Origin of the sequence: Stenotrophomonas sp. Y-13 (assembly GCF_046267925.1) — a bacterium.
In the GTDB taxonomy this organism is placed as follows: domain Bacteria; phylum Pseudomonadota; class Gammaproteobacteria; order Xanthomonadales; family Xanthomonadaceae; genus Stenotrophomonas; species Stenotrophomonas acidaminiphila_A.
This window is the reverse complement of record NZ_CP176501.1, coordinates 1,882,523-1,997,300: the sequence shown is the minus strand read 5'-3', so window position 1 is coordinate 1,997,300 and position 114,778 is coordinate 1,882,523. Positions and strand designations below refer to the sequence as shown.

Annotated in this window: 93 protein-coding genes and 1 pseudogene (2 of these 94 cut by a window edge); 26 read left to right on the top strand and 68 right to left on the bottom strand. The window is 70.6% G+C overall.

The features are described from left to right. Positions 1-1,165, bottom strand: partial view of a phosphoglycerate dehydrogenase gene (serA, locus tag ACJ7VY_RS09055; RefSeq protein WP_104938924.1) — the 5' portion only. The gene continues 77 nt to the left of window position 1, outside the view; only the first 1,165 of its 1,242 coding nucleotides appear in the window; it begins with the start codon at positions 1,163-1,165; its stop codon lies beyond the left edge, outside the window. 205 nt (positions 1,166-1,370) lie between these two features. Here serA and ACJ7VY_RS09050 point away from each other — a divergent pair, with 205 nt between their 5' ends. The 4 genes from ACJ7VY_RS09050 to ACJ7VY_RS09035 all read left to right on the top strand — a co-directional run bounded on the left by ACJ7VY_RS09050 (position 1,371) and on the right by ACJ7VY_RS09035 (position 5,206). Beyond that, entirely contained in the window at positions 1,371-2,759 is a 1,389-nt protein-coding gene (locus tag ACJ7VY_RS09050; RefSeq protein ID WP_409475455.1) for an FAD-binding oxidoreductase, read from the top strand. Between the two features lie 48 nt (positions 2,760-2,807). Continuing rightward, positions 2,808-3,107 carry a DUF2388 domain-containing protein gene (locus tag ACJ7VY_RS09045; protein ID WP_104938922.1) on the top strand — a complete coding sequence of 100 codons (300 nt, stop codon included), beginning with the start codon at positions 2,808-2,810 and terminating at the stop codon, positions 3,105-3,107. After that, complete coding sequence (locus ACJ7VY_RS09040; RefSeq protein ID WP_409475454.1) at positions 3,107-4,846, top strand: DUF4105 domain-containing protein; 1,740 nt, start codon at positions 3,107-3,109, stop codon at positions 4,844-4,846. The genes ACJ7VY_RS09045 and ACJ7VY_RS09040 overlap by 1 nt, the downstream gene beginning before the upstream one ends. A gap of 93 nt (positions 4,847-4,939) precedes the next feature. Further along, positions 4,940-5,206, top strand: coding sequence for a DUF2249 domain-containing protein (locus tag ACJ7VY_RS09035; RefSeq protein ID WP_409475453.1), 267 nt, complete (start codon positions 4,940-4,942; stop codon positions 5,204-5,206). A 155-nt stretch (positions 5,207-5,361) separates the two neighbouring features. On the opposite strand, the gene yeiP is transcribed toward ACJ7VY_RS09035, so the two are convergent. The 5 genes from yeiP to ACJ7VY_RS09010 form a co-directional block, all read right to left on the bottom strand. Then, entirely contained in the window at positions 5,362-5,928 is a 567-nt protein-coding gene (gene yeiP, locus ACJ7VY_RS09030; protein ID WP_104938919.1) for an elongation factor P-like protein YeiP, read from the bottom strand. Between the two features lie 67 nt (positions 5,929-5,995). Next, positions 5,996-6,766, bottom strand: coding sequence for an SDR family NAD(P)-dependent oxidoreductase (locus ACJ7VY_RS09025; protein WP_054666018.1), 771 nt, complete (start codon positions 6,764-6,766; stop codon positions 5,996-5,998). A gap of 73 nt (positions 6,767-6,839) precedes the next feature. Continuing rightward, positions 6,840-7,256 carry a DUF4189 domain-containing protein gene (locus ACJ7VY_RS09020; protein WP_313230975.1) on the bottom strand — a complete coding sequence of 139 codons (417 nt, stop codon included), beginning with the start codon at positions 7,254-7,256 and terminating at the stop codon, positions 6,840-6,842. Between the two features lie 26 nt (positions 7,257-7,282). Next, positions 7,283-8,176, bottom strand: coding sequence for a hydroxymethylglutaryl-CoA lyase (locus tag ACJ7VY_RS09015; protein WP_409475452.1), 894 nt, complete (start codon positions 8,174-8,176; stop codon positions 7,283-7,285). Then, positions 8,173-8,970: an enoyl-CoA hydratase-related protein gene (locus tag ACJ7VY_RS09010; protein ID WP_321988863.1), complete on the bottom strand. Its 798-nt coding sequence runs from the start codon at positions 8,968-8,970 to the stop codon at positions 8,173-8,175. Before ACJ7VY_RS09010 ends, ACJ7VY_RS09015 begins: the two co-directional genes overlap by 4 nt. A gap of 120 nt (positions 8,971-9,090) precedes the next feature. On the opposite strand from ACJ7VY_RS09010, the gene ACJ7VY_RS09005 reads away from it, so the two are divergent. From ACJ7VY_RS09005 to recJ, 9 genes are all read left to right on the top strand, one after another. Beyond that, positions 9,091-9,336 carry a ferrous iron transport protein A gene (locus ACJ7VY_RS09005; RefSeq protein ID WP_104938914.1) on the top strand — a complete coding sequence of 82 codons (246 nt, stop codon included), beginning with the start codon at positions 9,091-9,093 and terminating at the stop codon, positions 9,334-9,336. Then, positions 9,333-11,195 (top strand): ferrous iron transport protein B, encoded by a 1,863-nt coding sequence (gene feoB / locus ACJ7VY_RS09000; RefSeq protein ID WP_313230967.1) that lies wholly within the window; start codon positions 9,333-9,335, stop codon positions 11,193-11,195. The genes ACJ7VY_RS09005 and feoB overlap by 4 nt, the downstream gene beginning before the upstream one ends. Further along, positions 11,195-11,449: a DUF6587 family protein gene (locus ACJ7VY_RS08995; RefSeq protein WP_161613760.1), complete on the top strand. Its 255-nt coding sequence runs from the start codon at positions 11,195-11,197 to the stop codon at positions 11,447-11,449. Before feoB ends, ACJ7VY_RS08995 begins: the two co-directional genes overlap by 1 nt. A gap of 198 nt (positions 11,450-11,647) precedes the next feature. Beyond that, positions 11,648-12,376, top strand: a complete 729-nt coding sequence (gene dapB / locus ACJ7VY_RS08990) for a 4-hydroxy-tetrahydrodipicolinate reductase (protein WP_409475451.1) — start codon at positions 11,648-11,650, stop codon at positions 12,374-12,376. Between the two features lie 207 nt (positions 12,377-12,583). Then, positions 12,584-13,711 (top strand): glutamine-hydrolyzing carbamoyl-phosphate synthase small subunit, encoded by a 1,128-nt coding sequence (carA, locus tag ACJ7VY_RS08985; RefSeq protein ID WP_409475450.1) that lies wholly within the window; start codon positions 12,584-12,586, stop codon positions 13,709-13,711. Between the two features lie 109 nt (positions 13,712-13,820). Then, positions 13,821-17,063: a carbamoyl-phosphate synthase large subunit gene (gene carB / locus ACJ7VY_RS08980; protein ID WP_104938910.1), complete on the top strand. Its 3,243-nt coding sequence runs from the start codon at positions 13,821-13,823 to the stop codon at positions 17,061-17,063. Beyond that, positions 17,060-17,536, top strand: a complete 477-nt coding sequence (greA, locus tag ACJ7VY_RS08975; protein WP_104938909.1) for a transcription elongation factor GreA — start codon at positions 17,060-17,062, stop codon at positions 17,534-17,536. Before carB ends, greA begins: the two co-directional genes overlap by 4 nt. A gap of 277 nt (positions 17,537-17,813) precedes the next feature. Next, entirely contained in the window at positions 17,814-18,743 is a 930-nt protein-coding gene (locus ACJ7VY_RS08970; protein ID WP_409475449.1) for a phosphoglycerate mutase, read from the top strand. Next, the gene (gene recJ, locus ACJ7VY_RS08965; RefSeq protein ID WP_409475448.1) at positions 18,736-20,463 is read left to right on the top strand and encodes a single-stranded-DNA-specific exonuclease RecJ; all 1,728 of its coding nucleotides are present in this window, start codon (positions 18,736-18,738) and stop codon (positions 20,461-20,463) included. Before ACJ7VY_RS08970 ends, recJ begins: the two co-directional genes overlap by 8 nt. Before the next feature lie 21 nt (positions 20,464-20,484). Here recJ and ACJ7VY_RS08960 read toward each other — a convergent pair whose 3' ends face one another. Continuing rightward, complete coding sequence (locus ACJ7VY_RS08960) at positions 20,485-21,675, bottom strand: acyltransferase family protein (RefSeq protein WP_409475447.1); 1,191 nt, start codon at positions 21,673-21,675, stop codon at positions 20,485-20,487. Positions 21,676-21,827: 152 nt separating this feature from the next. On the opposite strand from ACJ7VY_RS08960, the gene ACJ7VY_RS08955 reads away from it, so the two are divergent. Next, positions 21,828-22,706: a LytTR family DNA-binding domain-containing protein gene (locus tag ACJ7VY_RS08955; protein ID WP_104940205.1), complete on the top strand. Its 879-nt coding sequence runs from the start codon at positions 21,828-21,830 to the stop codon at positions 22,704-22,706. Positions 22,707-22,787: 81 nt separating this feature from the next. Here the strand turns inward: ACJ7VY_RS08955 and ACJ7VY_RS08950 are convergent, their stop codons facing one another. Further along, positions 22,788-24,131 carry an ABC transporter substrate-binding protein gene (locus ACJ7VY_RS08950; RefSeq protein WP_409475446.1) on the bottom strand — a complete coding sequence of 448 codons (1,344 nt, stop codon included), beginning with the start codon at positions 24,129-24,131 and terminating at the stop codon, positions 22,788-22,790. Positions 24,132-24,256: 125 nt separating this feature from the next. Next, the gene (locus ACJ7VY_RS08945; protein WP_409475445.1) at positions 24,257-25,399 is read right to left on the bottom strand and encodes a PPC domain-containing protein; all 1,143 of its coding nucleotides are present in this window, start codon (positions 25,397-25,399) and stop codon (positions 24,257-24,259) included. A 168-nt stretch (positions 25,400-25,567) separates the two neighbouring features. On the opposite strand from ACJ7VY_RS08945, the gene prfB reads away from it, so the two are divergent. The 4 genes from prfB (at position 25,568) to ACJ7VY_RS08925 (ending at position 31,746) form a co-directional block, all read left to right on the top strand. Continuing rightward, positions 25,568-26,693, top strand: a protein-coding gene (gene prfB / locus ACJ7VY_RS08940; RefSeq protein WP_104938903.1) for a peptide chain release factor 2 whose coding sequence is annotated in 2 segments (ribosomal slippage) — positions 25,568-25,642 and positions 25,644-26,693 — 1,125 coding nt in all. Because the reading frame shifts where the segments join, the coding sequence is not laid out codon by codon here. 102 nt (positions 26,694-26,795) lie between these two features. Then, entirely contained in the window at positions 26,796-28,313 is a 1,518-nt protein-coding gene (gene lysS, locus ACJ7VY_RS08935; protein WP_104938902.1) for a lysine--tRNA ligase, read from the top strand. A 192-nt stretch (positions 28,314-28,505) separates the two neighbouring features. Then, positions 28,506-29,567 (top strand): two-component system response regulator, encoded by a 1,062-nt coding sequence (locus ACJ7VY_RS08930; protein ID WP_104938901.1) that lies wholly within the window; start codon positions 28,506-28,508, stop codon positions 29,565-29,567. 1 nt (position 29,568) lies between these two features. Next, positions 29,569-31,746 carry a response regulator gene (locus ACJ7VY_RS08925; protein ID WP_104938900.1) on the top strand — a complete coding sequence of 726 codons (2,178 nt, stop codon included), beginning with the start codon at positions 29,569-29,571 and terminating at the stop codon, positions 31,744-31,746. A gap of 24 nt (positions 31,747-31,770) precedes the next feature. On the opposite strand, the gene ACJ7VY_RS08920 is transcribed toward ACJ7VY_RS08925, so the two are convergent. Together ACJ7VY_RS08920 and ACJ7VY_RS08915 are read right to left on the bottom strand one after the other, a co-directional pair. Then, complete coding sequence (locus ACJ7VY_RS08920; protein ID WP_104938899.1) at positions 31,771-32,658, bottom strand: crotonase/enoyl-CoA hydratase family protein; 888 nt, start codon at positions 32,656-32,658, stop codon at positions 31,771-31,773. 158 nt (positions 32,659-32,816) lie between these two features. Continuing rightward, a complete protein-coding gene (locus tag ACJ7VY_RS08915) occupies positions 32,817-34,499 on the bottom strand; it encodes a long-chain fatty acid--CoA ligase (RefSeq protein WP_104938898.1) in 1,683 nt (560 codons plus the stop codon). Between the two features lie 105 nt (positions 34,500-34,604). On the opposite strand from ACJ7VY_RS08915, the gene ACJ7VY_RS08910 reads away from it, so the two are divergent. Both ACJ7VY_RS08910 and ACJ7VY_RS08905 read left to right on the top strand, forming a co-directional pair. Continuing rightward, entirely contained in the window at positions 34,605-35,048 is a 444-nt protein-coding gene (locus tag ACJ7VY_RS08910) for a nuclear transport factor 2 family protein (RefSeq protein ID WP_312347521.1), read from the top strand. 255 nt (positions 35,049-35,303) lie between these two features. Beyond that, entirely contained in the window at positions 35,304-36,002 is a 699-nt protein-coding gene (locus ACJ7VY_RS08905) for an OmpA family protein (RefSeq protein WP_104938896.1), read from the top strand. Between the two features lie 427 nt (positions 36,003-36,429). On the opposite strand, the gene ACJ7VY_RS08900 is transcribed toward ACJ7VY_RS08905, so the two are convergent. Further along, positions 36,430-37,440, bottom strand: coding sequence for a sensor domain-containing diguanylate cyclase (locus tag ACJ7VY_RS08900; protein ID WP_293763868.1), 1,011 nt, complete (start codon positions 37,438-37,440; stop codon positions 36,430-36,432). A 193-nt stretch (positions 37,441-37,633) separates the two neighbouring features. Between ACJ7VY_RS08900 and ACJ7VY_RS08895 the strand changes: the two genes are divergently transcribed. From ACJ7VY_RS08895 to ACJ7VY_RS08880, 4 genes are all read left to right on the top strand, one after another. After that, positions 37,634-40,117: a prolyl oligopeptidase family serine peptidase gene (locus ACJ7VY_RS08895; protein ID WP_409475444.1), complete on the top strand. Its 2,484-nt coding sequence runs from the start codon at positions 37,634-37,636 to the stop codon at positions 40,115-40,117. Positions 40,118-40,623: 506 nt separating this feature from the next. Continuing rightward, positions 40,624-41,889 carry a ferredoxin reductase family protein gene (locus ACJ7VY_RS08890; protein ID WP_313248581.1) on the top strand — a complete coding sequence of 422 codons (1,266 nt, stop codon included), beginning with the start codon at positions 40,624-40,626 and terminating at the stop codon, positions 41,887-41,889. A 572-nt stretch (positions 41,890-42,461) separates the two neighbouring features. Further along, the gene (locus ACJ7VY_RS08885) at positions 42,462-42,731 is read left to right on the top strand and encodes a hypothetical protein (protein WP_104938893.1); all 270 of its coding nucleotides are present in this window, start codon (positions 42,462-42,464) and stop codon (positions 42,729-42,731) included. 152 nt (positions 42,732-42,883) lie between these two features. After that, positions 42,884-43,585, top strand: a complete 702-nt coding sequence (locus ACJ7VY_RS08880; protein WP_409476800.1) for a hypothetical protein — start codon at positions 42,884-42,886, stop codon at positions 43,583-43,585. 119 nt (positions 43,586-43,704) lie between these two features. Here the strand turns inward: ACJ7VY_RS08880 and ACJ7VY_RS08875 are convergent, their stop codons facing one another. The 9 genes from ACJ7VY_RS08875 to hutI form a co-directional block, all read right to left on the bottom strand. Continuing rightward, positions 43,705-44,211, bottom strand: a complete 507-nt coding sequence (locus tag ACJ7VY_RS08875; protein ID WP_313248583.1) for an N-acetyltransferase — start codon at positions 44,209-44,211, stop codon at positions 43,705-43,707. Positions 44,212-44,356: 145 nt separating this feature from the next. Further along, positions 44,357-44,677, bottom strand: coding sequence for a hypothetical protein (locus ACJ7VY_RS08870; RefSeq protein WP_313248585.1), 321 nt, complete (start codon positions 44,675-44,677; stop codon positions 44,357-44,359). Continuing rightward, positions 44,674-45,243: a sigma-70 family RNA polymerase sigma factor gene (locus ACJ7VY_RS08865; RefSeq protein ID WP_313248587.1), complete on the bottom strand. Its 570-nt coding sequence runs from the start codon at positions 45,241-45,243 to the stop codon at positions 44,674-44,676. Before ACJ7VY_RS08865 ends, ACJ7VY_RS08870 begins: the two co-directional genes overlap by 4 nt. Next, positions 45,236-45,601, bottom strand: coding sequence for a DUF6249 domain-containing protein (locus ACJ7VY_RS08860; RefSeq protein ID WP_104938889.1), 366 nt, complete (start codon positions 45,599-45,601; stop codon positions 45,236-45,238). Before ACJ7VY_RS08860 ends, ACJ7VY_RS08865 begins: the two co-directional genes overlap by 8 nt. Before the next feature lie 75 nt (positions 45,602-45,676). Next, the gene (locus tag ACJ7VY_RS08855; protein WP_313248589.1) at positions 45,677-47,203 is read right to left on the bottom strand and encodes a serine hydrolase domain-containing protein; all 1,527 of its coding nucleotides are present in this window, start codon (positions 47,201-47,203) and stop codon (positions 45,677-45,679) included. 216 nt (positions 47,204-47,419) lie between these two features. Then, positions 47,420-49,090: a urocanate hydratase gene (gene hutU, locus ACJ7VY_RS08850; protein ID WP_313248591.1), complete on the bottom strand. Its 1,671-nt coding sequence runs from the start codon at positions 49,088-49,090 to the stop codon at positions 47,420-47,422. Further along, the gene (gene hutG, locus ACJ7VY_RS08845) at positions 49,087-49,935 is read right to left on the bottom strand and encodes an N-formylglutamate deformylase (protein ID WP_161615214.1); all 849 of its coding nucleotides are present in this window, start codon (positions 49,933-49,935) and stop codon (positions 49,087-49,089) included. The genes hutU and hutG overlap by 4 nt, the downstream gene beginning before the upstream one ends. Positions 49,936-50,172: 237 nt before the next feature. Beyond that, complete coding sequence (gene hutH / locus ACJ7VY_RS08840) at positions 50,173-51,714, bottom strand: histidine ammonia-lyase (protein WP_409475443.1); 1,542 nt, start codon at positions 51,712-51,714, stop codon at positions 50,173-50,175. A gap of 123 nt (positions 51,715-51,837) precedes the next feature. Next, the gene (gene hutI, locus ACJ7VY_RS08835; protein WP_240212069.1) at positions 51,838-53,046 is read right to left on the bottom strand and encodes an imidazolonepropionase; all 1,209 of its coding nucleotides are present in this window, start codon (positions 53,044-53,046) and stop codon (positions 51,838-51,840) included. A 61-nt stretch (positions 53,047-53,107) separates the two neighbouring features. On the opposite strand from hutI, the gene ACJ7VY_RS08830 reads away from it, so the two are divergent. Both ACJ7VY_RS08830 and hutC read left to right on the top strand, forming a co-directional pair. Beyond that, the gene (locus ACJ7VY_RS08830) at positions 53,108-54,478 is read left to right on the top strand and encodes a formimidoylglutamate deiminase (RefSeq protein ID WP_313248596.1); all 1,371 of its coding nucleotides are present in this window, start codon (positions 53,108-53,110) and stop codon (positions 54,476-54,478) included. A 19-nt stretch (positions 54,479-54,497) separates the two neighbouring features. Next, positions 54,498-55,226 (top strand): histidine utilization repressor, encoded by a 729-nt coding sequence (gene hutC / locus ACJ7VY_RS08825; protein ID WP_104938882.1) that lies wholly within the window; start codon positions 54,498-54,500, stop codon positions 55,224-55,226. An 84-nt stretch (positions 55,227-55,310) separates the two neighbouring features. Here hutC and ACJ7VY_RS08820 read toward each other — a convergent pair whose 3' ends face one another. The 47 genes and pseudogenes from ACJ7VY_RS08820 to ACJ7VY_RS08590 all read right to left on the bottom strand — a co-directional run. Then, the gene (locus ACJ7VY_RS08820) at positions 55,311-56,399 is read right to left on the bottom strand and encodes a restriction endonuclease (RefSeq protein WP_313248598.1); all 1,089 of its coding nucleotides are present in this window, start codon (positions 56,397-56,399) and stop codon (positions 55,311-55,313) included. Between the two features lie 85 nt (positions 56,400-56,484). Then, positions 56,485-57,273, bottom strand: coding sequence for a YggS family pyridoxal phosphate-dependent enzyme (locus ACJ7VY_RS08815; RefSeq protein WP_409475442.1), 789 nt, complete (start codon positions 57,271-57,273; stop codon positions 56,485-56,487). Between the two features lie 93 nt (positions 57,274-57,366). Further along, complete coding sequence (locus tag ACJ7VY_RS08810) at positions 57,367-59,892, bottom strand: EAL domain-containing protein (protein WP_409475441.1); 2,526 nt, start codon at positions 59,890-59,892, stop codon at positions 57,367-57,369. Between the two features lie 3 nt (positions 59,893-59,895). Continuing rightward, positions 59,896-60,972: a chemotaxis response regulator protein-glutamate methylesterase gene (locus ACJ7VY_RS08805; RefSeq protein WP_161615641.1), complete on the bottom strand. Its 1,077-nt coding sequence runs from the start codon at positions 60,970-60,972 to the stop codon at positions 59,896-59,898. Continuing rightward, positions 60,969-61,565, bottom strand: coding sequence for a chemoreceptor glutamine deamidase CheD (gene cheD / locus ACJ7VY_RS08800; RefSeq protein WP_104938878.1), 597 nt, complete (start codon positions 61,563-61,565; stop codon positions 60,969-60,971). The genes ACJ7VY_RS08805 and cheD overlap by 4 nt, the downstream gene beginning before the upstream one ends. Further along, positions 61,562-62,407 (bottom strand): CheR family methyltransferase, encoded by an 846-nt coding sequence (locus tag ACJ7VY_RS08795; RefSeq protein ID WP_104938877.1) that lies wholly within the window; start codon positions 62,405-62,407, stop codon positions 61,562-61,564. The genes cheD and ACJ7VY_RS08795 overlap by 4 nt, the downstream gene beginning before the upstream one ends. A gap of 9 nt (positions 62,408-62,416) precedes the next feature. Further along, positions 62,417-64,567, bottom strand: coding sequence for a methyl-accepting chemotaxis protein (locus ACJ7VY_RS08790; protein WP_409475440.1), 2,151 nt, complete (start codon positions 64,565-64,567; stop codon positions 62,417-62,419). A 177-nt stretch (positions 64,568-64,744) separates the two neighbouring features. Then, positions 64,745-67,141, bottom strand: a complete 2,397-nt coding sequence (locus ACJ7VY_RS08785; RefSeq protein WP_409475439.1) for a methyl-accepting chemotaxis protein — start codon at positions 67,139-67,141, stop codon at positions 64,745-64,747. 85 nt (positions 67,142-67,226) lie between these two features. Then, the gene (locus ACJ7VY_RS08780; protein WP_202626555.1) at positions 67,227-67,607 is read right to left on the bottom strand and encodes a hypothetical protein; all 381 of its coding nucleotides are present in this window, start codon (positions 67,605-67,607) and stop codon (positions 67,227-67,229) included. A gap of 114 nt (positions 67,608-67,721) precedes the next feature. Next, positions 67,722-68,213 carry a chemotaxis protein CheW gene (locus tag ACJ7VY_RS08775; RefSeq protein WP_104938874.1) on the bottom strand — a complete coding sequence of 164 codons (492 nt, stop codon included), beginning with the start codon at positions 68,211-68,213 and terminating at the stop codon, positions 67,722-67,724. A gap of 84 nt (positions 68,214-68,297) precedes the next feature. Beyond that, entirely contained in the window at positions 68,298-69,071 is a 774-nt protein-coding gene (locus ACJ7VY_RS08770; protein ID WP_104938873.1) for a flagellar brake protein, read from the bottom strand. A 129-nt stretch (positions 69,072-69,200) separates the two neighbouring features. Then, a complete protein-coding gene (locus ACJ7VY_RS08765) occupies positions 69,201-71,561 on the bottom strand; it encodes a methyl-accepting chemotaxis protein (RefSeq protein WP_409475438.1) in 2,361 nt (786 codons plus the stop codon). Positions 71,562-71,837: 276 nt separating this feature from the next. Beyond that, the gene (locus ACJ7VY_RS08760) at positions 71,838-74,483 is read right to left on the bottom strand and encodes a methyl-accepting chemotaxis protein (RefSeq protein WP_409475437.1); all 2,646 of its coding nucleotides are present in this window, start codon (positions 74,481-74,483) and stop codon (positions 71,838-71,840) included. 143 nt (positions 74,484-74,626) lie between these two features. Then, positions 74,627-77,326, bottom strand: coding sequence for a methyl-accepting chemotaxis protein (locus ACJ7VY_RS08755; RefSeq protein ID WP_409476799.1), 2,700 nt, complete (start codon positions 77,324-77,326; stop codon positions 74,627-74,629). Positions 77,327-77,504: 178 nt separating this feature from the next. Beyond that, on the bottom strand, positions 77,505-79,688 hold the full coding sequence (locus tag ACJ7VY_RS08750) for a methyl-accepting chemotaxis protein (protein WP_409475436.1): 2,184 nt from the start codon (positions 79,686-79,688) through the stop codon (positions 77,505-77,507). A 201-nt stretch (positions 79,689-79,889) separates the two neighbouring features. Next, positions 79,890-81,050, bottom strand: coding sequence for an OprO/OprP family phosphate-selective porin (locus ACJ7VY_RS08745; protein ID WP_409475435.1), 1,161 nt, complete (start codon positions 81,048-81,050; stop codon positions 79,890-79,892). Between the two features lie 248 nt (positions 81,051-81,298). Then, positions 81,299-83,290 (bottom strand): chemotaxis protein CheA, encoded by a 1,992-nt coding sequence (locus ACJ7VY_RS08740; RefSeq protein WP_409475434.1) that lies wholly within the window; start codon positions 83,288-83,290, stop codon positions 81,299-81,301. A gap of 41 nt (positions 83,291-83,331) precedes the next feature. Further along, a complete protein-coding gene (locus ACJ7VY_RS08735) occupies positions 83,332-83,697 on the bottom strand; it encodes a response regulator (RefSeq protein WP_104938868.1) in 366 nt (121 codons plus the stop codon). Beyond that, a complete protein-coding gene (locus tag ACJ7VY_RS08730; protein ID WP_104938867.1) occupies positions 83,694-84,002 on the bottom strand; it encodes a lipid asymmetry maintenance protein MlaB in 309 nt (102 codons plus the stop codon). Before ACJ7VY_RS08730 ends, ACJ7VY_RS08735 begins: the two co-directional genes overlap by 4 nt. A 149-nt stretch (positions 84,003-84,151) precedes the next feature. After that, positions 84,152-85,000 (bottom strand): annotated as a pseudogene (locus ACJ7VY_RS08725) (chemotaxis protein CheW); the annotation flags it as partial. Between the two features lie 17 nt (positions 85,001-85,017). Further along, positions 85,018-85,800: a ParA family protein gene (locus tag ACJ7VY_RS08720; RefSeq protein WP_104938866.1), complete on the bottom strand. Its 783-nt coding sequence runs from the start codon at positions 85,798-85,800 to the stop codon at positions 85,018-85,020. Continuing rightward, positions 85,800-86,753, bottom strand: coding sequence for a flagellar motor protein MotD (gene motD / locus ACJ7VY_RS08715; protein ID WP_104938865.1), 954 nt, complete (start codon positions 86,751-86,753; stop codon positions 85,800-85,802). The genes ACJ7VY_RS08720 and motD overlap by 1 nt, the downstream gene beginning before the upstream one ends. Before the next feature lie 3 nt (positions 86,754-86,756). Further along, positions 86,757-87,497 (bottom strand): flagellar motor protein, encoded by a 741-nt coding sequence (locus ACJ7VY_RS08710; RefSeq protein ID WP_104938864.1) that lies wholly within the window; start codon positions 87,495-87,497, stop codon positions 86,757-86,759. Between the two features lie 121 nt (positions 87,498-87,618). Beyond that, complete coding sequence (locus ACJ7VY_RS08705) at positions 87,619-89,598, bottom strand: chemotaxis protein CheA (RefSeq protein WP_313231949.1); 1,980 nt, start codon at positions 89,596-89,598, stop codon at positions 87,619-87,621. Positions 89,599-89,602: 4 nt separating this feature from the next. Beyond that, positions 89,603-90,226, bottom strand: coding sequence for a protein phosphatase CheZ (locus ACJ7VY_RS08700; RefSeq protein ID WP_199776704.1), 624 nt, complete (start codon positions 90,224-90,226; stop codon positions 89,603-89,605). Next, positions 90,226-90,618: a chemotaxis response regulator CheY gene (gene cheY, locus ACJ7VY_RS08695; protein ID WP_161615656.1), complete on the bottom strand. Its 393-nt coding sequence runs from the start codon at positions 90,616-90,618 to the stop codon at positions 90,226-90,228. The genes ACJ7VY_RS08700 and cheY overlap by 1 nt, the downstream gene beginning before the upstream one ends. Positions 90,619-90,631: 13 nt before the next feature. Further along, positions 90,632-91,378: an RNA polymerase sigma factor FliA gene (locus ACJ7VY_RS08690; RefSeq protein ID WP_161615655.1), complete on the bottom strand. Its 747-nt coding sequence runs from the start codon at positions 91,376-91,378 to the stop codon at positions 90,632-90,634. Continuing rightward, positions 91,375-92,259, bottom strand: coding sequence for a MinD/ParA family protein (locus ACJ7VY_RS08685; RefSeq protein WP_161615654.1), 885 nt, complete (start codon positions 92,257-92,259; stop codon positions 91,375-91,377). Before ACJ7VY_RS08685 ends, ACJ7VY_RS08690 begins: the two co-directional genes overlap by 4 nt. Then, positions 92,246-93,970 carry a flagellar biosynthesis protein FlhF gene (flhF, locus tag ACJ7VY_RS08680; RefSeq protein ID WP_409475433.1) on the bottom strand — a complete coding sequence of 575 codons (1,725 nt, stop codon included), beginning with the start codon at positions 93,968-93,970 and terminating at the stop codon, positions 92,246-92,248. Before flhF ends, ACJ7VY_RS08685 begins: the two co-directional genes overlap by 14 nt. A gap of 163 nt (positions 93,971-94,133) precedes the next feature. Continuing rightward, positions 94,134-96,239, bottom strand: coding sequence for a flagellar biosynthesis protein FlhA (gene flhA, locus ACJ7VY_RS08675; protein WP_104938861.1), 2,106 nt, complete (start codon positions 96,237-96,239; stop codon positions 94,134-94,136). Next, the gene (gene flhB / locus ACJ7VY_RS08670) at positions 96,236-97,366 is read right to left on the bottom strand and encodes a flagellar biosynthesis protein FlhB (RefSeq protein ID WP_313249427.1); all 1,131 of its coding nucleotides are present in this window, start codon (positions 97,364-97,366) and stop codon (positions 96,236-96,238) included. Before flhB ends, flhA begins: the two co-directional genes overlap by 4 nt. Positions 97,367-97,491: 125 nt before the next feature. Beyond that, positions 97,492-99,576 carry an EAL domain-containing protein gene (locus ACJ7VY_RS08665; protein WP_313249429.1) on the bottom strand — a complete coding sequence of 695 codons (2,085 nt, stop codon included), beginning with the start codon at positions 99,574-99,576 and terminating at the stop codon, positions 97,492-97,494. Positions 99,577-99,732: 156 nt separating this feature from the next. Continuing rightward, a complete protein-coding gene (fliR, locus tag ACJ7VY_RS08660) occupies positions 99,733-100,524 on the bottom strand; it encodes a flagellar biosynthetic protein FliR (protein WP_240213480.1) in 792 nt (263 codons plus the stop codon). An 8-nt stretch (positions 100,525-100,532) separates the two neighbouring features. Next, positions 100,533-100,802, bottom strand: coding sequence for a flagellar biosynthetic protein FliQ (locus ACJ7VY_RS08655; RefSeq protein WP_054665837.1), 270 nt, complete (start codon positions 100,800-100,802; stop codon positions 100,533-100,535). Positions 100,803-101,563: 761 nt separating this feature from the next. Beyond that, positions 101,564-102,346 (bottom strand): flagellar type III secretion system pore protein FliP, encoded by a 783-nt coding sequence (gene fliP, locus ACJ7VY_RS08650; RefSeq protein WP_104938857.1) that lies wholly within the window; start codon positions 102,344-102,346, stop codon positions 101,564-101,566. Positions 102,347-102,348: 2 nt separating this feature from the next. Continuing rightward, a complete protein-coding gene (gene fliO, locus ACJ7VY_RS08645; RefSeq protein ID WP_313249581.1) occupies positions 102,349-102,735 on the bottom strand; it encodes a flagellar biosynthetic protein FliO in 387 nt (128 codons plus the stop codon). A gap of 35 nt (positions 102,736-102,770) precedes the next feature. Next, positions 102,771-103,130: a flagellar motor switch protein FliN gene (gene fliN / locus ACJ7VY_RS08640; RefSeq protein WP_104938856.1), complete on the bottom strand. Its 360-nt coding sequence runs from the start codon at positions 103,128-103,130 to the stop codon at positions 102,771-102,773. Continuing rightward, the gene (gene fliM / locus ACJ7VY_RS08635) at positions 103,123-104,139 is read right to left on the bottom strand and encodes a flagellar motor switch protein FliM (protein WP_104938855.1); all 1,017 of its coding nucleotides are present in this window, start codon (positions 104,137-104,139) and stop codon (positions 103,123-103,125) included. The genes fliN and fliM overlap by 8 nt, the downstream gene beginning before the upstream one ends. A gap of 10 nt (positions 104,140-104,149) precedes the next feature. Then, complete coding sequence (gene fliL, locus ACJ7VY_RS08630; RefSeq protein WP_409475432.1) at positions 104,150-104,692, bottom strand: flagellar basal body-associated protein FliL; 543 nt, start codon at positions 104,690-104,692, stop codon at positions 104,150-104,152. Between the two features lie 133 nt (positions 104,693-104,825). Then, positions 104,826-106,010: a flagellar hook-length control protein FliK gene (locus ACJ7VY_RS08625; protein WP_313249433.1), complete on the bottom strand. Its 1,185-nt coding sequence runs from the start codon at positions 106,008-106,010 to the stop codon at positions 104,826-104,828. Further along, a complete protein-coding gene (gene fliJ, locus ACJ7VY_RS08620) occupies positions 106,007-106,459 on the bottom strand; it encodes a flagellar export protein FliJ (protein ID WP_104938852.1) in 453 nt (150 codons plus the stop codon). Before fliJ ends, ACJ7VY_RS08625 begins: the two co-directional genes overlap by 4 nt. Next, on the bottom strand, positions 106,456-107,865 hold the full coding sequence (locus tag ACJ7VY_RS08615) for a FliI/YscN family ATPase (RefSeq protein ID WP_104938851.1): 1,410 nt from the start codon (positions 107,863-107,865) through the stop codon (positions 106,456-106,458). Before ACJ7VY_RS08615 ends, fliJ begins: the two co-directional genes overlap by 4 nt. Then, positions 107,862-108,509, bottom strand: coding sequence for a FliH/SctL family protein (locus ACJ7VY_RS08610; RefSeq protein WP_409475431.1), 648 nt, complete (start codon positions 108,507-108,509; stop codon positions 107,862-107,864). The genes ACJ7VY_RS08615 and ACJ7VY_RS08610 overlap by 4 nt, the downstream gene beginning before the upstream one ends. Further along, positions 108,506-109,492: a flagellar motor switch protein FliG gene (gene fliG / locus ACJ7VY_RS08605; RefSeq protein WP_104938850.1), complete on the bottom strand. Its 987-nt coding sequence runs from the start codon at positions 109,490-109,492 to the stop codon at positions 108,506-108,508. The genes ACJ7VY_RS08610 and fliG overlap by 4 nt, the downstream gene beginning before the upstream one ends. Before the next feature lie 13 nt (positions 109,493-109,505). Then, a complete protein-coding gene (gene fliF, locus ACJ7VY_RS08600; RefSeq protein ID WP_161614453.1) occupies positions 109,506-111,149 on the bottom strand; it encodes a flagellar basal-body MS-ring/collar protein FliF in 1,644 nt (547 codons plus the stop codon). Between the two features lie 13 nt (positions 111,150-111,162). Then, positions 111,163-111,525 (bottom strand): flagellar hook-basal body complex protein FliE, encoded by a 363-nt coding sequence (gene fliE, locus ACJ7VY_RS08595; protein WP_313249439.1) that lies wholly within the window; start codon positions 111,523-111,525, stop codon positions 111,163-111,165. A 317-nt stretch (positions 111,526-111,842) separates the two neighbouring features. Next, positions 111,843-114,778, bottom strand: partial view of a glycosyltransferase gene (locus tag ACJ7VY_RS08590; protein WP_409475430.1) — the 3' portion only. It continues 577 nt past the right edge of the window; the window shows 2,936 of its 3,513 coding nt (coding positions 578-3,513); its start codon lies off the right edge, out of view — the gene reads right to left on this strand; its stop codon occupies positions 111,843-111,845.

Here is a 114,778-nt window from a genome sequence, read left to right as displayed (position 1 = left end):
TGGCGCTGATGTCCACCACCACGTAGCCCAGTTTCGGGTTGGTGCGCAGGAACTGGCCGTCGATGTTGAGGTTGTGGCGCGAGAACACCTCGTTGAGCCGCGACAGCACGCCGGGCACGTTGCGGTGGATGTGCAGCAGGCGCAGGCTCTGTTCGTGCTCGGGCAGGGTCACTTCGGGGAAGTTGACCGCCGACAGGGTGCTGCCGTTGTCGCTGTAGCGCACCAGCTTGGCCGCCACCTCGACGCCGATGTTGTCCTGCGCCTCCAGCGTGCTGCCGCCCACGTGCGGGGTCAGGATCACGTTGTCGTGCGCGGCCAACGGCGACTCGAAACGGTCGCCGTTGCCCTTGGGCTCGACCGGGAACACGTCCACCGCGGCGCCGCCGATGTGCCCCGAGCGCAGGGCCGCGTCGAGCGCCTCGATCACCACCACGGTGCCGCGCGCGGCGTTGATCAGGTGCGCGCCACGCTTCATCTTCGCCAGCTGCGGTGCACCGATCATCCACTGCGTGGCGGCGGTTTCCGGCACGTGCAGGGTGACGACGTCGGCGCGGGCGAGCAGGTCGTCCAGGCTGGCGGCCGGCTGTGCGTTGCCCAGCGACAGCTTGGTCTCGATGTCGTGGAAGATCACCTGCATGCCCAGCGCCTCGGCCAGCACCCCGACCTGGGTGCCGATGTGGCCGTAGCCGATGATGCCCAGGGTCTTGCCGCGCACCTCGTGGCTGCCATCGGCCGACTTGGACCAGCCGCCGCGGTGGCACTCGGCGTTCTTCTGCGGCACCCCGCGGGTCAGCATGATCGCCTCGGCGATCACCAGTTCGGCCACCGAGCGGGTGTTGGAGTAGGGCGCGTTGAACACCGGGATGCCGGCCAGTTCGGCCGCCTCCAGGTCCACCTGGTTGGTGCCGATGCAGAAGCAGCCCACCGCGATCAGGCGCTTGGCATGCGCCAGCACCTCGGCGTCCAGCTGCGTGCGCGAGCGGATGCCGATGATGTGGGCCTCGGCGATGCGCGCCTTCAGCTCGTCGTCGGGCAGCGATTTGGTGTGGTACTCGATCTGCGAATAGCCGGCCGCCTTGAAGGTATCCACGGCGGTCTGGCTGACCCCCTCCAGCAACAAAACGCGGATGTCCTGCTTCGGGAACGAGGTCTTCTTGGGCGACATGGCGGCCACGGCGGGTGGAGGGGATGGGCCGTTCACTATGCCAGAACCGGCCCGGCTTTTGGTGCGCTGCGCCATGCGGCAACACCTTGAACACAAAAGGTTTCATCTGAATTTACCGCGGCCGTCTTCGGCGCTGCGCGGGTGACTGGACGCGCCGCGGCGGGGCTGGCACGCTTGCCGGCTTTCACGCCTTCGAAACAACGCCATGACCGACCCGCGCCTGGACACCCTGCTGCTTGCCTGCCCGGGGCTGCGCCTGAAGACCGATCCGGCCGACCTGGAGCACTACGGGCGCGACTGGACCCGGCGCTGGACGCCGGCACCGCTGGCCATCGCGCTGCCGGGCAGCGTCGAGGAAGTGCAGGCGGTGGTGCGCTGGGCCAACCAGAACACCGTGGCGGTGGTGCCCTCCGGCGGCAGGACCGGCCTGTCCGGCGGCGCGGTGGCGGCCAACGGCGAGCTGGTGCTGAGCCTGGAGCGGCTGAACAAGGCGCTGGATTTCAACGCGGTGGACCGCACCCTCACCGTGCAGGCCGGCATGCCGCTGGAGGCCGTGCACAACGCCGCCCGCGAGCACGGCCTGCAGTACCCGGTGGACTTCGCCGCGCGCGGGTCCTGCTCGATCGGCGGCAACATCGCCACCAACGCCGGCGGCATCCGCGTGATCCGCTATGGCAATACCCGCGAGTGGGTGGCCGGCCTCAAGGTGGTGGCCGGCAACGGCGAACTGCTCGAGTTCAACAAGGGCCTGATCAAGAACTCCAGCGGCTACGACTTCCGCCAGTTGATGATCGGCTCGGAGGGCACCCTCGGCATCGTGGTCGAGGCGACGCTGAAGCTGGTCGATCCGCCACCGGCGACCAACGTCATGCTGCTGGCGCTGCCTTCGTTCGAGGTGCTGATGCAGGTGTTCTCCGCGTTCCGCGAACGCCTGCAGCTGGAGGCGTTCGAGTTCTTCACCGACCGCGCGGTGCAGCACGTCACCGCGCATGGCGCGCCGTACCCGTTCGCCGAAACCTACCCGTACTACGTGGTCACCGAGTACGCCGCGGCCGACGAAGCGGGCGAGGCCGCGGCACTGGCCGCGTTCGAGCACTGCATGGAGCAGGGCTGGGTGCTGGACGGGGTGATCAGCGCCAGCGAGGCGCAGGCGCAGCAGCTGTGGCGCCTGCGCGAGGGCATCACCGAGGCGCTGGCGCGCTACCGGCCGTACAAGAACGACGTGTCGGTGCGGATCTCTGCGATGCCGGACTTCCTGGCCGAGGCGCAGTCGCTGATCGGCGGCGCCTACCCGCATTTCGACGTGGTCTGGTTCGGCCATATCGGCGACGGCAACCTGCACATCAACGTGCTCAAGCCCGACGACACCAGCGACGCCGAGTTCGTGGGCCAGTGCGAGCACGTGACCAAGCTGCTGGCGCAGGTGCTGCACCGTTTCCACGGCAGCATCTCGGCCGAGCATGGCATCGGCCTGGTCAAGAAGCCCTACCTGTCCAGCACCCGCGATGCGGCGGAAATCGCGCTGATGCGCGGGGTGAAGCAGGCATTCGACCCATTGGGTTTGATGAATCCGGGCAAGGTGTTCGACCTGTAGGCGGCGGCCGGTTACGCTCGACGCCTGTCCCCAGCGTTGTCTCCGCCGATGATCCGTCCGTTCCTGACCTGCGTCCTGCTCCTCGCCTCCGCGCCGCTGCTGGCCTCCAGCTTTGCCGGCAGCACCGCCGGTACTTCCGCCGGCGCCTCGTCCAAGGGGTCGAGCAGCTCGTCGGGCGATGACAAGGTGATCCAGGCCGCGCGCGAGGAGGCCGCCGGCTTCGTCGCCAGCGACGGCCGCCTGCGCGGCGCGCGGCTGCAGGCCGCGCTGCTGTACCTGCGCCAGCACGACGCCGGCGCCGCCCAGGCCAGCGACATGCAACTGGCGCGGACCATCCTCGCCCGCTGATGCGCCTGGCGGCTGTGCTGGCCGCCGCGCTGCTGCTGGCCAGCGGCGGCGCCCCGGCGCTGGAACTGGCGCTGGATCCGGCCGGGCTGGACCCGCCGGCGCAGCAGCGCGCCCGCGACCTGCTTGCCCGTGCCCACGAACGCCTGCCCGGACGCTGGCAGGCCGACCCGCGGCGGCTGACGCTGCGCTTCGATCCTGGCCTGCCCGCCGACATTGCCGGCCGCCACCGGCGTGGCCAACTTCGGTTGTCGCCGGAACTGCTTGAGGAGGCGGCGACGGCCACCGCCACCGCACACGACCTGGCCCGGGCCACCTTGTTGCACGAGATCGCCCACGCCTTCGACCGGGGCGAAGGCGGCGGCTGGTCGCGGCAACCGGCGTTCCGTCGGCTTGCCGGATGGGACCGGCGCGGTGCCAACCCGTACACGCTGCGCAGCCCCGACGGCTATGAGCGGCACAGCCCGGCCGAGGCATTCGCGGTCAACCTGGAGTGGTACCTGCTCGACCCGCGGTATCCGTGCCGGCGGCCGGCGCTGGCGGCGTGGTTCCGGCAGCAGCTGGGGCCGGCGCCGCTTGCGCCGGTGGCCTGCGCCGCCGCGCTGCCGCTGCTGGTGGCCGGCGTCGCGCCGGCGCAGCTGGAGCTGGAAACGCTGGACCCGGCCCGGATCTACGCGGTGGACTACCTGCTGGCCGGTGCCGGCGACGCGGCGATGAGCAGGTTCGGCCATTCCATGCTGCGCCTGGTGGTCTGCGCGCCCGGCCGCGAACCGGGCCCGCGCTGCCGGATGGACCTGGCCTACCACCGGGTGCTGTCCTTCCGCGCTTTCGTCAACGACGTGCAGATATCCAACTGGCGCGGGCTGACCGGCGCCTATCCGGCACGGCTGTTCGTGCTGCCGCTGGACCAGGTGATCGACGAATACACCCGCATCGAGCTGCGCGACCTGCAGGCCTGGCCGCTGGCGCTGTCGCCGGCGCAGATCGACGCGCTGCTGCAGCTGGCCGCCCGCGCGCACTGGAGCTACGACGGGCGCTATCGCTTCATCGGCAACAACTGCGCGGTGGAGAGCGGGCGCCTGCTCGACCTGGCGTTGACCCCGCCGCGCCGGCGGCTGCAGGCCACCACGCCGCGCGGCGTGCTGCGGCGGCTGCAGGATGCCGGCCTGGCCGCGCGGCAGGCGCCGCCGCCAGGCGCGGACGACGGCCTGTACTTCGCCTCGGCCCGCGCCGATTACGCGCACTTGCTGCATGGCCTGCGGCAGGCGGGCCGGGTGCCGCCGCTGCCGCTCGAACGCTGGCTGGACAGTCCGGCACGGCAGCGCGGCGAGCCCACCCCGGATCTGCCACTGCAGGCCACCGCGGCCTGGTGGGTGCTGGAAACGGCGGCGCTGCGCCGTGCCGAACTGCGCGCGCTCGCCCAGCTCAAGCGGCACCTGGAGGGCGCCACGCCGCAACTGCAGGCGCGGGTGGCCGACTGGCAGCGGTTCAGCGGCCTGCTGGATGCGCCGGCATCACTGCTGCCAGCCGCCGGCTACGGCATCGCCCAGCCCGATGAACTGGACGCGCTGGCGCAGGCACTGGCACGGCTCGGCGAGGACGGGCAGGCACGCTGGCAGGCGCTGCACGAAAGCGCCGAGCAGGCGCTGCCGCCGGCGCAGCGCGAGGAGCTCGAGCGCAGCAGGGAGCGGGTGCGCTGGCTGGCCGAACGCATGCGCGCGTTGGCCGCCGTGCCGGACTGAAGCGGGGCATCGGCGCGGGTCTTGACCCCGGTCAGGGCGGTGCCCGTGGCGCGGCCTGGCATGGGCCGGGTTTCCCATGATGGAGTTCCCGCAATGCCTGTTTCCCTCGATCCGGCCCCGCACGTGCACGTCTTCGACGCGCGCGGCGTGGCGCGGCGGTTCCGCCACGCGGCGATCTTCGGCGCGCTGGGCGCGTTGCGCAACGGCGAGACCATGCGTTTCATCAACGACCACGACCCGATCCCGCTGCTGGACCAGCTCGGCCAGCGCTTCGGCGCGCACCTGTCGATCAGCTACCTGCAGCGCGGAGCGGATGCGGTGGTGATCGATTTCGGCGTCCATGGCCTGCCCGAAGGGTGATCTGCAGCGGGGGCGCGGCCGCCACCGGCGTGTCGTGGCTTCCGGCGCAGGCATCGACGGGACCTGCTGACAGCGCCGGGTCGCGTACCGCCGCCGATGACCATGAACGACGACGGCGCCCGCGGGCGCCGTCGCATGGGGTGCCCAGCGGTGGATCAGTCGGCGCGGCCGCCGAACTCGCCGGTGCTGGTGTTGACCAGGATGCGCTCGCCGTTGGCGATGTACTCCGGGACCATGATCTCGATGCCGGTGTTGAGCTTGGCCGGCTTCGGGCGCTTGGTGGCGGTGCCGCCCTTGAGTTCCGGCGGGGTCTCGACCACTTCCAGGGTCACGTGCTGCGGCAGCTGGATCGCCACCGGCTGCTCGTCGATCACCTGCACGTAGATGCCGGCCAGGCCCTCGGTGATGTAGCCGGCGTCGTCGCCGATCACGTCCGCGTCCAGCGTGTACGGGGTGTAATCCTCGTCGTCGAGGAACACGAAGGCGTCGCCGTCCATGTAGGAGAAGGTCGACTGGCGGCGCAGCAGTTCGACTTCCGGCAGGTTGTCGTCGGCGTCGAAGCTGGCGTCGAGCTTGTTGCCGCCCGGCACGCTGTACATGATGAAACGGAAGCGGACATTGCCGCCGCGGCCCTGCGGCGAGCTGCGCTCGATGTCGCGGATCTGGTAGACGCCGTTGTTGTATTCGACGACGTTGCCTTTCTTGATATCGCTGGCTTTCATGCTTGGAAAGTCGGTTGGGGTAAGGGGGAAATCGAAGCGGGCGCCTTGTGGGCGCCCGCGGGGTGGATCACTTGGGTGCCAGGCGCACGGCGCCATCCAGGCGGATGGTCTCGCCGTTGAGGTAGGTGTTGCCGATGATGTGGCCGACCAGGGCGGCGAAATCGTCCGGCTGGCCCAGGCGCGATGGGAACGGGATCGACGCGGCGAGCGACTCCTGCACGTTGGCCGGCATGCCGTCCACCATCGGCGTCCAGAACACGCCCGGCGCGATGGTCATCACGCGGATGCCGAAGCGCGACAGCTCGCGCGCCATCGGCAGGGTCATGCCGACCACGCCGCCCTTGGAGGCGGAGTAGGCGGCCTGGCCGATCTGGCCTTCGTAGGCGGCGACCGAGGCGGTGTTGATGATCACGCCGCGCTCGCCGTCGACGCCGGCTTCGTTGTGCTGCATCAGGTCGGCGGCGGCCTTGGCCACGTTGAAGCTGCCGACCAGGTTGACCATCACCGTGGCCTGGAAGTTGGACAGCGGCATCGGCGCCTCGCGGCCGAGCACGCGGCCGGCGCCGAGGATGCCGGCGCAGTTCATCACCACGTTCAGCCCGCCCAGGAATTCGCGCGCGGCGGCCAGATTGGCGGCCACGCCGGCTTCGTCGGTGACGTTGGTGGTGAAGTAGCGGGCATTGTCCGTGCCCAGTTCGGCGACCGCGGCGGTGCCTTTTTCCTCGTTGAGGTCGAACAGGGCGACCTTGCCGCCGTTGGCGACCAGGTGCCGGGCCACGGCCAGGCCGAGGCCGGAGACGCCGCCGGTGACGACGGCGCGGACGGAGGACAGCTGCATCGGGACGATCCTGCGGTGAAGAGTCGCCGATTCTAGCCGATGCCGCCTTCCCTACAGCAGGACGGCGACCGGATCAGTATGGACGGGGGGCGGGGACGGGCATCGGCGGGTGCGCAGGCAGGCGCAGGGGCGCGGGTACCGGCCGTTCCCGCCACAGGAACTCAAGCTGGCAGTCGTCGGCCGCGCGCCGGCACATGGCCAGGGCCTTGTCGATCGCGGCGCGCTCATCGCGCTCGCCCAGTGCATGGCCGAACGCGGCACTGCCACTGGCGATGGCCGAGTATCCGCTGTCGGCCGACGTACTGGCCACTTCGGTGCAGTTGCCCGAGCGCCGCGCGCAGTGGCCGATGGCGGTCTGCAGGGCGAGGCTTGCCGAGGGATGGTTGTAGGCGAAACCGTAGGCGCCGGAATCGGAGAAGACCACGGCCGAGGCGGCCATGACGCTGCCTGCGGGCAGCAGGGCGGCGATGAGCAGGGTGGTGCGGAGCATGCGCGAGCGTCCTTTCGTTGCGTTCATCAGGGGGGCGACATGGCCTTGCCGGCCTTGCTGCCGTTGTCGCGGCCCAGCACGCCGGCCAGCCAGCGCCCGGTGTCGGCCAGGGCCGGCAGGTCGATGCCGGTGTCCATGCCCATGCCGTGCAGCATGTAAACCACGTCCTCGCTGGCGACATTGCCGCTGGCGCCGCGCGCGTAGGGGCAGCCGCCGGTGCCGGCCACCGCCGAATCGACCACGCGCACGCCGTCCTCCAGGCACGCGGCGATGTTGACCAGGGCCTGGCCGTAGGTGTCGTGGAAGTGCACCGCCAGCGCGGCCATCGGCACCTCCGCGGCGACCGCGCGCAGCATCGCGCGCGCCTTGCGCGGGGTGCCGACGCCGATGGTGTCGCCCAGCGAGATCTCGTGGCAGCCCATGGCGTACAGCGTGCGCGCCACCCGTACCACGTCGGCCAGCGGCACCTCGCCCTGGTAAGGGCAGCCGAGCACGGTGGACACGTAGCCGCGCACCGGGATGCCGTCGGCCCTGGCCCGTTCCAGCACCGGCGCGAAGCGCTGCAGCGATTCGTCGATGCCGGCATTGGTGTTGGTGCGGTTGAACTGCTCGGAGGCAGCGGTGAACACCGCCACTTCCCGCGCCCCGGCCGCGCGGGCGCGGTCATAGCCCTGTTCGTTCGGCACCAGCACCGGGTAGGCGACGCCGGGGCGGCGGGCGATGCCGGCCATTACCTCGGCGGCGTCGGCCAGCTGCGGTACCCATTTCGGGCTGACGAAGCTGGTGGCCTCGATGCTGCGCAGGCCGGTGGCCGACAGCCGGTCGATCAGCGCGATCTTGTCGGCGGTGGCGACCTGCTGCTTCTCGTTCTGCAGGCCGTCGCGCGGACCGACCTCGACGATGCGGACGAAATCGCTCATCGCGGCTCCTGCGCGGCCCAGCGCGGCGGCCGCTTTTCTAGGAACGCGGTCAGGCCCTCGCGGCCTTCGTCGGAGGCGCGCAGCGCGGCGATCAGCCCGGCATTGGCGCGGTCGAGCGCATCGCGGTCGCCGCCAGCGGCATGAACCTCGCGCACCAGCACCTTGGCCGCGGCCGCGGCGACCGGGCCGGCCTTGCCGATCAGTTGCAGTTGCCGCTGCACCGCGGCGTCGAGCGCGTCGGCGGCGACCACCTGGTGCACCAGCCCCATGCGCAATGCGTCGGCGGCGTCGAAGTGCTCGCCGGTGGCGAACCAGCGCCGCGCCTGGCGCGGGCCGATGGCGGCGATGACATACGGCGAGATCACCGCCGGCAGCAGGCCCAGGCGGCTCTCGGTCAGGCCGAAACGGGCGCCTTCGGCGGCGATGGCGATGTCGCAGCAGGCCACCAGGCCGACGCCGCCGCCGAAGCTGGCGCCATGCACGCGGGCGATGGTCGGCTTGGGCAGCTCGTCCAGGGTGCGCATCAGCCGCGCCAGCGCCAGCGCGTCCTGGCGGTTCTCTTCCTGCGAGGCGCCGGCCATGGCGCGCATCCACTGCAGGTCGGCGCCGGCCGAGAACGAGGGGCCATGCCCGGCCAGGACCACGGCGCGCACCGCCGGATCGGCGGCGGCCGCCTCCAGCGCGGCGGTGAGGGTGGAGATCAGCCCGGCGTCGAACGCGTTGTGCAGCTCGGGGCGGTTCAGGTGGAGCGTCGCCACGGCGTTCTCGCGGCTGACGAGCAGTGCCTCGCTCATTGGGGTCCATGCGTGCGTTTGGTGCATGGATCATAGCGGAGCGCCCGGGGCAGCAAGACCGCGCGCGACGGTGCTACAATTGATAACCATTCTTATCAACCTATTCAAAGGCGCCATTCAGTGACGTTGTCAGATTTGCCGCTGCATGCACCCGCGCAGGTGGAGGCGGTGCGGGACCTGCATCCCAATGATGCGATTGCGCGGCGGTTGAGGGAGCTGGGGTTCGTCGACGGCGAGGACGTGCGCGTGGTCGCGCGCGGGCCGGTGGGCGGCGAGCCGCTGCTGGTGCAGGTCGGCTTCACCCGCTTCGCGCTGCGGCGCAGCGAGGCCGCCCGCATCCGGATCAGGCAGGAGGACGCGGCATGAACGCAGCGACAAGCGTGTCGCGGCTGGCCCTGGTGGGCAATCCGAACAGTGGCAAGACCGCGTTGTTCAACCAGCTCACCGGCAGCCGCCAGAAGGTGGCCAACTACGCCGGCGTCACCGTCGAGCGCAAGGAAGGGCGCATGCGCGCGCCGTCCGGGCGCGAATACGCGGTGCTGGACCTGCCCGGCGCCTACAGCCTGCAGCCGGCGAGCCTGGACGAGGCCATCACCCGCGACCTGTGCCGCGGTTTCTACCCCGGCGAGCCCGCGCCCGATGCGCTGGTGTGCGTGGTCGACGCCACCAACCTGCGCCTGCACCTGCGCTTCGCGCTGGAAGTGCGCGAGCTGGGCAAGCCGATGATCGTGGCGCTGAACATGGTCGACGCCGCGCGCCGGCGCGGCATCGCCATCGACGTGGCGGCGCTGGAACGGGCGCTGGGCGTGCCGGTGGTGGAGACCGTCGCGGTGCGCCGCAACGGCGCCAGCGAACTGGTCGCGCGGATCGACGCGATGATGCCGCAGGTGGCGTCGATGGCGCCGCCGCAGGTGGTGGCCGCCGCCGACCACCATGCCCAGGTGCGCGACATCCTCGCCGCCGCGGTGCGCATGCCCACGCGCACCGCGAAGATCGACGATGCGCTGGACCGCTGGCTGCTGCACCCGGTGTTCGGGCTGCTGACCCTGGCGGCGGTGATGTTCCTGATCTTCCAGGCGGTCTATGCCTGGGCCACGCCGCTGATGGACGGCATCGAGGCCGGTTTCGCCTGGCTCGGCGCCCTGGTCGGCTCGACCCTGCCCGAGGGGCCGCTGAGCAGCCTGCTGGTGGACGGCATCATTGCCGGTGTCGGCGGCGTGCTGGTGTTCCTGCCGCAGATCCTGATCCTGTTCTTCTTCATCCTCGCGCTGGAGGAGTCCGGCTACCTGCCGCGCGCGGCGTTCCTGCTGGACCGGATGATGGCCGCGGCCGGGCTGTCCGGGCGCTCGTTCATCCCGCTGCTGTCCAGCTTCGCCTGCGCGGTGCCGGGCATCATGTCCACGCGCAGCATCCAGGACCCGCGCGACCGGCTGGCGACGATCCTGGTCGCGCCGCTGATGACCTGCTCGGCGCGGTTGCCGGTGTATGCGCTGCTGATCGGCGCGTTCATCCCGCAGAAGACCGTGTGGGGCGTGTTCAACCAGCAGGGGCTGGTGCTGTTCGGCCTGTACGTGGCCGGCATCCTCAGCGCGCTGGCGATGTCGTGGACGATGAAGAAGTTCCGTCGCGACAAGGGCGAGCACCCGCTGCTGCTGGAGCTGCCGTCCTACCGCCTGCCGCACCTGCGCGACCTGGCGGTGGGGCTGTACGAGCGCGGCATGATCTTCCTCAAGCGCGTGGGCGGCATCATCCTGGCGCTGACCATCCTGCTGTGGTTCCTGCTGTCGTTCCCGGCGGCACCGGCCGACGCCACCCTGCCGGCCATCGATTACAGCTTCGCCGGCCGCATCGGCCACGCGATGGCGGTGTTCTTCGCGCCGCTGGGCTTCAACTGGCAGATCTGCATCGCGCTGATCCCGGGGCTGGCCGCGCGCGAAGTGGCGGTGGCCTCGCTGGCCACGGTGTACGCACTGTCGGCGGCCGACGACGATGCCGCGGCGCAGGCGCTGACCCCCCTGATCAGCGACGGCTGGTCGCTGGCCACCGCGCTGTCGCTGCTGGTCTGGTACATCTACGCGCCGATGTGCATTTCCACGCTGGCCACGATCAAGCGCGAGACCAACTCGTGGAAGCAGATGGCGTTCGCCGCCGGCTACCTGTTCGCGGCGGCGTGGCTGGCTTCGCTGGTCACCTACCAGGTCGCCGTGGCGCTGGGGGCGGGCTGATGGACCGGGGCCTGCTGCTGCAGTACGCGATCATCGCCCTGGCCGTGCTGGCCAGCGCGTGGGTGGTGCTGAAGAAGCAGTTCCCCGGTACCGTGCGCCGGCTGCGCGGGGCGCTGGTGCTGTGGCTGCTGAAGCCGCAGCGCCCGGCGCGGCTGCAGGCGCTGGGGCGCCGGCTGGCGCCGCCGGCTGGCGGCGGCGATGACGGTTGTGGTGGCTGCGGCGGCTGCGGGCCGAATCCACCGCGGCAACACTGAAACGCGCGCCGGTGGCGGTGGGCCCGGCCGGCCACGACAGCGGCGGCGCGGGCCGCCAGACGCCGGGTCGGCGCTGACCTCGGGTGGTTCCGGCGCGCCGCCACGCATCGGGCGATGGTTATCCCGTGCATGAAGGAGCGTTCAGCGTGGCGGCGCCGGCGCTTGCCCGGGCGGGCATGCTGCCGCTAGCCTGCGGGCATGAACCAGACTCCCCTGCGATTGCTCATTCACGGTGCTTCCGGGCGCATGGGCCAGGCCCTGCTGCGGCTGGCGGCGGACGATCCCGCGCTGCAGGTGGTCGCCGCGGTGCTGCGCAAGGCGCCGGCACAGCGCGTGATCGACGGCGTGCCGCACTTCGCCGCCAGTGAAATGCCGGGTGTGCCCGAGTTCGACGTGGCCATCGATTTCAGCCTGCCGGGCGGCTTCGACCCGGTGCTGGCGCTGTGCGTGGCGCGCGGCGTGGCGTTCGTTTCCGGCACCACCGGCATCGATGCGTCGCAGCAGGCGGCGCTGGCGGCCGCCGCGCAGCGGATCCCGCTGACTTGGGCGACCAATTTCAGCCTGGGCGTGGCGGTGCTGGCCGAGCTGGTGGAGCGGGCGGCGGCGAGCCTGCCGGGCTGGGACTGCGACATCGTCGAATCGCACCACGTGCACAAGAAGGATGCCCCGTCCGGTACCGCGCTCACGCTCGGGGAGTCGGCCAGGCACGGGGGCGCCGAGCCGCGTTACGCCAGCCTGCGCGCCGGCGACATCATCGGCGAGCACCTGGTCCAGTTCACCGGGATGGGCGAACGGCTGGAACTGGTGCACCGCGCCACCAACCGCGACATTTTCGCCCGGGGTGCCCTGCATGTGGCGCGGCAGCTGCACGGGCGGGCGCCCGGGCGCTATTCGGTGCGCGAGCTGGTGGCGCCCGCCAGCAGCTGAACAGGCGCCGGGCACGGCAGCCGGCGGGCCGGCGACGCACGCACGCGGCGCTGGCGCCGATGGCGCCCATGCCTTTACAATTCCCGCTCGCCGAATCACGTCAGCCGGACCGGTTTAACACCGCCGTCCGCGCTTTTTTGCAACCGGTTTTTGCCGTGAGCGCAGGCGTGGCTTCGGAGCCCCCTCGGTAGCCAAAGTGAGATTCCCGTGACCCAAGCCGCAATCCTCGTGCTCGAAGACGGCACCGTATTCGAGGGCGAATCCGTAGGCGCGCCCGGCCTGTCCGTGGGTGAGGTGGTGTTCAACACCGCGATGACCGGTTACCAGGAAATGCTGACCGATCCGTCCTACGCCAGGCAGATGATCACCCTGACGTATCCGCACATCGGCAACACCGGCACCACCGAGCAGGACAACGAGGCGTCGCAGGTCTGGGCCGCGGGCCTGATCGTGCGCGACGTGCCGCGCCGCCCGAGCAGCTGGCGCAACCAGCGCTCGCTGCCGGACTGGCTGCAGCAGCGCGGCGTGGTCGCCATCGCCGGCATCGATACCCGCAAGCTGACCCGCATCCTGCGCGAGCGCGGTGCCCAGAACGGCGCGCTGATGGCCGGCCCGGACATCGACGTGGACAAGGCGCTGGAGGCGGCGCGCAAGTTCCCCGGCCTGAAGGGCATGGACCTGGCCAAGGTGGTCAGCACCGACAAGCCCTATGCCTGGCGCGAAGGCCAGCTGGACCTGGACCAGGGCCGGTTCGTCCAGGCCGAGCCGAAGTTCAAGGTCGTGGCCTACGATTTCGGGGTCAAGGCCAACATCCTGCGCATGCTCGCCGAGCGCGGCTGCGACCTCACCGTGGTGCCGGCGCAGACCCCGGCCGCCGAGGTGCTGGCGATGAATCCCGATGGCGTGTTCCTGTCCAACGGCCCGGGCGACCCGGAGCCGTGCGACTACGCGATCAACGCGATCAGGACCTTCCTCGACAAGAAGATCCCGACCTTCGGCATCTGCCTGGGCCACCAGCTGCTCGGCCTGGCCTCGGGCGCGAACACCATGAAGATGGGCCACGGCCACCACGGCGCCAACCACCCGGTGCAGGACCTGGACAGCGGCCGGGTCATGATCACCTCGCAGAACCATGGCTTCGCCATCGATGAAAGCACGCTGCCGGCGAACCTGCGGGTTACCCAGCGCTCGCTGTTCGACCAGACCATCCAGGGCGTGGAGCGCACCGACGCGCCGGCGTTCTCCTTCCAGGGCCATCCGGAAGCGTCGCCCGGGCCGCACGACGTGGCGCCGCTGTTCGACCGTTTCATCGCGATGATGGCCCAGGCCAGGTAATCCCGCCGCCGGACCGGCCTCCCGTTCCGGCACGGCCGCGACGGATGCGGCCCTCCAGCGCACGTCTTCACTCACTGCGGCCCGCCGCAGCCCCCATGCGAGTACTGAAATGCCAAAGCGCACCGATCTAAAAACCATCCTGATCATCGGCGCCGGCCCGATCGTCATCGGCCAGGCCTGCGAGTTCGACTACTCCGGCGCGCAGGCGTGCAAGGCGCTGCGCGACGAGGGTTACCGCGTGGTGCTGGTCAACTCCAACCCGGCCACGATCATGACCGATCCGGAGATGGCCGACGCGGTCTACATCGAACCGATCAACTGGCAGACCGTCGAGAAGATCATCGACAAGGAACGCCCGGACGCGCTGCTGCCGACCATGGGCGGGCAGACCGCGCTGAACTGCGCGCTGGACCTGGCCGACCACGGCGTGCTGGAGAAGTACAACGTCGAGCTGATCGGCGCCAAGCGCGAAGCGATCCGCATGGCCGAGGACCGCGAGCTGTTCCGCGTGGCGATGCAGGAGATCGGCCTGGAGTGCCCGAAGGCCGCCGTCGCCCACACGCTGGAAGAGGCGCTGGAGATCCAGACCCGGGTCGGCTACCCGACCATCATCCGCCCGTCCTTCACCCTGGGCGGCAGCGGCGGCGGCATTGCCTACAACCGCGAAGAGCTGATCGAGATCGTCAACCGTGGCCTGGAACTGTCGCCGACCACCGAAGTGCTGGTCGAGGAGTCGGTGCTGGGCTGGAAGGAGTTCGAGATGGAAGTGGTCCGCGATACCGCGGACAACTGCATCATCGTCTGCTCGATCGAGAACCTGGACCCGATGGGCGTGCACACCGGTGACTCGATCACCGTGGCCCCGGCGCAGACCCTGACCGACAAGGAATACCAGCGCCTGCGCGACGCCTCGATCGCCGTGCTGCGCAAGATCGGCGTGGACACCGGTGGTTCCAACGTGCAGTTCGGCATCAGCCCGACCACCGGCCGGGTGGTGGTGATCGAGATGAACCCGCGCGTATCGCGTTCCTCGGCGCTGGCCTCCAAGGCCACCGGCTTCCCGATCGCCAAGGTCGCCGCCAAGCTGGCGGTGGGCTACACCCTGGACGAACTGAAGAACGAGATCACCGGTGGCCTGACCCCGGCCTCGTTCGAGCCGTCGATCGACTACGTGGTCACCAAGATCCCGCGCTTCGCCTTCGAGAAGTTCCCGGCCGCCGACGCGCGCCTGACCACCCAGATGAAGTCGGTGGGCGAGGTGATGGCGATGGGCCGCACCTTCAAGGAATCGCTGCAGAAGGCCCTGCGCGGCCTGGAGACCGGCAAGATCGGGCTGGACCCGACCGGCCTGGACCTGGGCAACGAGGATGACATCGCCACGCTCAAGCGCGAGCTCAAGGCGCCGGGCCCCGAGCGCCTGTTCTACGTGGGCGACGCGTTCCGCGCCGGCATGGGCGTGGACGACGTCTACGGCCTGTCCTGGATCGACCCGTGGTTCCTGGACCAGATCGAGGACATCATCGCCGACGAGAAGCAGGTGCGCGCCGAAGGCATCGACGCGCTCGACGGCAAGCGCCTGCGCGCGCTCAAGCGCGCCGGTTTCTCCGACGCGCGGCTGGCGCAGCTGACCGGCACCAACGAGGCGGCGATCCGCGCCCTGCGCCGCGCGCACAAGGTGCGCCCGGTGTACAAGCGGGTGGATTCGTGCGCCGCCGAGTTCGCCACCAGCACCGCCTACCTGTACTCGACCTACGAGGACGAGTGCGAGGCCAACCCGAGCAACCGCGACAAGATCATGATCCTCGGCGGCGGCCCCAACCGCATCGGCCAGGGCATCGAGTTCGACTACTGCTGCGTGCATGCCGCGCTCGCCCTGCGCGAGGACGGCTATGAAACCATCATGGTCAACTGCAATCCGGAAACCGTCTCCACCGATTACGACACCTCCGACCGCCTGTACTTCGAGCCGCTGACGCTGGAGGACGTGCTGGAGATCGTCGAGCTGGAGCAGCCCAAGGGCGTGATCGTGCAGTACGGCGGCCAGACCCCGCTCAAGCTGGCGCGCGCGCTGGAAGCCAACGGCGTGCCGGTGATCGGCACCTCGCCCGATTCCATCGACCTGGCCGAGGACCGCGAGCGGTTCCAGAAGCTGGTGCAGGAACTGGGCCTGAAGCAGCCGCCGAACCGCACCGCGCGCACCGCCGACGAGGCGCTGGTGCTGGCCCGCGAGATCGGCTACCCGCTGGTGGTGCGCCCGAGCTACGTGCTCGGTGGCCGCGCCATGGAAATCGTCTACGGCGAATCCGACCTGGCCCGCTACGTGCGCGACGCGGTCAAGGTCTCCAATGACTCGCCGGTACTGCTGGACCACTTCCTCGACGCCGCGGTGGAAGCGGACGTGGACATCATCTGCGACAAGGACGGCAACGTCCTGATCGGCGGGGTGATGGAGCACATCGAGGAAGCCGGCGTGCATTCGGGCGACTCCTCCTGCTCGCTGCCGCCGTACTCGCTGTCGCCGGCCACCCAGGACGAGCTGCGCCGCCAGGTGCGCGAACTGGCCAAGGCGCTGAACGTGGTCGGGCTGATGAACACCCAGTTCGCGATCCAGCCCGACGCCGATGGCAACGACGTGATCTTCCTGCTGGAAGTCAACCCGCGTGCCTCGCGCACCGTGCCGTTCGTGTCCAAGGCCACCGGCGTGCCGCTGGCCAAGATCGCCGCCCGCTGCATGGCCGGCATGAGCCTGGCCGAGCAGGGCGCGACCAGCGAAGTGGTGCCGGACTACTACTCGGTGAAGGAAGCGATCTTCCCGTTTGCCAAGTTCCAGGGCGTGGACCCGATCCTCGGGCCGGAAATGCGTTCCACCGGCGAGGTGATGGGCGTGGGCCGCAGCTTCAGCGCCGCCTTCGCGCGCGCGCAGGAGGCCGGTGGCATCAAGACCCCGCCGCCGGGCAAGGCGTTCATCTCGGTGCGCGACGCCGACAAGCCGCGCGTGCTGCCGGCGGTACAGGGCCTGGTCGAGCGCGGCTACTCGGTGGTGGCCACCCGCGGCACCGCGGCGTGGCTGCAGCAGCAGGGCATTGCCTGCGAAGTGGTCAACAAGGTGGTCGAAGGCCGCCCGCACATCGTCGACAGCATCAAGAACGGCGAGATCGTCTACATCGTCAACACGACCGAAGGCCGTGCCGCGATCAACGACTCGTTCTCGATCCGCCGTGAGGCGCTGCAGCAGCGCGTCACCTATTCGACCACGGTGGCCGGCGCCAAGGCGCTGGTGCAATCGCTGGAATTCCGCGGCACCGGCCCGGTCTGGTCGCTGCAGGAACTGCACAAGGAGTTGAACGCATGAGAGCCCCCATCACCCTCAAGGGCGCGCAGCGGCTGCGCGACGAGCTGGACCACCTGAAGACCGAAAAGCGTCCGAAGGTGATCGCCGCGATCGCCGAGGCACGCGAGCACGGCGACCTCAAGGAGAACGCCGAGTACCATGCCGCGCGCGAGGAGCAGGGCTTCATCGAAGGCCGCATCAAGCAGCTGGAAGGCGAGCTGTCGCATGCCGAGATCATCGACATCAGCAAGCTCAACGCCGGCAGCCGGGTGGTGTTCGGCGCGACCGTGACGCTGGCCGACGTGGAGAGCGACGAGGAGAAGCGTTACCAGATCGTCGGCGACCTGGAAGCGGACATCAAACTCGGCCTGATCGCCATCTCCTCGCCGGTGGCGCGCGCCCTGATCGGCAAGAACGAGGGCGATACCGTCGCCATCGCCGCGCCGGCCGGCCAGCGCGAGTACGAGATCGTCAGCGTCGAATACCTCGATTGAGTCCGGCGGCGCGGGCTTTCCCGCGCGACGCGCCGGCGATGACGCCAGGCATGCACGGCCGTCCCCGCTTCCGCCAGGCGCGGGGGCAGGGCCTGGCTTCCCTGGGGCCGCGGCACAGGCGCCGTGATCGCAGGGGCGGCCGCGGCCAGGCGGGGTTTGGCGGCCGCCGGTTTCGCCCGTACCCTCGCTCATGCCCCGGCGACACCCGCCGGATCCGAGACAACCCGGCAGTCCTGCCGGGGCGTTTCCCGCCGGCAAGCGCACAGCAGAGCCCTCCATGACCCACGCCAAAGCCACCTTGCTGCTCCCTGCCCGCAGCCGTTTCTCGGGCGGCACCCTGCCGGCACGGGTGGCCAGCGCGCTGGGACGCGCCGACCGCAGTACCGGCGACGCCGGCGAATCGGCGCAGTTGCGCCGCCATTTCCAGGTGCAGCCCGATGACTGGTCGGCCGCCGCGCTCACCCGCCAGGTCGATGCCGGCGATGCCAGCGGCAGCCTGTGGCTGCGCGCCGACCCGGCCAACGTGATGCCGGACATGCAGGGCGCGCGGTTGATGGCATCGGCCGAGAGCCTGCGCCTGGAGCCGGCCGACGCGGCCGCGCTGCTGCCCGCGCTGCAGCCGCTGTTCGCCGGGTTCGGCTTCCAGCTCGACGCGCCGTCGCCGTCGCGCTGGTACCTGCGCCTGCCCGACGACACGCCGCTGCCGGCATTCACCGCGCCCGATGCCGCGCTCGGCGACGACCTGTTCGAACACCTGCCCGAGGGCGACAACGGGCGCCAGTGGCGGGCGCTGCTGACCGAAGCCCAGGTGGTCCTGCACCAGCATCCGTGGAACCAGCAGCGCACCGCGCAGGGCAGGCGTGCGGTCAACTCGCTGTGGTTCTGGGGCGCCGGCCGGTTGCCGCAATCGGTGCGCACCGGGCATGCCCAGGTGCGCAGCCGCGATGCGCTGCTGCAGGGGCTGGCGGCCATGGCCGGGGTGCGCATCGATGGCGACCAGGCGGTGGATGCGCTGGTGGACCTGCGCCAGCTGCGCTCGCTGGAACAGCTCACCGGCGACGCCATCACGCCGCTGCTCGATGCCATGGCCCGCGGTGAACTGCGCGAGCTGCGGCTGGATTTCGAGGATGGCGTCTGTTTCCGCATCCACCGTGGCCAGCGCTGGCACTTCTGGAAGAAGCCGCTGGCGGCACTGCGCGATGAATGATGGCCTGAAGATCGTCCGCCGCCCGCCCGGTGACGCCGGGCAGTGGGACGAGGGCATGCTGCCGCTGCTGCGCCGCATCTACGCCGCGCGCGGCGTGCGCTGCACCGAGCAGGCGCAGCCGAAATTGGCGCAACTGCACCCGCCGGACCTGCTTGGCGGCATGCACGCGGCGGTGCAAATGCTGGCCGCGGCGATCGCCGCCGACCGGCGCATCCTGATCGTCGGCGACTTCGATTGCGACGGCGCCACCGCGTGCGCGGTCGGCGTGCGCGGCCTGCGCCTGCTCGGCGCCCGCGACGTGGTGCATGCGGTGCCCAACCGCATGCTGCATGGCTACGGCCTGTCGCCGTCGCTGGTGGCCGAGCTGGCGGCGCTGCAGCCGGTGCTGCTGGTGACGGTGGACCACGGCATCGCCTGCCATGCCGGCGTCGCCGCGGCCAAGGCGCTGGGCTGGCAGGTGCTGGTGACCGACCACCACCTGCCCGGCGAACAGCTGCCGGCGGCCGATGCCATCGTCGATCCGAACCTGGACGGGGACGCCTTCCCGAGCAAGGCGCTGGCCGGCGTCGGGGTGATCTTCTACGTGCTGATGGCGTTGCGCCGGCACCTGCGCGAGGCCGGCGCGTTCGCCGATGGCAAGGGCCCGGACCTGACCCCGCTGCTGGACCTGGTGGCGGTGGGAACCGTTGCCGACCTGGTGGCGCTGGACGACAACAACCGCGCGCTGGTCGCGGCCGGCCTGCGCCGGTTGCGCGCCGGCCAGGGCTGCGTCGGCCTGCGCGCGCTGATCGAGGCCAGCGGCCGCGACCCGCGGCGGCTCACCGCCAGCGATATCGGCTTCGCCCTGGGCCCACGGCTGAACGCCGCCGGTCGGCTTGAGGACATGGCACTGGGCATCGAGCTGCTGCTGACCGAAGACCCGGCGCAGGCACGCGAGATCGCCGCGTTGCTGGAAGAGATCAACGCCGAGCGCCGGGCGGTGCAGCAGTCGATGACCGACGACGCCGAACTGGCGGTGTCGCGGGTACTGCTGGACGGCAGCGGCGGGCGTCCGGTGGCGGCCTGCCTGTTCGATGCGCAGTGGCATCCCGGCGTGGTCGGGCTGGTCGCCTCGAAGATGAAGGACCGCCTGCACCGCCCGGTGATCGCCTTCGCCCCGGCCGAGCCGGGCGCGCAGGCGCTGCGTGGCTCGGCGCGCTCGATTCCCGGCTTTCACATCCGCGATGCGCTGGCCGCGGTGGATGCGCGCCATCCCGGGCTGATCGAGCGTTTCGGCGGGCATGCCATGGCCGCCGGCCTGAGCCTGCCGTTGTCGCGGCTGGAGGCGTTCCGTACCGCGTTCGAGCAGCAGGTGCTGGCGACGCTGGACCCGGCGTTGCTGCAGCAGCAACTGCTCAGCGACGGCGAACTGTCCGCGGCCGAGCTGGATTTCCGCCACGCCGAGGCGCTGCGCCTGGCCGGGCCGTGGGGGCAGGGGTTCCCGGAGCCGCTGTTCGACGGCCACTTCGAGGTGGCCAACTGGCGCGTGCTCAAGGAGCGCCACCTGAAACTGGAGCTGCGCCTGCCCGGCCTGGCCGCGCCACTCAATGCGATTCACTTCGGCGGCTGGACCGGCACCGCCCCGGGCCGCCACGTGCACCTGGCCTACCGTCTGGTCGGCGACGATTACCGCGGTGGCGGCGCGATCCAGTTGATCGTGGAGCACTGCCAGGCGGCCTAGGCATGGCGCTGCGGCTGGCGCTCATGGACGGCTGTCGGCCACCCTCGTCGCCGGCGCGGCGGCGGCCGCGGGCCTGAGTCCGAACAGCGGACGCAGCCAACCGACGCGCCGGATCACGGCGTAAGCCCCCAGGCACAGTGCGAAGGTCGCCACCACCAGCAACACGGCCTCGGCCATGGCCGGAATGTGCAGCGGCTTGAGCGCGTGGGCCAGCACTACGATCACCGTCTGGTGGAGGATGTACAGCGGGAACACCGCCAGGCTCAGGTAGCGCAGCAGCGGGCTGTCGACGTCGCGCCAGCGGTAGGCGAAGCCGAGCAGCGCGGCGATGGCGCACCACTGGTCCAGCGCCCAGGCCACGCGCAGCCACTGGCGCAGCGGTTCCGGTACCGGGTGGGCATCGTCATGGCCGGCGAAGTACCAGGTATGGACCAGCAGCGCGTAGCTGGCGGCGGCCAGCAGCAGCGCCGGCCAGCGCAGGCGCTGCAGCGAGCGCCAGAAGCCCTCGTTGAAGGCCACCAGGAAGCCGATCAGGTACACGCTCGCGTACTGCGCGTGGTTGTACCAGTCGTCCACCAGCGCATGGGTCTGCTCGAAACGCGCCACCAGCAGCAGCCGTGCCAGCGCCAGCAGCAGCGCCGGCAGCAGCAGCGCGCCCCAGCCCTGCAGCAGGCGGGCGCTGGCGTCGCGCAGCGCCGCCAGCGCCGGTGCCGGCAGTCGCCACAGCAGCCATGCCAGCAGCGTGTAGCACCACAGGTAGGGCAGGAACCACAGGTGGTTCCAGGTCGGCAGGACCAGGCACTTGCCGTCGCTGCCGCAGAAGCCCTGGTAGGCAGCCAGGTACTTGCCATAGAAGTCCAGCCCGCTGCCGGCATAGCCGCCGGGCAGCTGTTCGACCACCTGCAGGTAGGCCTGCGGCGGCACGATCACCAGCATCCCGAACAGCAGCGGCAGCAGCAGCTGGCGCGAGCGACGGCGCACGAAGCCTTCGCCGCGGCCGCGCAGCATGAACGCGGTGGCGACACCGGAGATCAGGAACAGCAGCGACATCCGCCAGGGGCTGGTGAGCAGCATGAACGGTTCCGGCGCGGTGCTGGCCGCCGGGCTTTTCACGTGCCAGCCCCAGCTCACGTAGTACATGCCCACGTGGTAGAGCACCAGCAGGCAGAAGGCGAAGACGCGGACCCGGTCCAGGTCGTGGCGGCGTTGCATCGTGGTGGCATCCGGAGATGTTGGAAAGGCCGCCAGCCTTGCCGCGCCCGGCCCGCCCGGCCAGTGCCAGGGGACGGCCGGGGGGGCGTGCAGGGACGAACGGTGGGCGCGCGGGGACCGCCGGAACCACGCCAGCGGCTAGAATGCGGCCGATGCGCGACGCCGAACCGCTGCCGTACGAACGCTATCTGCCATGGAGGCGCTGGGTCGAGGTCGGCTTCTGGCTGGTGATGATCGGTGGCAACTGCGTCGCCAACAGCGTGGTCACGCTGATGGACCTGCGTCGCCGCGGCTCGGATATCGCCGCCTGGGAGCCGGCGCTGTGGGAGGCCAGCAGTGCGCTGGTCTGGCTGCTGTTGATCCTGCCGGGCATGGCCTGGTTCACCCGCCGCCATCCATTCCAGTGGAGCGGGTGGGGGCGGCAGGCGCTGCGCTATTTCGCCGCGAGCCTGGGGGTCTGCGGGGTGCACGTGCTGGGCATGGTGGCGCTGCGCGCGACCGCATACGCCAGCGTGGGCATGGACTACGACTTCGGGCCGTGGCCGCGGGGCCTGTTCTACGAGTACCTGAAGGACATCCGCAGCTTCGCCTACATCGTATTGACGATGGAGGCCTACCGCGCCCTGTTGCGGCGCTGGCAGGGCGAGGCCAGCCTGCTGTCCGAGCCGGACGAAGGCCCGCCGCTGGAGCCGGTGGAGCGCCCGGAACGTTTCCTGGTGCGCAAGCTCGGCCGGGAGTTCCTGGTCGCCGCCGGCGACATCGAATGGCTGCAGGCCGCCGGCAATTACGTCAACCTGCGGGTGCGCGGCCACGACTATCCGCTGCGCAGCACCATCGCCGGGATCGAGGCGCGGCTGGACCCGGACAGCTTCGTGCGCATCCACCGCAGCTACATCGTGCACCTGGCGCAGGTGGTGTCGCTCGAACCGCTGGACAGCGGCGATGCCCGTGTGCACCTGCGCGACGGCAGCGTGCTGCCGTGCAGCCGCCGCTACCGGGCCGCGCTGCGTGCGCGCGGCGCGATGGAATAGCCGGCCGCGCGCGCGGCCGCCGGGCCCCCGCGCGGGCGGGTGCGCAGGCCGCCAGACGACGGCCTGCGCGATGCCGCGGGTTTACCGGCGCCGGACCAGCAGCCGGTAGGCGCCCGTCGCGGACGGGTCGAAGCTGTGCGCCATCAGCACGTACTGGCCGGCGTCCAGCTCGATCTCCAGCTGCGGATCCAGGCTGGTGTCGCTGTCGTCCTGCGAGGCGACTTCCTCGCCGTCGCGCATCAGGGTGATCATGCCGTCCAGGCCGTTGCTGCCGGTCATGCTGATCACGTAGTGGCCCTTGCGCGGGACCTCCAGCGTGTACAGGCTGCGCGAACCGGCGATCAGCTGGCCGCTGGTCTCGCGGCCGGGGACGAGCACCGGGCGGGTCGGGCCATCCGGTGCCGGGGCGGTGCTGGTGGCGATCTGGAAGATGCCGCCGCGGCCGTTCACCGAGCGCACCGAAACGTTGTACTCGCCCGGGTCCAGTACCTGCGACAGGCGCGAGTTCACGCCGCCGCCGCCATCGTCGTCGCTGAGCGTGAAGTCGGGGCCCTGCAGGGTCAGGAAGGTGTCGATGTCGCGGCTGCTGGCGTCGAACTGCACGCGGCGGCGGTCCGCCAGCGAGAACACGAAGCTGCGGGTCTGGTCGGCGCCGACGAAGCTGCTGGCCAGCCCTTCCAGCGGCAGCGCACCGCCGTCCTCGAACACCAGCCCTTCCGGGAAATCGGCCCGCTCCACGCCCAGGTAGAACGCGCCGCCGTTGCGTGAGAAGGCATTGGCGGTGAGGGTGTAGGTTCCCGGCTGCAGCGGTGCCACCAGCCGCGAATTGGTGCCGTTGCCGCCGTCGTCGTCTTCCAGCGCCACGCCGTTGCCGCTGAGCTCCAGCCGGGTGTCGAACGCGTCCGATTCCAGCGAGACGGTGTACAGCCCGGGGGCGTCGACCTGCAGGGTATAGGTCTGGCGGTCGCCGACCAGCCAGTCGGTGATGCGCTGGCCGGCCGCCAGCGGCTTGCCGTCATAGGCGACGATCGGCGTGGCGGTGAGGTGGAACGGGCCGAAGGCGCGGGCGTCGGCACCGCTGACCGCGACCAGGTACTGGCCGCCCTTGTCGGCGCGCACGCTGAGCTGCGCACCTTCGCCGCAGCCGCATTCGGTGCGGCCGACCAGCATGTCGCGGTGGAACACCGCCAGCGTGCCGTTGAGCGGGCCGTCCAGTTTCAGCGATACCGCCTGGCCGGCCGCCAGCTGCAGGCTGAACAGCTGGCTGCGGCTGCCGTCGCTGTAGTTCAGCGCGGTGGCGGAGGTGATTTCACCCGAGGTCTCGCCGTTGCTGGCGAGGGGGCGGGCGGCGGGGGCGGCGTGAACGGGGGCGTTCAGGGCGGCGGCGATGGCGAGGGTCAGCACTCCAGCTGCGAGTCGCTTCACGTAGGGGTTCCTTGGTGTGTTGCAGGGGGACGGCCAGTGCCGGGCGCGACGCAGGTGGACTGCTGGCGCCGCTGGCCAGGGGGAAAGCGCCGGGACGGCGGGCAGGGACCCGCCGCCCCGGTGCTTCAGTTCGCGACGGCCGCCTCGGCCGCCGCGTCGGTGGCGGTGGCGGCGTCCTTGCGGTTGCTGATGGCGGGCGCGGCGGCGTCGCCGCCCAGGTCGGTGGTCTCCAGCTCGAATACGCCCTGCTGGCTGCCGAAGCTGGAAACGGTCACCGTGTAGCGGCCGGGGCCCATGCGCAGCTCCAGCCGCGCGTTGGTGCCGTTGCCGCCATCGTCGTCCTCGGCCTCGATGCCGGGGCCGCTGACCCGCAGCACCGAATCGAAGTTGTCGGCGATGGCATCGAACTGCAGGTGGCGCGCGCTATCCAGCTCGAGCACGAAGCTGCGGCGCCCACGCGAGTCGACCATGCCCTGCGCGGTCTGGCCGACGGCCAGCGCGCTGCCGTCGCGGATGATCAGGTCCTTGTCGACCGGGGTCAGCGCGACCTTCAGCGTGAACGCGCCGGTGCCGCCGCTGAGCGACGACGCGGCGAGGGTGTACTCGCCCGGCTCCAGGTACGCGCGGATGCGGGCGTTGAGGTTGCCGCCGCCATCGTCGTCCTCGATATCGACGCCACGACCGCTCAGGCGCAGGTAGGCATCGAGCGCGCCCGATTCCATGGTGACGGCGTAGATGCCGGCCTTGTCGACCTTGAGCGTGTAGTCCTGTTTTTCGTCCACCAGCCAGTCGATGGCTTCGCTGCCGGCCCCCAGCGGCTTGCCGTCATAGGGCGTGACCTGGCTGCTCTTGAGCTTGAACGGGCCGAACGCATCCGCGCTGGCGCTGTTCACCGCCACCAGGTAGGTGCCGTCCTTGGGCGCCTTGAACGCCAGGCTGAGCCCGCGGTCGCCGGCCTCGCCCTCGTAGCCACCCGCCGAGGCGGTGGCCAGCAGGTTCTGGCCGTCGAACACCGACAGCTGGCCATCGAGCGCGCCGCCCAGTTCCAGGGCCACGGCCTGGCCGCTCTTCAGCGCCATCCGGTAGCCCTGGTGGCGGCTGCCGTCGTTGTAGTTCAGGCGGCTGGAAGAGGTGATCTCGCCGGAGACGCTGTCGCCGACGGCGAAGCTGGGGGCGGTGTCGGCTTCGCCGCCGCCCAGCTTCTGGCAGGCGGCCAGGGCCAGGGTCAGGGAAAGGGCGGCGAACAGGCGGGTGGGGCGTGTATTCAAGCGAGAGTCCTTGATCGGTTGAAAGGGCCGCGCCGCGACGCGGCTGGCCGCGATTCTACCGGCAAGCGCCGGCGGTTCCGCGGGAACCGGCCGCGCGCGCGCGATCACCGCCGGCATGGATGGGCGATGCTAGAATTAGCGGCTTGTCTGCATCTGCATGGACCGACCATGATCGAACTGAATCCGATCCGCCAGCGAATCACCGATCTGACCGATCGCGTGGTCTCGCTCAGGGGGTATCTTTGACTACGACGCCAAGAAAGAGCGTCTTGAGGAAGTAACCCGGGAGCTGGAAAGCCCCGATGTCTGGAACAACGCCGAGTACGCGCAGAACCTGGGGCGCGAGCGCGCCAGCCTGGAGAAGACCGTGCTGGGCATCGCCGGCGTGCTCGACGGCATGGCCGAATGCGGCGAACTGCTGGACCTGGCCGAGAGCGAACAGGACGAGGACACCGCGCTGGCGGTGGTCGCGGACCTGGACAAGTACCAGGCCCAGATCGAGAAGCTGGAGTTCCAGCGCATGTTCTCCGGGCAGATGGACTCGGCCAACGCCTTCGTCGACATCCAGGCCGGCGCCGGCGGCACCGAGGCCCAGGACTGGGCCGAGATCCTGCTGCGCATGTACCTGCGCTGGGCCGAGAGCCGCGGCTGGAAGACCGAGCTGCTGGAAGTCTCCGGCGGCGAAGTGGCCGGCATCAAGTCGGCGACGTTCCGCGTGGAGGGCGATTTCGCCTACGGCTGGCTGAAGACCGAGATCGGCGTGCACCGCCTGGTGCGCAAGAGCCCGTTCGATTCGGACAACCGCCGTCACACCAGCTTCACCTCGGTGTTCGTGTCGCCGGAAGTGGATGACAACATCGACATCCAGATCAACCCGGCCGACCTGAAGACCGACGTGTACCGGTCTTCCGGTGCCGGTGGCCAGCACGTCAACAAGACCGAATCGGCCGTGCGCATCACCCACGTCCCCAGCGGGGTGGTGGTGGCCTGCCAGACCGAGCGCAGCCAGCACGCCAACCGCGACCGCGCGATGAAGATGCTGGCCGCCAAGCTGTACGAGCTGGAGATCCAGAAGCGCAACGCCGAGAAGGATGCGGTGGAAGCCACCAAGTCCGACATCGGCTGGGGCAGCCAGATCCGCAATTACGTGCTGGACCAGAGCCGCATCAAGGACCTGCGCACCGGCATCGAGCGCAGCGATACCCAGAAGGTGCTCGACGGCGACCTGGACGAGTTCGTCGAGGCCAGCCTCAAGTCCGGCCTGGAAGCCGGTTCCAAGCGCATCGACGCGTAACCGGCGCGCGGCGGCCCCGGCGTCCGCGCGTCCGCTCCACCGCCCGTCCATCGGCATGATGGCCGGGCCTGTTTCCTCCCCCGCCACCATCAAGCCAACGCCATGAACGACCAGACCCCCGCGCCGCAGACCCCCGTCGACGAGAACAGCCTCATCGCCGAGCGCCGCGCGAAACTCACGGCGTTGCGCGGGCAGGGGATCGCCTACCCGAACGACTTCCGCCGCGAACACTTCGCCGGCGCGCTGCAGGCCGAGTTCGCCGACGCCGGTACCTGGACCGCCGAGGCGCTGGAAGCCTCCGGCCGCACCGTGAAGATGGCCGGCCGGCTGATGGCCAAGCGGATCATGGGCAAGGCCAGCTTCGCCCAGATCCAGGACGAGTCCGGCCGCATCCAGCTGTTCCTGCAGGCGACCGCGCTGGACGAGGCCTATGCCGCGTTCAAGGGCTGGGACGTGGGCGACATCATCGCCGTGGAAGGCGGCCTGACCCGCACCAAGACCGGCGAGCTGTCGGTCAAGGCCACCGCGCTGCGGCTGCTGACCAAGTCGCTGCGCCCGCTGCCGGACAAGTGGCATGGCCTGGCCGACGTCGAGCAGCGCTACCGCCAGCGCTACGTGGACCTGATCGTGACCCCGGAGTCGCGCGAGGTGTTCGTCAAGCGCTCCAAGATCATCCGCGCCATGCGCGCCTGGCTGGACGCGCGCGACTTCCTCGAAGTCGAGACGCCGATGATGCATTACATCCCCGGCGGCGCCACCGCCAAGCCGTTCACCACCCACCACAACGCGCTGGACCTGGACCTGTACCTGCGTGTGGCCCCGGAGCTGTACCTCAAGCGCCTGGTGGTCGGCGGCCTGGAGCGGGTCTACGAGATCAACCGCAATTTCCGCAACGAGGGCGTGAGCACCCGCCACAACCCGGAATTCACCATGATGGAGCTGTACGAGGCCTACGCCACGTACAACGAAGTGATGGACCTGACCGAGGGCGTGATCCGCGACGTGGCCCGGCAGGTGCTGGGCACCACCACGGTGGAGTGGGACGGCGCCAGCATCGACCTGGCCCCGGCCTTCCGCCGCTGGCGCATGGACGAGGCGGTCCGCCACCACAACCCGGAAATCAGCGTCGCCGACTGCACCGACCGCGACGCCCTGCTGCGCCATTGCGAGCGGCTGAAGATCAAGGTCAAGCCGTCCTGGGGCTGGGGCAAGCTGCTGCTGGAAATCTTCGAAGCCACGGTGGAGCACACCCTGGTGCAGCCGACCTTCATCACCGACCACCCGGTGGAGGTGTCGCCGCTGGCCCGCGCCAGCGACACCGAGCCGGGCTACACCGACCGCTTCGAGCTGTTCATCAACGGCAAGGAGATCGCCAACGGCTTCTCCGAGCTGAACGACCCGGAGGACCAGGCCGCGCGCTTCCAGGCGCAGGTGGAGGCCAAGCAGGGCGGTGACGACGAGGCCATGCACTACGATTCGGACTACATCCGCGCCCTGGAATACGGCATGGCCCCGACCGGCGGCCTGGGCATCGGCATCGACCGCCTGGTGATGATGCTGACCGGCCGCGCCTCGATCCGCGACGTGCTGCTGTTCCCGTACATGCGCCCGGAGAACTGAGCGCGCGCCCGCTCCGCCGGGCGCCGTGTACCGGCTTGCGGGCCTGCCCGGGCACGGGCGTATTGCAGGGCCGGCGCATGCAGTTGATGATGCGATGTCCGCCGGACCGTGCCCGCAGGGGCCGGTGAGGAGGCGCGGCGTGCCGGGAGCCTGACTTCCCGGCAACAGCGGTTTCATCGGACAGACAGTCACATGCGCTTGGAAATCGTCATCGTCGACGACCAGACATCGGCCCGCAGCATGGTGCGGCATGTGCTGGAAGACATCTCGCCGGAACTGGGCGTGTACGACTTCGCCGATCCGCTGGAGGCGCTGGTCTGGTGCCAGTCGCACGATACCGACCTGCTGCTGCTCGACTACCGCATGCCCAACATGGACGGGCTGGAGTTCGCCCAGCGCTTCCGGCGCATGCCCGGCAACCGCGACGTCCCGATCGTGCTCATCACCGTGGTCGGCGACGAGCCGCTGCGGCAGAGCGCGCTCGAGGCCGGGGTCATCGATTTCCTGGTCAAGCCTATCCGCCCGCGCGAACTGCGCGCGCGCTGCAACAACCTGCTGCAGCTGCGGCGCCACAGCCAGAGCGTGCGCCAGCGGGCACTGTCGCTGGAACAGCGGCTGCTGGCCAGCATGCACGAGGTCGAGGAGCGCGAGCGCGAGACCCTGTCGCGGCTGGCGCGCGCCATCGAGTACCGCGACGCCGGCACCAGTGCCTTCCTCGAGCGCATGGCACATGTCGCCGGGCTGATCGCCGACGAGCTGGGGCTGCCCAGCGAGGACGTGCGCACCATCGAGATGGCCGCGCCGCTGCACGACATGGGCAAGATCGCCATACCCGATTCGATCCTGCTCAAGTCGGGCAAGCTGGACGAGGACGAGCTGGCGGTCATGCGTCGCCACCCGCGTATCGGCCACGAGCTGCTCAGCGGCAGCAACAACCGCTTCATCCAGATGGGCGCGACCATCGCCCTGCGCCACCACGAGCGCTACGACGGCAGCGGCTACCCCGACGGCCTGGTGGGCGAGGACATCCCGCTGGAAGCGCGCATCGTCGCGGTGGCCGACGTGTTCGACGCGCTGCTGTCGCCGCGGCCGTACAAGGAGGCCTGGTCGATGGACGCCGCGCTGGCCTACCTCTACGCCCAGCGCGGGCGCCTGTTCTGCCCGCGCTGCGTGGATGCGCTGCTGCAGGCGCGCGAGCGGCTGGAGCAGGTCTGCGCCCGCTACTCGGCGGCGTTCCCGAGACCGGAAGCCTGACATGACGAGCGCGTTCGCCTGGCTGCGCCAGCGCCTGCGGCAACGCGGGGACAGCGAACATGCGCAGGCGCTGGTGCGCATCGTGATGATCGCGCTGATCCTGTGCTACGTGCTGTTGTCGGCCAAGCGCTGGAGCCTGCCGCCGGGGCAGCTGCAGCTGGTGATCACCCTGATCCTGATCGCCCAGGGCCTGTCGCTGGTGCTGATGGGCTGGCTGCTGTGGAAGCCGGGACGCTCGGACCTGCGTCGGATCCTGGGCATGGTCGACGACTACGCGCTGATGTCCGCGGCGATGAGCACCATCGGCGAGCCGATGGCCTGCATCTACGTGGTGGTGATGTGGGTCACCGTCGGCAACGGCATGCGCTTCGGCAACCGCTACCTGATGCTGGCCGTGGTCATGGCCACCACCAGCTTCGGCATCACCCTGGCGCTGAGCGACTACTGGCAGCGCAACCTGGCGCTGGGCATCGGCCTGCTGGTCGGGCTGGCGGCGATCCCGCTGTATTTCTCCAGCCTGTTGCGGCAGTTGACCCGGGCGATGGCCGAGGCGCGCCGCGCCAGCGACGCCAAGAGCCGCTTCCTGGCCAACATGAGCCACGAATTCCGGACCCCGCTCAACGGCCTGTCCGGCATGACCGAACTGCTCGCCACCACCCGCCTGGACGAAGAGCAGCGCGAGTGCCTGGGCACGATCCAGGCCTCGGCGCGGACCCTGCTGGCGCTGGTGGAGGAAGTGCTGGACATTTCCGCGATCGAGGCCGGCAAGCTGCGCATCAACGCCCGCGATTTCTCGCTGGCCGAGCTGGTGCACTCGATCGGCCTGATCCTGGCCCCGCAGGCGCGCGCCAAGCGCCTGGACTACCGCGTGTTCGTCGAGTCCGGGGTGCCCGACGGGCTGCATGGCGATGTGGGCCACCTGCGCCAGATCCTGCTCAACCTGGCCGGCAACGCGGTCAAGTTCACCGACCATGGCCAGGTGGAAATCCGGGTGTCGGTCAGCCAGTCCGGGCAGGACGTGCCGCTGCGGCTGCGCTTCGAGATCCTGGATACCGGCATCGGCGTGCCGGCTGCGCTGCGGCCGCGGCTGTTCGACGCTTTCGAGCAGGCCGACGTGTCCATGGCCCGGCGCCACGAGGGCACCGGACTGGGCACGGCCATCGCCAAGGGCCTGGCCCAGGCCATGGGCGGCGAGATCGGCTACCGCGAGAACCTGCCGGCCGGCAGCTGCTTCTGGGTGGAGCTGCCGCTGGGCCGGGCACTGGCCACGCCCGTGGCCGAGGGCGGGGCGGTGCCGGGCAGCGAGGCCGCGGCCGCCGAGGACCCCGGCAACGTCATCGCCTTCACCGACCCGTTCCGCCGCCACCGCGCGCGCGTGCGCAGCCTGGACATCCTGGTGGCCGACGACCACGAGGCCAACCGCATGGTGCTGCAGCGGCTGCTGCAGAAGGCCGGCCACCGCGTCACCTGCGTGCACGGCGCCGAGGAGGCGCTCGATGCCATGGCCGCGCGCGAGTTCGACGTGGCCATCACCGACCTGCACATGCCCGGCATGAGCGGGCTGGACCTGCTCCGGGAGCTGCGGGTGATGCAGGCCGGTGGCGGACCGCGCACGCCGGTGGTGATCCTCAGTGCCGATGTCACGCCCGAGGCCATCCAGCGCTGCAACCAGGCCGGGGCGCATGCGTTCATGGCCAAGCCGGTGGTGGCGGCCCGGCTGCTGGAGACCATGGCCGACATCGCCAGCGGCGCGGCGGCCGGCAGCCGCGACATGGCCGCGGTGATTCCCACCTTCGCCGACGGCGACGCGGTGCTCGATACCGGCGTGCTCGACGAGCTGACCGCGCTGGGCATGGGCAAGGGCTTCGAGCGCGAGTTCGTGCGCCAGTGCCTGGAGGACCTGGAGAGCGGCATCGGCGCCTTGCCCGGCGATGCGCAGGGCGAGGACTGGACGCGGCTGCGCGAACACGCCCATGCGATCAAGGGCGTGGCCGCCAACCTGGGGTTGCTGAAAGTCGCCCGGCAGGGGGGAGAGTTGATGCGCATGGCCGACTGGCAACTCAAGGGCGAATGGAAGCCGCTGCACGCGCGCATCGGTGCCGCGCTGCAGGAGGGACGCCAGGCGCTGGACGCGCGCGCCCAGGGGCGCGCGCAATCGCACGACGACGTGACCGGCTGAGTTCCATCGCCGTCCCGGTGCGGTTCAACCCCGCACCTGGCCGCTGCGGCGGGTCTGCGCCTTGACCAGCCGGTCCATGGTGCGCAGCGACTTCTCGTCCAGCGCCAGCGCCGCATCCACCCAGACCCGGGTGATGTCCATCAGCTCCTGGTAGTCGACCCGGTTGGAAATGCCCCGTACCGCGTTCATCGCCAGGTACGACTGCGGGATGCGCTGCTGCTGCCGGATCAGGTCGTTGACCGCCTGTTCGCCGTGGCCGCGCGGCACCAGGATGTCGACCACGCCCATGGCATGCATTTCCTCGGCGCTGTACACACGGCCCTCGAGGATGATGCGCTCGGCCAGCTGCGGCGACACCCGCCGGCTCAGGAAGTTGTAGGCGCCCATGCCCGGGAACAGGCCGAACAGCACTTCGGGCAGGCCCATGCCGACGCCTTCCTCGGCGACGATGGTGTGGCAGGACAGGGCCATCTCCAGGCCGCCGCCGAGCGCATCGCCCTGCAGCAGGGCGATGGTGCGGAAGCTGCCGTCCAGTCCGGCATGGAAACGGTACACGCCGTCGACGCAGCTGCGCGCGTAGCGCAGCAGGCCGTCGCCGTCGCACGCGCGGATCAGCGCGGAGAACACGTCCAGGTCGCCGCCGAGGTTGAAGGCGTCGGCCGCCGACGCCAGCACCAGGTGGCGCAGGCGCCCGGGACGGGCCTGCGGGTCGCCAGTGATGCCGTCCAGGTAGGCGTGCATCTCGGTCATCAGCGGCTTGCGGAAGCAGGGGCGCACGCCGGGGCCGGCGTCGGCGTGCATGTGCAGCCAATGCACGTCGCCGACCGCGTCGTCGTGCACGCGGATGGTGGAGTAGGGGGTGGCGTAGTCGGTGGCGGGGGTGCCGACGGGCAACAGTTCGATCGCGTTCATGGGCTGGGTCCTTGCAGGAGGCCCGCAGAATCGGAAGCGTGGGCGGCGGGCCGGACGCTGGCACTCCGCGATCCTACACGCGCCATGGTCCGGCGCATGCGCAAAGGCCCCGCCGGGGGCCGGCGGGGCCTTCAGGGGCACGGCTGGACAGGCGGGCTTCAGCCGGCCGGCGGGGCGTCGCGCAGTTCGCGGCGCAGGATCTTGCCGACGTTGGTCTTGGGCAGCTCCTTGCGGAACTCGACGATGCGCGGGTGCTTGTAGCCGGTCAGGTTGGCGCGGGCGAACTCCTTGACCTGCTCCTCGGTCAGGTTCGGGTCCTTCTTGACGATGACCACCTTGACCACCTCGCCGGATTTCTCGTTCGGCACGCCGACCGCGGCCACTTCCAGCACGCCGGGCATCATCGCGATGACGTCCTCGACCTCGTTCGGGTACACGTTGAAGCCGGACACCAGGATCATGTCCTTCTTGCGGTCGACGATGTAGAAGAAGCCCTTCTCGTCCATGCGCGCCATGTCGCCGGTATGCAGCCAGCCGCCGGCGTCCATCGCCTTGGCGGTCTCGTCAGGGCGGTGCCAGTAGCCCTTCATCACCTGCGGGCCGCGGATGCACAGCTCGCCGACCTCGCCGACCGCGAGCATGTTGCCGTCATCGTCCTTCACGCAGGCGTCGGTGGACGGAATCGGCAGGCCGATGGCGCCGTTGTACTCGGCCAGGTCCAGCGGGTTGATGCAGGCCGCCGGCGAGGTCTCGGTCAGGCCGTAGGCCTCCACCAGGGTGGTGCCGGTGATCTTCTTCCAGCGTTCGGCCACCGCCCGCTGCACCGCCATGCCGCCGCCCAGGGTGACCTTGAGCGAGGAGAAGTCCACATCCTCGAAGCCGGGCGTGTTGAGCAGGCCGTTGAACAGCGTGTTGACGCCGGTGATGGCGGTGAAGCGGTTGTTGCGCAGCTCCTTGACGAAGCCCTTCATGTCGCGCGGGTTGGTGATCAGGTGGTTCAGGCCGCCCAGCTTCATGAAGACCAGGCCGTTGGCCGTCAGCGCGAAGATGTGGTACAGCGGCAGCGCGGTGATGATCACCTCCTCGCCGGGCTTGACCCCCGAGGCGGAGATCCATGCCGACGCCTGCTGCATGTTCGCCACCAGGTTGCGGTGGGTCAGCATGGCGCCCTTGGCCACCCCGGTGGTGCCGCCGGTGTACTGCAGGAAGGCGATGTCGTCGTGGCTGATCTCCACCGGCGGCATGGGGTGGCGCGCACCCAGGCGCAGCGCCTCGCGGAAGCGGATCGTGCCCTTGATGCGGTAGTCGGGCACCATCTTCTTGACGTACTTGAGCACGAAATTGACGATCGCGCCCTTGGGGAAGCCGAGCATGTCGCCCAGCCCGGTGGTGATCACCTGCCTGACCGGCGTGTCGGCGATCACCTGCTGCACCGTGTCGCCGAAATTGTCCACCACCACCAGCGCCGAGGCGCCGGAATCGACCAGCTGGTGCTTCAGCTCGCGCGGGGTGTACAGCGGGTTGACGTTCACCACCGTCAGGCCCGCGCGCAGGATGCCGAAGGTGGCGATCGGGTACTGCAGGCAGTTGGGCATCATCACCGCCACGCGGTCGCCCTTCTTCAGCTGCAGCTCGCCCAGCAGGTAGGCGGCGAACTGGGTCACCAGGGCATCGGCCTGCCCGTAGGTCAGCACCTTGCCGAAGTTGGAGTAGGCGGGACGGTCACGGAACTTGGCTACGGAGGCATCGAACACCGCGGCCACGGAGCGGAATTCATCGACGTCGATCTCGGCCGGCACGCCGGCGGGATAACTCTGCAGCCAGGGACGTTCCTGATTCATCTTCCCCTCCAGGAAATGGTTGTGGTCTAGTTGGTATGGCGGCCATGCGCCGACGGTGGCCGTTGCCGCAGCATACCGTCCAGAATGGAAAAGGCGAAGGGAGCGATGATCCGAACGGTCTTCAACTGCGTGCGTATTGCGCTGATCGTGCTGGTGCTGTGCGCCTGCACGCGGCAGGCGCCGGAGCAGCGCCTGCGCGACACCGTGGCGCGGATGCAGGCCGCGGTGGAACAGGGCGAACCGCGCGATTTCATGGCGTACGTCGCCGCCGACTTCATCGGCAATGACACCCTGGACCGCGCTGGCCTGGACCGGCTGCTGCGCGCGCAACTGCTGCTCAACGCCCGGGTCGGCGCGCGCACCGGCCCGCTGCGGGTCGAGATGGGGCAGGGGGATACCGCGACCGTCCGCTTCAGCGTGCTGCTCACCGGGGGCGACGGCCGCTTCCTGCCCGAGCGCGGGCAGCTGCAGCAGGTCACCAGCCACTGGCGGCAGGTCGACGGGCAGTGGCAGCTCTACGGCGCCAGCTGGTCGCCGGCGGTGGACTAGCATCGGCGGGCGTCGCCGCTCGGCCGCGTCGCTGGCCGCCGGAGCACTCGCGGGGGCACCCGCATGCCCGGCGCCTGCCGGCGACGCCTGCGCATGGGGCGGGGAAGGCCCGGGTCGCCACGATTGCAATCCTGGACAGGTACCTGAATGGAGCCCGGTGGCCGCGTGGTTTCGTCATCCGCCACTCGCGCCTGGCTGTTTATGCTGCCCGCGCAATCCACGCCGGCACGGCCGGCACCAGACGGAGATTCCCCGATGACCACCCGCACCGTTATCCGCAACCTTTCCATCGGCCTGGTGACCGCCGCCGTGCTGTCGGCCTGCGCCACCGGCGGCTCCTATGTGCAGAGTGATCCGTACGGCAACCCCACCCAGCAGCAGAACCGCACCGGCAAGGGCGCGCTGATCGGTACCGCCATCGGCGTGGCCGCGGGCCTGCTCAGCGGCGACAACGCCACCGAGCGCCGCCAGCGCGCCATGGTCGGCGCCGGCATCGGCGCGCTGTCCGGTGCCGCCATCGGCAACTACCAGGACCGCCAGGAGCGCGCCCTGCGCGAGCGCACCGCCAACACCGGCATCGACGTGCAGCGGCAGGGCGACAACATCACCCTGAACCTGCCCGACGGCATCACCTTCGATTTCAACAAGACCACGCTCAAGCCGCAGTTCTACGGCGCCCTCAACGGTGTCGCGGCGACCCTGGCCGAATACAACCAGACCATGATCGAAGTGGTCGGCCACACCGACAGCATCGGCAGCGACGCGGTCAACAACCGCATCTCCAAGGAACGCGCCGACGCCGTGGCCGCCTACCTCGCCGCGCAGGGCGTGCAGCGCGAGCGCATCGAGACCCTGGGCGCCGGCAAGAACTACCCGATCGCCAGCAACGACACCGATGCCGGCCGCGCGCAGAACCGCCGCGTCGAGATCCGCGTCATTCCGCTGCGCTCGTGAGCGGCGCGTAGTACCCCCCCGGAAGCGCCGCACATGCGGCGCTTCCGCTTTTCGCGGTTCGCGTCGCCGGTTCCACCTCCGGCCCTTGCCGGGAATCATCCTGCGGTCAACGCCACCGCTGCAGGCCGTGCACGGGAGCGCCACGTCGGGAGCCGCGTCATTCCACTGTGGTCGTGACCGGCGCGTAGTACCCCCCGGAAGCGCCGCGTATGCGGCGCTTCCGCTTTTCGCGGTTCGCGCCGCCGGTTCCACTTCCGGCCGTCGCCGGGAATCACCCTGCGGTCAACACCACCGCCGCAGGCCGTGCACGGGAGCGTCGCGTCCGGAGCCGCCTCATTCCACTGCGGTCGTGACCGGCGGCGTAGCCGCCGCCCCGGACGCGCGGTGCACGCGGCCCATTCCCTTCCCGCCGGTCGTGCTGCCGGCTTCAGCCCGGGTCGTCGGCGATCACCACGCTGTTGCGGCCGTTGCCCTTGGCCAGGTACAGCGCCGCGTCGGCGCGCGAGAACCAGTCCTGCCAGTACTGCTCGCCGGCATACATGGCCGCACCGAGCGAGATGGTGATGCCGCCGCCCGGGCCGTGCAGCAACTGCTGCACGGATTCGCGCACCCGCTCGGTGAAGCTGGCCAGCGACTCGCGGCTGCCGGCCTCGGCCAGGATCACGAACTCCTCGCCGCCGAAGCGGAACACCTTGTCCTGCTCGCGCAGCTCCAGCCGCAGGATCGCCGCCAGCTCGACCAGCGCGTTGTCGCCGGCGGTGTGCCCGTAGTGGTCGTTGACGTCCTTGAAATGGTCGATGTCCAGGATCACCAGCGCATGCCGGAAACGCCCGTTGCGGGCGCTGCCGATCTGCTGCACCAGGGTCTTTTCCAGCGCGCGGCGGTTCGGCAGCCCGGTCAGCTCGTCCAGCGACGCGAGCTGTTCCAGCCGCGTGCGGTCGCCCTGCAGTCGCCGCGAGAAGCGGAAACCGAACCCCAGGATGAGCGCCATCACCACCAGCGCCTGCAGGTCCAGCGCCGGTCTGCGCAGCACGCCGGGGATCAGCAGCAGCCCGGCCACCAGCAGCAGGTTCGCCGGCGTGGCGATGCGGTTGTGCACCAGGAAGAAGTTGGCCATCAGCGTCAGCAGCGACCACGGCAGGGCGCGGTGGCCCAGTTCGCCGGCGGCCAGCAGACAGCCGGCCACGTTCACCAGGCACAGCAGCAGGCCGGCGCTGGACAGCTGCGCCGCGCGCTTGTGCACCAGCCAGGTGGCGACCACCGCCGGCACCGCGCAGGCCAGCGCCGCAAGTGCCTGCAGCGGCAGCCGCTGCCACGCCAGCCAGCCGGCGAACGCCAGCAGCGCCAGGGCGGCGACCGGGGCAATGGTGCGCAGCGGGGCACTGCGCAGCTCACGCGGCAGCGAAGAGGGCGTCGGCGATCCGGCGGCGGGTTTCATGGCCTTGGCAACATAGCAAGTATGGCGCTGTCGTTCTCTCACCCAGTACGCATCTTCGGCCGCCCGCCGCGGCAGCGGCGGGGTGGTGGCGCCCACCCCTTGCTTCCGGCCCATCCGGCCGCTCCCCCGGCGGTGCTAGATTCGGTTGCCGCCAGCATCCGGGCCGGCACCATTCCAGCGCATGAGGGACACCATGAGCATCCGTTTCACCGCCTGGTCCGCGGCACTGGCCGCGGCCGCTGCCGCCGTGTTGCCCAGCATGCCCGCGCATGCCGAATACGCCAAGCCACCGGCCGAACTGTTGAAGGTATTGACGGCGCCGCCACCGCCGATGCCCAGCGTCGACCCTACCGGCCGGCGCCTGCTGCTGACCACCAGCCAGACCTATCCATCGATCGGCCGCGTCGCCCGGCCGTACCTGAAGCTGGCCGGGCTGCGCCTGGAGCCCGGCAACCGCAGCCGCCACGATACCCCGGGCGGCTACGGCATCCCCGCCTGCGTGGCCGACTTCACCCTGGTCGATATCGCCACCGGCGAACACACCCGCGTGCCGCTGCCGGACGACGCCTGTGCCGGCGGGGCGCTGTGGTCGCCGGATGGCCGCCGCTTCGCCTTCCAGAACGTGGTCGCCGACGCGGTGCAGCTGTGGGTGGGCGATGCCGCCAGCGGCCAGGTCCGGCTGGTGCCCGGCGTGCGCCTGAACCCCATGTTCGGCAGTACCGTGCAGTGGCTGGACGGCGGCAGCCGCCTGCTGGTCAAGCTGGTGCCGGCCGAGCTGGGGCCGGCGCCCGCCGGTGACGACGTGTACGGCCCGGACGTACAGGAATCGCTCGGTGCCAAGGGCGAGAGCAGCACCTACGAAACCCGCGACACCCTGGCCAGCGCCCATGACGAACGCCTGTTCGCCTACTACGGCCTGTCGCAGCTGGCGGTGGTCGAGGTCGGCTCCGGCGAGGTCCGCGCGGTGGGCGCGCCGCAGCTGTACAACGGCGTCAACGGCGCGCCCGACGGCGTGCATGTGCTCACCCAGACCCTCAAGCCGCCGTTCTCGCACGCGGTCACCTACCAGCGCTTCGGCTACGACGTGGACGTGCTGGACGTGACCACCGGCAAGCGCACCCGCATCGCCTCGCTGCCGTTGGCCGAGCGCGTGCCGGTGCACGGCGTGCCGGAGGGGCCGCGTGATTTCGACTGGCGCGCGACCGACCCGGCCACCCTGGTGTGGGCCGAGGCGCTGGACAAGGGCGACTGGAATGTCAGCGTGCCGCAGCGCGACCGGCTGATGCTGCAGTCGGCGCCGTTCACCGACCCGCCGCGCGAAATCGCCCGCACCAACCAGCGCTACGCCGGCTTCGACTGGACCGCGCAGCCGCAGCGCAGCTTCCTCAACGAGTACGACGAGAACCGTCATTGGCGGCAGACCCGCATCGTCGACATCGACGACCCCAAGCAGGCCGCGCGCCTGCTGTGGGACCTGTCCAGCGATGAGCTGTATGCCGACCCCGGCAGCTTCGTCTACCAGCGCCTGGGCAACGGCGCGGTGGTGGTGCGCGAGGAGGACGGCAAGGTATTCCTGCGCGGGCAGGGCAGTTCGCCGCAGGGCGACCGCCCGTTCCTCGACCGCCTGGACCTGGCCACGCTCAAGAGCGAGCGCCTTTTCCGCAGTGCGGCCGATGCCTACGACCAGTTCCTCGGCTTCACCGCCGAACCGGGCCGCTACCTCACCTGGCACCAGTCGGTGATCGATCCGCCCAATGCCTGGCTGCGCGAGCTGGGGGCGCGCGCTGCCACGGCCCGCGACGGCGAGGCCCAGTACGCCGCCGAAGGCCGCCGGCTGACCCAGGTCGCCGACCCCACCCCGGAAGTGCGGCAGATCCAGAAGCGGCTGGTCACCTACAAGCGTGCCGACGGCGTCGACCTGTCCTTCACCCTGTACACCCCGCCGGGTTACAAGGAAGGGCAGCGCCTGCCGGCCATCCTGTATGCCTATCCAGCCGATTTCGCCAGCAGCGCGCAGGCCGGGCAGGTGTCCGGCTCGCAGCAGACCTTCACCCGCCTGGCGCCCTACCGGCTGATGCTGCTGGCCGGCTACGCGATCATCGACAATGCCTCGTTCCCCATCGTCGGCGACCCGAAGACGGCCTACGACACCTACCTGGAGCAGCTCACCGCCGACGCCAGGGCCGCGGTGGACAAGGCCGTCGAGCTGGGCGTGGTGGACCGCAACCGCATCGGTGTCACCGGGCACAGCCACGGCGGGCTGATGACCGCCAACCTGATCGCCCACACCGACCTGTTCAAGGCCGGCGTGGCCACCAGCGGCTCGTACAACAAGACCTTCACCCCGTTCGGCTTCCAGAACGAGCGCCGCTCGGTGTGGCAGGCGCAGGATGTGTACCTGAAGGCCTCGCCGTACTTCTATGCCGACAGGATCAAGCTGCCGCTGCTGCTGGTGCACGGCGAGGACGACGCCAACCCCGGCACCGAGCCGTTCCAGTCGCGCAAGCTCTACCAGGCGATCCGTGGCAATGGCGGCACCACCCGCCTGGTGATGCTGCCGCACGAGCCGCACTGGTACACCGCGCTGGAATCCAACGCGCAGCTGGTGGCGGAAATGCTGGCCTGGTTCGACCGCTACGTGAAGAACGCACCGGCACAGGCGGCCGCGGACAAGTAAGCCGCCCGGCGGATACTGCGCTACGGGAAGCCCGTGCACGCGGGCTCCTGTCCCGCGTACCGAGAAGCCGTGCCAGCCACGCGCGTGGCCTGCACCTCGGGATTCCGCATTCGCCTTGGCTGTCGGCTGCCCGTATCCATGCTGGAGCTGGGGCTGGCAGCCCCGGACGCGACTGGGGACCACCGCCATGCCGGTGCGCAGCCCCGTGACGGTGACGGGCAGTGGGAAGGCCGGCTGCTTCATCAGCACGTCCACACAAGGTGCCGGTCGCGCGCCATGCCAGGGTGCCAATCCCCGGCACGGGGTGGTGGATGTCCGCATGGCTGGGGAACGCAGCATCGCCGGATGGTCAATGGCACGGTCGCGCACCGTGGCGGTCCCATCGTGGTCGGCAGCGGCGGTGCGCGGCGCAGCGTTGCTCGCCGCGATTGATTGATTCGGATCACTTCGATCGAGCGGCCGGCGGTTCATACTCGTGTCGTCCCTTCACGATGGCGGGGTTCGGCATGCGGCTGGGTTCGCGTTCACTGATCATTCCGGTGGTGTTGGCCGGATTCCTGTTGCCGGCACTGGCGGTTCCGCGCAGCACCTGGCCGACAACGGCCATGCTCAGCCTGGGCTCGGGCGTCACCGCGGTTTCGCTGATGGCACTGGCCGCGGTGCTTGGCGCGCGCTGGAAGATCGTCGAGTCGCTGTTCGATGGCCTGGACCGCGTGTACGAGACGCACAAGTGGCTGGGTGTGTGGGCGCTGGTGTTCGCCTCGATACACCTGGTCTTCAAGGCGGGTGCGCAGGCGTGGGAGGTGGCGCCGATCCTGGCGCTGCCAGGGCCAGTGACGCGCCTGGTCCGCCAGCTCAGCTTCGTGGCGATCATGCTGATCGTACTGCTGGCACTGAACCGCAAGATCCCGTATCGCAGCTGGCGCTGGTGGCACAGGCTGTCCGGGCCGCTGTTCCTGGTCGTGATCGCGCACTGGCTCAGCTTCAAGTCGCCCATCGTGCTGGGCAGCCCGGCCGGCGTGTGGCTGGCGCTGCTGTCGCTGCTCGGCGTGGCGGCGGCGTTCTACAAGCTGCTGTTGTATCCGCTGTGGTCGCGGCACGCGCGCTACCGGCTGGATGCGGTGTCCTCGACCGGCAATGCGGTCTACCTGCAGCTGCGGCCGGAGGGCAGGGGGATTCCGTTCCAGCCCGGCCAGTTCGCGTTCCTGTCGTTCGAGCACGACGGCCTGCGCGAGCCGCACCCTTTCACCATTGCCAGCGCCGGACGCACCGATGGAGGCATCGCTTTCATGGTGCGTGCGCTGGGCGACTACACCGAGCGCCTGGTGCGCGAGGCCAGGCCGGGCCTGCTGGCCGAGGTGTATGCGCCGTTCGGGCGTTTCCTGCGGGCGCCGGACGATGGCCGGGAAATCTGGATCGCCGGCGGTGTCGGCGTGACGCCGTTCATCTCCTGGCTGCAGGATGCCGATGCGGTGGGGCTGGAGCGGGTGACCTTCTTCCACTTCTACACCCCCGGACGCGAGCTTCCCGAGGTGCTGGACCTGCAGGGCCTGGCCGCGCGGCGCGGGGTCGAGCTGGTCGAGATCGCCACCGGCCCGGGCGATGCCGGGTTCCGCAGTCGCTTCACCCGGTTGGTCGAGGAGAGCGGGGCATCGGCGCCGAGCATCCATTTCTGCGGTCCGGGCGGACTGCTGAAGCAGGTACGCCAGCTGATGCGCGAAACCGGGGTACCGGAAGACCGCCTGCACCGCGAACTGTTCGAGTTCCGTTGATGCCGCCAGCAGCGCCGGGCAGGGCGCACGCGCGGAGGGCATGACGGCAACGAAGTGTTGGTTCTCTGGACGGAGCGGTGGCCGATGCAATGGCGGAACGATTGCCCCATGCCTGGCCGCACCCCGCAGGTGTTGGCCGGCGGGGCCACATCCGGCGAACGATGAGGGCGGCTGCGTGCAGTCGTCCGTTCGCTCTGATGCCGGCCGGCATCGAACGTCGTGTCGCCGGGCGCACAAACCCGGAAAGAATGCGATGTGCGCGTTGGACATCTCATGCCCGGTGGCGTGCGGGTAACCAGCCTTGCCGGTGCACTGCCGGCATCTGCACAAGTACGCGCGATCGATACCGGATACCGGTTCTTTCATCGCCCGCAATCGCCTCAGACAGGTTCGTGATGGCGTGTCGGGATGCTGCGCATTGCACGGTGAATTGCCGGATTGAAAGCATGAATCCAGCCTGTTTCCGCATCTTCACGGGCCATCCACGTGTACCAACATCAGCTGAAGGCGTGGTCATTGCATCCATGAAAAGGCCGCTATATTCCAGGCTCCCCCGACGAAGCAGGAGTGGAATGTTCATGACCCGACAACATCTCAAGAGCGCAGGCATGCTGGGTGTCGCACTCGTCGCCACCCTCGGCCTTGGCGCCTGCGCGACCTACAAGAACGAGTTCGCCAACATCAACAGCCGCCTCGACCAGCTCGACGCGAAAGTGCAGGGTGCGGCGCAGAGTGCCGAATCGGCCAACCAGTCCGCGCAGCGCGCCAACCAGCGCCTGGACCAGATCGAAGGCCGCGTCCAGCAGCTTGAAACCGCCCCGCGCCGCGCCGCGCGTGGTTGATCGTTTCGCACCCGGCGTGGTGCATCCATGAACCCGGTTCCGGTGGCCGGTCACGGCCACTGGATCCGCTTCCCCACGCGCTCGACGTATCCAGGGAGAGCCCCTTCCGCATGTACCGACACGCTGCAATCCGCGCCTTCCGCGCGAGCGCGCTGGCCCTCGCCCTGGCCTGCGCCGGCGTCGCCACGGCCAGCGCCCAGGACACGACCGGCGCCCAAGACACCGCCGGCGTGGCCGCGGCCGCCGTCGATGAGCTGCCGCCGGGGCAGGAAGTGTCCGATACGGTGATCGCGCTGGCTGGCTGGGTGGTGGCCACCCGCGACACCGAAGGCTATCCGTTCGCGATCATGGACAAGGCTGCGGCGCAGATCCTGGTGTTTGGGGGTGACGGCCGGCTGCGCGGCGCGGCGCCTGCGCTGTTCGGCTCGGCGGTCGGCGACCACATCGCCCCGGGCATCGCCGGGCTGGCGCTGCGCGAAATCCCCGGCCGCGACCGCACCACGCCCGCCGGCCGCTTCGTCGGCGGCTACGGTCCCTCGCTGGATGCGGGCCGCGTGCTGTGGGTGGACTACGACTCTGCGGTATCGATCCATCCGACCGCCACCGGCGTGCCCGCCGAACGCCGCCCGGAACGGCTCGCCTCGCCGACACCGGACGACAACCGCATTACCCATGGCTGCATCAACGTCTCGCCGGCGTTCTACGAGCAGGTCGTGCGCCAGACGTTCGAGCGCGGCGGCGTGTTCTACATCCTCCCGGACAAGGAACCGCTGGCCAAGACGTTCCCGGCGTTCGCGCAAAGCCGCACGGCTGCGCAGGGCGGCGGCAAGGACACCGGACGCGCCAGCCACTGAGGCGCGCCAGGCTTGCGCGGACGGCGGGTGCCGCCACTGCCGCGCGCTGGAGCGCTGGCGATGCCCCGGTCGCACGCCACGAACACCCTCCACGCGCCGGCGCTGTGCACGCGGCGCCATCAGCCAACGGCTTCGAAGGCCGGGTGATAGCTCACTTCGGCGACGGGTATTTCTCCGGCCAGCGGCAAGGCCTGGAAATACGCCGCGGGGACACCCGGCAGTACCAGTTGTGGGCACGCCCGGAACCCGAAGCGCGCGTAGTAGCGTGGATCGCCCAGCAGCACGCAGCCGGCGCCGCCCATCGTTTGCAGCCGCCGGATGGCTGCGGCCATCAGCGCCGCGCCGATGCCGTGGCCCTGCCGGTCCGGGCGCACCGAGATCGGACCCAGCCCATACCAGCCGGTGTCGCCCGAGGACAATGTCACCGGCGACAGCGCGACGTGGCCGACCAGGTCCTCGCCCTCCAGCGCCACCAGTGAAACGCACAGCTGCCCGGCCTCGCGCAATGCACCGACGATGAACTGTTCGGTGTGGCTGGCATGCGCTGCGTTGGCGAACGCCGCCACGGTGACGCGGGCGATGGCGTCCACGTCGCCGGGCGTTTCATCGCGGATGATCGGGTTCATGGGGCGGTCCGGTGAATGAGTCGCGCTGGCTGACGTTCCGGTTGCGCAGGGCACTGCAGGCATGCGCGTGGGTACCGTCGGCAAGGGCTTTACATCGCGGCAGGGTGCCGTGGCGGCGATTCCGTGTCCACCCGCTGGCCAGCGCTCAGCGTGACGCGTCTGCCGACAGTGCCCAGGCGGCCACCAGCCAGGCGATGCCCATCGACATGAGCCACATGCCGATACCGGCAGCCGAGAACTGGCCCGCGAGCCACTCCTGCCAGCCGATGCGTAGCAGGGGCGTCTGCGCAAGTGCCCACCCCGCGGCACCCGCGCCCATGGAAAGCCCCAGCCACAGCGGCCAGCGGAGGCTGCGGCGTGGCGGCAACCGTCGCATCACCCGGTCGCTGAAACCGTCGTCCGCAACCGGGCCTTCGAATTCGCGGCGCAGGAGCGTGCCCAGGTCGCGTTGTCGTGGATCATTCATGGGTGTGTTTCCTCGCTGTCGTCAGCGCGCCACGCCGCCAGGCATGCCTTGAGTTTGGCCTTGCCGCGCAGGGCGTGGGTCTTGACCGTGCCCAGTGGCATCGCCAGCACATAGGCCGCCTGGTCATGGCTCAGGCCCATCTGCACGCAATGCAGCAGCACGGCCTGTTCTGCAGTGGACAGGCGGCCCATACAGCGCTGCAGGTCCACCTGCAGGTCCACGCCGTCTGCCGGTGCCTGCAGCAGCGCCAGGCCTTCCGCTTCCGTGCGCTCGCGCTGTGTGGGTTGGCGGCGTGCCTGCAGGAAGCAGGTGTAGGCGATGCGGTACAACCATGTCGAGAACTGTGCATCGCCGCGGAACTGGGCCAGCTTGCGCCAGGCCAGGAGAAAGGTCTCCTGGGCCAGATCATCGGCCAGGGCATGGTCGCCATGCAGCAGCCGCCGCAACTGCGCGCGCACCATGCCCTGGTGCCGTCGCACCAGCTGCTCGAATGCCTGGCGGTCGCCGTGCCGGGCGCGTGCGGCCAGGGCCTGGTCCACGCGCGCGGCCGCGGCATTGTCAGCCACGCACGCCGTCCCGGCGGTCCAGGTAGGCGCTGGCCAGGTACCCCAGGCCGGTGGCCAGGGGCAGCAGGCCGATGCCCCACAGCTGGCTGACCGCCAGGCCGCTGTCGAACCCGCCGGGCAGGGCCAGGAACATTGCCATCAGCCCGAGCCCGCCGCCGACCAGGACCAGCCCGTGGCGCCGCTGGACGTCCGCCGCCGATGGCTGCAGCCACTGCGAGCCCAGGTCCACGCCCTTGTCGGCCAGCGCCAGCAGGGCGGTGTACCGGGCCTGGGTCTGCAGGTAGCGGTAGCGCAGCACGATCAGCACGATCAGCACGGGCGCGAGCATCACGACCAGGGGAATGAGGAGAAAGTCCATCGTATGGCTCCTTGTAGCGGTGGCAGGTGCGGGTAAGGACGGAAACGGGCGGAACGGAGATCCGGGGGTGGCTGATCAGCGCGGCTGCGCGCTGGCCGCGAGCAGGTCCGCGATGCGTTCGGCGAGCATCCAGTTCTGGCTCTCGCCCTGGTTGCTGGTCAGTGCCACGGTTGCCCCGGTTTCCCAGACCATGGCCAGGTTGGCCGTGGTGCCCTCGATGCCGCCGGCATGGCCGCGGACATGCAGCCCGTGCGACAGCCGTTCGCCAAACCCGGCGGCATAGCCGCCGGGCCCGGCAGGCACCGGGTCGGCGAACATCCGTTCCAGGGTCGCCGGCGTGACCAGTTTGCCGGCACGCAGCGCCTTTGCGAACCGCAGCAGGTCGGCGTTCGTGGAGTAGCCCCCGCCGGCAGGGCCGCCCTTGTAGCCGAGCTTGAGCCAGGCCGCTTTCCAGGTGCTGGAGAAAAGCCCGTCGCGGTAGTAGCCGACCGCCAGCCGCGGCACCACTTCATCGAGCGTGTCGAAACCACTGTCGTGCATCTGCGCAGGGGCGAAGACGTTGCGCTGCAGGTACTGGTCGTAGGGCTCGGCGGAGGTTTTTTCGACGATGCGGCCGAGCAGCATGTAGCCGGCGTTGCTGTAGTTCCATCGGGTACCGGGCTCGGCGACGCGTGGTTGCCGCGCGATCAGGTCCAGGTAGTCACCCGGATCAACGAAACGCCGCGAATCGGCGAAGTACTCCGGTACCAGGAAATCCCCGAGCCCTGCGGTGTGGTGCAGCAATTGCCACAGGGTGATACGGCGCGCACTGGCCTGGTCGGGATACTCGGGCAGGTGCTGTGCCAGGGTGTCGTCCCACGACAGCTTGCCGGCCTCCACCAGCTGCGCGATGGCCACGGCGGTGAACATCTTGTTGATCGAGCCGATATGGAAGCGGGTGCGGTGATCGGCCGGCACGCCGAAGTTGCGTTCTGCAAGGCCGCGGCATTCGTCGAACACCACGCTGCCGGCCTGCTGCACGGTCAGGCAGCCGGAAAAGTCCTCGTGCTGCGCGAGGCGGTCGAGCGCGCCCCGCAGCAGGCGGGTCAGGCCGGCCCCGGTGGCGCCGCCCTGCGTCGGCCAGCCGGCATACAGTCGTGGATCGTCCATCGGCAATGCCATCGCCTCGGACAGCCGTCCCGGGTTGTCCGGATCCCCGGTCAACCACAGCAATGCCGGCCTGCCGTCACGGCGTGCCTTGACGGCGACGCCAAGTACGCCGGGATGCCGCGCGTCGGTGCGCACATCGGACACCTCCAGTCCGCCGCCGTCGCGTGCGGCCGAGACCAGCCCGGCGACGAACGCGGCCTTGTCCTGATCGCCGATGGTGTCGGACAGGATGCCCGGCAGCCATTGCTCGAGCTGTGCCGGCGCGGCGCTGTCCACCTGCTGGAGCAGTTGCCGGGCGACGCGGCCCGTGGCGGTGTCCGGCAGCGTCGGGCGGGCATCGGTGGCGGCCAGGGCGGGGCCGGCGAACGCCAGCAGGGCCGCGGCGCGACAGCCGGCGACGAGTCGCCGGCCGATCAGGCGCGTGCGACGGGAAAGGGGGCGGTGGGTGTGCATGCGTCCTCGCTGTCATGCCGCCATCGGGCGGGTTCATGGCTTGGATGCAGCAAGTGCGCGGTTTGGATTCAGCCGCTTTGCGGATGCGGCGGCAAGTGGGCGGGTACCGGGCGGATGGCGTGGCCGGTGCGCGGTCGATCCCGGCGCCGCCCCCGGGCCGCCGTCGGCATGCCACTGGTGCGCCCCGGCAACGGGGCGCGCCAGTGGCCGGATGGATCAGCCGAGGATGCCCGGCAGGTCCAGCCCCTTTTCCCTCGCGCAGTCGAGGGCGATGTCGTAGCCGGCATCGGCGTGGCGCATGACCCCGGTACCCGGGTCGTTCCACAGCACGCGGGCGATGCGCCGGTCGGCGGCTTCGCTGCCATCGCAGACGATGACCACGCCGGAGTGCTGGCTGTAGCCCATGCCGACGCCCCCGCCGTGGTGCAGGCTCACCCAGGTGGCGCCGCCGGCGACGTTGAGCATGGCGTTGAGCAGCGGCCAGTCGGACACCGCATCGCTGCCATCCTTCATCGCCTCGGTCTCGCGGTTGGGCGAGGCGACGCTGCCGCTGTCCAGGTGATCGCGGCCGATCACCACCGGTGCCTTCAGTTCGCCGTTGCGGACCATTTCGTTGAAGGCCAGGCCGAGCTTGTGGCGCAGGCCCAGGCCGACCCAGCAGATGCGCGCCGGCAGGCCCTGGAAGCTGATGCGCTCGCGCGCCATGTCCAGCCAGCGGTGCAGGTGCGGGTCGTCGGCGATGATTTCCTTGACCTTGGCATCGGTACGGTAGATGTCCTCCGGATCGCCGGACAGCGCCACCCAGCGGAACGGGCCGACGCCGCGGCAGAACAGCGGGCGCACGTAGGCGGGCACGAAGCCCGGGAAGTCGAACGCGTTCTCCAGGCCTTCGTCGAACGCCATCTGGCGGATGTTGTTGCCGTAGTCGACGGTCGGGATGCCCTGCGCGTGGAAGGCGAGCATGGCTTCCACGTGCACGCGCATGGCCGCCTTGGCGGCATCGCGTACCTTCTCCGGGTGGGTCTTCTGTTCGGCCAGCCACTGCTCCACGCTCCAGCCGATCGGCAGGTAGCCGTGCACCGGGTCGTGGGCGCTGGTCTGGTCGGTGACGCAGTCCGGGCGCACGCCACGGCGCACCAGCTCGGGCAGGATCTCGGCGGCATTGCCGAGCAGGGCGATGGACCTGGCTTCACCGGCGGCCGTGTACCTGGCGATGCGCGCCAGCGCGTCGTCGATGTCGGTGGCCTGTTCGTCCACGTAGCGGGTGCGCAGGCGGAAGTCGATGCTGCTCTGGCGGCATTCGATGGTCAGACTGCTGGCGCCGGCCAGCGAGGCGGCCAGCGGCTGCGCGCCGCCCATGCCGCCCAGGCCGGCGGTGAGGATCCACTTGCCGGCGAGGCTGCCGCCATAGTGCTGGCGGCCCATCTCGACGAAGGTCTCGTAGGTGCCCTGCACGATGCCCTGGCTGCCGATGTAGATCCACGAGCCGGCCGTCATCTGGCCGTACATCATCAGGCCTTTCTTATCGAGCGCGTTGAAGTGTTCCCAGTTGGCCCAGTGCGGCACCAGGTTGGAGTTGGCGATCAGCACGCGCGGCGCATCGGGGTGGGTGGGGAACACGCCGACCGGCTTGCCCGACTGCACCAGCAGGGTCTGGTTGTCGTCCAGCCGCTTGAGCGTTTCCAGGATCCTGTCGTAGCTCTCCCAGTCGCGCGCGGCGCGGCCGATGCCGCCGTAGACCACCAGCGAGGCCGGGTCTTCGGCCACCTCGGCGTCGAGGTTGTTCTGCAGCATGCGGAACGGCGCCTCCGTCTGCCAGGACTTGCAGTTGAGCGTGTTGCCGCGCGGCGCGCGGGGGCTGCGGGAAGGGTCGTGACGGGTGTTCATGCATCTCTCCGGGCGAAATCGAGGCAGGCGCGCAGTACCTGTTGCAGGGTGTCGCGCACCGCGGTGGCGTGGATGGGGTCGTAGGGCGTGGGCCAGCTGTGCTCGTCCACGTCGGCGGGCGCGGGCTCGTGCATGTAGCCGCGGCAGCCCAGTTCCATCTGCAGGGTGTGCACGCCGCCGGGAATGTCGCTGTAGTGGCGGGTGATCCAGCCGCCCTTGAAGCGGCCGTTGCGTACATGGCCCAGGCCGCTGAGCGCGCACAGGTTCTCGACCACGTCGGTCAGCGCGTTGTCGCAGGACGTGTCGGGCTCGCCGGTGGGGCCGGCGCTGCCGATGTTGAACTGCGGCAGCTCGCCGTCGAACAGGTGCGGGATGCGCGAGCGGATCGAGTGCGCGTCGTAGACCACCACGGTGGGGTGGCGCTGGCGCAGGCGCGCGATCTGCGCGGCCAGCGCGGCGTGATAGGGCGCGAAGTAGGCTTCGCGGCGGCGCGCGATCTCCGCATCGTCCGGTTCGTGGCCGGCGCGGTACAGCGGCTGGTTGTCGAAGGTGGTGGTCGGGCACAGCCCGGTGGTGTTCTGGCCGGGGTACAGCGAAACCCCGGACGGGTCGCGGTTGACGTCGATCACCGAGCGCGAGACCGCGGTGCGCACGGTGGTGGCGCCCAGGTCGCGGGCGAAGGCATACAGCTCATGCACCCACCAGTCGGCATCGCGCCGCGCCAGCCACGGCGACACGAAATGGCCGGCGAGTTCATCCGGCAGCCCGGTGCCGGTATGCGGGAAGCTGACGATCAGCGGGGCATCGCCTTCGTGGATCTGCAGCCAGTCGGGATGGGAGTTCATGGCATGTCGTTGTCGTTGGCGGGAGGTGGCGGTTGCCTTCTCCCGCGGGAGAAGGTGGCGCGACGCGCCGGTTGGGGGCGGGCGGATCGGGCGATGTCGGAACCATCCGCGCTCCGTTCGCTCCCCGGCCCCGGCCTCGCGCCGCGGCCGGCGCGCTGGCGCAGCGGCGTTGGCAGTACGGCGAACCGGTGGTCGGCAAGCAGCCCCTCCCACCCTGATGGGAGAGGGGCCCGGCGTTTACTGCATCGTCTCCACCTGCGGCAGCACGCCCTCCAACCCGCGGGCGAGCGCGCCAGCGCGCACCAGCGCGGTGGCGGCCACCATGTCCGGGTGGAAGTAGCGGTCGTCCTGCAAGGTGGGCACCTGCGCGCGCACGCTGGCGCGCACGTTTTCCAGCGCATCGCTGGAGCGCAGCGGGGCGTGGAAATCGCAGCCCTGCGCGGCGGCCAGCAGTTCGATGCCGACGACATTGGCGGCGTTCTCCGCCATCGCCAGCAGGCGGCGCGCGCCGTGCGCGGCCATCGACACGTGGTCCTCCTGGTTGGCCGAGGTCGGGATCGAATCGACGCTGGCCGGGTAGGCGCGCTGCTTGTTCTCCGACACCAGCGCCGCGGCGGTGACCTGCGGGATCATGAAGCCCGAGTTCAGGCCGGGCTTCGGGGTCAGGAACGCCGGCAGCCCGCTCAGCGCCGGGTCGACCAGCATCGCGGTGCGGCGTTCGCTGATCGAACCGATCTCGCACACCGCCATCGCCAGCATGTCCGCGGCGAAGGCCACCGGCTCGGCATGGAAGTTGCCGCCGCTCAGCGCTTCGCCGGTATCGGTGAACACCAGCGGGTTGTCGGATACGCCGTTGGCCTCGATCTCCAGCGTGGTCGCGGCCTGGCGCATCACGTCCAGTGCCGCGCCCATCACCTGCGGCTGGCAGCGCAGGCAGTACGGGTCCTGCACGCGCACGTCGTTGTCGCGGTGCGATTCGCGGATGGCCGAGCCGGCCATCAGCGCGCGCAGCGCGGCGGCGGTGGCGATCTGCCCGCGCTGGCCACGGATCTGGTGGATGCGCGGGTCGAACGGCGTGTCCGAGCCCTTGGCCGCTTCCACCGACAGCGCGCCGGTGACCAGCGCGGCCTGGAACACGGTCTCGATCTCGAACAGCCCGGCCAGTGCATAGGCGGTGGAGTACTGGGTGCCGTTGAGCAGCGCCAGGCCTTCCTTGGCGCCAAGCGTCAGCGGCGCCTGGCCGATCCGTGCAAGCGCATCGACCGCGGGCATCCGCACGCCATCGACGAAGGCCTCGCCGACGCCGATCATCACCGCGGCCAGGTGCGACAGCGGCGCCAGGTCGCCCGACGCGCCGACCGAGCCCTGGCACGGCACCACCGGCACGAAATCGTGTTGCAGCAGTGCCTCCAGCAGCGCCAGGGTCTGCGGGCGGATGCCCGAGGCGCCCTGCGCCAGGCTGGTCAGCTTGAGCGCCATCATCAGCCGCACCACGTCGGCGGGCATCGGCTCGCCGACGCCGGCGGCGTGCGACAGCACGATATTGCGCTGCAGGGTTTCCAGGTCGTCGCGCTCGATGCGCACGCTGGCCAGCTTGCCGAAGCCGGTGTTGATGCCATACACCGGCTCGCCCCGGGCGACGATGGCGTCCACCGCCTGCGCGCTGCGCAGCACCGCGGCCTGCGCCGCGGCGTCCAGGCGCACGCGGGCGCCGCGGTGGATCTGGCGCCACTGGGCCAGCGGAACATGGCCAGGACGAAGCGTGAGGGGCGAATTCATCGGGTTACTCCAGGTTCTCAAGGGTTGGTGCGGGGCTTGCCGCGCACGGGTTTTGGGGTTCCGCGGGTGCGGCGCCGCGGCGCATGGGGGCTGCCGGCAGGCAGCCCCGGGCGGGCCGGGGGCCTACGCTGCCGGTTCGCCGCGGAACACGCGCGCGTGCAGCGGGTTGAAGCCCATGCGGTAGACCAGGTCGGCCGGTGCGTCGATGTCCCAGATGGCAAGGTCGCAGTCCATGCCCGCGGCGAGCCGGCCGATGCGGTGGAAGCGGCCGAGCGCGCGCGCCGCTTCGCGGGTGAAGCCGGCGATGCATTCGTCCACGGTCATGCGGAACAGGGTCGCGCCCATGTTCATCGCCAGCAGCGGGCTGGTCAGCGGCGAGGTGCCGGGGTTGCTGTCGGTGGCCAGCGCCAGCGGCACGCCGGCCTGGCGCAGTTTCTGGATCGGCGGCACGGTGGTGTCGCGGGTGAAGTAGAACGCGCCCGGCAGCAGCACCGCGACGGTGCCGGCCGCACGCATCGCGGCGATCCCGGCTTCGTCCAGGTGCTCGATGTGGTCGGCCGACAGCGCGCCATGCCGTGCCGCCAGCTCGGCGCCATGCTGGTTGCTCAGCTGTTCGGCGTGGATCTTCACCGCCAGCCCGTGGCGGTGCGCGGCCTCGAACACCTGCGCGGCCTGTTCGCGCGAGAACGCGATGTTCTCGCAGAACACGTCCACCGCTTCGGCCAGGCCGTCGCCGGCGATGGCCGGAATCATCACCTCGCAGACCTCGTCGATGTACTCCTGCGGCTGCCGGCCCGGCGGCACCGCGTGCGCGCCGAGGAAAGTGGTCACCACGTCGACCCGGCGCAGCTGCGGCAGCTGCCGGGCGACGCGCAGCTGCTTGCGCTCGGCGTCCAGGGTCAAGCCATAGCCGGACTTGATCTCGACGGTGGTGACGCCCTCGGCGAGCATCGCGTCCAGCCGTGGCAGGGTGGCCGCCAGCAGTGCGGCGTCGTCGGCTTCGCGGGTGGCGCGCACGGTCGAGACGATGCCGCCGCCGGCGCGGGCGATGTCGGCATAGCTCACGCCCTGCAGGCGCTGCTCGAACTCGTTGGCGCGGTTGCCGGCATGGACCAGGTGGGTATGGCAGTCGACCAGGCCGGGGCCCAGCCAGCGGGCGCCGCAGTCGATGCGCCGGGCGGCGTCGAAGGCCGGCGCGGCGGCGGCGGGGCCGACATGCACGATGCGCCCGTCGCGGGCGGCGACCACGCCGTCGCGCACGATGCCAAGGCCGCCGGCGGCATCGTCGAGCGTCATCAGATGGGCGTTGTGCCAGACCGTATCGCAGTGCATGAGCACCCTTCCGCGTTTATTTGTATATACAATAATCACCACCCACGGAGAGTGTCCAGTGATGGCGAACGAGGTTTCCAGTCCGGTCCGTTTTCACGCCGCGCACGCCCTGCTGCCGCAGGGCTGGGCACAGGCGGTGAGTATCGAATGCGCGCAGGGCCGCATCGTGTCGGTGACCGCCGATGCGCCGGCCGCGCCGGGCGCGCAGCCGCTGGGCGTGGTGGTGCCGGGGCTGGGCAACCTGCACAGCCACGCCTTCCAGCGCGCCATGGCCGGCCTGACCGAGGTTGGTGGTCGCGCGGGCGACAGCTTCTGGAGCTGGCGCGAGCTGATGTACCGCTTCCTGGACCGGCTGGGCCCGGATGAGTGCCAGGCGGTGGCTGCGCAGGCCTACATGGAAATGCTGGAATCGGGGTTCACCCGGGTCGGCGAGTTCCACTACCTGCACCACGCGCCCGATGGCCAGCGCTATGCCCGGCACGCGGAGATGGCCGCGCGCATCGCCGCGGCCGCGTCCGATACCGGGCTGGGCCTGACCCTGCTGCCGGTGTTCTACGCGCACAGCGATTTCGGCGGTGCCGCACCACTGCCGGCGCAGCGCCGGTTCCTGCATGACGTCGAGGGCTTCGCGGCGCTGCTGGACGACTGCCGGCAGGCGCTGCGGCCGCTGCCCGACGCGGTGCTGGGGCTGGCGCCGCACAGCCTGCGCGCCTGCACCCCGCAGCAGCTGCAGGCGCTGGTGGAGCTGGCGCCGGGGCCGATCCACATCCATATCGCCGAGCAGGTGCGCGAGGTCGAGGCCTGCCTGGCATGGAGCGGCCAGCGCCCGGTGCGCTGGCTGCTGCAGCATGCACCGGTGGACACGCGCTGGTGCCTGGTGCACGCCACCCACCTGGAGCAGGACGAGGTGCGTGATATCGCCGCCAGCGGCGCGGTGGCCGGGCTGTGCCCGGTCACCGAGGCCAACCTCGGCGACGGCCTGTTCCCGATGCGCGATTTCGTGCACCACGGCGGCCGCTTCGGCGTGGGCTCGGACTCCAACGTGCTGATCGACGCGGCCGAGGAACTGCGCCTGCTCGAGTACGGCCAGCGGCTGGCGCTGCGCGGGCGCAACGTGGTTTCGCCGGGTTCGCTTTCCAGTGGCCGCTGGCTGTACCAGCAGGCGCACGAAGGCGCCGCGCAGGCGCTGGGCGTGGCTGCCGGCCTGGCACTCGGTGCGCCGGCGGACCTGGTCGAGCTCGACACCGCGCATGCGTCGCTGCAGGGCCGCGCCGGCGACGCGCTGCTGGACAGCTGGGTGTTCGCCGCGCGTGGCGGCGCGGTGCGTTCGGTATGGCGCGGCGGCCGGCAGTGGGTGCGGGACGGCCGCCATGTGCACCGCGATGCGATCGCCGCGCGCTATCGGGTCGCGTTGCAGCGGATACTGGGCTGACCCCAGGCAGGAATCACGAGTGAAGAACAGGAAGGCGCCGAGCCTCAACCAGCGCATCCGCGGCGACATCGAAAGCCGCATCCTCAGCGGCGAGTGGGCGCCGGGCTTCCGCATTCCCTACGAACACGAGCTGATGGCGCAGTATGACTGTTCGCGGATGACGGTGAACAAGGTGCTCACCGCGCTGGCCGAGAGTGGCATGATCGAACGCCGCCGCCGCGCCGGCTCCTTCGTCGCGCGGCAACCGCCGCACCTGGAGCAGGTGGCGCTGGAGATCCCCGACATCGCGCTGGCGGTGAACGAGCGTGGCCACCGCTACGGTTTCAGGTTGCTGGAGCGGCAACTACGGCGCGCCGATGCCGCCGCGCCGGAGGAAGGGCGGCTGGTGGGCGAGGGCGAGCTGCTGGCGATGCGCTGCCTGCACCTGGCCGACGACCGCCCGCTGGCGCTGGAGCGGCGCCTGATCAACCCCGAGGCCGTCCCGGAAACGCTGGCGGTGGATTTTTCCACCCATGCGCCGGGCAGCTGGCTGCTGCAGAACGTGTCGTGGACACGCGGCCAGCACCGCATCAGCGCGGTGGCCGCCAGCGCCGCCGAGGCCGCCCTGCTGGCGGTGCCGGTGGGTACCGCCTGCCTGGTGATCGACCGCCAGACCTGGCGCGGCGAGATGCCCATCACCTGGGTACGGCAGAAATTCCTCGGCGATGCCTACGACCTGGTGGCGCGCTTCGCGCCGGGCGGCCGCTGACCAGCCGCCGTTGTAGATGCGGGGCTTGCCCCGCATGCGGATTTCACCGTACCGCCCATGCGGGGCGAGCCCCGCACCTACGGGTCAGAAGGTCCGGCATTGCCGCCAGCGCACCGGCTCGCCGGTGCCGGGGCGGGGGTTGAGCTGGATGCGCACGGTGCGCAGCGCCGGGTAATGCTCGACCTCGCGGCAGATCAGCGGCCACACCGTGGCGTCGTCGGCACTGCGTTCGACCGACAGGGTGGAGCGGGTCAGCCAGATGCCGCTGATCACCCCCGGGGTGGCGGCCAGTTTCTTGGAAACGGCCTGCTGGTAGCGCAGCAGGGTGTCCGGGTCGGGGTCTTCCTGGAGATCGTCGCTGGCGGCTTTGTCGACGCTGGCGCTGGCGCTGGCGGCGGGGGGCGCCACGGCGGGTGCCGCGCGCGTGGCGGGGGGGGCCGCGGCCGCGGTCCTGGCCGGAGCCGGCGCAGGCGCCGCGGCCGGTGCGGCGGGCGCCGGCGCCGGGGCCGGGCCGGGAGCCGTTGCCGGCGGCGCGGCCGCGGCGGTCTCCGTGGCACGCGTGGTCAGGTTCTCGTCGACCTGCAGGGTGGTGTAGCCCAGGCCGGCCAGCAGCCCTACCGCCAGCGCGCCGAGGGCGGCGATGCCGGTCTGGCGTACCGCCTCGCGGCGGGCAATGCCTTCCACCATCGTGCGTATGTCGTCGGGCACGCAGGGGGCGAGCACCTGCCACAGCACGCGGCCGTCCAGCACCTCGATGGTTTCCTTCTCGGCGGCGGCCAGGCCGTCGCGTTCAACCCGCCCTTCGGTGATCAGGATGCCGCCGGCCGCGCCGGTCAGGCGCAGGGCCGCGCCCAGCTCGGTGATCGCCGGCGCGCCGATGCGGTAGGCGCGGCCGTGCTTGCACGACAGCAGCCAACGCTGGCCGGCGCGTTCCATCAGGAAGTCGCTGCTGGTGCCGCGGTCGCCGTGGTCCTCGCCGGACAGGTCGCGCATGCCGCGCTGTTCGCTCATGGCACGCCGCACGATCTGCGAGAACTCCCGCCAGCGCATGCCCGCCAGTGCGGCCAGGCCGTGCTGGGTTTCGGTCTTCCGGCGCTTGACCATCCACAACCAGGCGGAGGTCAGGCCCCAGACGAACAGTGCCAGCAGCAGGGCCAGGATCCAGGAAAACATCGTCGCGTCCGGTGAGCAAGGGTGAGTGAAGGCGCGCAGTTTATAGCGCTTCGTGCGAAGCCGATGCGACGCCGTCCGCCCCCGTTCAGGCGGCGCCGGCCGGCCAGTAGTGGCTGTCCGGGAGCGCACGCGCGCCGAAGATGGCCTGGCCGACGCGCACCACCGTGGCGCCTTCCTCGATGGCGATCTCGAAGTCGCCGGACATGCCCATCGACAGCTCGTCCAGGCCGATGCCGTCCGGCGCCTGCGGGCGCAGGCGGTCGCGCAGTTCGCGCAGGCGCACGAAGCAGGCGCGCACCCGCGCCGCGTCCTCGGAGAACAGCGCCAGGGTCATCAGCCCGCGCACGCGTAGATGCGTGAACCGCGGCAGTGCGGCGATGAAATCAGGCACGTCGGCCGGCGCCAGCCCGTACTTGCTGTCCTCGCCGGAGGTGTTGACCTGCACGAACACGTCCAGCTGGCGGCCTTCCAGCTGCAGGCGGTGGTCCAGGGTCTGCGCCAGGCGCAGGCTGTCCAGTGCCTGGAACTCGCTGGCGAAACGCGCGACCAGCTTGGCCTTGTTGGTCTGCAGGTGGCCGATCACCGACCAGTGCAGGTCGCCCAGGTCCTGCATCGCCTCCCACTTGTGGTGCGCCTCCTGCACCTTGTTCTCGCCCAGGAAGCGGCAGCCGGCGGCGTAGGCCTGGCGGATCCGTGCCTCGTCGATGGTCTTGCTCACCGGCAGCAGGCGCACGCTGGCCGGGTCGCGGCCGGCACGCAGGCAGGCGGCGGCGATGCGTGCCTGCACCGCGGCCAGGTTGTGGCGGAAATCGTCGGCGGTCTCGGCACGCGGGTAGCGGCCGTGCTGGTCGTGGCGGGTGGGGGTGTCCGTCATGGGGTGTTCCTCGGGCAACAGCGGTGCGGGCGCATTATCGGCCTTCCGTGGTGCCGGTGGCGCGCCACCAAGCGGCAGCGGTGGCCGTGGCGCTCAGCACCGTGGCGGGCGGGCGTACGCCTGTTCGCCCAGCCATTGCTCCAGGGCGTTGGCGGACAGGGCCGGCGAGAACAGGTAGCCCTGCAGCACCGGCGAGCCGTTGTCCACCAGGAACCGCCGCTGGTCCTCGGTTTCCACGCCTTCGGCGACCACGTGCTTGCCCAGGCTCTCGCCGATGCGCAGCACCGACAGGATCAACGCGCCGGCGGCCGGGTCGTGCCCGATCTCGCTGATGAAGCTGCGGTCCAGCTTCATCTCGCTGATCGGCAGCCGGTGCAGGTGGCTGAGGCTGGAATAGCCGGTGCCGAAATCGTCCAGCGACAGCCGCACCCCGAGCGCGTGCAGCGCGTGCAGGTTGGCGGGCACCTGCGGCTGCGCCGAGAGCATCACCCCCTCGGTGATCTCCAGCACCAGGGTGTCCGCTGGCTGCTGGTGGCGCTCGAGCAGCCGCCGCACCTGCTCGGCCAGCGAGGGCAGCTCGAAGGCGCTGGCCGAGAGGTTGACCGCGACCCGCGGGATGTCCAGCCCGCGGCGGCGCCAGTCGGCATGCTGGCGGCAGGCTTCTTCCATCACCCAGTGGCTGAGCTCGGCCATCAGCCCGCACTCTTCGGCCAGCGGCACGAAGCGCGACGGCGGAATGTCGCCCAGGTGCGGGTGGCGCCAGCGCAGCAGTGCCTCCACGCCGTAGAGGCCGCGGCCATCGGCATGCACCTGCGGCTGGTAGTGCAGGCGCAGGCCGCCCTGGCGCAGCGAGTCGCGCAGCGTGGCCTCCAGCAGCAGCCGTTCCTGCGCCAGGCGGTTCATGTCCGCGCTGAAGAAGCGGAAGCGCCCGCCGCCCTCGTCCTTGGCCCGGCGCATGGCCAGGTCGGCATGCCGCAGCAGCGTCTCCAGGGCGCGGCCGTCGTCCGGGTACATCGCCACGCCGATGCTGGCGCTGGCGTGCAGGGTCATGCTGCCGACCACGGTGGGCGCGGCGATCATCGCCAGCAGCCGTTCGCACAGCGCCACGGCCTGCTGCTGCGCGCAGCCCGGCACCAGCAGGGTGAACTCGTCGGCCACCTGGCGGGCGACCACCGACTCCGGGCCGGCGATGTCGTGCAGGCGCCGCGCCAGGTCGCGCAGCAGGCCGTCGCCGGCGGCATGGCCCTGGCTTTCGTTGATGCGCTTGAAGCGGTCCAGGGTCACGAACAGCAGCGCCATCGGCGTGTCCTGCTGTTCGGCCTGCATCAGCGGCTGCTCGCTGAGCGCGTTGAACATCAGCCGGTTGGGCAGCCCGGTGAGGACGTCGTAGAACGCCAGCCGGTGCATGCGCGAGCGCGCCTGTTCGCGTTCCAGCGCCAGCGCGCACAGGTGCAGGCACAGCTCCGCCAGGCGCCGGTGCCAGGCCGTCGGCGGGCCCGGGCGGTGGCAATGGAAGGCCAGCGTGCCCAGCACCTGGCCGGCGGTGGAGCGGATCGGGTTGGACCAGCACGCGCGCAGGCCCAGGGCCAGCAGCGCGTCGCGCTGGCTGTCGAACAGCGGCGCGCTGGCGATGTCCTCGATGACCACCGCGCGCCCGCGGCGCAGCGCCTGCATGCACGCCGGGTGCTCCCAGCCGCAGGTGCCGGCGGTCATCAGCGGGGCCGGCGCGGCCAGGGTGCACAACTGCCCGTCGGGTTCGCTGCGGGTCACCACCACGCGCAGGTCGGGCGCGACCCGCTCGACCTCCTGGCACATCAGCGCCATGGTCATCGCCAGCGGTTCTTCGCGCACCAGCGCGTCCAGCACCTTGCCGTTGAGGACCTCGTGGGTCTTGGCCTCGGTGATGTCGGTGAACACGTTGACCAGGCTGCCGCTGGCATCGGCCAGCGGCGTGGCCACCACCGACAGCCACAGCGGGCTGCCGTCCTTGCAGTAGCCCAGCAGGTGGTCGCGGTGGGCGCGGCCGGCGCGGTGCTCCTCGCCCAGCCGGTCCAGCGTGGCCACGTCGGTATGCGGGCCGCTGATCAGTTCGCGCGGCAGCTTGCCCAGCGCTTCCTCCGGCGCATAGCCGAGCATGCGCGAGAAACCGGCATTGACGTAACGGATGCGCGATTGGCCGTCGCACAGGAAGATCGCGTTGTCGCTGCTGTCCAGCGCCTGCGACAACAGGTGGATGTGCGCCTGCTCGTGCATGCGCGCGTCGGCGGGGCGCAGCACCGCCATGCCGCGCAGGCAGCCTTCGCCGGCGCACAGCCACAGGTCGCCGGGCCGCCCCGGGCGTGCCTGCGCGGCCAGCAGCAGCGGCGCGGGTGGCGCCTGCTGCCAGCGTTCACGCTCCTCGGGGGTCAGCAGTTCCGGCAACGGCGCGGTGTCGGCGCTGCCGCCGAGGCCGAGCATTTCGCAGGCCTTGCCGTTGCCGAACACCATCCGCCCGTCGCGGTCGAGCAGCACGATGCCGTCCGGCGCGTCCTGCAGGCAGTGGCGCAGTGCCGTGTCGGCGGCGCTGGCCGCCGCCGCGGTGGTCGCTGCCTGTGGCCCGGGCGGGTCGGCGCGCGACATGGCTTACCCCTGTTGCGCCCAGGCCAGCAGGCGCGCGGCGACCTGCTCCAGCGGCACCACCTCGTCGGCGGCACCGAGCTTGAACGCCGCGCCGGGCATCCCCCAGACCACGCTGCTGGCTTCGTCCTGCACCAGGGTGCGGGCGCCGGCCTGCTTCATTTCCAGCAGCCCGCGCGCGCCGTCGTCGCCCATGCCGGTGAGGATGGCGCCGATGGCGTTGGCGCCGGCGTTCTGCGCCACCGAGCGGAACAGCACGTCCACCGCCGGTTTGTGCAGGTTCACCGGCGGGGTGTCGTCGATGCGGCAGCGCCAGCGCGCACCGTCGCGGATGATGCGCAGGTGGCGGCCACCGGCCGGCAGGTAGGCATGGCCGGGCAGGATCGCCTCGCCATCGCTGGCCTCACGCACCGACATCGCCGAGTGGCGGTCCAGGCGTTCGGCGAAGGCGGTGCTGAAACTGGCCGGCAGGTGCTGGGTGAGGACGATGGCCGGGGCGTCGGCGGGCATCATTTCCAGCACCACGCGCAGGGCTTCGGTACCGCCGGCCGAGGCGCCGATGGCGATCAGGCGGTCGGTGGTGCGGAACTTCAGCGACGGGGCGCCGGCCGCACTGGGGGCGATCGTGTCCAGGGTGCGCCTGGCCTGCGCCGGAACCGCCAGCGCCCGCACCCGCGAGCGCGCGGCCGTCTTGACCTTGGCGCAGATCTCGGCGGCGTAGCTTTCCAGGCCACGGGCCACGTCGAGCTTGGGCTTGGCCACGAAATCCACCGCGCCCAGCGCCAGTGCCTGCAGCGTGGTGTCGGCGCCGCGCTCGGTCAGCGACGACACCATGACCACCGGCAGCGGATGCAGGCGCATCAGGTTTTCGAGGAACGCCAGCCCGTCCATGCGCGGCATTTCCACATCCAGGGTCAGCACGTCCGGGTTCAGGCGCTTGATCTTCTCGCGCGCGATCAGCGGGTCGGACGCGGTACCGACCACCTCGATGCCGGGGTCGCGCGCCAGCAGATCGGACAGGATCTGCCGGACCAGTGCCGAGTCGTCGACCACCAGCACGCGGCAGGGGGCTTGCAGGCTCATTCGAACAGCTCCACGCCACCGGTGACCGGGGCCTTGGACAGGCGGGCGCGCACGGCCGATTCGGCGGCGGCGACTTCGGCTTCGTGCGCATGCGGCAGGCGCTGCACCACCACCCGGCCGGTCTGCGGGAAGAACCAGACCTTGCGCGGGTGGATGCCGAGCAGGTCTTCGGCGATCACCGGGATGTGCTCGGCGCGCAGGTACTGGCGCACGAACTCGGCGTTGCGGGTGCCGACCGGGTTGCTGGTGAAGCCCTTGAGCACGTTGGCGCCGCCGAACACCTTGGCCTCCAAGCGCTTGCGGTGTGCGCCGCGCTTGAGCAGGTCATTGATCAGCAGCTCCATCGCATAGCTGCCATAACGCGCCGGGGCGCCATCGCCGACGTTGCCGTCGGGCAGCAGGAAGTGGTTCATGCCACCGATCTTGAGCACCGGGTCGCGGATGCAGGCCGCCACGCATGAGCCCAGGGTGGTGGTCAGCGCGGTGTCGTCGTCCACCACCAGGTACTGGGTGGGCAGCAGTTTGGCGGCAATGGTCTGGAACCGCGTGTCGCGGTAGCGCATGACGTCGTCGGCGTGGGCGGGCAGGCTCATGCGCCGGCTCCGGGCACGCGCCGGTACAGGGTGCGCCCGCACGGCTGGATCAGGTCGGCGGCGTGCAGGTAGTTCTCGGAATGGCCGGTATAGAGCAGGCCGTCGTCGCCCATGTGCTGCACCAGCCGCGACAGGATGCCGCGCTGGGTGGGCTTGTCGAAATAGATCATCACGTTGCGGCAGAACAGCGCGTCGTAGGGCCCGCCGACGTCGTAGCGCGGGGCCAGCAGGTTGAGCTGGCGGAACTCGATCAGCCTGCGCAGCGCCGGCAGCACCCGGCACTTGCCCTCGTTGGGGCCGGTGCCGCGCTGGAAGTAGCGGCGCTTGAGCGCCGGATCGAGCCCGGCGATGCGCTCGAGCGGGTAAACGCCCTGCGCGCCGGTGGCCAGCACCTGGGTATCGACGTCGGTGGCGAGGATGCGGACCGGCGGGGTGAGGGTGCCGAACGCTTCGCAGGCGGTGATCGCCAGCGAGTACGGCTCCTCGCCGGTGGAGGCCGCGCACGACCAGATCTGCAGCGGCGCGCGGTGCGCGCGCGCCAGCAGTTCCTCGCGCAGCTTCTCGAAGTGGTGCGGCTCGCGGAAGAACGAGGTCAGGTTGGTGGTCAGCGCGTTGGTGAACGCCTGCCACTCATCGCCGCCGTCGCGCTCGAGCTGGTCCAGGTAGTCCTGGAACGAGTGCAGGCCCAGGGCGCGCAGCCGCCGCGACAGGCGGCCGTACACCATGTCGCGCTTGGCCGGCGCCAGCGCGATGCCGGCGCGCTTGTGGATCAGCTCGCAGACGCGGCGGAAGTCGCGGTCGTTGAACTCGAAATCGCGGGAGGCGGGAGCGGGCAGGGACACCGGGCGACCTCAGCTGGCCAGTGCCAGGTCATGCGGCGCGCGCGCGGACGCCTGCAGGCGAAACGCCGACACCGCGTCGGTCAGCAGCATGGCCTGTTCTTCCATCGCGCGCGCGGCGGCGGTGGCTTCCTCCACCAACGCGGCGTTCTGCTGGGTGGTCTCGTCCATCTGGGTGACGGTCTGGTTGACCTGTTCGATGCCCGCGCTCTGTTCCTGCGAGGCGGCGGAGATCTCGGCCATGATGTCGGTCACCCGCTGCACCGAGCTGACGATCTCGCCCATGGTGCTGCCGGCCTGGTGGACCAGCGCCGAGCCTTCGGAGACCTTGTCCACCGAACTTTCGATCAGTTCCTTGATCTCCTTGGCGGCACCGGCCGAGCGCTGCGCCAGGGTGCGCACTTCCGAGGCGACCACGGCGAAGCCGCGGCCCTGTTCGCCGGCACGGGCCGCTTCCACCGCGGCGTTGAGCGCCAGGATGTTGGTCTGGAAGGCGATGCCGTCGATCACGCTGATGATGTCGGCGATCTTCTTCGAGGAGGCCTCGATGTCGGCCATGGTGGTGACCACCTGGCCGACCACCTGGCCGCCCTGCGAGGCCACGCCGGCCGCGCCCTGGGCGAGCTGGTTGGCCTGGCGCGCGTGTTCGGCGTTCTGGCGCACGGTGGAGGTCAGTTCCTCCATCGAGGCGGCGGTCTCCTCCAGGTTGGCGGCCTGCTGCTCGGTGCGGCGCGACAGGTCGTTGTTGCCGGTGGCGATCTCCGAGGCGGCCAGGTTGATGCTGGACGCGGCCTGCTGGATGCGGCCGACGATCGAGGTCAGCTGCGCCACGGTGGCGTTGGCGTCGTCGCGCATCCGCGCGAACACGCCCTGGAACTCGCCGTGCATGCGCGCGGTCAGGTCGCCGCGGGCGATGGCCTGCAGCAGGCTGGAGGTCTGCGCCAGGCTGTGGTCGGTGGCCTCCATCATCGCGTTGAGGTTGTGCACCATCTGCCGGAAATCATGCTCGAAGCGCTGCTCGTCGCCGCGCTGGCTGAAATCGCCGGCGGCGGCGGCGCCGCTGAGGCGGCGGATCTCGCTGCTGATGGCGGTGAGGTTGCGCTTGATGGTGGCCATGGTCTCGGTGATCTCGGCCTTTTCGCCGGGCAGCGCCGGCATGTCGCGGGTCAGGTCGCCCACGGCATAGCGCTGGGCCAGCTCGATCACCTGCATCTTGACCCCGATGTGGTTGCCGACCAGCTGGTTGGTGCCGGCGACCATCACCCCGTAGTCGCCGGGGAACGCGGCCTGGTCCATGCGGTAGCTGATGATGCCGGCGTCGTGCTGGCGCTCCATCTCGCGCTGCGCGGCGATCACCGCCTGCAGCTGCGCCTGCATGCGCTGCATGCTGCCCAGCAGCTGGCCGGGTTCGTCGCGCGAGGTCTGCGCAATGGCGTTGTCCAGGCGTCCGCCAGCGATGGCGTCGGCGACGGCCGTGGCCTTGCGCAGCGGCAGCACGATGCGGCTGCCGATCACCCAGCTCAGCGCGAACACCAGCAGCACCAGCACGCCGCCGGCGATGGTCATGATGCCGGTGAAGCGCAGCGCCTGGGACTGCACGTCGTCCATGTAGACGCCGGTGGAGATGACCCAGTTCCAGGGCTTGTACATGCCGGCATAGGCGAGCTTGGGCACCGGCTTGGTCTGGCCGGGCTTGGGCCAGGCGTAGCCAACGTAGCCGCCGCCGCTTTTGGCCGCCTCGACCTGGTCGTGGTACATGCGCACGCCATCCTCGCTGCGGAAGTCCTCCATGTCCTTGCCGACCAGGTCCTTGCGGAACGGGTGCATCAGCACCACGTAGTCGGCGCTGTAGATGTTGAAGTAACTGGAGTCGCCCTTGGCGCGCATGGCTTCCAGCGCGGCCATCGCCTCGGCCTGGGCGCGTTCCAGCGGCAGGGTGCCGTCCTTGGCGCGCGCCGCGTAGTGGTCCAGCACGCCATAGGCCAGTTCCACGTCGCTCTGCAGCGACACCTTGCGGGTTTCGTAGAGATCCACGTACTGCATGCGCGCCGCGACCACCGCCAGCGTGATCACGCCGACCGCGATGATGGCGGTGAGCAGATTGAGCTTGGCGCGTACGGTGATGTTGGAGATGAAGCTCGACCAGATGCGGAGAATGTTCATGCGCGATAGGGAATGGAGGGGGAGGGCGGCCGCGACGGGGCGTGCGGCGGCGGGGCTTCATTGCTGGATATCGGCCAGGCCCCGCGCAAGTTGAGCCGTGGCAACGCCCGCGGGGCGGCCATCCGGGCCGCGGGCCGACAGCAGAACCCCGGCATGCGCCGGGGTTCTGGGGGTGGATCAGAATTCCTGCCAGTCCGAATCAACGGCCTCGGCGACGGCCACGCGCGCCGCGGCGCGTGGCCTGGTTTGCGGCGTGTTGGCTGCCGCTGCAGGTACCGGTGCCGGTGCCGACGGTGCTGGGTTGGCGACCACCGCCGGTGCCAGCCTTGCGGTTGCGGCCGGTGCATCCTGCGCGTCGAGCCGGAACAGGGCCACGGCCTCGGCCAGGTGCGCGGCCTGTTCTTCCATCGAACGCGCGGCGGCGGTGGCTTCCTCCACCAGCGCGGCGTTCTGCTGGGTGGTCTCGTCCATCTGGGTGACGGTCTGGTTGACCTGCTCGATGCCGGCGCTCTGTTCCTGCGAGGCGGCGGAGATCTCGGCCATGATGTCGGTCACCCGCTGCACCGAGCTGACGATCTCGCCCATGGTGCTGCCGGCGCGACGCACCAGCTGCGAGCCTTCGCCGACCTTGCCCACCGAGTCCTGGATCAGCTCTTTGATCTCCTTGGCGGCGCCGGCCGAACGCTGCGCCAGGGTGCGCACTTCCGAGGCGACCACGGCGAAGCCGCGGCCCTGTTCGCCGGCCCGCGCCGCTTCCACCGCGGCGTTGAGTGCCAGGATGTTGGTCTGGAAGGCGATGCCGTCGATCACGCTGATGATGTCGGCGATCTTCTTCGACGAAGCCTCGATGGCCGACATCGTGGTGACCACCTGGCCGACCACCTCGCCGCCCTGCGAGGCGACGTTGGCCGCGCCCTGGGCGAGCTGGTTGGCCTGGCGCGCGTGCTCGGCGTTCTGGCGCACGGTGGAGGTCAGTTCCTCCATCGAGGCGGCGGTCTCCTCCAGGTTGGCGGCCTGCTGCTCGGTACGGCGGGAGAGGTCGTTGTTGCCCGACGCGATCTCGCCGGCCGCGGCGTTGATCGCGGCGGTGGACTGCTTGATGCGGCCGACGATGGCGGTCAGCTGTTCGGTGGTGGCGTTGGCGTCGTCGCGCATCCTGGCGAACACGCCTTGGAACTCGCCCTGCATGCGCACGGTCAGGTCGCCCTGCGACAGCGCCGACAGCAGGTCGGAGATCTGCGCCAGGCTGCTGGCGTTGGCGTCGAGCAGGCTGTTGAGCTGGCGCGCCAGTTCCAGGAAGAAACCGTCCTTGCCGGCGGTGTCGATGCGGCCGCTGAGGTCACCCGCGGCGGCGGCATCGATCACCCGCGCCACTTCGCGCTCCACCATGGCTTCGGTGGTGCGGTCGCGCCATTCGACGACATGGCCGACCACGCTGCCGGCATCGTCGCGGATGGCCGAGATGGTCTGCGCGAACTGGGCGTCACCATAGCGCATTTCGCGCGAGGCCACGCCGTTGCGCTGCAGCGCGTCGAGCACGCTGTGGTCCATCTCGCCGCGGAACTCCAGCGCGGTCACGTGCTGGCCCACCAGCGGGCGCGAGGCATCGTAGTGGTCCAGCGCGGTCCGGACGTCGTCGGCGTAGCGCTCCAGGGTATGCGCCAGCGCCCGGTTGGCGTAGACGATCTGCAGGTCGTTGTTGGTCAGGTACACGCCGGTGGAGGAATAGTCCAGGGCGGTGCGGATGCGCAGGTTCTCGGCGGCCACGGCCTGGTCGCGTTCGATGCGCTCGCGCAGGTCGCGCTGCATGCGCTGCATGGCGCGCAGCAGTTCGCCGACTTCATCGGCGCGGCGGGTGTCGATGGTGCCGTCGAGCTTGCCGCTGGCGATCTCGTTGGCCACGTCCACCGCACCGCGCATCGAGCCGACCAGCGAGCGGGCGAACAGCCAGGCCAGCAGCAGGCCGGCGCCGATGCCGACCAGCACCGCGATCACGGTGACGACGACGGAGGCCGAATAGGTCTCGGCGGCACGGTCGCTGGCGGCCTGGGCGCGCGCATTCTCGTCCGAGGACAGCGCGTCCAGCGAAGCGTACGCCTTGCGGTGCAGGTCACGGGTCTCGCCGACGAAGGTGTCGATGGCGTCGTCGGGCAGGTCCAGCTCCAGCAGCTCGGTCACCGAGTCATAGGACTTCTTGGCGGCCTCCCAGTCGGCGACGAAGGTATCCAGCAGCTTGCGCTGCTGCGGGTTGTCCACCAGCTTGGAGTACTTCTCGATGGATTCGTCGATGTGCGTGCGCAGTTCGGTGGCACGGGTCTTGGCCTCGGCCTTCACGTCGCTGCTGGCGCGGATCAGGCTCTGGTAGGAGGCGTTGCGGTATTCGCTGACCATGCCGGCCAGTTCGCCGCCGGTGCGCAGGCCGGCCATGCGCTTGTCCGCGATCTCGGTGGTGACGCCGTCCAGCGAGTGCAGGCCGCGGTACGCCACGATGCCCTGGATCAGCATCACGAGCAGGACGATGCCGAAGGTGAGCATCAGCTTCGGCATCAGGTTGAGGTTCTTGATCCACTGCATGGGTGCACGGTCTCCTGCTGCGTTCCCCGGCACGGGCGCGCCGGGGCCCGCGCCGGCCGGGCCAGCGCGGCGTCGACGGGATGGATTACTTGATGTTGGCCAGCTTCAGGCTCGACGGCGAGGTGACTTCGATCTCGGCGCGCGAGGCGTCGCGCTGGATCTTGCCGATCGCGCACACGGTCTTGCCCTCGAGCGTCATCAGGTCAAAACCGAAGTTGCCGCGGGCCGAGCCCGGGATGCGGGCCGAGAAGGTGTGGCGCGGGAACGAACCGCCCATGTGCAGGAACGTCGGCTGGCCTTCGGAACCTTCGGCGTAGCGGGCCTTCTCGACCTTGCCGCAGACCATGCCGTCCTTGCCGGCGAAGCGCGGGGCGTTCTCCGGCGGGATCATCTCGTCGGCGGCGGCGACCAGGGAGACGCTTGCCAGCAGGGCCGCGGACATCAGCGAAATGAAGGGCTTGGACATCTTTTTCTCCGGATTGGGTTGCACCGGCAAACGGCCGGCCATGCGCTCGGTATCGGCCGGCGCGGGCAATGATTGATAGGGCATGCCAGGAACTGTGATGGCCGCCACGCTTTGTCAGGCGGCGGCTTCTTCGGTGGTGGCGGCCTGCCCCAGGTCGGCGGTATCGAGCAGGGTCTCGATGTCCAGCAGGATCAGCATGCGCTCGTCCTGGGTGCCGATGCCGGAGATGAAGCGGGTGTCCACCGCGGCGCCGAACTCCGGCTTCGGGCGGATCTGCTCGGCGCTCAGCGGGATCACGTCGGAGACGCTGTCCACGACGATGCCGACCACGCGGTCCTCGACGTTGAGCACGATCATCACGGTGAAGGCGTCGTAGCGGGCCTCGTCCAGGCGCAGCTTCAGGCGCAGGTCGATCACCGGCACGATGGTGCCGCGCAGGTTGATCACGCCCTTGATGTAGTCCGGTGCGTCCGGCACGCGGGTGACCGCGTCGTAGCCGCGGATTTCCTGCACTTTGAGGATGTCCACCCCATAGTGCTCGTTGCCGAGCGTGAAGCTGAGGTACTCGCCGCCGGAGGTGGCGGCGTGGGCGCTGGTGTCGTTCATCTGGGGTCCTGATCCTGGCGGGATGCGGGTACGGAGGGGCGTCACCCGTGTATCGGCCATGGCCGCCGGAACTTTAGGTGCCCGCTATGCGCCGCCGTTCTTGCGCGCCTTGCGCTCGCGGTCGACCCGGAAGATGTAGCGCTGGATGGCGGCGTCGGCGCCGCGCGGCAGGTCCTCGAAGCGCAGGCCCACGCGCTGCTGCTCCATGCCGTTGGCCTGCTTGCGCACCAGCTGGCTGCAGACCACCAGGGTGACCGCGATCGGCGCCGAGTCGGGCAGCTGCAGTTCGCAGCCGGCCAGCCGCTGCTGCAGCCGCAGCAGGTTCAGGTCCGGCGGCAGCAGCACGGCGATGCCGCCGGCGCTGATGTCGACCACGCGCCAGCGCAGCGGCTCGGCGCCCTGCGGATCGGGGAACACGCACCAGGGCGAATCGCCGACCGGGGTTTCCAGCCGGTACAGCTCGCGGCGCTGCAGGTGATAGGCCTCTTCCGGGAAGGCGAGGCGGAACGCCGTGCGCCCGTCCTCCACCAGCACTTCCGGGTGCTCCAGGCGGAAGCGCACCATGACCCGGTCCACCTGCGCGAAGCACAGCAGGTGCGAGGCTTCGCCGACGCTGCGGTTGACCGCCGGCAGCGGGCTGCCGTCCAGCAGCAGGGTGTCCTCGTCCACGTCCAGCACCGCGCTGGGATAGGACTGTTCGCGGCCATCGGGATGGACCGCGACCGTGGCACGCTGGTCGATCATCGCCTGCAGCAGCAGGCGGATCTGGCGCGGATTGCGAACCATGTACTTCTCGTCGGCATACAGGCTGCCGTCGAAGGAGGAAGGGGCGGATTCCGTCGGTTCGCGCTCTGACATGATCTCTGGAACAGGGAGGGCGGAGGCCTGGAGGCAACAGCATACCGGCAGGGTACCTCCGTGTATCGGCTCCATCGCCCGGCTCTTTAGCGCCGGGGGGCGGTCGGGCGCCATCGCCCGGCCGGTGGCTCAGAATTCCTGCCAGTTGCCGCCATCCGCCGGCGGCGCGGGCAGTGGCCGCGATGGCGCGCGCGGTGGCGCCTGCGGCCTGGCCGGCGTCACGATCGTGAGTGCCGGGCGCGCGGGGGCATGGCGGGTCGTGGTGCGGAACATCGACACTGCCGTGGCCAGGTCGTTGGCCTGTTCTTCCATCGCGCGCGCGGCGGCGGTGGCTTCCTCCACCAGCGCGGCGTTCTGCTGGGTGGTTTCGTCCATCTGCATCACGGTCTGGTTGACCTGCTCGATGCCGGCGGTCTGTTCCTGCGAGGCGGCCGAGATCTCGGCCATGATGTCGGTCACCCGCTGCACCGAGGTCACGATCTCGCCCATGGTGCTGCCGGCCTGGTGGACCAGCGCCGAGCCTTCGGAAACCTTGTCCACCGAGTTCTCGATCAGCTCCTTGATCTCCTTGGCGGCGCCGGCCGAACGCTGCGCCAGGGTGCGCACTTCCGAGGCGACCACGGCGAAGCCGCGGCCCTGTTCGCCGGCGCGGGCGGCTTCCACCGCGGCGTTGAGCGCCAGGATGTTGGTCTGGAAGGCGATGCCGTCGATCACGCTGATGATGTCGGCGATCTTCTTCGAGGAGGCCTCGATGTCGGCCATGGTGGTGACCACCTGGCCGACCACCTGGCCGCCCTGCGAGGCGACGCCGGCCGCGCCCTGGGCGAGCTGGTTGGCCTGGCGCGCGTGCTCGGCGTTCTGGCGCACGGTGGAGGTCAGTTCCTCCATCGAGGCGGCGGTTTCCTCCAGGTTGGCGGCCTGCTGCTCGGTGCGGCGGGAGAGGTCGTTGTTGCCGGTGGCGATCTCCGCCGCCGCCTGGTGGATGCGCGACGTCGCGGTCTGGATGCGGTCGATGATGCCGGTGAGCTGGACCACGGTGGCGTTGGCGTCGTCGCGCATGGCGGCGAACGTCCCGCGGTAGTCGCCTTCCATCTGCACGGTGAGGTCGCCCTGCGAGAGCGCGCGCAGCACGCCCGATACCTGCTCGACGCTGGAGCCGATGGCGGCCAGCAGGCCGTTGAGCTGTTCGGACAGCTGCAGCAGGAAGCCGCTCTTGTCCTCCAGCCGGATGCGGCCGGAGAGGTCGCCGTGCGAGGCGGCCACGATGATGTCGCTGACTTCCTGCTCGATCCGCACCTCCACGGTGCGGTCGTCCCATTCCACCACGTAGCCCAGGCGGTCGCCGTCGGCGTCGGTGACCGGGTTGATGATCTGGCGCATGACATGGCCGCCGACGCTGATCTGCGCGTGGTGGGTGCCATGCAGCCTGCCGAGCAGCCCGCGCTGGTGCGCCGGGTGCCGGTGGAAGATGTCGATGTTGCTGCCGATCAGGGTCTTCATGTCGAAGTTCGGCAGGTCGCGGCGCATGTCCTGCTCGGCCTTGCCCAGCATCTCCATCAACGGCCGGTTGGCGTAGATGATGTTGAGGTCGGCGTCGGCGATCATCACACTGGTGGTGACGTCGTCCAGCGCGGTGCGGATGCGCAGGTCCTCGGCGGCGCGGGCGCGGTCCTGGTCGGCCCGGGCCTTGAGCTGGGCGATCATCTCGCCGATGGCGGCATACATCTGCCCGATCTCGTCGCGCGAGCGGTAGTCCACGCGCACGTCGAGATCGCCGTGCGAAACCGCCTGGATCGCACCGAGCGCACCGGACAACGGGCGCAGGATCGAGCGCGCGATCAGCCAGCACACCAGCAGTGCCGCCAGCAGCACCAGCATGCCGGCCACGATCAGCACCCGGCCGAAGCTCCAGGCGCGCGCGGCGATGTCGTCGGTGTACTCGCCGCTGCCGATGATCCAGCCCCAGCGCTTGTGCAGGCCGACGTAGGAGATCTTCTGCACCGCGCCGTCGACGCCGGGCTTGGGCCAGGTGTAGTCGAGGAAGCCGCCGCCGTTGCGCTGTGCAAGCCTGACCATCTCCACGAAGATCTTTTTGCCGTCGGCACTGGTGGCGTCGCTGAGGTCCTTGCCGTTCAGCGCGGTCTGGTAGGGGTGCATCAGCATGGTGGGGTGTTCGTCGTTCACCCACAGGTAGTCGCTGCCGTTGGCGCTGCGCAGCGACTCGATGGCCGCCAGCGCCTGGCGGCGGGCTTCGTCCTCGCCCAGTTCGCCGGCGGCGGCGCGGTCGGCGTAGCGGTTGGCCAGCGCCAGCGCCGCCTCCACGCGGGTGTGCAGGGCATTGCGCTCGTTGCGCAGCAGTTCGTCGTGGTTGCGCCGGGCGGTGACCAGGCACAGGGCGATGATCCCGGTGGCCAGGACCGCGAGCATGAGGATGAATTTGCGGCGCAGCGGCAGGTCGCTGAAGACGCGCAGGGCGGGGTGGGCGTTCATGCGTCTGTTTCCTTTTCCGTCACCGTGCATGGAAGAACAGGCCCTGCGGCCCCCGCCACGACACGGCCGCCTGCCTTCCCGCGATATCGGCGCCCGGTTCCGCGGCTGCAGCGCCGCGGGCGGGTACCTGGCGGTTGCATGACCGCCAGCGGGATTGCAGTGCGACCGGCATCACGGAACAGGTTTTCCGCGGGATGCGCACTACCGGCCTTGCCTCCCGCCCCGCCGGGGGCAGGCGCCGACGGGCCCCGCCGGTGGGGGCCCGTCGGCGTTGGATCAGAACTCCTGCCAGTCGTCGCCGTCGGCCAGCGCCGGCTCGGTCCTGCGTGCCGCGCCGGGCTGCGCGCGCGGCGGCGCCACGGCGGGACGCGCGGCGGCGCGCCGGGCGGCGGGCGGCAGCGGGGACGGCGCGGCCGCGGGCGTCGCGGCGGCATCGTCGAGGTGGAACAGGGCGACCGCCGCGGCCAGCTGGGTGGCCTGTTCCTCCATCGAGCGCGCGGCGGCGGTGGCTTCCTCCACCAGCGCGGCATTCTGCTGGGTGGTTTCGTCCATCTGCATCACGGTCTGGTTGACCTGCTCGATGCCCGCGCTCTGTTCCTGCGAGGCGGCGGAGATCTCGGCCATGATGTCGGTCACCCGCTGCACCGAGGTCACGATCTCGCCCATGGTGCTGCCGGCCTGGTGGACCAGCGCCGAGCCTTCGGAAACCTTGTCCACCGAGTTCTCGATCAGTTCCTTGATCTCCTTGGCGGCACCGGCCGAACGCTGCGCCAGGGTGCGCACTTCCGAGGCGACCACGGCGAAGCCACGGCCCTGTTCGCCGGCACGGGCCGCTTCCACCGCGGCGTTGAGCGCCAGGATGTTGGTCTGGAAGGCGATGCCGTCGATCACGCTGATGATGTCGGCGATCTTCTTCGAGGAGGCCTCGATGTCGGCCATGGTGGTGACCACCTGGCCGACCACCTGGCCGCCCTGCGAGGCGACGCCGGCCGCGCCCTGGGCGAGTTGGTTGGCCTGGCGCGCGTGTTCGGCGTTCTGGCGCACGGTGGAGGTCAGTTCCTCCATCGAGGCGGCGGTTTCCTCCAGGTTGGCGGCCTGCTGCTCGGTGCGGCGCGACAGGTCGTTGTTGCCGGTGGCGATCTCCGAGGCGGCCAGGTTGATGCTGGCCGCGGCCTGCTGGATGCGGCCGACGATCGAGGTCAGCTGCGCCACGGTGGCGTTGGCGTCGTCGCGCATCCGCGCGAACACGCCCTGGAACTCGCCGTGCATGCGCGCGGTCAGGTCGCCGCGGGCGATGGCCTGCAGCAGCGCGGAGACCTCGGACAGGTTGCCGTCGGTGGTTTCCATCAGGCGGTTGAGCCCGGCCACCATGTCGCGGAAGTCGTGCTCGAAGCGTGTGGCATCGCCGCGCACGCTGAAATCGCCCGCGGCTGCGGCACCGGCCAGGCGCTTGATCTCGGCATTGATCGCCGACAGGCTGGCCTTGGTCTCGTCCATGGCCCGGGTGATGGCGGCTTTCTCGCCCGGCAGGCGGTCCATGTCCACCGACAGGTCGCCGTGCGCATAGCGCTGCATCACCTCGACGATCCGCGCGGTCACCTCCAGGTGGCTGGAGACCAGTTGGTTGGTGCCGGCGACCATCACCCCGTAATCGCCGGGGAAGCGGGAGGCGTCGATGCGGTGGCTCACGCTGCCGGCATCGTGGCGCGCGGCCATCTCACCCTGGGCATCGATCACCGCGCGGATCTGGTCGCGCATGTGCGACTGCGCCCGCAGCAGCTGGCCCAGTTCGTCGTTGCGGCGCGCCGGGATCGGGGTGTCCAGCCTGCCCTGGGCGACGTCGGCGGACACGCGCACCGCGTCGGCCAGCGGGCGCAGCACCATGGCCCGCAGCAGCAGCCACAGGCCCGCGCAGAGCGAAGCGGCGGCGAGCAGCCCGACCAGCGCCACCAGCCCCAGCAGCGAGCGTGCCTGGGCGGTGAGCAGGTCGCGCGGCACCATCACCCCCAGCGCGAAGCGGCGGTCGCTCTTGCCGATGCGCAGCGGCGCATAGACCTGCACCATCCCGTTCCCATCGGCCTGGAAGTTGCTGTAGAGCTTGTCCTCGGCGACGGCGGCCAGGATCGCTTTGGTGGTGTCGTCGTCGCGGGTCTTGCCGACGTTGGCCGGGTCCGGCGAGGCCACCACCATGCCCATCGGCGACAGCAGTTCGGCGCGGCCCTGGCCCATCGGCCGGAGCTCGGCGATGCGCGCCTGCAGCGCCGAGAGCTCGAAGTCGGAGGTGACCACGCCCAGCACTTTGTCGCCGTCCATGATCGGAATCGCGATGGTGGTCAGCATCAGCGTCTTGCCGCCGACCTCATAGGCATACGGCTCGATGATGACCGGCTTCTTCAGCGTCCTGGGGGTGACGTACCAGGCGCCCAGTTTGGGATCCTCGTAGTCGCGCAGCGGCTCGCTGACCAGCTCGCCGCCGACCCGTGCCCAGTAGCTCATGAAGCGGCCGCTGGCGTCGTGTTCCGGGGCATCGACGAACTGCGCGTCATTGCCGTCGAACGCGTCCGGCTCCCACAGCACGCACATGCCGGCGCGCTCCGGGTGCAGCTCCAGCTGCTGGCGGAAGGTCTGCGAGACGGCGGCGCGGCTGATCTGCCCGCGCTGGGTGGCCAGGTTTTCGGCCAGGGTCTGCACCGCGTCGTAGGTCTGGCTCATCTCGGTGGACAGGTGCTGGGCCTCGAAGCGGGCGAGGTTCTCCAGCGTCGCCTGCGAGGAGGCCAGCAGGGCGCGGCTGCTCTTCCAGTAGCTGATCGCGGCGGTGAGGCCGAACGCGGCCAGGGCGATCAGGGCGATGCCCAGCATCAGGCGGGTGGCGACGCTGCTCTTGCGTTCGCCGGACAAGGAACGGGGGGACGAGACGGACATGGAGGGACCGATGAGGGCGGAATCCCCTGCTTCATCGGTCGCCGGCGGCGGTTCTTGAGGGCCGCCGCTGCCGTCCGTCGGAAAACCCCCGCCGGACCGCCGGCTTCATTCGAAACCGGCGGCAACCCGCGGCCTGGACCGGCTCAGAACTCCTGCCAGTCGCCGCCATCGGCGTCCTTCGCCGGCGCGATCACGCGCGGCGCGGGCGCCAGCTTCGGCGCCGGGGCCCGGGCCGGGGCGGCGGCGCGGCGGGGGGCGGGCGGGGCACTGGCCGGCGCGGCGGCGGCATCGTCGAGGTGGAACAGGGCGACCGCTTCGCTCAGCTGGTGCGCCTGTTCCTCCATCGAACGCGCGGCGGCGGTGGCTTCCTCCACCAGCGCGGCATTCTGCTGGGTGGTCTCGTCCATCTGCATCACGGTCTGGTTGACCTGCTCGATGCCGGCGGTCTGTTCCTGCGAGGCGGCCGAGATCTCGGCCATGATGTCGGTCACGCGCTGCACCGAGGTCACGATCTCGCCCATGGTGCTGCCGGCCTGGTGGACCAGCGCCGAGCCTTCGGAAACCTTGTCCACCGAGTTCTCGATCAGTTCCTTGATCTCCTTGGCGGCGCCGGCCGAACGCTGCGCCAGGGTACGCACTTCCGAGGCGACCACGGCGAAGCCACGGCCCTGTTCGCCGGCACGGGCCGCTTCCACCGCGGCGTTGAGCGCCAGGATGTTGGTCTGGAAGGCGATGCCGTCGATCACGCTGATGATGTCGGCGATCTTCTTCGACGAGGCCTCGATGTCGGCCATGGTGGTGACCACCTGGCCGACCACCTGGCCGCCCTGCGAGGCGACGCCGGCCGCGCCCTGGGCGAGCTGGTTGGCCTGGCGCGCGTGTTCGGCGTTCTGGCGCACGGTGGAGGTCAGTTCCTCCATCGAGGCGGCGGTCTCCTCCAGGTTGGCGGCCTGCTGCTCGGTGCGGCGCGACAGGTCGTTGTTGCCGGTGGCGATCTCCGAGGCGGCCAGGTTGATGCTGGAGGCGGCCTGCTGGATGCGGTCGACGATCGAGGTCAGCTGAGCCACGGTGGCGTTGGCGTCGTCGCGGATGCGCGCGAACACGCCCTGGTAGTTGCCTTCCATGCGCGCGGTGAGGTCGCCGCGCGACAGCGCGCCGAGCAGGGTGGAAACCTGGCCGACGCTGGACGCGAAACTATCCAGCAGGCCGTTGAGCTGTTCGGACAGCTGCAGCAGGAAGCCGCTCTTGCCGTCCAGCATGATGCGCCCGGAGAGCTCGCCGTTGGCGGCGGCGGCGACGATGCCGCTGACCTCGCGCTCGACCTGCACCTCGACGGTGCGGTCGTCCCACTCCACCACGTAGCCCAGGCGGTTGCCGTCGCCGTCGGTCACCGGGTTGATGATCTGGCGCATGACGTGGTTGCCGACGGTGATCTGCGCGCGATGGGTGCCGTGCAGTTCGCCGAGCATCCTGCGCTGGTGCGCGGGGTGCTTGTGGAAGACGTCGATGTTGCTGCCGATCAGGGTCTTCATGTCGAAGTTCGGCAGGTCGCGGCGCATGTCCTGCTCGGCCTTGCCCAGCATCTGGAACAGCGGCCGGTTGGCGTAGATGATGGTGAGGTCGGCGTCGGCGATCATCACGCTGGTGGTGACGTCGTCCAGCGCGGAACGGATGCGCAGGTTCTCGGCGGCGAGGGCGGCGTCGCGCTCGATGCGCTCGCGCAGGTTGCCCTGCATGGTCTGCATGGAGCGCATCAGCGTGCCGATCTCGTCGTGGCGCGTGGCCTCGATGCGGCCGTCGAGCTTGCCGTGGGCGATGTCGTTGGCGACGCCGGCGGCGGCGGCCAGCGGCAGCACCACCTGCCGCCGCAGCAGCACGAACAGCGCGCTGCACAGCGCCAGCGCGGCCAGCAGCCCGACCGCGACGACGATGTACAGCAGCACGTCGGCCTGCCGGGTCAGCAGGGACTGCGGGACGATCACGCCCAGGGCGAAGTGCTGCGCGGCCTTGCCGACCTGGATCGGCACGTACACCGCGACATTGCCGTCGGCATCCGGGGTGAACGCCTCGGCGACCTCGCCCTTGGCGATGCGCGCGAGCATGGCGCCGGTGGCCGGGTCCTGGCGCTGGGTACCGACCCCGGCCGGGTCGCGGCTGGCCAGCACGCGGCCGGCCGGCGACAGCAGTTCGACGTGGCCTTCGCCCATGGGCGTGAGCCGCGCGAGGTGCTCCTGCAGCGAGGACAGGGCGAAATCCACGGTCACCACGCCCAGGAAGCGCTCCTGCTCGACGATCGGGATCGACAGCGTGGTCATCAGCACCTGCTTGCCGTTGATGGTGTAGCTGTACGGCTCGACCAGCGTGGGCTGGCGGCTTTGGCGGGGCTTGAGGTACCAGTCGCCGTCGCCGGCCACGTCATAGCCGCGCAGGGCCTCGGTGACGGGCTTGCCGTACGCCCAGGCCCAGTAGCTCATGAAGCGGCCGCTGGCATCGTGCCCCTCGGCATTGGCGTGCGCGGCATCGGCGCCGTCGAACGCGTCCGGTTCCCACAGCGTGCTGACCCCGACCCACTCCGGGTGCGCGAGCAGCTGCTGCTGCAGCAGTGCTGACACCGCGGGCCGGGTCAGCAGGCCCTGCTGGTGCTGCAGGCGCAGGGTGGCGGCCAGGGTGGTGGCGGTGTCGTAGGCTTCGCCGAGCCCGGCCGAAACCCGCTGTGCCTCGAGCCCGGCCAGGTTGCGCATCGCGTCCTGCGACGACGAGAGCAGGGCGCTGCTGCTCTTCCAGTAGCTGATCGCGGCGGTGACGCCAAAGGAAATCAAGGCGATCAGCGCCACGCCCAGCATCAGGCGACTGACGATGCTGGAACCGGAACGGGGTTGGGACACAGCTCTCTCCTGCGGCCAGGTGCCCCGGGACATCGGGACACCGGCTCATGACTTTGTAAGAAAGGGCGGTGGTGTCGGATCACCGCCGCCCGGCAACGCCCGTGCGCGGTCCGTGGCGGACCGCGCGACGGATACTTCAGTGCGCCTGCGCGCCGGCGGCGGCCAGGCCGATGCCGCGCACCGCGGGTGCGGCCGCCGCCACGCGCACCGTGCCCGGCGCGGCGGCCAGCCGGAACTGCGAGACCGCCTCGCTCAGCTGGTGCGCCTGCTCCTCCATGGCGCGTGCGGCGGCGGTGGCTTCCTCCACCAGCGCGGCGTTCTGCTGGGTGGTCTCGTCCATCTGGGTGACGGTCTGGTTGACCTGCTCGATGCCCGCGCTCTGTTCCTGCGAGGCGGCGGAGATTTCGGCCATGATGTCGGTCACCCGCTGCACCGAGGTCACGATCTCGCCCATGGTGCTGCCGGCCTGGTGGACCAGCGCCGAGCCTTCGGAGACCTTGTCCACCGAGTTCTCGATCAGCTCCTTGATCTCCTTGGCGGCGCCGGCCGAACGCTGCGCCAGGGTGCGCACTTCCGAGGCGACCACGGCGAAGCCGCGGCCCTGTTCGCCGGCACGGGCCGCTTCCACCGCGGCGTTGAGCGCCAGGATGTTGGTCTGGAAGGCGATGCCGTCGATCACGCTGATGATGTCGGCGATCTTCTTCGAGGAGGCCTCGATGTCGGCCATGGTGGTGACCACCTGGCCGACCACCTGGCCGCCCTGCGAGGCGACGCCGGCCGCGCCCTGGGCGAGTTGGTTGGCCTGGCGCGCGTGTTCGGCGTTCTGGCGCACGGTGGAGGTCAGTTCCTCCATCGAGGCGGCGGTTTCCTCCAGGTTGGCGGCCTGTTGCTCGGTGCGCCGGGAGAGGTCGTTGTTGCCGGTGGCGATCTCCGAGGCGGCCAGGTTGATGCTGGCCGCGGCCTGCTGGATGCGGCCGACGATCGAGGTCAGCTGCGCCACGGTGGCGTTGGCGTCGTCGCGCATCCGCGCGAACACGCCCTGGAACTCGCCGTGCATGCGCGCGGTCAGGTCGCCGCGGGCGATGGCCTGCAGCAGGCTGGAGGTCTGCGCCAGGCTGTGGTCGGTGGCCTCCATCATCGCGTTGAGGTTGTGCACCATCTGCCGGAAATCATGCTCGAAGCGCTGCTCGTCGCCGCGCTGGCTGAAATCGCCGGCGGCCGCGGCCCCGCTGAGGCGGCGGATCTCGCTGCTGATGGCGGTGAGGTTGCGCTTGATGGTGGCCATGGTCTCGGTGATCTCGGCCTTCTCGCCGGGCAGCGCCGGCATGTCGCGGGTCAGGTCGCCCACGGCATAGCGCTGGGCCAGCTCGATCACCTGCATCTTGACCCCGATGTGGTTGCCGACCAGCTGGTTGGTGCCGGCGACCATCACCCCGTAGTCGCCGGGGAAGGCGGCCTGGTCCATGCGGTAGCTGATGATGCCGGCGTCGTGCTGGCGGCCCATTTCCTGCTGCGCGGCGATCACTGCCTGCAGCTGCGCCTGCATGCGCTGCATCGAGGACAGCAGCTTGCCGACTTCGTCGCGGCGCGAGGCATCGATGCGGCGGTCGAGCTTGCCGGCGGCGACATCGTCGGCCACGCGCACCGCTTCGCCCAGCGGCTGGGTGATCGAGCGGATGATGGCCCAGCCCAGCAGGGCGGCCAGCAGCAGCGACAGCGCCATGCCGGCGGCCACCGCCATCAGTGAACGCTGGTAGGCCTGCCGGGACGCGGCCACATCCCGGGCCAGCTGCTCCTGGTTGTACTGGGACATCTGCTTGAGCTGGTCGAACAGCAGGCGGCGCTGCTTGCGCGATTCGTCCGAGGAGATGCTCCGCGCGGTGTCGAAATCGTCGGCGGCGATGGCCGCGGCAATGCGCTCGTGCGCGGCGAAGTACGCCGCACGGTGCTGCTTGAGTTTCTCGTACATCGCCAGTTCTTCCGGCGTGTAGTCGGTGTCGATGTCGTCGTAGGCCTTCTCGGCGGCCTCGATCAGGCCGCGGGTGTCGGCCAGGCGCTTGTCGTAGTCGGCCAGCTGCTCGGGGTTGCCCTGGTAGCTGAGCTGCGCCTGCTCATAGGTACGGAATTCGCCCAGCTGCGCGCGCATTTCGCCCAGCTGCTGCACCGCCGGCATCCAGTTGTTGTTGATCTGCTCGATCTGGGTGTTGGCGAGCATCATCCGCCACAGCGAGAAGCCCCCCATCAACAGGGTGATCATGCAGGTGATGCAGAAGGCGAGGGCAAGTTTCCGCGTGATCGAAAGGTTCTGGAACCATTTCATCGCAGATATCTCCAGTGACAGGCTCAGCGACGGGCAGGCCCGGCGCGCCTGCATGACGTCATCAATATGGAAGGGCCGCGACGGGAGGCCTGCACCCCGGGGTGCACATTTGCGGTATCGGCGCTGGCGTCCGCTTCTTGACGTCCGTGCAGCCGCCGGCGGCGGGTTCCGGACGAACGGCAGGGCGGCCCGCCGGTGGCCTCAGAAATGCAGCTGCGCGCGCAGCTGCACCACTTCGGGCTGCCAGTGCGCGGTGCCACGGCGGGCGTCAGCGTGGACGTAGTTGGCCTGGAACTTCAGGTGGTTGCCCAGGTACCAGTTGGCGCCCACGGTCCAGTTGTGTTCGCGGCCGCCACGGATCAGGCCATCGTCCAGGTCGATGCGGCTGTAACGCGCCAGCAGCTCGACGGCACCGTGCCTGCCGGCCGGGCGCGGATTGGCGACGTTGCCGCCGCTGTAAGTGCGCGATTCGCCGGTCAGCAGCCAGCTGCCGGCCAGGTACCAGCCGTCGCTCCGGTAGTGCGGCAGGGCGTGGCGGCGGGTGGTCTGCTGCAGGTACTCGCCCTGCAGCGACCACGGGCCTTCGATCCACAGTGCCTCCAGGCCGCGGCGGTCGATGCGCTCGACCTCGCGCAGGGTGCCCGAGTCGACCAGCCGCAGCGACGTCAGCGACGCCTCCGGCCTGGCCCGCCATCGCACGCTCGGCGCGACCTCCACGCCCAGGCCGTTGGTTTCGGCGTCGGGACGCTCGCGGGTGCTGGAAATGCCCAGGTGCAGTACGTGCGAGGGTTGCTTGCGCGGGGTCCAGGCCAGCCGCGCGGCGAGGCTGTCGCCGCGGTTGTTGCCCTGCAGGTCGTGGCGGTAGGCGCCGGCGTTGAACAGCCAGCGCGGCCGCTCCAGCGCCCAGTCCACGCCGATGCGGCGGCCTTCGTAGAACGCCTGCGTCGGCAGTGCGTTCTCCATGAAGGCGCCGCTGCGGGTGGCGGTATTGCCTTCGAAGCCCAGCGGCAGCTTCATCTGCCCGATGCGCCACTTGCCGAGGTCGCGGCCGGTCAGGCCCTTGCTCTCCAGGCGCAGGGCCACGTCCAACCAGGTGTCGGACTGGAAGTCGTAGGAGGCGGTGAAGTCGTACAGGCCCTTGCGCTTGATGGCGACGCCGAACTCCTTGCGGCGCCAGTCCTGGTCGTTGTCGAGGGCGGCGCCATCGGCGTCGAAGCGGTTGACGTCCCAGGCAAAGTTGCCGGTGAGCGTGGCCTCGGTGCCGTTGGCCAGGGCGAGCCGGGGGGGCCATGCGTCGGCCTGCGTGCCGGCCAGGGCCGGGGCGGCGAGGGTGAGCAGGGCGAGCGGGGCGAGGCGATGCATGCGGGTGTCCTGGAGCGAGGGGGCGGCACGCCGCGGCGTGGGCCGGGTTCGGTGGGGCTTCCCGCGCCGCTGGTGGCGCGGGAAGCCGGATCCGTACGCCACGCGGCGCGCGGTGGAGCGGTTTGCGGGGAGCAGGATGCGGCGGCAACGGCAGGGGGCCGGCGCCGGAAGCGCCCCGGCACAAGCACCCCGGCACCGCCGCGCGGCCTGGCGTGCATGCCAGGCCATGGCGCGACGCGGTGGACCGATCAGGCGGCCTGCGGCAGCCGCAGCGAGCGCACCAGCCCGCCGACGTCGACGATCAGCGCCACCCGGCCATCGCCGAGGATGGTCGCGCCGGAGACGCCGCCGATGCGGCGGTAGTTGTTCTCGATGTTCTTGACCACGACCTGCTGCTGGCCGAGCAGTTCGTCCACTTCCAGGGCGATCTTCTGGCCGTCGCCCTCGACCACCACCACCAACGGGTCGGCGTGGCTGTCCTGGCGGTAGCCGTAGTACTGGCCCAGCGACAGGATCGGCAGGTACTCGCCGCGCACGCGCAGCACCCGGCCTTCGCCGGCCATGGTGCGGATGTCCTCGGCCTTGGGCTGCAGCGCCTCGAGCACGTAGGCCAGCGGCAGGATCAGCGTCTCGCCGGCGACCGAAACGGTCATGCCGTCGAGAATGGCCAGGGTCAGCGGCAGCCGGATCAGCACCCGGGTGCCGGCGCCGGTCTGGCTTTCCAGCTGCACTTCGCCGCCCAGCGCCTGGATGTTGCGGCGGACCACGTCCATGCCGACGCCGCGGCCGGACAGGTCGGTGACCGCATCGGCGGTGGAGAAGCCCGGCTGGAAGATCAGGTCCCAGACCTGGGTGTCGGTCGGGTTGTCGGGCACCGCCAGCCCGCGCTCCTGGGCCTTGGCCATGATCTTGTCGCGGTTCAGGCCGCGGCCGTCGTCGCTGACCTCGATGACGATGTGCCCGCCCTGGTGCGAGGCGGCCAGGGTGATGGTACCCATCTCGTCCTTGCCGGCCTGGCGGCGCACGTCGGGCATTTCCAGGCCGTGGTCGATCGAGTTGCGCACCAGGTGCACCAGCGGATCGGCGATCTTCTCGATCAGCCCCTTGTCCAGTTCGGTGCCTTCGCCGATGGTGCGCAGCCGCACCTGCTTGCCCAGGCGCGAGGACAGGTCGCGCACCAGCCGCGGGAAGCGGCGGAACACCGCGTCCACCGGCAGCATGCGCACCCCGATCACCGCTTCCTGCAGGTCGCGGGTATTGCGTTCGAGCAGGTCCAGCCCGGCCAGCAGGCGTTCGGCGTGCGAGGGATCCAGGCCGCCGGATACCTGCTTGAGCATCGCCTGGGTGATCACCAGCTCGCCGACCAGGTTGATCAGCGCATCGACCTTGTCGACGCTGACCCGGATCGAACTCTCGGCCTCGTGGCCGCCCGCCGCGGCGGGCGCCGCGGCTGCCGCCGGGCGCGCGGCGGCGACCACCTCGGCGGCCACTTCCTGCGCCGGCGTCGGCGCGTGCGTGGCCAGGCTCGGCGGGGCGATGATCGGCTGGATGTCCAGCTCGCAGTCGTCCACCACCCAGGCGAAGGTGTCTTCGATCTTGCTGCGCGGGATGCGCCCGGTCAGGCCCAGGTCCCAGGCGATGTAGGCTTCCAGCGGGTCCATCTGCTCGAAGCCGGGCAGCCGCTCCATGCGCGCCTGGACCTGCAGCGTGCCCAGGGTTTCCAGTTCGCGGATGATGCGCAGCGGATCGTTGCCGCTCATGAACAGCGACGGCGCCGGCACGAAGCCGATCTGCCAGCCGTCCGGCTCGGTCGCAGGGGCTTCCTGGCGGGCCGCGGCCGGCGCGGCGGCCGCGCCGGACAACACCGCTTCCAGGCGCGCCTTGACCGCGGCGACCAACGCCGGGTCGGCCGCCTGGCCGTGTTCGGCCTCGCGCAGCAGCGCGCGCAGCACGTCCACCGAGGACAGCATGGCATCGACCGCGGCGCTTTCCAGCGCACGCTTGCCGGCGCGCAGCTCGTCCAGCAGCGTTTCCAGCACGTGGGTCAGGCCGGCGATGGCCTCGAAGCCGAAGGTGCCGGCGCCGCCCTTGATCGAGTGCGCGGCGCGGAACACCGAATTGATGATTTCCGGATCCTGCTGCCCGTCCTCCAGTGCCAGCAGCCCGGCCTCCATGGCGTCCAGCCCTTCGCGGCTTTCCTCGAAGAAGGTGGCGTGGAAACGTTGCAGGTCCATGCTCATGGGCGCGCTATCCGGTCGGGTTCGGGGCGGTGGGTGGGCGATCAGCCCAGGACTTTCTGGACGGTGGCGACCAGCTGTTCCGGGTTGAACGGCTTGACCAGCCAGCCGGTCGCGCCGGCGGCCTTGCCCTCGGACTTCTTGTCGGCGGCCGACTCGGTGGTCAGCATCAACATCGGCGTGAACTTGTAGTCCGGCAGCTGGCGCAGTTCGCGGATGAGCGAGATGCCGTCCATGTTGGGCATGTTCACGTCGGTGACCACCGCGTTGAACCTGGCGCCCTTGGCACGGCCCAGGGCGATGGCGCCGTCCTCGGCTTCCTCGACGGAAAAGCCGGCCGAGGTGAGGGCGAAGGCCACCATCTGGCGCATCGACGCCGAGTCGTCCACCACCAGGATTCGAGCGCTCATGCAACGTTCTCCACAGAATTCGATTTGTCAGGGGTTGCGTCCAGGCCCAGGGCCTGGAGGACGCCGAGCAGGCGCGCGGCGTCGCGGAAAGTGTCGGTAGCGTCGTCGAAGACGGTGGCATGGCCGGCCTGGCGGCGGGCCTGGACGAAGGCGCACAGCACCTGGATGGCGGCGGTGTGCACCCGCCCCACCTGGCTGGCATCCACGCGCAACGCGCCGCTCTGGCCCAGGTGCGGGGCCAGGTGTTGCTTCAGGTCGCTGGTGGACTCGATGCCCAGGTCCTGCGCCAGTGCCACAGTGCTCATGGTTGCTCCGGAGAGACGGTACTGGACCAGTTAACGGCAGCGCTGGAACGATCTTTAAGGGGCGCGGACACAGGCGCGTGAATTCGTGAACTGGCGCACGGAACGGCGGCCGCGCCAGGCGGGTGTCCGCTGCCGGCGCGCATGCGTCTTCAGCGCTCGCACTGCAGCAGTTCCGAGGCGTCGAGCAGGATCATCGGCTGCTGGCCGATGCGCGCCACGCCGCGGAACAGGGTGTTGGAGATCTGGCAGATGCGGGCGGTGTCGGGCGGCTCGATCTGCGACTCGGTCAGGTTGGCCACGTCCTCGACCGCGGACACCCGCAGGCCGAGCACCTCGCCCTTTTCCTCGAGCACCACGATGCGGGTCTGGCTGCCTTCGCCGACCGCGGCGAAGCCCAGGTGCAGGCCCAGGTCGATCACCGGTACCACCTGGCCGCGCAGGTTCATGATGCCGAGCATCGAGGCGGCGGTGCCGCGCAGGCCCAGCAGCGGCACCGGCAGCACCACTTCCTGCACCTTGAGCAGCTCCAGTGCATAGGCCTGGGCGCCGCAGCGCAGGCGCAGCCAGCGCGAGGTGCGCTCGCTGGCGCGGCGCTGCGGGCGCTGCGGCTCGCGTGCCTGCGCCTGCAACGCGGCCCAGACGTTGTTGCCGTCCGCCGCCGCGGGCGTGGCCGTAGGCGCGGGGCCGGGTTCGCTGGCCGCGGGCGGGGCGGCGGTCCGCGCCAGCGCAGGCGTGGCGGCCGGGGCCGGGGACGGGATCGGGGCCGGGGTTGGGGCCGGCGCGGCTGGCGCGGTCACCGCCGGCGCCACCACCGCTGCAGGTGGTGCCGGGGTGGGGATGACCGGGTCGGCGCGGGCCGGGACCGGCGCGGCCGGAACGGGCGCGGGTACGGCCACCGGCGCGTCAGCCGCGGCCGGCGCCACGGCGACGGCGACCGGCGCCGCTGCCGGTGCCGGCGCAGGGATCGCGTCGAGCAGCAGCTCGCCCAGGTAGTCGTCCAGTACGTCGGTGCCGTTCATGCCGCGCGCTCCAGTTGCGCGGCGTCCTCGGCGCGCAGCCATTCGAGCGCGCGCCGGTAGGCCGACAGCCCGCGGCCCGGGTAGGCGTCGTCGTGCGCCGGGGCGGTGAGGGTGGCCGGGGTGCTGATGCGGGTGTCGATCGGAATCGCGTCTTCCCACACGCGCTCGCCATGCCGGTCCTGCATCTGCCGCAGGGTTTCGTTGCCGGTGCGGGTACGGCGGTCGAACAGGGTCGGCAGGATCGACACCGGCAGCGGCCGGCCGCGCGAGCGCTCGACCATCTGCCCGGTGCGCACCATGCCTTCCAGCCCGTGCAGCGCCAGGGGTTCGGCCTGGGTGGGAATGATCAGCCGGTCGGCCGCGGCCAGCGCGTTGATCATCAGCAGCCCCAGGGTCGGTGCGCAGTCGAGCAGGATGTAGTCGTGGCGCTGCCCGTGCTGCGCCAGCGCATGCTGCAGGGCCAGGCCCAGGCCCGGCTGGTTGGCGCTGCGCCGTTCCAGGGTGGCCAGCGCGGCCTGCGCGCACAGGTAGTCCAGCCCGGGGATGGCGCTGCCACGCGCGAGCGCGGCGATCTCGCCGGGCGGGGTGGCGAACAGTTCCAGCACGCCCGGCGGCGGCGGGTCCAGCGGTACCCCGAAGGCCCGGGTCAGCGAGGCGTGCGGATCGAGGTCGATCAACAGCACGCGCTGGCCCAGCGCGGCCAGGCCGCGCCCCAACGCCAGCGTCGTGGTGGTCTTGCCGACGCCGCCCTTCTGGTTGGCAATGGCCCAGATACGCATCAGTGCACTCCTTCTATTGCTGCCGGCAAGGCCGGTCCGGACGTGCGCGCGGGCGCCTCGGCGCCGGCGGCATCGCGGGTGGGTTGTGCGGCGTCGACCGTGGTCGCGCCGTCGGCCAGCGCCTCGGCGCTGGCGGCCGAATCGGCCAGGATGATGACCATGACCCGGCGGTTGCGGTTGCGGCCCTCGGCCAGCGCGTTGCTCTCGCGCGGGCGGAACTGGCCGTAACCCATCATCGCCAGCCGCTGCGGCTGCACGCCGTGGTCGGCGAACAGGTGCACCACGCTGGCGGCACGCGCGGCCGACAGTTCCCAATTGGACGGGTACTGCGCGGTGGCGATCGGCATGTCGTCGGTATGGCCTTCCACGCGCACCCCGTTGGGTACGTCGCGCAGCACGTCGGCCAGCTTGCCCAGGGTCTGCCGCGCGTCGGCGTCCAGCGCCGCCGACCCGGTGGCGAACAGGATGTCGCTGTTGATCTCGACCTCGATCCACAGCTCGGTGCGGCGCACGCTGATCACGCCCTGGCTGACCAGCGGCGCCAGCGCCCGGGTCAGCTTCTCGGCGATCTGCCCGAGCTGGCGTTCGGCGCGCTGCAGCTGCTCGCGGTCGCGCAGCGATACCGGGCGCGTCATCTGCGACGCCATCGACGGCAGCCGCGTCGGGTCGGAAACCGCGCCGCCGGTCATGCTCGGCGCGCGGATCACCGCCGGCGTGTCGTGGCCGCCGCCCTGCAGCTGCTGGTGGCCGACCTGGACCTGGGTGATGGTGCGCGGCGCGCCGCCGAAGGCGGTGGTCAGGGCATCGGCCATCACCCGGTACTTGCCTTCGTTGAGCGAGGAAATGGCGTACATCACCACGAAGAAGGCCAGCAGCAGCGTCATCAGGTCGGCATAGGGGATGGCCCATGCCTCGTGGTTGGCGTGCTCTTCGTGGGACTTGCGGCGTGCCATGGTTCAGCCCACGAAGCCGGCCAGGCTGGTTTCGATGTTGCGCGGGTTCTCGCCATGGGCGATGGCGATCAGCCCTTCGATGATCATCTCGCGCTCGCGGCTGTTGTGCGCGATCACGCTCTTGAGCTTGGCCGCGACCGGCAGGAACAGCAGGTTGGCCGAGGCGATGCCGTAGATGGTGGCGGTGAACGCGGCGGCGATGCCGTGGCCGAGCTTGCTCGGGTCGGCCAGGTTCTTCATCACCGCGATCAGGCCCAGCACCGCGCCGATGATGCCCAGGGTCGGGGCGTAGATGCCCATGCCCTCGAACACCTTGGCCGCGGCCAGGTCGCGGTGTTCCTGGCCGCTGAGTTCGATTTCCAGCATGTGCCGGATCGCGTCGGGCTCGACGCCGTCCACCACCAGCTGCAGGCCCTTGCGCAGGAACGGGTCGTCCTGCATCTCCACCTGCGGCTCCAGCCCGAGCAGGCCCTGGCGGCGGGCGATGTTGCTCCATTCCACGATCTGCCGGATCAGCGCCTGGCGGTCGCTGGCCGGCGGCTGCACCACCCAGCGCACGATCCTGAAGGCATGGCGGAAGATCGCCGGCGAGGTATGCAGCAGGATCGCCGCCACGGTGCCGACGATGACGATGACGAAGGCGGCCGGCGACCACAGCGAGGACAGGCCGGCTCCCTTGAGTATGCTGCCACCCACCAGCGAGGCCAGTGCGAGGAAGAGTCCGATGATGCTGAGTCTGTCCATTTAACGGATATCGGCGTTTGCGCGGGGTACTTGAACGGGTGGGGGGCGGCCGCGGGCGCGGCGGGCGGGTGTGGCCGCGGGCTGCGGCGGTCATGCGCCGCTACCGGCGCGACCGGTGGGCTTACTCCTGGCTGCGCAGCCCGTCCACGTCCAGGATCAGCGCCATGCGGCCGTCGCCGATCAGGGTGGCGCCGGCATAGCCCTTGAGCCCGCGCAGGGCCTTGGGCAGCGGCTTGATCACCACTTCCTCGCGGCCCCGCACCTGGTCCACGACCAGGCCGAAGCGGGCCTCGCCGATCTGCAGCACCACGATGGTGAGCAGGGTCGACTGCGCCGGTTCCACGTCCAGCCACTGGCGCAGGTCGACCAGCGCCAGCGTGTGCGACTTACGGTCGAGCACGGCGCGGCCGTCGAACCAGCCCAGCGAGGTGCGCGGCGCGTGCAGCACTTCCATCACCCGCGCCAGCGGCAGCGCGTAGATGTCCTCGCCGGCCTGCACCAGCAGGGTCGGCAGGATCGCCAGGGTCAGCGGCACGCGGATCAGGAAACGGCTGCCGCGGCCCAGCTCCGACTGGATCTGGATCTGCCCGCTCAGCTCGCGGATGCGCGACTGCACCACGTCCATGCCGACGCCGCGGCCGGAAATGTCGGTGACCTGCTGCTTGGTCGAGAAGCCCGGCAGGAACACCAGGTGCAGGCACTCCTCGCTGCTCAGCCGAGCCGCCGCCTCCGGGTCCAGCAGGCCCTTCTCGCGGGCCTTGGCGCGCAGCCGCTCGGGGTCGATGCCGGCGCCGTCGTCCTGCACCTCGATGCTGACGTAGTCGCCTTCCTGCTGCGCCGACAGCCGTACCCGGCCCATTCGCGGCTTGCCCTGCGCTTCGCGCAGGTCGGGCATTTCCACGCCGTGGTCGATGGCGTTGCGGACCAGGTGCACCAGCGGATCGGCCAGCGCCTCGACCAGGTTGCGGTCGAGCTCGGTCTCGGCGCCGATCAGCTCCAGGTCCACTTCCTTCTTGAGGCTGCGGGCGACGTCGCGGGCGACCTTGGGGAAGCGCGAGAACACCTTGCCCACCGGCTGCATGCGGGTGCGCATGACCGCCGACTGCAGGCGTGCGGTGGCGATGTCCAGGGTGGAGACGGCGCGGTCCAGTTCCTCGTCTTTCAGGCGCGTGCGCAGGGTCTTGAGCCGGTTGCGCGAGAGCACCAGTTCGCCGATCAGGTTGACGATGGCGTCCAGGCGCTTGGTGTCCACGCGCACGGTCTGTTCCGGTTCGACCGCGGCCTTGGCCGCGGCCGGTGCCGGTGCCGGCGTCGATGCCGGTGCCGGGGGCGCGACGCGCGCAGGTGCGGCCGGCGCGGTGGCCGGCAGGGCGCGGGCGCCGGGCGCGGCACCGCCGTGCAACTGGTCGAGCAGGCTTTCGAATTCGTCTTCGGTGATCAGGTCGCCGCCGGCCTTGGCGGCGGGCGCGGCGCTGGCCGCGACGGGGCGGCTGCCGGGTGCGGCGCCGCCATGCAGCTGGTCCAGCAGGCTTTCGAACTCGTCCTCGGTGATCAGCTCGTCGCCGCCCTTGGCGGCGGGCGCGGCGCTGGCCGGCGCCGGGCGGGTGCCGGGCGCGGCGCCGCCGTGCAGCTGGTCGAGCAGGTTCTCGAACTCGTCTTCGGTGATCAGGTCGCCGGCCGTCGCCGGGGCGGCCACCGCGACCGGTGCCGCCGGGGCCGGGGCCGCATCGACGTCGAACAGCGCGATCAGCGACGGCGGCGCGTGCTGCGGATCGGTGCCGGCCGACACCGCGTCGAGCATCGCCTGCAGCCAGTCCAGCGACTGCTGCGCGGCGTCGAAGTGGTGCGCCTGCAGCACCGCCTTGCCCGAGCGCGCCATGCCCAGGGTTTCCTCGGCGGCGTGGCACAGCTCGACCATGGCGTTGATGCCGAGGAAGCCGGCGCCGCCCTTGAGCGTGTGGAAGCCGCGGAACACCGCGTTGAGCTGGTCGTTGTCGCGGGGCGACTGCTCCAGGGCGACCAGCTGTTCGCCGAGGCGATCCAGGATTTCCTGGGCCTCGATGATGAAATCGGCGGCGATGTCGTCGGCGAAGGCGCTCATGGCATCACAGCCCCAGGTTGGAGAGCAGGTCGTCGGCGTCGTTCTGGCTGACGGCGTGGCGGTCGATGCCTTCCAGCGCCGGGCCGGCGAGGCCGCGGCCACGGGCCTCGTCTTCCGGCGGCGGCAGGCCGAGCGCGCCGAAGCCCTCGTGCACGCGGCGCACGATGCCGACCACGCGGCGGATGATCTGCCCGGTCAGGTCCTGGTAGCTCTGGGTCAGGGCGATCTCGGTGAGGTTGTGGCGGATGCGCTCCAGCGCCTGCTCGTGTTCGATCGCCGGCACGCTGCCCTCGCGCAGGCCGCTGACCAGCTCGCGGCACTGCTCGGCCAGGTCCAGGGTGCGGTGGGTGGCCTTTTCGGTCATCTCCACCACGTGGTCCAGGCGCGCGCAGGCGTCGTCCAGCTCGCCGGCCTCGGTGGGTACCGTCGGCAGCTCGCCCAGGGCCTGGCCAAGCTCGCGCGCCAGCCGCCCCAGCCCGGCCATCATCGGCTGCGTGCGCAATGCCGCCAGCGCGTCGATTTCCCGGCGCCAGCCGTGTTCGTCGCCGCTTTCCAGCGCCGCCAGCGCGTCCTGCAGGTGTTGCACCAGGATCGATTTTTCGCTCGGAGTTCCGCTGGGCATGGTCATCAGGCGCTCGCCGCCAGCCGCTCGAAGATCTTGCCCAGCTTTTCCTCCAGGGTCTGCGCGGTGAACGGCTTGATGATGTAGCCGTTCACGCCGCACTGCGCGGCCTCGATGATCTGCTCGCGCTTGGCCTCGGCGGTGACCATCAGCACCGGCAGGGTCTTGAGCTTGGCATCGGCGCGGATCGCCTTGAGCAGTTCGATGCCGGTCATCACCGGCATGTTCCAGTCGGTGATCACGAAATCGAACGGCTGGCTGTTCAACAGCGCCAGCGCGGCATGCCCGTCCTCGGCTTCGGCGGTGTTGGTGAAGCCCAGGTCGCCCAGCAGGTTCTTGACGATGCGCCGCATGGTCGAGAAGTCGTCGACGATCAGGATCCGCATGTTCTTGTTCAAAAGGTGTTCCTCTTCATGGTTCGACGAGGCCGGCGTCGGCCGCCTCGAAAATCTTCAACCGGCCACGCAGCCGCAGCATGGCCTGGCCGTGGATCTGGCATACCCGCGACTCGCTGACCCCGAGCACCGCGCCGATCTCCTTCAGGTTCAGCTCCTGCTCGTAGTACAGCGACAGCACCAGTTGTTCGCGTTCGGGCAGCTGGCCGATCGCCTTGCCCAGTTCCTCGCCGAACTGGCTGCGCTCGAGCACCTGCTGCGGGGTCGGGCCGCCGGTGGCCGGGGTGTCCAGTTCGCCCTGGTCCTCGATCCGCGATTCCAGGCTCAGCACCTGGCCGCGCGCCGCGTCCTCGATCAGCCGCATGTACTCCGGCAGCGGCATGTCCATGGCCTGCGCCACTTCGGTCGCGCTGGCGGCGCGGCCGGTGGCCTGCTCGATGCGGCGAATGGTCGCGGCGGCGTCGCGGGCGCGGCGGTGCACCGAGCGCGGCACCCAGTCGCCGCGGCGGATCTCGTCGATCATCGAACCGCGGATGCGGATCGAGGCGTAGGTCTCGAACGAGGCGCCCTGTTCGGCGTCGTAGCTGCGCGAGGCTTCGATCAGGCCCATCATGCCGGCCTGGATCAGGTCGTCGATCTCGACGCTGGCCGGCAGGCGCGCCGCCAGGTGGTGGGCGATGCGCCGCACCAGGTCCGAATGGCGGGCGATGCAGTCGTTGGCGCTGGCGCGCTGGACTTCGCGGTAATGGGCGGCCGGGTTCATGTCGCCACCCCGCGCTGGATGATGCGCTCCAGGAAGAACTCGACGCCGCCGCGCGGCTCGGTCGGCGCCTGCCAGCGGGCGGTGCGGCGGGCGATCTCCTGCAGCGCCAGCGCCGCCGGCGCCGACGGGTACAGCTTGACCACCGGCTGCTGGCGCTGCACCGACAGCCGCAGCCAGTCGTCCTGCGGCACGCAGCCCAGGTAGTTCAGCGAAACGTCGGCCAGGAACTTCTCGCACACCCGCACCAGCTTCTCGTACAGCATGCGGCCTTCGTTGGGGTCGCGGGCCATGTTGGCCACGACCTGGATGCGGTCCACCCCGCGCTCGCGCGAGAGCACCTTGATCAGCGCGTAGGCGTCGGTGATCGAGGCCGGCTCGTCGCACACCACCACCACCGTGTCCTGCGCGGCCTGGCAGAAGGTCAACACGCTGTCGGTGATGCCGGCGGCGGTGTCGATGATCATCACGTCCAGGTCGCGTTCCAGCTCGGAGAACACGTTGACCAGGCCGACGTGCTCGGCCGGCTGCAGTTCGGCCATGTGCCGGCGGCCGGACGCGGCCGGCACCACCAGCAGGCCGTCGGGGCCTTCGATGATCACGTCCTCCAGGGTGCAGCGCCCGGCGACCAGGTCGGCCAGGGTGTGCTTGGGCTGCAGCCCGAGGATGACGTCGATGTTGGCCAGGCCGAGGTCGGCGTCCAGCAGCAGCGTGCGCTTGCCCATGCCGGCCAGCGCCACGGCCAGGTTGGCCGAGACGTTGGTCTTGCCCACGCCACCCTTGCCCCCGGTCACCGCGATGGTGCGCACGGGGCCCGCGGGCTGGCGGCGGGTGGCCGACAGCGGGAAGGCATTGGTCAGCTTGGCGTACTCACGCGACGGCATGGTTCAACTCCGGATTGCAGGGCATATCGGCCGCGCGGCGCAAATCTTCAAGGCGCAGCACCAGATTGGCCGCCGAGGCGCGGTGCAGGTCTTCGGGCACGTCCTGGCCGTCGGTCACCCAGGTGATCGGCAGGCGGTGGTCCACGGCCACCGACAGGGCCGAGCCGAAGCGGCCGGTCTCGTCCAGCTTGGTCAGCACCACGCCCTGCGGGTTGGCCGCGCCGAAGCGGCGCACCACCTCGTCCATGTCCTGGAAGCTGGTGTTGGCCGGCAGCACCAGCAGGGTGCGGATCTGGCCGGCGGCACGCAGCCACTGCAGCTGCGCGGTCAGGGCGCGATCGCGCTGGCCGAGCCCGGCGGTGTCGATCAGCACCAGCTTGTAATCGGCCAGGCGCTCCAGCAGCTGGTTGAGGTTGGTGCCGCTGCTGGCCTCGTGCACGGCGATGCCGAGCTGGCGGCCGAAGCCGTACAGCTGCTCGCGGGCGCCGATGCGCTGGGTATCGGTGGTGACCAGGGCCACGTCGCGCGCGGCATGGGCCTCGGCGAAGCGCGAGGCCAGCTTGGCGATGGTGGTGGTCTTGCCGGCGCCGGTCGGGCCGACCAGGGCGATCACGCCGCCGGCCTCGATCGGGTCGACCGGGGCGATCGGCAGTTTCTTGGAGATCAGGCCCAGCATCAGCCCGCGGGCGCGCGCCGGGTCGGTATCGGCCGGCATCTGCACCGCCACGTCGCGGGCCAGGCCGGCGTCGAAACCGTACTCGTCCATCAGGTCCAGCGCATTGGCGCGCACCGGGCTGCCGCGCAGGCGCTCGTCGGTGAAGCGGTTCATCTCGCGCTCGATCAGCTGGCGCATGCCGGCCACTTCCTGGCGCAGTTCGGCCAGCTGGCGGTCATCGCGCGGTACCGCCGGGACCACGCTCAGCGCGGGCGCGGCGACGGCGGGGTCGGCCGCCGGTGCCGGAACATTGACGCTGAGCGGCGTCGATGCCGGGGCCGGTGCCGGCACGGCGATGGCGGGGGCGGGGGCGGGCAGTGCCGGTTGCGCGGCCACGGCCGCTGCCGCCACGGGCGGCACCGCCAGCGCCGGTTCGCTGGGCGCGGCGGCTGCGGGCAGCGCCGTGGCCGGCGCGTCCAGCGGCGGATCGATCGCGAAGTGGGCACGGTTGCGGGCGGCCGGTACCGGCGCCGCCGCGGCGACGGCGAAGCCTTCGGGACGGAACGCCGGCACCACCGGCGCATCGTCCTGCAGCGCCGGGAAGGTGGCGAAGATCTGTTCCGGCAGCGCCGGTGGGGGCGTAGCGACCGCCGCCGGCGCGGGCTGCGGCTTGAGCAGCGACGAGAAACGGCTGCCCGGGGCCAGCTCGAGGCTGCTGTCGATCGAGCGCCCGGTGGCGCCGACCGCCGAGCGGGCGAGGGCGGCCACGGCCGAGGCGGTGGCCACCACCGGTTCCGGCTCCGGCGCCTTGCGGCGGGTCACCGCGGCGATGATCGCCTCGGCGGCGCTGCGCGGCTTGGGCGCCGGCGGCGGTGCCGGGCGGGCGGCCTCCAGGGCGCGCTGCACCACGCTCTCGTCATAGTGCGCGGCCGCCACGATCTCGACGCCTTCCTCGATCCGGCGGTTGGACAGGATGACGGCGTCGGGGCCATGTTCCTTGCGCACCAGGTTCATGGCGGTGCGCATGTCGGCGGCGACGAAACGTTTGATCTTCATGCTGGAGTACCGGGAATTCGTGTGCGGGTGCGACGCGGGAGCAGTAGCGTTGGCGGTGTGGTGCATGGCGGTGCGTGCTCCTCGTCCTTCGTGTGTGGCGGTTGCCGGCCTGGTGTCCGTTCTTTGACGTCGTCCTGCGCCGCCGCCGGTTTCCAGGCTGTCCTCAGCTGATCGTGCCGACCAGCTTCAGGCGCTTGTCTTCCGGTACCTCGCTGTAGGCCAGCACCGACAGCGAGGGGACGCTGTGGCGGACCATCCGCGCGAGGGCGGCGCGGACCGGGCCCGGTACCAGCACCACGGCCGGCTCGTTGCGCGCCTCCTGCTTGCCGACGCATTCGGCAAGACTCTGGTGGAGGCGCTCGGCGAGACCGGGTTCCAGTGCGGCACCGTTGCCCTGCGTGGATTCCTGCAAGACCCGTTCCAGTTGCGGGTTCAGGGTGAACACCGGCAGTTCCGGCGACATGCCGGCGATTTCCTGCACGATGAACCGGCCCAGCGCGTTGCGCACCGCCACGGTGAGCACGGTCGGGTCCTGGCTGAGCGCGGCGTTCTCCACCAGCGCCTCGGCGATCTTGCGCAGCTGGCGGATCGGGATGCGCTCGATCAGCAGGTTCTGCAGCACCCGCGCCACCACCGAGATCGGCAGCGCCTTGGGGGTGAGGTCCTCGACCAGCTTGGGCGCGCTCTTGGCCAGGGTCGCCAGCAGCTGCTGCACTTCCTCGTGGCCCAGCAGTTCCGGCGCGTGTTCGCGGATCAGGTGCGACAGGTGGGTGGCGACCACCGTGGCCGGATCGACCACGGTGTAGCCCAGCGACTCGGCGTGGGCGCGCTGGTGCGGCTGGATCCAGGTGGCGTCCAGGCCGAACGCCGGATCCTTGCCGGGAATGCCGTCCAGCTGGCCCATCGCGCTGCCGGGGTCCAGCGCCAGCTCGCGGTCGGGGTGGATCTCGGCGCTGGCCACCGGCACGCCGTGGATCAGCACCCGGTAGGTGGTGGGCGCCAGTTCCAGGTTGTCGCGGATGTGCACCGACGGGATCAGGAAGCCCACGTCCTGGGTGAGCTTGCGGCGCACGCCCTTGATGCGTGCCATCAGTTCGCCGCCCTGGGCCTTGTCCACCAGCGGGATCAGCCGGTAGCCGACCTCCAGCCCCAGCGGGTCGACCGGGCGCAGCTCATCCCAGCTCAGCTCGGCGGTCGGCGCCGGCGGCGCGCCGAGCAGCCCGGGGATCTCGCCGGCGGCGGCCGCGCCGGCCTCGGTGCCGGCCGCGGCGGCGGCCATGTCGCGCTTCCACAGCTTCCAGGCCAGGAAGCCGAGGATCGCGGCCAGGATCAGGAACGCGAGGTTGGGCATGCCCGGGACCAGCCCGACCAGGCCGATGATGGCCGCGGCGATGGCCAGCGCCCGGTACTGGCCGAACACCTGGCCCATCATCGCCTGGCTCATGTCCTGGGCGCGCGAGGCGCGCGTGACCAGCATCGCCACCGCGCTGGACACCAGCAGTGCCGGCAGCTGCGCCACCAGGCCGTCGCCGATGGACAGCAGGGTATAGGTGGAGGCCGCGTCGGCGAACGGCATGCCGTGCTGCAGCACGCCCACCGCCAGGCCGCCGAGCAGGTTGATGAAAAGGATCAGGATGCCGGCGATGGCGTCGCCGCGGATGAACTTGCTGGCGCCGTCCATCGCGCCGTAGAAATCGGCTTCCTCGCGCACTTCCTCGCGCCGCGCCTTGGCTTCCTCGCGGGTCAGCAGGCCGGCGTTGAGGTCCGCGTCGATCGCCATCTGCTTGCCGGGCATGGCGTCGAGGATGAAGCGCGCGGTCACTTCCGACACGCGCCCGGCGCCCTTGGTGATGACCACGAAGTTGATGATGGTCAGGATCGCGAACACCACGATGCCGACCGCGTAGTTGCCGCCGATCACGAATTCGCCGAACGAGGCGATGACCTTGCCGGCGGCCTCGTGGCCGTTCTGGCCATTGAGCAGGATGACGCGGGTGGAGGCCACGTTCAGCGCCAGCCGCAGCATGGTGGTGACCAGCAGCACGATCGGGAAGATGGTGAAGTCCAGCGGCCGCTTCACGTACACCACCGCCAGCAGCACCATCAGCGAGATGGCGATGTTGAAGGTGAACAGCGCGTCCAGCACCGGCGCGGCCAGCGGCACCACCACCATTGCCAGCAGCGCCAGCACGATCAGCGGCGCGCCGAATCCCTGGCGGATCGCATCCAGCAGGCGGCGCGCGGTGGTGGGCATGGGCTGGGCGCTCATGGGCGGGCCCCCTTGCCGAACTCGTCGATGTCGATGGCCGGCTGCTGCGGCATCGGCCCGCCGCGCCAGGCACGCAGCTGGTAGACGTAGGACAGGATCTGGGCGACGGCCGAATACAGTCTCACGGGGATTTCCTTGCCGAGTTGGCTTTCCCTATACAAGGCGCGTGCCAGCGGCGGTGCCGAGACGATCGCCACCCGGTTGCCGTCGGCCACCTGGCGGATCCGCAGGGCCAGTTCGTCCACGCCGCGGGCCACCACGGTCGGTGCGTTCATGCGCCCCGCCTCGTACTTGAGCGCCACCGCGTAGTGGGTGGGGTTGACCACGACCACGTCGGCATTGGGCACGGCCTCCATCATCCGCCGCTGCGACAGCTGCATCTGCATCTGGCGGATGCGGCCCTTGACCTCCGGGCTGCCCTCGCTTTCCTTCATTTCGCGGCGGACCTCGTCGCGGGTCATCTTCAGCTTGCGCAGCCAGTTCCAGTGCTGGTACGGCGCATCGATCGCCGCCAGCAGCACCAGCGCGCCGGCCGTGGCCAGCAGCAGCCGCAGGGTGAAGCCCAGGCCATCGAGCACCGCCCGTTCCAGCGGCAGCTGCGGCAGGACGCGCAGGGCATCGAAGCCGTGCCAGATGCACAGCCCGGCGGCGGCGCCGACGAACAGCATGCGCAGCAGCGACTTGGCCAGTTCGGCCAGCGACTGCATGCCGTAGATGCGCTTGATCCCGCTTATCGGGTTCATGCGGTTGAGGTCGGGCATGAGCGCCTTGGACGACACCCGCAACCCGCCCATCACCAGCGGCGCGACGAAGCTGGCCAGCAGGCAGGCCAGCAACAGCGGCCAGGTCGCCAGCAGCAGCCGCAGCAGCAGCATCCCGGCGTGGCCGAACAGCGCGTCGGGGGTCTGGAACAGCCCCGGCTCGGGCGCCAGCGCCGTGCGCATCCAGGCGCGCGCATTGCCGCCGATCACCCCGGACAGGGTGGCCACGGCGATCACCCCGGCGCCGAACACCGTGGCGGTGGCCAGTTCGCGCGAGCGCGGGATGTCGCCCTTCTCGCGGGCGTCGCGCAGCCGTTTGCCGGTAGGTTGTTCGGTTTTTTCGGTGCCGTCTTCGTTCTCAGCCATGGCCTGGCGCGGGTACTGGATCCGGCATCGGCCGTGCAAGAACCGGGCCAGCGCCGCCGCGGCCGGCGGGTGCGGCCGGGGTCATCGCCCGGGACGCGCACGGCCGGGGGCGCCGGGCGCCGCGCTCAGAGGCCGCCGCTGGCGTACAGGCGCATGAAGCTCTCCGGGCCGACCGGCCGCCCCAACTGGTAGCCCTGCAGGTGGTCGCAGCCCAGGCGCTCGGCATAGGTGCGCTGGCCGGGGGTCTCGATGCCCTTGGCCACCACCTCCATGTTCAGGGCGTGGCCCAGTGCCACGATCGCCGCGACCACCACCACGTCCTCGTCGCTGTCCTCCAGCGCCATCACGAAGGCGCGGTCGATCTTGATCTCGGTGGCCGGCAGCCGCCGCAGCTGCAGCAGGCTGGAGAAGCCGGTGCCGAAATCGTCGATCGAGATACCCACGCCCAGCGCGGCGACGGCGCGCAGCACCGCGATCGCGGCGTCGGCGTCGCGGGTGACCGCGTTCTCGCTGACTTCCAGCACCAGCCGCGACGGCGCCAGTTCATGCCGCTGCAGCACCCGCCGCACCTCCTCGACCAGGCACGGCGAACCGAGCTGCAGCCCCGACAGGTTCACCGACACCTGCCAGCCGGGGTGGCCGGCATCGTGCCAGCAGCGCATCTGCCGGCAGGCCTCGTCCAGCACCCATCGGCCGATCACGTCGATCAGTCCGTGCTGTTCGGCCAGGCGGATGATGCGTGCGCTGGGAACCGGCCCGTGCACCGGATGGCGCCAGCGCAGCAGCGCCTCGGCGCCGGTGACCAGGCCACTGTCGCCATGCACCCGGGGCTGGTAATGCAGGCTCAGCTGCGCCGTGGCGAGCGCCTGCCGCAGGTCCTCCAGCAGGCGCCGGTCCTGCTCGGCGTCGGCGCTCATCCAGGCGGCGAAGCGGGCGTGGCGGTTGCGGCCGGCCTGCTTGGCATGGCGGGTGGCGGTCTCGGCATGGGCCAGCAGTTGTGGCGCGGTGGCGCCCTGTGCCGGGTACAGCGCCAGCCCCAGGCTGGCGGTGACGCGCATGTCGCGCTCGTCCACGCGCACCGTGTTGACCGCCATGAGAATGCGCTCGGCCAGCGGCGCCGCGGCGGCATCGTCGGCCAGCGGCAGCGCGATCACGTACTGGTCGCCGCCCAGGCGCCCGACCAGGCCGCCGTCCGGCAGCTGCCGGCGCAGCTGTTCGGCCACGTCGACCATCACCGCGTCGCCGGCCTGCGGGCCGAAGGCGCTGTTGATGTGGCGGAACTCATCCAGGTCCAGGGTCATCACCGCGCACCCGAGCCCCGTCGCGCGGCACTGCTGCAGCAGCTGTTCGATGCGTTCGTGCGACAGCTGGCGGTTGGGCAGGCCGGTGAGCGGATCGTGGCGGCTGGCATGGAACAGCTCCTTGCGCGCACCGTCCAGCGAGGCCGACAGCGTGGTGTTGCGCCGCCGCAGCAGGCGCGCCTGCAGGCGCTGCTCGAACAGCGAAATGACCAGCACCACCGCCATCATCGCCACGGCCAGCAGCAGCACCCCGGCCGCCAGCCATTCGGCGCCGATGCCGCCGCCGGTCGCCGCGGTGCACACCGAGCCGGCCGCGAACCGCGCCGCGGCCATGCCGGTGTAGTGCATGCCGACGATGCCCAGGCCCATCACCGCGGCGGCGGCCAGGCGCTGCGCCAGCGGCCGCGCGCGGCTGCGCATGCGCAGGGCGATGAACAGCGCGGCCCAGGAGGCGCCCACCGCGATCACGATGGAAAGCGCGACCCACGATGGCGCGTAGTCGATGGCCGGGCGCATGCGCAGCGCGGCCATGCCCGCATAGTGCATCCAGGCGATGCCCAGGCCCATGAGCAGCGCGCCCAGCGCCAGCCGCGCCTGCGCCGGGGCGGGACGCGACACCAGCCACAGCGCGAACAGCGAGGTGGCGATGGCCACCAGCAGCGATTCGAGGGTCGGCCAGAGCGCATAGCCGAGCGGGATCGGCAGGCGCAAGGCGAGCATGCCGACGAAGTGCATCGACCAGATGCCGGTGCCCATGGCGACGGCGCCCGCCAGCAGCCAGCCGCCGGCGGCGCCGCGATGGCGCCAGGCCGATACCCGCGAGGCCATGTCCAGCGCGGTGAACGAAGCGAGCATCGCGACCAGGACCGACAGCGCGACCAGCGACGGGTTATAGCTTCCTGCAAGCATGGCATCCTCCCTTTGCACCCGATGGCACGCGGGGCGTGCCACGCATCCGGCGGCGGCAGGCCCGATCCCTGCCGGCCCCGCCTGCAGACTATCCCGGGCCGGCGCGCGCCGGGCAAGCGGTTCGCCGCCGCGCACGGCGGGCGCGGCGATTCCGGCTCAGCCCGTTACCTGCCGCGCGGCGTCGAACGCGCTGTCGAGCAGGCGCTGCACCGGCGCGGCCATTTCCCCGGCCAGCAGTGCCAGCAGGACCAGCCCCAGCAGCAGCGACACCGGCAGGCCCAGCTGCATCGGGTGCAGCGCCGGCGCCGCGCGGGCCAGCACGCCGAACGCCAGGTTCACCGCGAGCATCGCCACCACCAGCGGCAGCGCCAGGCTCAATGCGCCGCGGAACACCTGCAGGAACAGGGTCGGGGCCAGTGCGGCCATCGCGTGCGGGTCGGGCAGCGCGGTACCGATCGGCAATGCCCTGTAGCTGTCCACCAGCAGCGAGATCAGTGCCAGGTGGCCGTTGCTGGTGAAGAACAGCAGCCCGAACAGCAGGTAGAACCATTGCCCGACCACGCCGGAGCTGCCACCGCGCAGCGGATCGCTCATCTGCGCGAACGCCAGGCCGGTGCCCTGCGCGACCAGTTCGCCGGCCATCGCGCCGGCCTCGAAGATCAGCCGCAGCAGGAAGCCGATGCTCACCCCGACCGCCAGCTCGCGGGCGATGCTGAGCACCGTGGCCGCGTCGAAGCCGTTCCAGACCGGCACCGGCGGCAGTACCGGTGCCAGCGCCACCGACAGCGCGACGGCGAGCAGCGCCCGCACCCGTGCCGGCACCGCGCGCGAGCCCACCATGGGCATGGCCATCAGCATCGCGCCGATGCGCAGCATGACCCACAGGGTGGTGCCGATGATGGCGAAGGCCTGCTGGCCATCGATCATCATCCGGGTGATCGGGTCCATGGCGCCGCCTAGCCGATCAGGTGCGGGATGCGCTGGAACAGCAGGGTGGTGAACTCCACCAGGTGGCCGAGCAGCAGGCTGCCCAGCGCGAACAGCGCCGCGGTCAGCGCCGCGGCCTTGGCGATGAAGGCGATGGTCGGCTCATTGAGCTGGGTGGCGGCCTGGATGATGCCGATGACCACGCCGACCACCAGCACCACCACCAGCAGCGGGCCGGCGATCCAGAGGGTGGCGACCAGGCCGCCGCGCAGTTCGGTAAGGGCAAGTTCGGGACTCATGCCGGGGTGGATGCAAGGTTGGTGCCAGAGGGGCAAGGTTTCCGACGTTGCCGTTGCCAATGGATTTTGACTTGCCGGGTTCCCTTCCGTAGCGACGGAGGCGGCAGACAAGACCCCGCATGGGGCGCCGCACAAGGATGTGCGGCGTTTTTCGACGAGACAGGGATGTCTCGTCGAAAAATCCTGCCGACGGAGTGGACCCGCGATGCGCAGCATCGTGGGCGCGTAGGCAGGGTGTGCTTTCTTTGCGCCAGGTTTCTTTGCACAAGCAAAGAAAGGTGGCTCGGGCCCCTTTAGGGGCACGAAAGCCTTTGCTTCTGAAGTTGCTTCTAAAAGGGCCAAAGTCAAAGTCAGAGCGAGAGCTTTCACTCCCCTTCGGGGAGCGAGTTACTTTTCTTTGCTCGTGCAAAGAAAAGCTAACCAAAAGAAAGCACGCCCTGCCTGCGCACCCTCCGCGCTGCGCGCTCCAGGTCCACTGCGCTGCCGGGATTTTTCGACGAGACATCCCTGTCTCGTCGAAAAACGACGTGCATCCATGCACGCCGCCCCTTCGGGGTCTTGTCCGTCAGCTCCGTTGCTACGGAAGGGAACCCGGCAAGTCAAAATCCATTGGCAACGGCAGCAACGGCAGCAACGGCAGCAACATCAAGGTCAAAGGCGAAAGCGGCCGAAGCGGGGGCAGCCTCCGTCAGTTGCTGGGCCGGAAACAACGAAGCCGCGAGTTGATCGCGGCTTCGTGCAATGAATTCATGAGTGGCGGCTCACACCGCGTTGAAGCTCGCCGCCAGCGTGCCCACCACCAGCACCCAGCCATCGACCAGCACGAACAGCAGGATCTTGAACGGCGCCGAGATCAGCATCGGCGAGAGCATCATCATGCCCATCGACATCAGCACGCTGGACACCACCAGGTCGATGATCACGAACGGGATGAAGATCAGGAAGCCGATCTCGAACGCGGTCTTCAGTTCGCTGGTGACGAACGAGGCCACCAGCACCGGGAACGGGATCGCGTCCGGACCGGCGTAGGGGCCCTGGCCGGCCAGCCCGGCGAAGGTCATCAGGTCGGTCTCGCGCACCTGCGCCAGCATGAACGCGCGCAGCGGCTGGGTGGTCAGGGTCCACGCGGTCTGGAAGTCGATCTTGCCGTCCAGGTAGGGCGCCATGCCGGTGGACCAGGCCTTGTCCCAGACCGGCATCATGATCATCGCGGTCAGGAACAGCGCCAGTCCGAGCAGTACCTGGTTGGAGGGCGTCTGCCCGGTGCCCATCGCCTGCCGCAGCAGGCCGAGCACGATGATGATGCGGGTGAAGGCGGTGAGCACCAGCAGCAGCGACGGCAGCAGGGTGATCGCCGTCATCAGCAGCAGCGTCTGCAGCGGCAGGCTGACCGGGGCGCCGCCGATCTTGCCGACGTTCACGTCGGGCAGGGCCGGCAGCTGCGGCGCGGCGGGGGTTGCCCAGGCCAGCAGCGGCAGCGCCAGCAGCGCGAACACGACCGCCAGCTGGCAGCAGAAACGGGAATTGAGGCGGTGCGGCAGCATGCTCAGGCGTCCTTGCGCAGCTTCTGTTGCAGCAGCTGCGCGAAATTCGGTAGGTGTTTGAGGTGGGGAAGCGTGGCCGGCGCCGGTGACGGCAGCGGTTCGGGCAGTGCGTGCAGCGCGCTGATGCCGCCGGCGGTGATGCCCAGCAGCAGCTGTTGGCCGTTGACGTCGACCACCACCACGCGTTCCTTGGCGCCGACGTTGAGGCTGGCCACCAGCTTCAACCCCTCGGCCGGGCGGAAGCCGGCGCCGGGCAGCCGCTTGAGCAGCCAGCCCAGGCCGACGATCAGCGCCAGTACCGCGAGCAGCGCCAGCACCGCGCCGAACAGGCCCGGCGCGGCGGCCGCATGCTGCCCGACCGGCGCCGCCTGCGGATGGCCCTGGGCCATCGCGGCGACGGCCAGGGCGGTGGCCGGCAGCAGGCTCAACGCAGTCTCCGGATGCGCTCGCTGGGGCTGACCACGTCGGTCAGGCGCACGCCGAAGCGGTCATTGATGACCACCACCTCGCCATGCGCGATCAGGGTGCCGTTGACGAACACGTCCAGCGATTCGCCGGCGCCGCGTTCCAGCTCCACCACCGAGCCCTGGTTGAGCTGCAGCAGGTTGCGGATCGGCACCCGCGCGCGCCCGACTTCCAGCGACAGCGTCACCGGCACGTCCAGGATCACGTCCAGGTTGAGGTCGGCGTTGCCGTCGCCCTCGGCCTGCAGGTTGGCGAACTGCGCCGGCTCGGCGGCGGGCGCGGCGGGGGCGGGGATCTCGGTGGGGTCGTGCTCAGTCATGGGAGTTTTCCTGGGACGCGGACGGGCGTGGCGGCCTGCCCGGCGGATGGGTAGCGGTGATCTTGATGGCGTTGCGGTCGCGGGCGATGCCGAACTCGCCGGTGAACACCGGGATGCCTTCGACGCACAACGGCACTTCCTTCAGCATCTCGATGGGCAGGATGTCGCCGACCTTGAGCCGGCTCAGCTCGCGCAGGCTCATGCGCCGGCGCGCGATCACGCTGGACAGCTCCACCTCGGCGGTGTCCAGTTGCTCGCGCAGCATGATCGCCCAGCTCTCGTCGCGGTCGTTGCGATCGCTCTGGATGCCGGCGTCGAGCAGCTCGCGGATCGGCTCCAGCATCGAGTACGGCAGGGTGATGTGGATGTCGCCGCCGCCACTTTCCAGCTCGACGTGGAAGCGGCACACTACCACGTACTCGCGCGGGCTGACGATGTTGGCGAAGTGCGGGTTGATTTCCGAATTGATGTAGTCGAAATCGACGTTCATCACCGGGCTCCAGGCCTCGCGCAGGTCGACGAAGGCCTGCTTGAGCATCAGCTGGATCACGCGCATCTCGGTGGCGGTGAACTCGCGGCCCTCGATGCGGGTGTGGTAGCGCCCGTCGCCGCCGAAGAAATTGTCCACCACCGCGAACACCAGGGTCGGCTCGAACACGATCAGGCCGGTGCCGCGCAGCGGCTTGAAGCGGACCAGGTTGAGGTTGGTGGGTACGTACAGCGAGTGCAGGTAGTCGCCGAACTTGATCAGTTCGATGCCGCGCACCGAGATCTCGGCCGAGCGCCGGATCAGGTTGAACAGGCCGATGCGCCACAGCCGCACGAAGCGCTCGTTGACCATCTCCAGGGTGGGCATGCGCCCGCGGATGATGCGGTCCTGGCTGGCGAAATCGTAGGGCCGCGCCTCGCCCGGCGGCGGCTCGGGCTCGGCGGTGTCCACCGTGCCGGAATCGACGCCGTGCAGCAGGGCGTCGATCTCATCCTGGGACAGCAGGTCGTTGATGCTCATCGGCGTCGCCTTACTGGGTGACGAAACTGGTGAACAGCAGGTCGTCGGCGGTCTTCTTGCCGGTCTCGGCCTGCATCAGCTTCTGCACCTCGGCCAGCGCCGCGGCCTGCAGGCGCTCCTTGCCGGCACGGTCGGCGATCTGTTCGGGCTCGACCTGGGAGAACAGCATCAGCAGCTTGGCGCGGATCGCCGGGGCGTGGGTCTGCAGCGCCGGCAGCGCCTCCGGGTCGCGGGTCATCAGCTGCACCTCGACCTGCAGGTAGCGCGGGCCGTCCACGCGTCCGTTGAGGTTGACCACGAAGGCCGGGTCGAGTGCGAAGTACTGCGCCGGGGCCGGCGTGGCCGGGGCCGCGGCCTTGGCCTTGGACGGCGCGGCGTCGGCGCGGCCCTGGGTGAAATACCAGACGGCGCCACCGGCGCCACCGGCGCCGCCGGCGGCGACCACGGCGATCAGCAGGGTCGCCAGCAGCGAACGGCGCGGCTTGGCCGCGGCATCCTTGTCCTTGTCCTTGGAAGTGTCTGGCTTGCGGGATTTGTCGGCGGCGGCTGCCACGTTGTGCTCCTCAGGGTTGCTGTCCCTGAATATGCAAAACGCGTGCCGCAGTGCGGGCCGGTGGCGATGACGGAAAGTTGACGGGGTTGGCCACGGCGCGCGGCGCGCGCCAGCCGTGGGCCGCGCCTACGCCTCAGGCGTAGGCGTCGAGCAGGCCGCGCAGGCGCAGGGGACGGACATCGCGCCCGGTCAGGGCGCCGGCCTCGCCCGGCTCGCCGTCGTGGCCCGTGCCCGTGCCGCTGCCGCCGGTGTTGGACGAACCCGGCTCGGACTGGCGGTGGCCGACATCGGCCTGGGCCAGCTGCAGGCCCTGTTCGCCCAGCATTTCACGCAGCCGCGGCAGGCCGCTTTCCAGCGCCTGGCGGACTTCGGCATGCGCGCTTGAGAAGGTCGCGTGGACCCGGTCGCCGTCCAACTGCAGCTTCACTTCCACCGGCCCGAGGTCGTTCGGGGTGACGCGGATGTGCGCATGGCCGATCTTCTGGTCGGCCAGCCAGCCGACGCGGGCGCCGATGGCGTCGTCGAAGTCGGCTGCCTGCATGTCGACCGGCGCCGACAGCGCCGGCGGGAAGGCCGGTGCCGGACGGGCTTCGGCCACGCTGGCCAGGTTCTGCAGCAGCGGCCCGAACAGCGCCGCGCCGGCGCCTGGATCGGTGGCCGCCGGCGCGTTGCCGGCCGGGGCGCCGGGCAGCACCGGCGCAGCGTCGCCGCCGGGCAGCGACGGTGCCAGGGCCTCGGCGTCGGCGGCGAGCGCCGCCGCAGCGGCCATGGCCGTGGTGGCCGCCGTCGACGCGACGGGGGCGGGCGGTGGCGCCAGCGCGGTCGGCACCGCGGCAGCCGCCGTGGACGCGGCCGGCGACGCTGCGCCGCTGGAGCGGGGCAGGGCGCCGCCATCGCGGGTGGCCAGCGGAGCGGCGTCGGCCACGGCCGGGGCCGTCGTGGTTGCCGGCAACAGCCCGGCAAGGCCGACCGGCGGCCATTGCGGCGCGTCGTCGTCGCTGTCGTCCTGGTCGCCACCGCCCTCAGCGGCGGCCGCCGGTTTCCCGGCGTCGCTGGCCGCGGCGGTTTCGCCGCCGCCGGCGGCATCGGCCGGCGCCGGCGCGGCCGCCGGGTCGGCGTTCCCGCGCCCCGGGTCGTCCGCGGCCGGGCGGGCCGCGGGTTTCGGCCGCGGCGTGGCTGCCGCCGGCGGCTGCGGCGCGGCCTGCAGCAGCGCGTCGAATCCAGCGGCGTCCTTGTCGGCGCCGCTGCCGGCGCGCGGCGGGGAAGCCGCGCCCGGCGCCTGGCTGGCGCTCGCCGCGCCCAGCGACAGCGGCGTCATGGGCTGTCGTCCTCGCCAGACAGCTGGGCTTGGCGGGCGCGGCGTGCGCCCAGGTCGTCCATTTCGCGCTGGTCGCGGCGTTCCTCCACCTGCTTTTCGCGGGCGCGGTAGCTGGCCGCCAGCTGCTCCAGCACCTGTTTGTCGCGGCTGGCCAGCAGCAAGCGTGCGCGCTCGGCATCGACCCGCTCGCGGTTGCGGTCCACGGTCTGGCTCTGCTGCTGCACGGCGCTGTCCAGGCGGTCCAGGAACGCGCGCCGGTTCATCAGCTGCGACGGGCTGGTGGCGGCCATCTGCGCGCCGGCGTATTCCTCGGCGTAGCGGCGCAGTTCCTCCAGCCGCGACAGGTGCATGTCCAGCGCCTGCTGGCGCTCGGCCAGGGCGCGGGCGACCGCGTCCTCGTGGTCCTGCGCACGGCGCAGCAGGGGGTCCAGGCGACGGGATTGGTTCATGGGACGTTCTCGCTTTCGACCAGGCGTTTCAGGGCGGCAAGGCTGTGGGGAAGGTCGGCGGCCAGGCTCACGTCCTGGCCGAGGAATTCGAGGATTTCCGGCCAGCGCTCGAGCGCTTCGTCGGTGGCCGCGTCGTTGCCGCGCTGGTAGGCGCCGATGGCGATCAGGTCGCGGTTGGCCGAATACGCCGCCACCAGCCGCTTGAGCTTGCGGATGCGCAGGCGCCAGGCGTCGTCGGCGATGTCCTGGACCACGCGGCTGACCGACGACTCGACGTCGATGGCCGGGTACAGGCCGGAATCGGCGACCCGGCGCGAAAGCAGGATGTGGCCGTCGAGGATGGCGCGGGCGGCGTCGGCGATCGGGTCCTGCGGGTCGTCGCCCTCGGTGAGCACGGTATAGAAGGCGGTGATCGAGCCGCGCCCCTTGGCGCCGTTGCCGGCGCGTTCCACCAGCGCCGGCAGCTTGGCGAACACGCTGGGCGGGTAACCACGGGTGGTCGGCGGTTCGCCGACGGACAGGCCGATCTCGCGCTGCGCCTGGGCGAAGCGGGTCAGCGAATCCATCAGCAGCAGCACGTTCAGGCCCTGGTCGCGGAACCACTCGGCGATCGCGGTGGCACGATAGGCGCCATGCAGGCGCGCCAGCGGCGGGCGGTCGGCCGGCGCGGCCACCACCACCGCCCGGCGCAGGCCTTCCTCGCCCAGGGTGGTCTCGACGAAGTCGCGCACTTCGCGGCCGCGCTCGCCGATCAGCCCGACCACGATCACGTCGGCCGAGGTGAAGCGGGTCATCATTCCCAGCAGCGTCGATTTGCCGACGCCGGAGCCGGCGAACAGGCCCACGCGCTGGCCGCGGCCGATCGGCAGCAGCGCGTTGATCGCGCGCACGCCCACGTCCAGCGGCTGGGTGATGGGTTCGCGCGCGAGCGGGTTGATCGACACCCCGGCCATGCTGGCGCTGCCTTCGGCGCGGATCGGGCCCTTGCCGTCCAGCGGCACGCCGTCGCTGTCGATGACCCGGCCCAGCAGGCCTTCGCCGACCTCCACCCCGCCGCGCCGGTAGGACGGCACCACGCGTGCGTTGGGCAGCAGGCCGTGCAGTTCGGCGCTGGGCATCAGGTAGGTGCGGTCGCTGGCGAAGCCGACCACCTCGGCGTCGACCCAGCCGCCGTCGACCTCGACCTTGCAGGTGGCGCCCATCGGCGCCTCGCAGCCGACCGCTTCCAGGGTCAGGCCCACCGCGCGGCGCAGCACGCCCTCGCGGATCAGGCCGCGGCCGTGCCCCGGCTCGATGTCGATGGCGTCCAGCCGGGCGGCCAGGCGCAGGTTGCGCGCGGCCGACCAGGCGGCGGGCGCCGGTGGCGGGCGGTCGGGCGGCGCGGTGTCGGGATGGGTGGGGTTCATTGGGTGGCTCCGGCCTTGCGCATCACCGTGGACAGCGCCGCGCGCAGGCGCGCCTCGAGGGTGCCGTCGATGCGCACGCTTTCGGCGTGCACGCGCAGGTCGCCGCGGCTCAGGCCGGGGTCCGGGCTCAGGCGCTGGCCCGGCGCCAGTTTCAGCAGCGGCGCCAGCGCGGCGATGTCATCCGGGTGCAGGCGCACCTCGACCTCGCGGCTGCTGCCGCCGACCGCTTCCAGCGCCTCGTTGACCAGCTCCTGCAGCAGCGCCGGTTCGGCTTCGTAGGCACGGCCGAGCAACTGCCCGGCCACGCGCACCGACAACTCGCCCAGCGCGGCCACCACTTCGCCTTCCAGGCGCAGCAGCGGGCGGCTGAAGTTGTCCAGGATGCCTTCGATCTGCGCCACCAGCCGGCGCACCTCGGTCTGGCCCTGGGCGAGGCCTTCGGCATGGCCCTCGGCGTGTCCCTGTTCCAGCCCTTCCTGGCGCGCGGCGTCCTGGATGGCCTGGATCTGCTCCAGCGTCGGCGGCTGCGGCAACGGCTCCGGCGGCAGTTCCGCGGCATCGCCGGGATGGTCGTCGGACAGCGCCGGCGCCGGTTCCAGCGCGGCGGTCAGATCGGGGGCCATCCAGCGCACGACCGGACTCACAGCATGGTCTCCGCATTGCCACCGATGGTGACGGTGCCCTCATCGGCCATGCGCTTGACGATGGCCAGGATCTCGCGCTGCGCGGCTTCCACGTCGGACAGCTTGACCGGGCCGCGCGCCTCCATGTCCTCCAGCAGGATCTCGGCGGCGCGCTGGGACATGTTGCGGGTGATCTTGTCGCGCACCTTGATGTCGGCGCCGCGCAGGGCCAGGCCCAGGCGCTCGCCGCTGACTTCGCGCAGCACCAGCTGCATCTCGCGGTCGTCCAGGTCCACCAGGTCGTCGAACACGAACATCAGGTCCTGGATGCGGCTGCCCAGCGGCGCATCGACCTGCGCGATCGCGCTGAGGATCGCCTGGTCCTGGCCGCCATCCATGAAGTTGAGGATGTTGGCCGCGCACTGCACGCCGCCGATGTTGGACGACTTCAGGTTCTGGTTGCCGGCGAACTGGCGCTCCATGATCTCGTTGAGTTCGTTCAGCGCGTTGGGCGGGATGCCGTCGAGGGTGGCGATGCGCAGCAGCACGTCGACCCGGGTGCGTTCGGGCAGCAGCTTCAGCGCTTCGGCGGCCTGGTCGTTTTCCAGGTGCGACATGACGATGGCGATGATCTGCGGGTGTTCGTTGCGCACCAGGTCGGCGACCGCGCGCGGGTCCATCCACTTCAGCGTGTCCAGGCCGGTGGTGTTGCGGCCCAGCAGGATGCGGTCGATCAGGTTGTTGGCCTTCTCGTTGCCCAGCGCCTGCACCAGCATGTTGCGGATGTAGTCGTCCGAGCCGACGCTGAGCGAGGTCTTGTTGCCGAGTTCGCTGCTGAACTCGTCCATGACCTGCTGCACCTGTTCGCGGCTGACGTCGGTCAGGGTGGCCATGGCGATGCCGATCTTCTGCACCTCCTTGGGCTCCATGTGGCGCAGCACCTCGGCCGCGTCGGCTTCGCCCAGCGAGAGCAGCAGCACCGCGGCGCGCTGCACGCCATTCATGGGAACGACGGACTCAGTCATTGGCCACCCATCCCTTCACCACCTGGGCGACGCGCTTGGAATCGGAGCGCACCGCCTCGCGCGCCATGCGCAGGCGTTCCTCGTAGGCGTCCAGCGGCAACGCCAGCGGCGCGGCGCCCCCCAGCTGCAGGTGGTCGTTGGCCAGCCCGGGCAGGCCGTCGGCGTTGTCCACCAGGTGCACGTCGGCGCGCAGCGGATCCTCGTCCGGGCCGGGCAACGCCTTGGGCGGGCCGGCGATCTGGCGCAGCGCCGGGCGCAGCACGCCGAACAGCAGTGCCAGCACCACGACCGCACCCAGCACCAGGCGCAGGCCGTCGCGGACCTGCGGCAGTTCCCACCACTTGATCGGTTCGTCCGGCGTGGTATCGCGCACGAACGGCGCGTTCATCACCGATACGGTGTCGCCGCGCGCGGTGTCGAAGCCGACCGCCTGCTTGACCAGTGCCTCGACCCGGGTCAACTCGGCGGCGCTGAGCGCCTGGTCGCTGATCTTGCCGTTGCTGCCGGCACGCGGCACGTGGTCGACCAGCACCGCCACCGACACCCGCTTGACCCGCCCGGCGGGCTGCCGGGTGTGCTGCAGGGTGCGGTCCAGCTCGTAGTTGCGGGTGGCGTTCTTGCTGCTTTCGCTCGGGGTGGCGGCGGTGGCCGGCGCGGCCTGGGGGCCGGGCGGGGTGTTGCTGGCCGCGCCGGGCACACCCTGCGGGCCCTGGGTGGTGGTGGTGTTCTCGCTGATCTGCTCGCTGCGCACCTTCTGCGGTTCGCCGTTGTACAGCTCGCGCGCTTCCTCGGTGACCGAGAAATCCATGTCCACGCTGACTTCCGGGTTGACCCGGCCGGGGCCGGTCATCGGCTCCAGCAGCTCGCGGATGCGCTGGTTGTAGGAGGTCTCCAGGCGCCGCACCTGGTCGAACTGCGCCGCGTTCAGGGCCGCATCGCTGTTGGGGTCGGCGATGGTCAGCATGCGCCCGCTCTGGTCGACCACGGTGACCCGCTCCGGGGCCAGGTCCGGGATGCTGGAGGCGACCATGTGCACGATCGCATCGACCTGGTTGCGTTCCAGCTGCTGGCCCGGACGCAGTTCCAGCACCACCGAGGCGCTGGCGACGTCGCGCTGGCGGGTGAACGCGCTGGGCTTGGGAATGGCCAGGTGCACGCGCGCGTCGCGCACCGGACGCAGGGTGGTGATGGTGCGCACCAGCTCGGTTTCCAGCGCGTGCTGGTAGCGCGCGTTTTCCATGAACTGGCTGACGCCGAAGCCGGGGTCGCGCTCCATCAGCTCGAAGCCGAGCCGGCCGCTGTCGGTCAGGCCGGAGCCGGCCAGCTTGAGCCGGGCGTCGTGGATGTTCTTTTCCGGCACGCTGATGGCGCCGGTGGCCGCGTCCAGCTCGAACGGGATCTGCGCGGCGCGCAGCAGGTCGGTCGCCTCGGCGGTCGCCTTCTGGTCCAGGCCGGTGTACAGCGGCGCCATCGGCGGCTTCTGCGCCCAGAAGAACACGAACAGGCCGGCCGCCACGGCAATGGCGATCATCGCCATCAACCCCAGCCGGCGGGTGATCTGCAGGCTCTGCAGCCGGTCGAACCAGGCCCCGGCCTTTTCCGAATTGAGTGAATCCTTGGACAGCGCGAGTGCCATGGCGACCGGTTCCTTACAGCGGCATGTTCATCACGTCCTGGTAAGCCTGGACGAGACGGTTGCGGACTTCCACGGTGGCGCGGAACGCCAGCTGGGACTGCTGGGAGGCGACCATGACCTTGGCCAGGTCGGCGCCGGGTTCGCCGCGCTCGAACGCAGCGGCCAGCGCGCCGGAGACCTGCTGGGCGCGATTCACGTCGGCCAGCGCGCCCTGCAGGGTGTCGGTGAAGTTGGCCACCGGGGCGGTGGCGGGCCGGACCCCGGCCAATCCGTCGATGGCGTTGCTGCGCGCGACGTCGGCGGCCGGCAACGACTGGCTCGCCTGGGTCTGGTAGCTGCGGATCTGGGAAAGGATGGAATTGACGGAGTGGGACATCGACAAGGTTCCGGGACAGGGGAGAACTGCCTGTTCATGTGCAAGTCGCGTGCCGGAACCGGAACGGCGGGAAAACCCGCGGGAAGCCTGTGACAGCGGGGCGGACCGCGGCCCCGGCGACGGTTTTCCGTCGGTGACGCCGGGAATGGTGACGCTGGGCCAGGGGTCGGGGCGATGGCGGGCCCGGGGCGGCGGATGCCGCCACCGCGGGCCGCCGGTTGGCCGGTGCCGTCGAGGCGCGGCAGAGCCCGCCGGCGTGCCGCCCGGCGGCGGGCATCAGCAGCCGGGAAACCGGCGCCGGGCGGGGGCAATGCAGTTCAGGGCAGCCAGGCCGCCTGCCACTGCGCCAGCCCGGCGTCGGCCAGCATCCAGTCGCGGTGCACCACCGCGCGCAGCGCGTCGCCGGCGGCGGCACGCGCGCCGGCGTCGGCCAGCTGCTCGCGGATCGCCCCGACCCAGTCGCGGTGGCGGTTGCGCACCCGGGTCACCGGCAGCGCGTCGTCGCGGTAGGGGCCGACGTCGCTGCACACCACCGGCACCGCGCAGGCGCCGTACTCCAGCAGGCGCAGGTTGCTCTTGCATTCGTTGAAGCGGTTCTGCTCGAGCGGCGCGATCGCCAGGTCCAGGTCGAGACGGGCCAGGTAGCGCGGGTAGGCCTGGATGTCGACGCCGGGATGGAACTCGGCCACGTGCGGGCGCAGGCGTTCCGGGCACATGCCGAAGAACACCCAGTCCACCTCGCGTGCCAGTTCGGCCACCACGTCGGCGACCATCTCCAGGTCGCCGGTATGGCCCACGCCACCGGCCCAGCCGACCCGCGGACGCGGGCCGCTGCCGCGGCGCGGCGCCGGCAGCCCGCGCCACCAGCCCGGCGGCAGCCGGTTGCCGGCAATGCGGATGTCCGGGTGCAGGCCGGCCAGGGCCTCGGCCAGCGCCGGGGTGGAGACCACCACCCGGTCGACCCGCGCGAACGCCTGGCGCAGGGTGCGCAGGATGTCGCGCGGCATGTGTTCGCGGTGCGCGCTCTTGGCCGGCAGGTTCGGCAGGTAGTCGTCCAGTTCGTAGATCCTGAGCGCCTTCGAGAAGCGCGGCATGCGCCGCATCCGTTCCAGGTCCTCGTCGGAAATCCGGCGCTGCAGCACCACCACGTCGGGATCGATGCGGGCCTGTTCGACCGGGTCCAGCAACGTGGCGTAGAGCGCGCCCTCGGCATGGCCGGCGGCGCGCAGCGCCTCGAACGGCTGGATCACCCGGTACTGGCCGCTGCCCCAGGGATCGGCCGGGTGCGCGAGCACGCGCGGCATCGGCCGCCACGGCAGCGGTTGCCAGGAGAAGTCCGATTCGCCCAGGCGGAAGCCGCCGGCCACGTCCAGCCGCAGGCTGGGGTTGTAGGCCGGGTCGTGCGCGAGCGCCGGCAGCCAGCGTTCCAGCAGCGCATCGGTGGCGGTAGCCGGCAGCGGCGTGGCCGCCACCGAATGCAGCAGCAGCGCGTGCGGCGTCCATACCGTGAGGTAACCGCGCTGGCGCGCGCGCAGGCACAGGTCGACGTCGGCGCCTTCGTCGGCGAAGGCGGCATGGTCGAAACCGTCGAGTTCGGCGAACAGCGCGGTGCCGACCAGCAGGCAGCTGTCGGCGACCGCCGAATAGTCCTGCGCCACCTGCAGCCGGTGCATGTAGCCGGGCGCGTCCATCGGCGAGCCGGCGAAGGCGCGACCACCACTGCACAGCAGCCCGGGCACCAGCCCGGCGTGGGTGACCGTGCCGTCGGCCGAGATGGTCTTGGCGCCGACGATCCCCACTTCCGGACGCAGCCCGTGGTTGAGCAGCGCGTGCAGCCACTGCGGCTGCAGCGCCGCCACCTGCGGACGCAGGAACAGCAGGAACTCGCCGGCGGCCTGGCTGGCGGCCAGGTTGCGGGCGGCGGCATGGGCCAGCGGCGGATCGAAGGCGAACGCGCGCACCCGGCCGGCGGCCAGCGCCTCCACCTGCTGCATCCACTGGCGGACGTCGGCGCCGGCGCCGTTGTCGACCAGCAGCAGCTCGTAGTTCGGATACGCGGTCTTTTCCAGCAGCGACACCACGCAGCGCTCCAGCGTGGCCAGCGCGGTGTCCGCCGCGACCGCCAGCACCATCGAAACCAGCGGCTGCCGGTCGTGGCCGTAGTCGATGCGGTACAGCCCGTCGCCGGCGCTTTCCAGTATCGCGCCGGGATAGCCGCGCGCGTGCAGGTGGCGGCGGATGGCGCGCTGCTGCGCAAGCCGGTCCAGGCGCGGCGGCGCGCAGGTCAGCAGCGGCTCGGGCAGGTGGGCGATGCCGTCCAGGCCGCCGTGCTCGACCAGGCGCAGGATCAGGTCCAGTTCCGCGGCGTCGCCGGCCCCGGCGTCGAAACCGCCGGCGGCGAGCACCGCCTCGCGACGGAACACCCAGTGCCCGGCCAGCATCGCCGGGTTGCCGAGCAGCAGGTCGAGGTTGAGGTCGGGGCGCAGCGCCGGTGCCAGGTCGCCGCGTGCATCCTGGTGCCACTCGTCGGCGTAGAGGGCGCGCACCGCCGCGTCGCTGCGCGCGAGTTCGACCAGCAGCCGGTCCAGTCCAAAGACATGGAACTCGGTGCCGGCATCCACGAACAGGACCCACTGGGCCGGACTGGTCCGCAGCACCTCGTCCATCGCCGTGTCCGCGGCAAGGTAGCGGGTGCCCATGCGACCCGCCGCCGCGGACGGCGGCGCGCCGATCACGCAGCCGCGGATCGCATCGTCGGCGGTGGCGTATCGGGCCACGCTGGCCTGCGTGCGCCGCAGGTCGGCGGCGGACTGGCCGCCGGCGCGGATGGCGATCTCCAGGCAGGGCCGGGGCAGGCTGCGCAGGCTGGCCTGCAGGGCCCGCCACTGCGCGGCGGTGAGCCGGCGCCGTGCCTGCCAGTCCAGCAGCGGCCAGCGCGCCTGGGCGATGGCCAGGGCCTGTTCCAGTGCCTGCGGCAGATCGACCTTCCGCGCGGGCTGGCTGCCGTCCAGCGGTGCCAGGGCCACCTGCCGGGTGTCGCCCCCGCGGTACCAGCCAAGCCGCCGCAGCGCCTGGCGGAACGTCTCGTGCCAGTCGTCGGCGATACCCGGCTGGTCACGCCCGCGCTGGCTGAACTGCTGGCGGGAAATGCGGAAGTCGACCAGCGGCCGGGCACTGATCGCCACCGCGCCGTGCCGCAGCAGCTTGACGTACAGCGACAGGTCGGCGAGCCAGGCGATGCGGACGCCGTCGA

Coding starts and splice junctions, on each gene's coding strand:
- fliG (WP_104938850.1), bottom strand. CDS start 109,492: ATGAATGGCGTGCAGCGCGCCGCGGTGCTGCTGCTCTCGCTGGGCGAA.
- ACJ7VY_RS08970 (WP_409475449.1), top strand. CDS start 17,814: ATGACCCACGCCAAAGCCACCTTGCTGCTCCCTGCCCGCAGCCGTTTC.
- fliP (WP_104938857.1), bottom strand. CDS start 102,346: ATGCTGCCGCACCGCCTCAATTCCCGTTTCTGCTGCCAGCTGGCGGTC.
- ACJ7VY_RS08870 (WP_313248585.1), bottom strand. CDS start 44,677: ATGAATGATCCACGACAACGCGACCTGGGCACGCTCCTGCGCCGCGAA.
- ACJ7VY_RS08755 (WP_409476799.1), bottom strand. CDS start 77,326: ATGCTGGGCGTGGCGCTGATCGCCTTGATTTCCTTTGGCGTCACCGCC.
- recJ (WP_409475448.1), top strand. CDS start 18,736: ATGAATGATGGCCTGAAGATCGTCCGCCGCCCGCCCGGTGACGCCGGG.
- ACJ7VY_RS08710 (WP_104938864.1), bottom strand. CDS start 87,497: ATGGACAGACTCAGCATCATCGGACTCTTCCTCGCACTGGCCTCGCTG.
- dapB (WP_409475451.1), top strand. CDS start 11,648: ATGAACCAGACTCCCCTGCGATTGCTCATTCACGGTGCTTCCGGGCGC.
- ACJ7VY_RS08875 (WP_313248583.1), bottom strand. CDS start 44,211: ATGAACCCGATCATCCGCGATGAAACGCCCGGCGACGTGGACGCCATC.
- ACJ7VY_RS08860 (WP_104938889.1), bottom strand. CDS start 45,601: ATGGACTTTCTCCTCATTCCCCTGGTCGTGATGCTCGCGCCCGTGCTG.
- ACJ7VY_RS08690 (WP_161615655.1), bottom strand. CDS start 91,378: ATGAACCCGGCCGCCCATTACCGCGAAGTCCAGCGCGCCAGCGCCAAC.
- ACJ7VY_RS08955 (WP_104940205.1), top strand. CDS start 21,828: ATGCGCGACGCCGAACCGCTGCCGTACGAACGCTATCTGCCATGGAGG.
- ACJ7VY_RS08915 (WP_104938898.1), bottom strand. CDS start 34,499: ATGAATCAGGAACGTCCCTGGCTGCAGAGTTATCCCGCCGGCGTGCCG.
- fliE (WP_313249439.1), bottom strand. CDS start 111,525: ATGTCCCACTCCGTCAATTCCATCCTTTCCCAGATCCGCAGCTACCAG.
- hutG (WP_161615214.1), bottom strand. CDS start 49,935: ATGAACTCCCATCCCGACTGGCTGCAGATCCACGAAGGCGATGCCCCG.
- ACJ7VY_RS08790 (WP_409475440.1), bottom strand. CDS start 64,567: ATGAACATTCTCCGCATCTGGTCGAGCTTCATCTCCAACATCACCGTA.
- ACJ7VY_RS08775 (WP_104938874.1), bottom strand. CDS start 68,213: ATGAACGACACCAGCGCCCACGCCGCCACCTCCGGCGGCGAGTACCTC.
- ACJ7VY_RS08855 (WP_313248589.1), bottom strand. CDS start 47,203: ATGCACACCCACCGCCCCCTTTCCCGTCGCACGCGCCTGATCGGCCGG.
- ACJ7VY_RS08820 (WP_313248598.1), bottom strand. CDS start 56,399: ATGTTTTCCTGGATCCTGGCCCTGCTGCTGGCACTGTTCGTCTGGGGC.
- ACJ7VY_RS08730 (WP_104938867.1), bottom strand. CDS start 84,002: ATGAGCACTGTGGCACTGGCGCAGGACCTGGGCATCGAGTCCACCAGC.
- ACJ7VY_RS08925 (WP_104938900.1), top strand. CDS start 29,569: ATGACGAGCGCGTTCGCCTGGCTGCGCCAGCGCCTGCGGCAACGCGGG.
- ACJ7VY_RS09040 (WP_409475454.1), top strand. CDS start 3,107: ATGCGCCTGGCGGCTGTGCTGGCCGCCGCGCTGCTGCTGGCCAGCGGC.
- cheD (WP_104938878.1), bottom strand. CDS start 61,565: ATGAGCCTGCCCGCCCACGCCGACGACGTCATGCGCTACCGCGACACG.
- ACJ7VY_RS08700 (WP_199776704.1), bottom strand. CDS start 90,226: ATGACCATGCCCAGCGGAACTCCGAGCGAAAAATCGATCCTGGTGCAA.
- ACJ7VY_RS08770 (WP_104938873.1), bottom strand. CDS start 69,071: ATGTCAGAGCGCGAACCGACGGAATCCGCCCCTTCCTCCTTCGACGGC.
- ACJ7VY_RS08815 (WP_409475442.1), bottom strand. CDS start 57,273: ATGACGGACACCCCCACCCGCCACGACCAGCACGGCCGCTACCCGCGT.
- ACJ7VY_RS08765 (WP_409475438.1), bottom strand. CDS start 71,561: ATGAACGCCCACCCCGCCCTGCGCGTCTTCAGCGACCTGCCGCTGCGC.
- ACJ7VY_RS08655 (WP_054665837.1), bottom strand. CDS start 100,802: ATGAGTCCCGAACTTGCCCTTACCGAACTGCGCGGCGGCCTGGTCGCC.
- fliF (WP_161614453.1), bottom strand. CDS start 111,149: ATGGCACTCGCGCTGTCCAAGGATTCACTCAATTCGGAAAAGGCCGGG.
- ACJ7VY_RS08760 (WP_409475437.1), bottom strand. CDS start 74,483: ATGTCCGTCTCGTCCCCCCGTTCCTTGTCCGGCGAACGCAAGAGCAGC.
- hutH (WP_409475443.1), bottom strand. CDS start 51,714: ATGAATTCGCCCCTCACGCTTCGTCCTGGCCATGTTCCGCTGGCCCAG.
- ACJ7VY_RS08685 (WP_161615654.1), bottom strand. CDS start 92,259: ATGCCGTCGCGTGAGTACGCCAAGCTGACCAATGCCTTCCCGCTGTCG.
- ACJ7VY_RS08665 (WP_313249429.1), bottom strand. CDS start 99,576: ATGCTTGCAGGAAGCTATAACCCGTCGCTGGTCGCGCTGTCGGTCCTG.
- ACJ7VY_RS08890 (WP_313248581.1), top strand. CDS start 40,624: ATGCGGCTGGGTTCGCGTTCACTGATCATTCCGGTGGTGTTGGCCGGA.
- greA (WP_104938909.1), top strand. CDS start 17,060: ATGAGAGCCCCCATCACCCTCAAGGGCGCGCAGCGGCTGCGCGACGAG.
- ACJ7VY_RS08930 (WP_104938901.1), top strand. CDS start 28,506: ATGCGCTTGGAAATCGTCATCGTCGACGACCAGACATCGGCCCGCAGC.
- fliM (WP_104938855.1), bottom strand. CDS start 104,139: ATGAGCATCAACGACCTGCTGTCCCAGGATGAGATCGACGCCCTGCTG.
- ACJ7VY_RS08735 (WP_104938868.1), bottom strand. CDS start 83,697: ATGAGCGCTCGAATCCTGGTGGTGGACGACTCGGCGTCGATGCGCCAG.
- ACJ7VY_RS09025 (WP_054666018.1), bottom strand. CDS start 6,766: ATGCAGCTGTCCTCCGTCCGCGCCGTCGTCACCGGCGGCGTCTCCGGC.
- motD (WP_104938865.1), bottom strand. CDS start 86,753: ATGGCACGCCGCAAGTCCCACGAAGAGCACGCCAACCACGAGGCATGG.
- carB (WP_104938910.1), top strand. CDS start 13,821: ATGCCAAAGCGCACCGATCTAAAAACCATCCTGATCATCGGCGCCGGC.
- ACJ7VY_RS08960 (WP_409475447.1), bottom strand. CDS start 21,675: ATGCAACGCCGCCACGACCTGGACCGGGTCCGCGTCTTCGCCTTCTGC.
- ACJ7VY_RS08810 (WP_409475441.1), bottom strand. CDS start 59,892: ATGTCGCGCGCCGACCCGCCCGGGCCACAGGCAGCGACCACCGCGGCG.
- ACJ7VY_RS09010 (WP_321988863.1), bottom strand. CDS start 8,970: ATGAGCGAGGCACTGCTCGTCAGCCGCGAGAACGCCGTGGCGACGCTC.
- ACJ7VY_RS08885 (WP_104938893.1), top strand. CDS start 42,462: ATGTTCATGACCCGACAACATCTCAAGAGCGCAGGCATGCTGGGTGTC.
- ACJ7VY_RS08910 (WP_312347521.1), top strand. CDS start 34,605: ATGATCCGAACGGTCTTCAACTGCGTGCGTATTGCGCTGATCGTGCTG.
- ACJ7VY_RS08720 (WP_104938866.1), bottom strand. CDS start 85,800: ATGCGTATCTGGGCCATTGCCAACCAGAAGGGCGGCGTCGGCAAGACC.
- flhF (WP_409475433.1), bottom strand. CDS start 93,970: ATGAAGATCAAACGTTTCGTCGCCGCCGACATGCGCACCGCCATGAAC.
- ACJ7VY_RS08705 (WP_313231949.1), bottom strand. CDS start 89,598: ATGAGCGCCTTCGCCGACGACATCGCCGCCGATTTCATCATCGAGGCC.
- ACJ7VY_RS08895 (WP_409475444.1), top strand. CDS start 37,634: ATGAGCATCCGTTTCACCGCCTGGTCCGCGGCACTGGCCGCGGCCGCT.
- flhA (WP_104938861.1), bottom strand. CDS start 96,239: ATGAGCGCCCAGCCCATGCCCACCACCGCGCGCCGCCTGCTGGATGCG.
- ACJ7VY_RS09050 (WP_409475455.1), top strand. CDS start 1,371: ATGACCGACCCGCGCCTGGACACCCTGCTGCTTGCCTGCCCGGGGCTG.
- fliJ (WP_104938852.1), bottom strand. CDS start 106,459: ATGAACCAATCCCGTCGCCTGGACCCCCTGCTGCGCCGTGCGCAGGAC.
- ACJ7VY_RS09035 (WP_409475453.1), top strand. CDS start 4,940: ATGCCTGTTTCCCTCGATCCGGCCCCGCACGTGCACGTCTTCGACGCG.
- ACJ7VY_RS08625 (WP_313249433.1), bottom strand. CDS start 106,010: ATGACGCCGCTGTCGCTGGGCGCGGCGAGCGCCAGCCAGGCGCCGGGC.
- ACJ7VY_RS09020 (WP_313230975.1), bottom strand. CDS start 7,256: ATGCTCCGCACCACCCTGCTCATCGCCGCCCTGCTGCCCGCAGGCAGC.
- fliO (WP_313249581.1), bottom strand. CDS start 102,735: ATGGCCCAGGGCCATCCGCAGGCGGCGCCGGTCGGGCAGCATGCGGCC.
- hutU (WP_313248591.1), bottom strand. CDS start 49,090: ATGAACACCCGTCACGACCCTTCCCGCAGCCCCCGCGCGCCGCGCGGC.
- ACJ7VY_RS09015 (WP_409475452.1), bottom strand. CDS start 8,176: ATGAGCGATTTCGTCCGCATCGTCGAGGTCGGTCCGCGCGACGGCCTG.
- ACJ7VY_RS08745 (WP_409475435.1), bottom strand. CDS start 81,050: ATGCATCGCCTCGCCCCGCTCGCCCTGCTCACCCTCGCCGCCCCGGCC.
- yeiP (WP_104938919.1), bottom strand. CDS start 5,928: ATGAAAGCCAGCGATATCAAGAAAGGCAACGTCGTCGAATACAACAAC.
- hutI (WP_240212069.1), bottom strand. CDS start 53,046: ATGCACTGCGATACGGTCTGGCACAACGCCCATCTGATGACGCTCGAC.
- ACJ7VY_RS08780 (WP_202626555.1), bottom strand. CDS start 67,607: ATGTCCAAGCCCTTCATTTCGCTGATGTCCGCGGCCCTGCTGGCAAGC.
- flhB (WP_313249427.1), bottom strand. CDS start 97,366: ATGGCTGAGAACGAAGACGGCACCGAAAAAACCGAACAACCTACCGGC.
- ACJ7VY_RS08615 (WP_104938851.1), bottom strand. CDS start 107,865: ATGAACCCCACCCATCCCGACACCGCGCCGCCCGACCGCCCGCCACCG.
- ACJ7VY_RS08905 (WP_104938896.1), top strand. CDS start 35,304: ATGACCACCCGCACCGTTATCCGCAACCTTTCCATCGGCCTGGTGACC.
- feoB (WP_313230967.1), top strand. CDS start 9,333: ATGAACGCAGCGACAAGCGTGTCGCGGCTGGCCCTGGTGGGCAATCCG.
- ACJ7VY_RS08750 (WP_409475436.1), bottom strand. CDS start 79,688: ATGAAATGGTTCCAGAACCTTTCGATCACGCGGAAACTTGCCCTCGCC.
- ACJ7VY_RS08995 (WP_161613760.1), top strand. CDS start 11,195: ATGGACCGGGGCCTGCTGCTGCAGTACGCGATCATCGCCCTGGCCGTG.
- lysS (WP_104938902.1), top strand. CDS start 26,796: ATGAACGACCAGACCCCCGCGCCGCAGACCCCCGTCGACGAGAACAGC.
- ACJ7VY_RS08740 (WP_409475434.1), bottom strand. CDS start 83,290: ATGAGCATGGACCTGCAACGTTTCCACGCCACCTTCTTCGAGGAAAGC.
- ACJ7VY_RS09045 (WP_104938922.1), top strand. CDS start 2,808: ATGATCCGTCCGTTCCTGACCTGCGTCCTGCTCCTCGCCTCCGCGCCG.
- fliN (WP_104938856.1), bottom strand. CDS start 103,130: ATGACTGAGCACGACCCCACCGAGATCCCCGCCCCCGCCGCGCCCGCC.
- ACJ7VY_RS08785 (WP_409475439.1), bottom strand. CDS start 67,141: ATGCAGTGGATCAAGAACCTCAACCTGATGCCGAAGCTGATGCTCACC.
- ACJ7VY_RS08830 (WP_313248596.1), top strand. CDS start 53,108: ATGGCGAACGAGGTTTCCAGTCCGGTCCGTTTTCACGCCGCGCACGCC.
- ACJ7VY_RS08920 (WP_104938899.1), bottom strand. CDS start 32,658: ATGAACGCGATCGAACTGTTGCCCGTCGGCACCCCCGCCACCGACTAC.
- ACJ7VY_RS08805 (WP_161615641.1), bottom strand. CDS start 60,972: ATGAGCCTGCAAGCCCCCTGCCGCGTGCTGGTGGTCGACGACTCGGCA.
- fliR (WP_240213480.1), bottom strand. CDS start 100,524: ATGGACCCGATCACCCGGATGATGATCGATGGCCAGCAGGCCTTCGCC.
- ACJ7VY_RS08900 (WP_293763868.1), bottom strand. CDS start 37,440: ATGAAACCCGCCGCCGGATCGCCGACGCCCTCTTCGCTGCCGCGTGAG.